Source organism: Streptomyces sp. NPDC091972 (assembly GCF_044756385.1).
GTDB lineage: Bacteria > Actinomycetota > Actinomycetes > Streptomycetales > Streptomycetaceae > Streptomyces.
Window position 1 is genome coordinate 230,687 of record NZ_JBIVSV010000005.1, and the last position, 111,935, is coordinate 342,621.

Annotated in this window: 98 protein-coding genes and 1 riboswitch (2 of these 99 running past the window's edge); of the genes, 52 read left to right on the top strand and 46 right to left on the bottom strand. The window is 72.6% G+C overall.

Annotated elements, in window-relative coordinates; all coding sequences use genetic code 11:
* The 7 genes in view from ACIQJT_RS16800 to ACIQJT_RS16830 are tightly spaced (at most 44 nt apart) and all read left to right on the top strand, a layout consistent with a single transcriptional unit that may run on beyond the window.
* A protein-coding gene (locus ACIQJT_RS16800; RefSeq protein ID WP_402644072.1) for an amino acid adenylation domain-containing protein crosses the window boundary here: on the top strand, positions 1-2,446 show its 3' end. 8,309 nt of this gene lie to the left of the window's left edge; 2,446 of the gene's 10,755 nt are visible here — the last part of the coding sequence; its start codon lies beyond the left edge, outside the window; its stop codon occupies positions 2,444-2,446.
* A gap of 40 nt (positions 2,447-2,486) precedes the next feature.
* The gene (locus tag ACIQJT_RS16805) at positions 2,487-3,404 is read left to right on the top strand and encodes an ornithine carbamoyltransferase (protein ID WP_365453063.1); all 918 of its coding nucleotides are present in this window, start codon (positions 2,487-2,489) and stop codon (positions 3,402-3,404) included.
* On the top strand, positions 3,401-4,675 hold the full coding sequence (locus ACIQJT_RS16810; RefSeq protein ID WP_365453066.1) for an MFS transporter: 1,275 nt from the start codon (positions 3,401-3,403) through the stop codon (positions 4,673-4,675). Before ACIQJT_RS16805 ends, ACIQJT_RS16810 begins: the two co-directional genes overlap by 4 nt.
* Positions 4,644-5,417 carry an alpha/beta fold hydrolase gene (locus ACIQJT_RS16815; RefSeq protein ID WP_365453069.1) on the top strand — a complete coding sequence of 258 codons (774 nt, stop codon included), beginning with the start codon at positions 4,644-4,646 and terminating at the stop codon, positions 5,415-5,417. The genes ACIQJT_RS16810 and ACIQJT_RS16815 overlap by 32 nt, the downstream gene beginning before the upstream one ends.
* A 4-nt stretch (positions 5,418-5,421) precedes the next feature.
* Positions 5,422-6,375 carry a TauD/TfdA family dioxygenase gene (locus ACIQJT_RS16820; RefSeq protein WP_365453072.1) on the top strand — a complete coding sequence of 318 codons (954 nt, stop codon included), beginning with the start codon at positions 5,422-5,424 and terminating at the stop codon, positions 6,373-6,375.
* 44 nt (positions 6,376-6,419) lie between these two features.
* Positions 6,420-7,193, top strand: a complete 774-nt coding sequence (locus tag ACIQJT_RS16825; RefSeq protein ID WP_053852349.1) for a 4'-phosphopantetheinyl transferase superfamily protein — start codon at positions 6,420-6,422, stop codon at positions 7,191-7,193.
* Positions 7,190-8,140 (top strand): TauD/TfdA family dioxygenase, encoded by a 951-nt coding sequence (locus ACIQJT_RS16830; protein ID WP_365453078.1) that lies wholly within the window; start codon positions 7,190-7,192, stop codon positions 8,138-8,140. Before ACIQJT_RS16825 ends, ACIQJT_RS16830 begins: the two co-directional genes overlap by 4 nt.
* Before the next feature lie 239 nt (positions 8,141-8,379).
* Here ACIQJT_RS16830 and ACIQJT_RS16835 read toward each other — a convergent pair whose 3' ends face one another.
* From ACIQJT_RS16835 to ACIQJT_RS16850, 4 genes are all read right to left on the bottom strand, one after another.
* The gene (locus tag ACIQJT_RS16835; RefSeq protein ID WP_402644079.1) at positions 8,380-10,821 is read right to left on the bottom strand and encodes an ABC transporter permease; all 2,442 of its coding nucleotides are present in this window, start codon (positions 10,819-10,821) and stop codon (positions 8,380-8,382) included.
* Positions 10,815-11,552: an ABC transporter ATP-binding protein gene (locus ACIQJT_RS16840; protein WP_365453084.1), complete on the bottom strand. Its 738-nt coding sequence runs from the start codon at positions 11,550-11,552 to the stop codon at positions 10,815-10,817. Before ACIQJT_RS16840 ends, ACIQJT_RS16835 begins: the two co-directional genes overlap by 7 nt.
* A gap of 179 nt (positions 11,553-11,731) precedes the next feature.
* On the bottom strand, positions 11,732-12,247 hold the full coding sequence (locus ACIQJT_RS16845) for a DedA family protein (RefSeq protein WP_402644083.1): 516 nt from the start codon (positions 12,245-12,247) through the stop codon (positions 11,732-11,734).
* A gap of 531 nt (positions 12,248-12,778) precedes the next feature.
* Positions 12,779-14,611, bottom strand: coding sequence for a BTAD domain-containing putative transcriptional regulator (locus tag ACIQJT_RS16850; protein ID WP_402644086.1), 1,833 nt, complete (start codon positions 14,609-14,611; stop codon positions 12,779-12,781).
* Between the two features lie 376 nt (positions 14,612-14,987).
* On the opposite strand from ACIQJT_RS16850, the gene ACIQJT_RS16855 reads away from it, so the two are divergent.
* The 6 genes from ACIQJT_RS16855 to ACIQJT_RS16880 all read left to right on the top strand — a co-directional run bounded on the left by ACIQJT_RS16855 (position 14,988) and on the right by ACIQJT_RS16880 (position 20,419).
* On the top strand, positions 14,988-16,268 hold the full coding sequence (locus tag ACIQJT_RS16855; protein WP_402644768.1) for a sensor histidine kinase: 1,281 nt from the start codon (positions 14,988-14,990) through the stop codon (positions 16,266-16,268).
* Between the two features lie 17 nt (positions 16,269-16,285).
* Positions 16,286-16,900, top strand: a complete 615-nt coding sequence (locus tag ACIQJT_RS16860) for a response regulator transcription factor (protein WP_234358747.1) — start codon at positions 16,286-16,288, stop codon at positions 16,898-16,900.
* Between the two features lie 129 nt (positions 16,901-17,029).
* Positions 17,030-17,482 (top strand): phospholipase, encoded by a 453-nt coding sequence (locus ACIQJT_RS16865; RefSeq protein ID WP_365453094.1) that lies wholly within the window; start codon positions 17,030-17,032, stop codon positions 17,480-17,482.
* A gap of 84 nt (positions 17,483-17,566) precedes the next feature.
* The gene (locus ACIQJT_RS16870) at positions 17,567-19,066 is read left to right on the top strand and encodes a DUF2252 domain-containing protein (RefSeq protein WP_365453097.1); all 1,500 of its coding nucleotides are present in this window, start codon (positions 17,567-17,569) and stop codon (positions 19,064-19,066) included.
* Positions 19,067-19,223: 157 nt separating this feature from the next.
* Positions 19,224-20,033: a J domain-containing protein gene (locus ACIQJT_RS16875; protein ID WP_402644090.1), complete on the top strand. Its 810-nt coding sequence runs from the start codon at positions 19,224-19,226 to the stop codon at positions 20,031-20,033.
* Between the two features lie 56 nt (positions 20,034-20,089).
* The gene (locus ACIQJT_RS16880) at positions 20,090-20,419 is read left to right on the top strand and encodes a rhodanese-like domain-containing protein (RefSeq protein ID WP_365453797.1); all 330 of its coding nucleotides are present in this window, start codon (positions 20,090-20,092) and stop codon (positions 20,417-20,419) included.
* 173 nt (positions 20,420-20,592) lie between these two features.
* Here ACIQJT_RS16880 and ACIQJT_RS16885 read toward each other — a convergent pair whose 3' ends face one another.
* The 6 genes from ACIQJT_RS16885 to paaA form a co-directional block, all read right to left on the bottom strand.
* Positions 20,593-21,735 (bottom strand): acyl-CoA dehydrogenase family protein, encoded by a 1,143-nt coding sequence (locus ACIQJT_RS16885; protein WP_402644092.1) that lies wholly within the window; start codon positions 21,733-21,735, stop codon positions 20,593-20,595.
* A 158-nt stretch (positions 21,736-21,893) separates the two neighbouring features.
* Positions 21,894-22,952 (bottom strand): 2Fe-2S iron-sulfur cluster-binding protein, encoded by a 1,059-nt coding sequence (locus ACIQJT_RS16890; RefSeq protein ID WP_402644095.1) that lies wholly within the window; start codon positions 22,950-22,952, stop codon positions 21,894-21,896.
* The gene (gene paaD / locus ACIQJT_RS16895) at positions 22,952-23,476 is read right to left on the bottom strand and encodes a 1,2-phenylacetyl-CoA epoxidase subunit PaaD (protein ID WP_402644098.1); all 525 of its coding nucleotides are present in this window, start codon (positions 23,474-23,476) and stop codon (positions 22,952-22,954) included. Before paaD ends, ACIQJT_RS16890 begins: the two co-directional genes overlap by 1 nt.
* Complete coding sequence (gene paaC, locus ACIQJT_RS16900) at positions 23,470-24,228, bottom strand: 1,2-phenylacetyl-CoA epoxidase subunit PaaC (protein WP_402644101.1); 759 nt, start codon at positions 24,226-24,228, stop codon at positions 23,470-23,472. The genes paaD and paaC overlap by 7 nt, the downstream gene beginning before the upstream one ends.
* A complete protein-coding gene (gene paaB, locus ACIQJT_RS16905; RefSeq protein ID WP_029386333.1) occupies positions 24,225-24,512 on the bottom strand; it encodes a 1,2-phenylacetyl-CoA epoxidase subunit PaaB in 288 nt (95 codons plus the stop codon). The genes paaC and paaB overlap by 4 nt, the downstream gene beginning before the upstream one ends.
* A complete protein-coding gene (gene paaA, locus ACIQJT_RS16910) occupies positions 24,509-25,576 on the bottom strand; it encodes a 1,2-phenylacetyl-CoA epoxidase subunit PaaA (protein ID WP_402644105.1) in 1,068 nt (355 codons plus the stop codon). Before paaA ends, paaB begins: the two co-directional genes overlap by 4 nt.
* Before the next feature lie 316 nt (positions 25,577-25,892).
* Between paaA and ACIQJT_RS16915 the strand changes: the two genes are divergently transcribed.
* The 3 genes from ACIQJT_RS16915 to ACIQJT_RS16925 are packed head-to-tail and all read left to right on the top strand — an operon-like array spanning position 25,893 to position 29,187.
* Positions 25,893-26,969 carry a DUF5819 family protein gene (locus tag ACIQJT_RS16915; RefSeq protein ID WP_402644107.1) on the top strand — a complete coding sequence of 359 codons (1,077 nt, stop codon included), beginning with the start codon at positions 25,893-25,895 and terminating at the stop codon, positions 26,967-26,969.
* Positions 26,966-28,441, top strand: coding sequence for an HTTM domain-containing protein (locus ACIQJT_RS16920; RefSeq protein WP_402644110.1), 1,476 nt, complete (start codon positions 26,966-26,968; stop codon positions 28,439-28,441). The genes ACIQJT_RS16915 and ACIQJT_RS16920 overlap by 4 nt, the downstream gene beginning before the upstream one ends.
* Complete coding sequence (locus ACIQJT_RS16925; RefSeq protein ID WP_402644114.1) at positions 28,438-29,187, top strand: TrmH family RNA methyltransferase; 750 nt, start codon at positions 28,438-28,440, stop codon at positions 29,185-29,187. The genes ACIQJT_RS16920 and ACIQJT_RS16925 overlap by 4 nt, the downstream gene beginning before the upstream one ends.
* Here the strand turns inward: ACIQJT_RS16925 and paaN are convergent.
* Positions 29,184-30,875, bottom strand: a complete 1,692-nt coding sequence (gene paaN / locus ACIQJT_RS16930) for a phenylacetic acid degradation protein PaaN (RefSeq protein ID WP_402644117.1) — start codon at positions 30,873-30,875, stop codon at positions 29,184-29,186. The genes ACIQJT_RS16925 and paaN overlap by 4 nt on opposite strands.
* A gap of 213 nt (positions 30,876-31,088) precedes the next feature.
* Between paaN and ACIQJT_RS16935 the strand changes: the two genes are divergently transcribed.
* Both ACIQJT_RS16935 and ACIQJT_RS16940 read left to right on the top strand, forming a co-directional pair.
* Positions 31,089-32,606, top strand: coding sequence for a 3-hydroxyacyl-CoA dehydrogenase (locus ACIQJT_RS16935; RefSeq protein ID WP_402644120.1), 1,518 nt, complete (start codon positions 31,089-31,091; stop codon positions 32,604-32,606).
* Positions 32,603-33,193 (top strand): TetR/AcrR family transcriptional regulator, encoded by a 591-nt coding sequence (locus tag ACIQJT_RS16940; RefSeq protein ID WP_365453134.1) that lies wholly within the window; start codon positions 32,603-32,605, stop codon positions 33,191-33,193. Before ACIQJT_RS16935 ends, ACIQJT_RS16940 begins: the two co-directional genes overlap by 4 nt.
* A 2-nt stretch (positions 33,194-33,195) precedes the next feature.
* Here the strand turns inward: ACIQJT_RS16940 and ACIQJT_RS16945 are convergent, their stop codons facing one another.
* Positions 33,196-33,696: an Lrp/AsnC family transcriptional regulator gene (locus tag ACIQJT_RS16945; RefSeq protein ID WP_373413200.1), complete on the bottom strand. Its 501-nt coding sequence runs from the start codon at positions 33,694-33,696 to the stop codon at positions 33,196-33,198.
* 174 nt (positions 33,697-33,870) lie between these two features.
* On the opposite strand from ACIQJT_RS16945, the gene pdhA (ACIQJT_RS16950) reads away from it, so the two are divergent.
* The 6 genes from pdhA (ACIQJT_RS16950) (at position 33,871) to ACIQJT_RS16975 (ending at position 40,832) form a co-directional block, all read left to right on the top strand.
* The gene (gene pdhA, locus ACIQJT_RS16950; protein WP_402644123.1) at positions 33,871-35,016 is read left to right on the top strand and encodes a pyruvate dehydrogenase (acetyl-transferring) E1 component subunit alpha; all 1,146 of its coding nucleotides are present in this window, start codon (positions 33,871-33,873) and stop codon (positions 35,014-35,016) included.
* Positions 35,013-36,017 carry an alpha-ketoacid dehydrogenase subunit beta gene (locus ACIQJT_RS16955; protein ID WP_402644126.1) on the top strand — a complete coding sequence of 335 codons (1,005 nt, stop codon included), beginning with the start codon at positions 35,013-35,015 and terminating at the stop codon, positions 36,015-36,017. Before pdhA (ACIQJT_RS16950) ends, ACIQJT_RS16955 begins: the two co-directional genes overlap by 4 nt.
* Positions 36,017-37,345 carry a dihydrolipoamide acetyltransferase family protein gene (locus tag ACIQJT_RS16960; RefSeq protein ID WP_402644128.1) on the top strand — a complete coding sequence of 443 codons (1,329 nt, stop codon included), beginning with the start codon at positions 36,017-36,019 and terminating at the stop codon, positions 37,343-37,345. The genes ACIQJT_RS16955 and ACIQJT_RS16960 overlap by 1 nt, the downstream gene beginning before the upstream one ends.
* Positions 37,346-37,420: 75 nt before the next feature.
* Positions 37,421-38,338 carry an NTP transferase domain-containing protein gene (locus ACIQJT_RS16965; RefSeq protein ID WP_402644131.1) on the top strand — a complete coding sequence of 306 codons (918 nt, stop codon included), beginning with the start codon at positions 37,421-37,423 and terminating at the stop codon, positions 38,336-38,338.
* On the top strand, positions 38,335-39,729 hold the full coding sequence (locus ACIQJT_RS16970) for a molybdopterin molybdotransferase MoeA (RefSeq protein ID WP_402644134.1): 1,395 nt from the start codon (positions 38,335-38,337) through the stop codon (positions 39,727-39,729). The genes ACIQJT_RS16965 and ACIQJT_RS16970 overlap by 4 nt, the downstream gene beginning before the upstream one ends.
* Positions 39,726-40,832 carry a potassium channel family protein gene (locus ACIQJT_RS16975; protein WP_402644137.1) on the top strand — a complete coding sequence of 369 codons (1,107 nt, stop codon included), beginning with the start codon at positions 39,726-39,728 and terminating at the stop codon, positions 40,830-40,832. The genes ACIQJT_RS16970 and ACIQJT_RS16975 overlap by 4 nt, the downstream gene beginning before the upstream one ends.
* Here ACIQJT_RS16975 and ACIQJT_RS16980 read toward each other — a convergent pair whose 3' ends face one another.
* Both ACIQJT_RS16980 and ACIQJT_RS16985 read right to left on the bottom strand, forming a co-directional pair.
* Positions 40,833-41,681 (bottom strand): ABC transporter permease, encoded by an 849-nt coding sequence (locus tag ACIQJT_RS16980; protein WP_402644140.1) that lies wholly within the window; start codon positions 41,679-41,681, stop codon positions 40,833-40,835. It lies immediately after the preceding gene.
* Positions 41,678-42,727: an ATP-binding cassette domain-containing protein gene (locus tag ACIQJT_RS16985; RefSeq protein WP_365453155.1), complete on the bottom strand. Its 1,050-nt coding sequence runs from the start codon at positions 42,725-42,727 to the stop codon at positions 41,678-41,680. The genes ACIQJT_RS16980 and ACIQJT_RS16985 overlap by 4 nt, the downstream gene beginning before the upstream one ends.
* A gap of 207 nt (positions 42,728-42,934) precedes the next feature.
* Here ACIQJT_RS16985 and ACIQJT_RS16990 point away from each other — a divergent pair, with 207 nt between their 5' ends.
* Entirely contained in the window at positions 42,935-43,915 is a 981-nt protein-coding gene (locus ACIQJT_RS16990) for an NAD(P)H-quinone oxidoreductase (RefSeq protein ID WP_402644143.1), read from the top strand.
* Positions 43,916-44,326: 411 nt separating this feature from the next.
* On the opposite strand, the gene ACIQJT_RS16995 is transcribed toward ACIQJT_RS16990, so the two are convergent.
* Positions 44,327-45,058 carry a hypothetical protein gene (locus ACIQJT_RS16995; protein ID WP_402644145.1) on the bottom strand — a complete coding sequence of 244 codons (732 nt, stop codon included), beginning with the start codon at positions 45,056-45,058 and terminating at the stop codon, positions 44,327-44,329.
* A gap of 136 nt (positions 45,059-45,194) precedes the next feature.
* Here ACIQJT_RS16995 and ACIQJT_RS17000 point away from each other — a divergent pair, with 136 nt between their 5' ends.
* Together ACIQJT_RS17000 and ACIQJT_RS17005 are read left to right on the top strand one after the other, a co-directional pair.
* Complete coding sequence (locus tag ACIQJT_RS17000) at positions 45,195-45,737, top strand: bacterial proteasome activator family protein (protein WP_365453164.1); 543 nt, start codon at positions 45,195-45,197, stop codon at positions 45,735-45,737.
* A gap of 373 nt (positions 45,738-46,110) precedes the next feature.
* Positions 46,111-47,679, top strand: a complete 1,569-nt coding sequence (locus ACIQJT_RS17005) for a protein kinase domain-containing protein (protein ID WP_365453167.1) — start codon at positions 46,111-46,113, stop codon at positions 47,677-47,679.
* Positions 47,680-47,778: 99 nt separating this feature from the next.
* Here ACIQJT_RS17005 and ACIQJT_RS17010 read toward each other — a convergent pair whose 3' ends face one another.
* Positions 47,779-48,936, bottom strand: a complete 1,158-nt coding sequence (locus ACIQJT_RS17010; RefSeq protein WP_402644148.1) for a phosphotransferase — start codon at positions 48,934-48,936, stop codon at positions 47,779-47,781.
* Positions 48,937-49,450: 514 nt separating this feature from the next.
* Here ACIQJT_RS17010 and pdhA (ACIQJT_RS17015) point away from each other — a divergent pair.
* From pdhA (ACIQJT_RS17015) to ACIQJT_RS17025, 3 genes are read left to right on the top strand one after another with little or no spacing between them, the layout of a single operon-like run.
* Positions 49,451-50,599: a pyruvate dehydrogenase (acetyl-transferring) E1 component subunit alpha gene (pdhA, locus tag ACIQJT_RS17015; RefSeq protein ID WP_053853162.1), complete on the top strand. Its 1,149-nt coding sequence runs from the start codon at positions 49,451-49,453 to the stop codon at positions 50,597-50,599.
* Between the two features lie 2 nt (positions 50,600-50,601).
* Positions 50,602-51,597: an alpha-ketoacid dehydrogenase subunit beta gene (locus tag ACIQJT_RS17020; protein WP_402644152.1), complete on the top strand. Its 996-nt coding sequence runs from the start codon at positions 50,602-50,604 to the stop codon at positions 51,595-51,597.
* A gap of 10 nt (positions 51,598-51,607) precedes the next feature.
* A complete protein-coding gene (locus ACIQJT_RS17025) occupies positions 51,608-53,065 on the top strand; it encodes a dihydrolipoamide acetyltransferase family protein (protein WP_402644155.1) in 1,458 nt (485 codons plus the stop codon).
* A gap of 88 nt (positions 53,066-53,153) precedes the next feature.
* On the opposite strand, the gene ACIQJT_RS17030 is transcribed toward ACIQJT_RS17025, so the two are convergent.
* Positions 53,154-54,131, bottom strand: coding sequence for a Bro-N domain-containing protein (locus tag ACIQJT_RS17030; protein WP_402644158.1), 978 nt, complete (start codon positions 54,129-54,131; stop codon positions 53,154-53,156).
* A 167-nt stretch (positions 54,132-54,298) separates the two neighbouring features.
* Complete coding sequence (locus ACIQJT_RS17035) at positions 54,299-55,198, bottom strand: D-alanyl-D-alanine carboxypeptidase family protein (RefSeq protein ID WP_234358669.1); 900 nt, start codon at positions 55,196-55,198, stop codon at positions 54,299-54,301.
* A gap of 206 nt (positions 55,199-55,404) precedes the next feature.
* Between ACIQJT_RS17035 and ACIQJT_RS17040 the strand changes: the two genes are divergently transcribed.
* Both ACIQJT_RS17040 and ACIQJT_RS17045 read left to right on the top strand, forming a co-directional pair.
* The gene (locus ACIQJT_RS17040) at positions 55,405-56,055 is read left to right on the top strand and encodes a GntR family transcriptional regulator (RefSeq protein ID WP_365453185.1); all 651 of its coding nucleotides are present in this window, start codon (positions 55,405-55,407) and stop codon (positions 56,053-56,055) included.
* A gap of 62 nt (positions 56,056-56,117) precedes the next feature.
* Positions 56,118-57,365 carry a nitrate/nitrite transporter gene (locus tag ACIQJT_RS17045; protein WP_402644162.1) on the top strand — a complete coding sequence of 416 codons (1,248 nt, stop codon included), beginning with the start codon at positions 56,118-56,120 and terminating at the stop codon, positions 57,363-57,365.
* A gap of 33 nt (positions 57,366-57,398) precedes the next feature.
* On the opposite strand, the gene ACIQJT_RS17050 is transcribed toward ACIQJT_RS17045, so the two are convergent.
* Positions 57,399-58,223 (bottom strand): maleylpyruvate isomerase family mycothiol-dependent enzyme, encoded by an 825-nt coding sequence (locus tag ACIQJT_RS17050; protein WP_402644164.1) that lies wholly within the window; start codon positions 58,221-58,223, stop codon positions 57,399-57,401.
* A 182-nt stretch (positions 58,224-58,405) separates the two neighbouring features.
* On the opposite strand from ACIQJT_RS17050, the gene ACIQJT_RS17055 reads away from it, so the two are divergent.
* Positions 58,406-59,179 (top strand): carbon-nitrogen family hydrolase, encoded by a 774-nt coding sequence (locus tag ACIQJT_RS17055; protein ID WP_402644166.1) that lies wholly within the window; start codon positions 58,406-58,408, stop codon positions 59,177-59,179.
* 16 nt (positions 59,180-59,195) lie between these two features.
* Here the strand turns inward: ACIQJT_RS17055 and ACIQJT_RS17060 are convergent, their stop codons facing one another.
* A complete protein-coding gene (locus tag ACIQJT_RS17060) occupies positions 59,196-59,693 on the bottom strand; it encodes an LURP-one-related/scramblase family protein (protein ID WP_402644169.1) in 498 nt (165 codons plus the stop codon).
* On the bottom strand, positions 59,690-60,697 hold the full coding sequence (locus ACIQJT_RS17065) for a GlxA family transcriptional regulator (protein ID WP_402644172.1): 1,008 nt from the start codon (positions 60,695-60,697) through the stop codon (positions 59,690-59,692). The genes ACIQJT_RS17060 and ACIQJT_RS17065 overlap by 4 nt, the downstream gene beginning before the upstream one ends.
* Before the next feature lie 52 nt (positions 60,698-60,749).
* Here ACIQJT_RS17065 and ACIQJT_RS17070 point away from each other — a divergent pair, with 52 nt between their 5' ends.
* A complete protein-coding gene (locus ACIQJT_RS17070; RefSeq protein ID WP_053850742.1) occupies positions 60,750-61,142 on the top strand; it encodes a cupin domain-containing protein in 393 nt (130 codons plus the stop codon).
* Positions 61,143-61,171: 29 nt separating this feature from the next.
* Positions 61,172-63,007 (top strand): NHL domain-containing thioredoxin family protein, encoded by a 1,836-nt coding sequence (locus ACIQJT_RS17075; protein ID WP_402644175.1) that lies wholly within the window; start codon positions 61,172-61,174, stop codon positions 63,005-63,007.
* 3 nt (positions 63,008-63,010) lie between these two features.
* On the opposite strand, the gene ACIQJT_RS17080 is transcribed toward ACIQJT_RS17075, so the two are convergent.
* From ACIQJT_RS17080 to ACIQJT_RS17105, 6 genes are all read right to left on the bottom strand, one after another.
* On the bottom strand, positions 63,011-63,169 hold the full coding sequence (locus ACIQJT_RS17080) for a hypothetical protein (protein ID WP_020119422.1): 159 nt from the start codon (positions 63,167-63,169) through the stop codon (positions 63,011-63,013).
* A 32-nt stretch (positions 63,170-63,201) separates the two neighbouring features.
* Entirely contained in the window at positions 63,202-64,242 is a 1,041-nt protein-coding gene (locus tag ACIQJT_RS17085) for a glycosyltransferase (protein ID WP_402644772.1), read from the bottom strand.
* Between the two features lie 301 nt (positions 64,243-64,543).
* Positions 64,544-64,792 (bottom strand): DUF6458 family protein, encoded by a 249-nt coding sequence (locus ACIQJT_RS17090; RefSeq protein WP_402644178.1) that lies wholly within the window; start codon positions 64,790-64,792, stop codon positions 64,544-64,546.
* 68 nt (positions 64,793-64,860) lie between these two features.
* Positions 64,861-66,156: a M18 family aminopeptidase gene (locus ACIQJT_RS17095; protein ID WP_365453209.1), complete on the bottom strand. Its 1,296-nt coding sequence runs from the start codon at positions 66,154-66,156 to the stop codon at positions 64,861-64,863.
* Positions 66,157-66,244: 88 nt separating this feature from the next.
* Positions 66,245-68,071, bottom strand: coding sequence for an acyl-CoA dehydrogenase (locus ACIQJT_RS17100; RefSeq protein WP_365453212.1), 1,827 nt, complete (start codon positions 68,069-68,071; stop codon positions 66,245-66,247).
* Between the two features lie 129 nt (positions 68,072-68,200).
* Positions 68,201-68,992: an intradiol ring-cleavage dioxygenase gene (locus ACIQJT_RS17105; RefSeq protein WP_402644182.1), complete on the bottom strand. Its 792-nt coding sequence runs from the start codon at positions 68,990-68,992 to the stop codon at positions 68,201-68,203.
* Positions 68,993-69,113: 121 nt separating this feature from the next.
* On the opposite strand from ACIQJT_RS17105, the gene ACIQJT_RS17110 reads away from it, so the two are divergent.
* The 3 genes from ACIQJT_RS17110 to ACIQJT_RS17120 all read left to right on the top strand — a co-directional run bounded on the left by ACIQJT_RS17110 (position 69,114) and on the right by ACIQJT_RS17120 (position 72,796).
* Entirely contained in the window at positions 69,114-69,590 is a 477-nt protein-coding gene (locus ACIQJT_RS17110; protein WP_053850737.1) for an SseB family protein, read from the top strand.
* A 173-nt stretch (positions 69,591-69,763) separates the two neighbouring features.
* On the top strand, positions 69,764-71,710 hold the full coding sequence (locus ACIQJT_RS17115; RefSeq protein ID WP_402644185.1) for an Ig-like domain repeat protein: 1,947 nt from the start codon (positions 69,764-69,766) through the stop codon (positions 71,708-71,710).
* A gap of 114 nt (positions 71,711-71,824) precedes the next feature.
* The gene (locus ACIQJT_RS17120) at positions 71,825-72,796 is read left to right on the top strand and encodes a pirin family protein (protein ID WP_053850735.1); all 972 of its coding nucleotides are present in this window, start codon (positions 71,825-71,827) and stop codon (positions 72,794-72,796) included.
* Between the two features lie 17 nt (positions 72,797-72,813).
* Here ACIQJT_RS17120 and ACIQJT_RS17125 read toward each other — a convergent pair whose 3' ends face one another.
* Both ACIQJT_RS17125 and ACIQJT_RS17130 read right to left on the bottom strand, forming a co-directional pair.
* Positions 72,814-73,539, bottom strand: coding sequence for a hypothetical protein (locus tag ACIQJT_RS17125; RefSeq protein WP_402644189.1), 726 nt, complete (start codon positions 73,537-73,539; stop codon positions 72,814-72,816).
* 174 nt (positions 73,540-73,713) lie between these two features.
* The gene (locus tag ACIQJT_RS17130) at positions 73,714-75,858 is read right to left on the bottom strand and encodes a SpoIIE family protein phosphatase (RefSeq protein WP_402644192.1); all 2,145 of its coding nucleotides are present in this window, start codon (positions 75,856-75,858) and stop codon (positions 73,714-73,716) included.
* Between the two features lie 145 nt (positions 75,859-76,003).
* On the opposite strand from ACIQJT_RS17130, the gene aspS reads away from it, so the two are divergent.
* A complete protein-coding gene (aspS, locus tag ACIQJT_RS17135; protein WP_053850732.1) occupies positions 76,004-77,767 on the top strand; it encodes an aspartate--tRNA ligase in 1,764 nt (587 codons plus the stop codon).
* Positions 77,768-77,864: 97 nt separating this feature from the next.
* Here aspS and ACIQJT_RS17140 read toward each other — a convergent pair whose 3' ends face one another.
* Positions 77,865-81,074: an FG-GAP-like repeat-containing protein gene (locus ACIQJT_RS17140; RefSeq protein ID WP_402644195.1), complete on the bottom strand. Its 3,210-nt coding sequence runs from the start codon at positions 81,072-81,074 to the stop codon at positions 77,865-77,867.
* A gap of 218 nt (positions 81,075-81,292) precedes the next feature.
* Between ACIQJT_RS17140 and ACIQJT_RS17145 the strand changes: the two genes are divergently transcribed.
* Entirely contained in the window at positions 81,293-82,645 is a 1,353-nt protein-coding gene (locus tag ACIQJT_RS17145; RefSeq protein WP_402644197.1) for a polysaccharide lyase family 1 protein, read from the top strand.
* A gap of 10 nt (positions 82,646-82,655) precedes the next feature.
* On the opposite strand, the gene ACIQJT_RS17150 is transcribed toward ACIQJT_RS17145, so the two are convergent.
* From ACIQJT_RS17150 to ACIQJT_RS17160, 3 genes are all read right to left on the bottom strand, one after another.
* Positions 82,656-83,132, bottom strand: a complete 477-nt coding sequence (locus ACIQJT_RS17150) for a hypothetical protein (protein ID WP_365453239.1) — start codon at positions 83,130-83,132, stop codon at positions 82,656-82,658.
* A 72-nt stretch (positions 83,133-83,204) separates the two neighbouring features.
* Positions 83,205-84,932, bottom strand: coding sequence for a methionine--tRNA ligase (gene metG, locus ACIQJT_RS17155; RefSeq protein ID WP_402644200.1), 1,728 nt, complete (start codon positions 84,930-84,932; stop codon positions 83,205-83,207).
* A gap of 133 nt (positions 84,933-85,065) precedes the next feature.
* On the bottom strand, positions 85,066-86,826 hold the full coding sequence (locus ACIQJT_RS17160) for a VWA domain-containing protein (RefSeq protein WP_402644203.1): 1,761 nt from the start codon (positions 86,824-86,826) through the stop codon (positions 85,066-85,068).
* A gap of 272 nt (positions 86,827-87,098) precedes the next feature.
* Between ACIQJT_RS17160 and ACIQJT_RS17165 the strand changes: the two genes are divergently transcribed.
* The gene (locus tag ACIQJT_RS17165) at positions 87,099-89,198 is read left to right on the top strand and encodes a PhoX family protein (RefSeq protein WP_402644206.1); all 2,100 of its coding nucleotides are present in this window, start codon (positions 87,099-87,101) and stop codon (positions 89,196-89,198) included.
* A gap of 24 nt (positions 89,199-89,222) precedes the next feature.
* Here ACIQJT_RS17165 and ACIQJT_RS17170 read toward each other — a convergent pair whose 3' ends face one another.
* Positions 89,223-90,173, bottom strand: a complete 951-nt coding sequence (locus ACIQJT_RS17170; RefSeq protein ID WP_365453251.1) for a LysR family transcriptional regulator — start codon at positions 90,171-90,173, stop codon at positions 89,223-89,225.
* Between the two features lie 148 nt (positions 90,174-90,321).
* On the opposite strand from ACIQJT_RS17170, the gene snpA reads away from it, so the two are divergent.
* Entirely contained in the window at positions 90,322-90,984 is a 663-nt protein-coding gene (gene snpA, locus ACIQJT_RS17175) for a snapalysin (protein ID WP_053850067.1), read from the top strand.
* A 67-nt stretch (positions 90,985-91,051) separates the two neighbouring features.
* Here the strand turns inward: snpA and ACIQJT_RS17180 are convergent, their stop codons facing one another.
* The 3 genes from ACIQJT_RS17180 to ACIQJT_RS17190 are packed head-to-tail and all read right to left on the bottom strand — an operon-like array spanning position 91,052 to position 94,704.
* The gene (locus ACIQJT_RS17180) at positions 91,052-92,977 is read right to left on the bottom strand and encodes an FUSC family protein (RefSeq protein ID WP_402644211.1); all 1,926 of its coding nucleotides are present in this window, start codon (positions 92,975-92,977) and stop codon (positions 91,052-91,054) included.
* Between the two features lie 22 nt (positions 92,978-92,999).
* Entirely contained in the window at positions 93,000-93,947 is a 948-nt protein-coding gene (locus ACIQJT_RS17185; RefSeq protein ID WP_365453258.1) for an endonuclease/exonuclease/phosphatase family protein, read from the bottom strand.
* Between the two features lie 10 nt (positions 93,948-93,957).
* Positions 93,958-94,704: an alpha/beta fold hydrolase gene (locus ACIQJT_RS17190; RefSeq protein WP_402644214.1), complete on the bottom strand. Its 747-nt coding sequence runs from the start codon at positions 94,702-94,704 to the stop codon at positions 93,958-93,960.
* Positions 94,705-94,791: 87 nt separating this feature from the next.
* Here ACIQJT_RS17190 and ACIQJT_RS17195 point away from each other — a divergent pair, with 87 nt between their 5' ends.
* Positions 94,792-96,120, top strand: coding sequence for a PLP-dependent aminotransferase family protein (locus tag ACIQJT_RS17195; RefSeq protein WP_402644216.1), 1,329 nt, complete (start codon positions 94,792-94,794; stop codon positions 96,118-96,120).
* On the opposite strand, the gene ACIQJT_RS17200 is transcribed toward ACIQJT_RS17195, so the two are convergent.
* Together ACIQJT_RS17200 and ACIQJT_RS17205 are read right to left on the bottom strand one after the other, a co-directional pair.
* Positions 96,029-96,859 carry a hypothetical protein gene (locus ACIQJT_RS17200; protein ID WP_365453267.1) on the bottom strand — a complete coding sequence of 277 codons (831 nt, stop codon included), beginning with the start codon at positions 96,857-96,859 and terminating at the stop codon, positions 96,029-96,031. The two genes, ACIQJT_RS17195 and ACIQJT_RS17200, sit on opposite strands and share 92 nt — an antisense overlap.
* A gap of 129 nt (positions 96,860-96,988) precedes the next feature.
* Positions 96,989-97,417, bottom strand: coding sequence for a hypothetical protein (locus ACIQJT_RS17205; protein ID WP_402644218.1), 429 nt, complete (start codon positions 97,415-97,417; stop codon positions 96,989-96,991).
* Positions 97,418-97,530: 113 nt separating this feature from the next.
* On the opposite strand from ACIQJT_RS17205, the gene ACIQJT_RS17210 reads away from it, so the two are divergent.
* Positions 97,531-98,676, top strand: a complete 1,146-nt coding sequence (locus ACIQJT_RS17210) for a PP2C family protein-serine/threonine phosphatase (protein ID WP_365453273.1) — start codon at positions 97,531-97,533, stop codon at positions 98,674-98,676.
* A gap of 70 nt (positions 98,677-98,746) precedes the next feature.
* Positions 98,747-100,030: a hypothetical protein gene (locus tag ACIQJT_RS17215; protein WP_402644221.1), complete on the top strand. Its 1,284-nt coding sequence runs from the start codon at positions 98,747-98,749 to the stop codon at positions 100,028-100,030.
* Here ACIQJT_RS17215 and ACIQJT_RS17220 read toward each other — a convergent pair.
* A complete protein-coding gene (locus ACIQJT_RS17220) occupies positions 100,027-101,262 on the bottom strand; it encodes an amidohydrolase (RefSeq protein ID WP_365453279.1) in 1,236 nt (411 codons plus the stop codon). The genes ACIQJT_RS17215 and ACIQJT_RS17220 overlap by 4 nt on opposite strands.
* A 128-nt stretch (positions 101,263-101,390) precedes the next feature.
* Here ACIQJT_RS17220 and ACIQJT_RS17225 point away from each other — a divergent pair, with 128 nt between their 5' ends.
* Positions 101,391-101,942, top strand: a complete 552-nt coding sequence (locus ACIQJT_RS17225) for a tellurite resistance TerB family protein (RefSeq protein ID WP_402644223.1) — start codon at positions 101,391-101,393, stop codon at positions 101,940-101,942.
* A gap of 26 nt (positions 101,943-101,968) precedes the next feature.
* On the opposite strand, the gene ACIQJT_RS17230 is transcribed toward ACIQJT_RS17225, so the two are convergent.
* Positions 101,969-102,139: a hypothetical protein gene (locus ACIQJT_RS17230; protein ID WP_179200365.1), complete on the bottom strand. Its 171-nt coding sequence runs from the start codon at positions 102,137-102,139 to the stop codon at positions 101,969-101,971.
* A 123-nt stretch (positions 102,140-102,262) separates the two neighbouring features.
* Here ACIQJT_RS17230 and ACIQJT_RS17235 point away from each other — a divergent pair, with 123 nt between their 5' ends.
* From ACIQJT_RS17235 to ACIQJT_RS17245, 3 genes are all read left to right on the top strand, one after another.
* Entirely contained in the window at positions 102,263-103,609 is a 1,347-nt protein-coding gene (locus ACIQJT_RS17235; RefSeq protein ID WP_402644225.1) for a tetratricopeptide repeat protein, read from the top strand.
* 71 nt (positions 103,610-103,680) lie between these two features.
* A complete protein-coding gene (locus ACIQJT_RS17240; RefSeq protein WP_402644228.1) occupies positions 103,681-103,989 on the top strand; it encodes a hypothetical protein in 309 nt (102 codons plus the stop codon).
* 353 nt (positions 103,990-104,342) lie between these two features.
* Complete coding sequence (locus ACIQJT_RS17245) at positions 104,343-105,281, top strand: GAF and ANTAR domain-containing protein (RefSeq protein ID WP_402644231.1); 939 nt, start codon at positions 104,343-104,345, stop codon at positions 105,279-105,281.
* A 16-nt stretch (positions 105,282-105,297) separates the two neighbouring features.
* On the opposite strand, the gene ACIQJT_RS17250 is transcribed toward ACIQJT_RS17245, so the two are convergent.
* Both ACIQJT_RS17250 and ACIQJT_RS17255 read right to left on the bottom strand, forming a co-directional pair.
* Positions 105,298-106,083: a hypothetical protein gene (locus ACIQJT_RS17250; protein ID WP_402644234.1), complete on the bottom strand. Its 786-nt coding sequence runs from the start codon at positions 106,081-106,083 to the stop codon at positions 105,298-105,300.
* Between the two features lie 69 nt (positions 106,084-106,152).
* Entirely contained in the window at positions 106,153-106,500 is a 348-nt protein-coding gene (locus ACIQJT_RS17255; RefSeq protein WP_365453295.1) for a metalloregulator ArsR/SmtB family transcription factor, read from the bottom strand.
* Positions 106,501-106,581: 81 nt separating this feature from the next.
* A riboswitch (cobalamin riboswitch) is annotated at positions 106,582-106,787 on the top strand.
* A 28-nt stretch (positions 106,788-106,815) separates the two neighbouring features.
* On the opposite strand from ACIQJT_RS17255, the gene ACIQJT_RS17260 reads away from it, so the two are divergent.
* Complete coding sequence (locus ACIQJT_RS17260) at positions 106,816-107,907, top strand: HoxN/HupN/NixA family nickel/cobalt transporter (RefSeq protein ID WP_365453298.1); 1,092 nt, start codon at positions 106,816-106,818, stop codon at positions 107,905-107,907.
* Between the two features lie 16 nt (positions 107,908-107,923).
* Here ACIQJT_RS17260 and ACIQJT_RS17265 read toward each other — a convergent pair whose 3' ends face one another.
* From ACIQJT_RS17265 to ACIQJT_RS17275, 3 genes are all read right to left on the bottom strand, one after another.
* Positions 107,924-108,886: a nucleoside hydrolase gene (locus ACIQJT_RS17265; RefSeq protein WP_365453301.1), complete on the bottom strand. Its 963-nt coding sequence runs from the start codon at positions 108,884-108,886 to the stop codon at positions 107,924-107,926.
* 38 nt (positions 108,887-108,924) lie between these two features.
* Complete coding sequence (gene thrS / locus ACIQJT_RS17270) at positions 108,925-110,082, bottom strand: threonine--tRNA ligase (RefSeq protein ID WP_402644775.1); 1,158 nt, start codon at positions 110,080-110,082, stop codon at positions 108,925-108,927.
* Positions 110,083-110,403: 321 nt separating this feature from the next.
* Complete coding sequence (locus tag ACIQJT_RS17275; RefSeq protein ID WP_365453307.1) at positions 110,404-111,096, bottom strand: GntR family transcriptional regulator; 693 nt, start codon at positions 111,094-111,096, stop codon at positions 110,404-110,406.
* Positions 111,097-111,228: 132 nt separating this feature from the next.
* Between ACIQJT_RS17275 and ACIQJT_RS17280 the strand changes: the two genes are divergently transcribed.
* A complete protein-coding gene (locus tag ACIQJT_RS17280) occupies positions 111,229-111,762 on the top strand; it encodes a YbhB/YbcL family Raf kinase inhibitor-like protein (RefSeq protein WP_402644239.1) in 534 nt (177 codons plus the stop codon).
* Positions 111,763-111,770: 8 nt separating this feature from the next.
* Positions 111,771-111,935, top strand: the 5' portion of a protein-coding gene (locus tag ACIQJT_RS17285; protein ID WP_402644242.1) for a metal-dependent transcriptional regulator. The gene runs 528 nt beyond the window's last position; 165 of the gene's 693 nt are visible here — the first part of the coding sequence; its start codon is at positions 111,771-111,773; its stop codon lies beyond the right edge, outside the window.

Below are 111,935 nucleotides of genomic sequence, written 5' to 3' on the forward strand. Positions count from 1 at the left end.
CGACCTGATCGTCCCCAACCTGTGGGGCCCCCTGGTCACCGGCCAGCGGGTCTTCACGGTCGCGCAGGACACCGCTCCGGCCGACCTGGGCCGCGCCCTGCTCGCCGGAGCCCCCTACAGCTTCGTCAAGCTGACCCCGGGCCACCTCGACCTGCTCGCCGAACAGCTCACCACCGAGCAGGCGGACGAGCTGGCCGCGGTGACGGTCGTCGCGGGCGAGGCCCTGCCGGGCACCACCGCGGACCGTTCGCTGGACATCCTCGGACCGGGCCGCCTGATCAACGAGTACGGCCCCACGGAGGCCTCCGTCGGCTCCACGGTCTTCCCGGTCACCGGACCGGTCGGCCGCGAGGTCGTCCCGATCGGGCGCCCGCTGCCGAACATGCGGGTGTACGTGCTGGACTCGGCGATGCGGCCGGTGCCGGTCGGGGTGGCCGGGGAGCTGTACGTCGGCGGTACCGGGGTGGCCCGGGGCTACGCGGGCCGGCCGGACCTGACGGCGGAGCGTTTCCTGCCGGACCCCTTCGGTCCCGGCCGCCTGTACCGGACCGGCGACCTGGTCCGCCGACTGACCGACGGCGACGTCGAGTTCCTCGGCCGCATCGACGACCAGGTCAAGATCCGCGGCTACCGCGTCGAGCTCGGCGAGATCCAGTCGGTGCTGACCGGACACCCGGCGGTGCGCGAGGCGTACGTCTCCGTGCACGAGCCGGTGCCGGGGGACCGGCGCCTGGTGGCGTACTGGACCGGCACCGGGGCCTCACCCGAGGACCTCGCCGCGCACTGCGCGCTGCGGCTGCCCGACTACATGGTCCCCGCGGCCTTCATCGCCCTGGACGCCCTGCCGCTGAACGCCAACGGCAAGGTCGACCGGCGCGCCCTGCCCGCCCCCGACCGGGGCGACCTGCGCACGGGCACCGACCACGTGCCGCCGAGCACCCCGACCGAGAAGGCCCTCGCGGCCATCTGGAGCGAGGTCCTCGGCGTCGAGCAGATCGGCGTCCACGACCGCTTCTTCGACCTCGGCGGGCACTCCCTGCTGATGATCAAGGTGCTGGCCGCGGCCCGCGCGGCGGGGCTCGCCGTCTCGATCTACCGGATGTACCAGCACGACACGTTGTTCGAGCTGGCGGCCGCGGTGGACGAGGACATGCAGGACGCGGCACCGCAGACGCCGGCGGTCTCGGAGGCTCCGGTGACCGCCGAGACCCCGGAGGCCGAGGCCCCCGCCACCGTCGAGGTGCCCGCCGAACTGCTGTCCCGGCTGCTCGCCCAGGCCGGCGGCGAGGCGGCCGCCGAGGTCGCCGCACTGCTCCCGCCACGGGCTTCCGCGATCGAGGGCATCGACGCCGTCATGGCCGACCACCACGTCCCCGGTGCCGCCCTCGCCGTCATCCGCGACGGCAAGGTCGTGGCCGTGGAAGGGCACGGGGTCCTCGCCGCGGGCACGGAGGTGCCCGTGTCCACGCGGACCCTCTTCCAGGTCGGCTCGATCAGCAAGCACGTGACCGCGCTGGGCGTGCTGCGCCTGGTGGACGACGGGATCCTCGACCTCGACACGGACATCTCGGCGTACCTCACCGGCTGGCAGCTCGCCGACGACCCGCAGGCCCGGGGGCCGGTCACGGTACGGCACCTGCTCGGGCACCGCGCCGGGCTCGCCCGGCACCGCAGCGTCGGCTTCCGGCCCGGCGAGGAGCTGCCCACGCTCCTCGACCTGCTGGAGGGCAGGCCGCCGGTCAGCACGCCGAGGGTGCGGCGCGAACTGCCGCCGGGAGAGGTGTTCCGCAAGAGCAGCACGCACTACTGGGTGCTCCAGCAGGTCCTGGAGGACGTCACCGGCGAGGCCTTCGAACCGCTGATGCGGCGCCTGGTCCTGGACCCGCTCGGCCTCGCCGACACCAGCTTCGACCAGGACCACCCGCACACCGCGGGCCTGCCCGTGGCCCTCGGCCACGACGCCCACGGCACCCCCCTCAAGGACGGCTGGCGCCGCCGGGCCCACCTCGCGGCGGCGGGCCTGTGGACGACGGCGGCCGACGCCGCCCGGTTCACCCTGGCCGTGCGCGACGCGCTGCTCGGCGCACCGGGCGCGCTCGTCCCGCAGGCCCTGGCCAGGGAGCTGCTGGCGGGCGAGACCGGCACCTTCTACGGGCTGGGCACGATCGTCGACGACAGCGGCGACGACCTGGAGTTCGGCCACGGGGGCGAGCCCACCGGCTACTGGAACATGGCGATCAGCCGCCTGCACGCCGGGACCGGCTTCGTCGCGCTGACCAACGCCGACTCGGGCAAGGCCGTCGTCAAGCACCTCACCGCAGAACTGGGCCGTCAGGACGGCACGTTCGGGCAGGGGCGGCTGGCCGGCGACTGGCGCTCCGTGGGCGACGCGGACGGGCTGCCGGCCGTCCTCGCCCCGGTCGTCACCGACGAGGAGCGGGCATGACCCGCGGCCCCTCTCCCACCGCTCCCCTCAGGAGGAACTCGTGACACGGCATCTGATCTCGATCGACGACCTCACCGACACCGACCTGCACGCCCTCGTGGAACGCGGTGCCGCCTTCTCGGCCGGCACCGCGGGCCGCCCCGCCCCGCTCGCCGGGGACGTGGTGGGCGTCTACTTCAGCAAGACGTCCACCCGCACCCGTACCGCCTTCTCCAGCGGCGCGCTGCGGCTCGGCGCCCAAATCGTCACCTACGGCCCCGGCGACCTCCAGCTCAACACCGGGGAGACCAGCGAGGACACCGGACGGGTCATGTCCCGGATGCTCGACGTACTGGTCGCCCGCACCGCGGGCGACCCCGCCGAGATGCGGGCCTGGGCCGCCCAGGAGCGGATGGCCGTCGTCAACGCCATGTCCGCCGACGAGCACCCCACCCAGGCGCTCACCGATCTGACCACGCTGCGCCGGCAGTTCGGCCGCATCGAGGGACTGCGGCTGCTCTACGTCGGGGAGGGCAACAACACCGCGTCGGCGCTGGCGCTCGCGCTGACCCGCTTCCCGGGCGCCGAGCTGGAGCTGCGCACCCCGGCGGGGTACGGCCTGGCACAGCGGTTCCGCGAGCGTGCCGCCGCGCAGGCCGCACGGTACGGCTCGGTGTTCCGTGAGCGGCACGACATGGCGGACCTGCCGGCCGACGTCGACGTGGTGTACACCACCCGCTGGCAGACCACCGGCACCAGCAAGCCCGACCCGGACTGGCGGACGCTGTTCGCGCCGTTCCAGGTGACGTCGGCGCTGTGGGAGAGCAGCCCGAAGGCCGTGTTCATGCACGACCTGCCCGCGCACCGCGGCGACGAGGTCACCGCCGAGGTCCTGGACGGGCCCGCGAGCATCGCCTTCGACCAGGCCGAGAACAAGATGCACAGCGCGATGGCGGTCCTGGAGTGGTGCAGGACATGACCCTGACCGAGGCCGCCGGTGCGGTGGCGGCCGACCCGCCGCTGCGCCGCAACCGCGACTTCCTGCTGCTGTGGTCGGGGGCGAGCCTGTCGTTCCTGGCCACCCGGGTCACCTCGGTGGCGTACCCGCTGATCGTGCTGTGGCACACCGGGTCGCCGCTGGCCATGTCGGTGGTGTCCACGGCCGCGCTGCTGCCGCTGCTGCTGGTGCAGCTGCCGGCCGGGGCGGTCGTGGACCGGTGGGACCGGCGGCGGGTGATGCTGGGCTGCGAGGCGGGCCGGATCGTGGCGGTGGGCAGCGTGGCCCTGTCCCTCGCGGCGGGCCGGCTGTCGGTGGCGCACCTGGCGGCCGTGGCCTTCACGGAGGCGTCCCTCGCCGTGTTCTACCGGCTCGCCGAGCGCGGTGCCGTGCGCAACCTGGTCCCGGCCTCCCAACTGCCCGCCGCCCTCGCCCAGAACGAGGCCCGGGGCCGGGCGGCGGGCCTGCTGGGTCAGCCCGGCGGGGTGCTGCTCCAGTCGGCGGGGCGCGCGCTGCCCTTCGCCTTCGGGGCGGTGGGCTACCTGGTCTCGGCGGTGAGCCTGCTGCTGATCCGCAAGCCGTTCCAGGAGCAGCGGCCCGCAGGCACCCAGCGTTCCTCCCGGCTCGCCGGTGAGGTCGCCGAAGGGCTGCGGTGGCTGTGGCGGCAGCGGTTCCTGCGGTCCGCCCTCGGCTACGTCGCCGCCACCAACGTGCTGTTCCAGATGCTCGCGCTCGCCCTGGTCCTGCGGATCAAGGAGGCCGGGCTGCCCTCCCAGACCCTCGCCGTCGTCGTCGGCATCGGCGGGGTCGGCGGACTGTGCGGGGCGCTGGCGGGAGGCCGGATCCAGCGCCGGATCCCGCGGCAGCGCACGCTGCTCATCGCCGGCGCGCTGTCCTGGGCCCTGCTCATCGGGGCGATGGGGCTCACCGGCAGCCCGGTGGTCCTGGGCGCCCTGTACGCGGGGACCGGTTTCGTCGGCGCGGTCTTCAACGTGGCCGCCGCCGTCTACCAGGTCCGCACCACGCCGGACGCCCTCCAGGGCCGGGTGGCCGCCGCCGCGGGACTGATCGGCTCCGGCACCAACGCCGTCGGCTCCCTCGCCGGCGGCCTGCTCCTCGCCGCGTGGGGTGCCCTGCCCACCGTACGCACGATCGCCGGCGCGATGGCCGCACTGGCCGTACTCGCCGCACTGGCACCGGACCTGAAGGGAGAGCTGACGGATGACGCGACCGACAAGGACCGCGACCACTGAGCGCGAGGACCCCTGGCTGCGCCGCCACCCCCCGAGGCGCGCCGCCCGCCTCCGCCTCGTCTGCTTCCCCCACGCCGGCGGCAACGCCCAGCTCTTCCACACCTGGCCCGCCCGCCTCCCCGACGACGTCGAGCTGGTCGCCGTCCGCTACCCCGGCCGGCAGGAACGGCTGGCCGAGCCCTGCGCCGAGGACATGACCACCCTCGTCGACGCCGTCACCGCGGCCCTGCTGCCCCTCCTGGACCGGCCCCTCGCCCTGTTCGGGCACAGCATGGGGTCCTCCGTCGCCTACGAGACCGCGCTGCGGCTGGAGGAGCGGCACGGGGTCGTGCCCCGGCACCTGTTCGTGTCCGCGCGCTCCGCCCCGCACCGCGCCCGCCCCACCGGGCTGCACCTGCGCGGCGGCGACGAACTCGTCGCCGGCGTACGGAGGCTGGGCTCGTTCGGCTCCGAGGTCTACGACATCCCGGAGCTGCGCGAACTGCTGCTGCCGGCCCTGCGCGCCGACTACCGCCTCATCGAGAACTACCGTCCCGCGTCCCCGCCCCGCCGCACCCGGGCCCCGATCACCGCGCACCTCGGCACCGAGGACCCGGGCTGCGACCCCGACGACGTACTGGCCTGGGCCGAACTGACCCGCACGGCCGGCTTCGCCCTGCGCACCTACCCGGGCGACCACTTCTACCTCGCCCAGCGGGAGGACGAACTGGTCGCCGACCTCACCAAGGACCTGGAGGCATGACCCCATGACGACCCGCGACACGACCCGCGAGACCATCTGGACACCGCTGGACCTCGAGTCCGAGGGCGTCGGCGGCGCCGACGAACTCCTCGCCCGGCTCCGGGAGATGGGCCCGGACGAGCTCGCCCGGCTGCTCACCCAGGAGAAGGGCCTGGTCTTCCGCGGCTTCGGGGTCACCCCCGACCGCCTGGACGAGGTCCTCGACCTGCTGCTGCCCAACCGCCTCGCCTACGTGCACGGCAACTCCCCGCGCACCAAGGTCGGCAGCAACGTCTACACCTCCACGGAGTACCCGCAGGAGTTCACCATCTCGATGCACAACGAGATGAGCTACGCCCACGCCTGGCCGGCCCGGCTGGCCTTCTACTGCCAGATCCAGCCGGGCAGCGGCGGCGCCACCCCGGTCGTCGACGCCGAGCTGTGGCTGGACTCCCTGGACGAGGAGGTCCGCGCGGCCTTCGCCGGCGGGGTGCGGTACGTGCAGAACCTGCACGACGGCTACGGCCTCGGCAAGAGCTGGCAGGACACCTTCGAGACCACCAGCCGCGAGGAGGTCGAGGCCTTCCTCGACCCGACCGGCGCCGAGTGGCAGTGGAAGGCCGACGGCGGCATCCGGGTCACCTCGGTCCGGCCGGCCACCACCCGGCACCCGGTCACCGGTACCGAGACCTGGTTCAACCAGGCCGACCAGTGGCACCCGGCCGGACTCGGCGACGACACCGCCGCCGCGCTCGCGCAGATCCTGCCCGAGGACGACCTGCCGCAGAACGTCACCTTCGCCGACGGCAGCCCCATCCCCGCCGAGTACGTCGTGCAGATCCGCGACCGCGGCCTGGAGCACGCCGTGGACGTCGACTGGCGCACCGGCGACCTGCTGCTGATCGACAACATCCTGCTCGCCCACGGCCGCCGCCCCTTCACCGGCGACCGCCGGGTCCTCGTGGCGATGTCGGACTGATCCCGGCCGCCGACGCTCGACCCACCGACGAACGGACTGAGGCGATGACCGCCGCATACGAACAGCTCAGGGACCACGACGCGGTCCACATCTGGCGGGGGCGGGCGCCCGACACGCTCGCCCCCGGCGCCACCGACCTGCTGTCGGACGACGAGGCCGCGATGGTCCGGCGGCTGCCGGAACCCGCCGCGGCACGGTACGCGGCGGCCCACGCGGCCGTGCGCCGGGTGCTCTCCGGCTACCTCGGCGTGCCCCCGCGCGAGGTGGTCCTCGGCCGCCGCCCGTGCCCGCGCTGCGCCCACCCCGAGCACGGCCGGCCCCGGATCGACTGGCCGCCCACCGAACTGGACTTCAACCTCTCGCGCTCCGGCCCGCACTGGCTGCTGGCCGTGGTCGTCGGCCACCAGGTGGGCGTCGACCTGGAGGACGACCGCACCCTGGACGTGGAGGGCGCGTCCCGGTTCGTGATGAGCGCCTCCGAGCTCGCCCACATCCTGTCCGCGCCCGGCGGCCCCGCCCGCACCCACGCCTTCTTCCGCTGCTGGACCCGCAAGGAGGCCGTGGTCAAGGCGGTCGGCGTCGGCATCATCACCGACCTCAGCGAGGTCGACGTACAGCCGGCGAAGGACGGCCCGGTCCTGGTCGCCCACACCGAGCCCACCGGCCCGGACAGCTGGGTGGTGGAGGACCTGCCGGTGGTCGACGGGGTGTTCGCGGCCCTGGCCCGGGAGGCGGGCGCCACCGGGCCGGTGGTGTTCCGGCGCTACGACCAGGACCTGGCAGAGGAGACACGGACGAGAGAGGTACTGGTCCCATGACCACCATCGAGGACACGACCGCCGTCGCGTACACGGCCGAGCCCGGCACTTCGGTGCACGACTACATCCGCGAGCACCGCGACAAGCTCCGCGCGGTCCTCGGCGAACGCGGCGCGATCCTGCTGCGCGGCTTCGAGGTCGGCGGTGTCGACGGCTTCGACGGGGTGGTGCGCGGCTTCTCCGGCAGCGCCCCGCTGACCTACGCCGAACGCTCCTCGCCGCGCTCCACCATCAAGGGCCAGGTCTACACGTCCACGGACTACCCGGCCGACGAGGAGATCTTCCTGCACAACGAGAACTCCTACCAGGCCGTCTGGCCCAACACCCTGTACTTCTACTGCATCGAGCCCGCCCTCACCCAGGGCGCGACCCCGCTCGCCGACATCCGCGAGGTGCGCCGGGCCATCGATCCGGCGGTGCGCGAGGAGTTCGTGCGGCGCGGCGGCTGGCGGGTGGTGCGCAACTTCCACGCCGACTTCGGGGTGCCGTGGCAGGAGGCGTTCAACACCACCGACCGGGACGCGGTCGTGGAGTACTGCCGGGCCAAGGGCATCACGGCCGAGTGGCGGGCCGACGGCGGCCTGCGCACGACGGCGATCCGGCCCGTGGTGCACACCCATCCCGGCTCCGGCGAGGAGGTGTGGTTCAACCACGCCACCTTCTGGCATGTCACCTCGCTGGCCCCCGAGGTCCAGGAGGGGCTGCGGGAGATCTTCGACGACGAGGACCTGCCCACCAACACCTACTACGGTGACGGCGGCCGCATCCCCGACGAGACCGTGGCCCATCTGCGCGCCGCCTACCGCTCGGCGACCACCCGCTTCGACTGGCAGCGCGACGACGTCCTGATCGTCGACAACATGCTGGCCGCTCACGGCCGTGAGCCGTTCACCGGCCCTCGGAAGATCGCGGTCGCGATGGCGGAGGTGTACGACCCCGCGGCCTGATCTTTTGTGCGCCGAACGACGGCCGGTCGCCCCCGACTTGGGGCGACCGGCCGTCGTTTCACGTGAAACATGCCCCGGACGGCCGCTGCGGACCGGTGTGTGAACGAAGAGAGCACGACGGCCGGGTCGCCCTGCGAGGCGGCCCGGCCGTCGTTCCGCCCGGGGGCCCCGGGGTGGGCCCGCGAGCGGGGTGGCGCCGACCGGGACGGGGGAGGTACCGATCGGCGCCGGTCAAGGGGTCACTCCCGCATGCCGGCCAGCTCCACCGCCCGGCGCCGCATGGCCAGCCCGGCCGGGGCCACGGAGAACACCACCGCGAGCACGGCACACGCCCCCACGGTCGCCCCGAGCTCCGCCCACGGCATCTCCACCGGGCTCCACACCGACAGCAGACCGAGCGCGCTCCACATGCCCGCCAGGTTGAGCCCGGCGACCAGGAGTCCCAGCACCCCGCCGACCACGACGACCATCAGGGCCTCGCCGGCGACCAGCCGCAGCACCTGCCACTGGGTGGCCCCGGCCAGCCGCAGCACGGCCAGGTCGCGGACCCGGTCGGAGGTCGCCATCACCATCGTGTTGGCCAGGGAGATCCCGGTGTAGAGCAGGGCGATCCCGAGGACCAGCATGAAGCCGTACCGGGTGGTCCGGTTGGTCTCGGGGTAACTGGCCCGCACCCACTGGTCCTTGGTGAGGACGCGCCCGCCCGTCTCGGCGAGCGCGGCGGCCACGGCGGCCCGGTCACCACCGTCGGCCACGGTCACGTCGACGCGGTCGACGCTCGCGCCGGGGGCGTTGGCGGGGGTGACGTAGGCGCCGTTGTTGCCGGTGCCGGTCGTCATCACCGCGGCGATCCGCAGTGACTTCTTCGTGCCGTCCCCGAGCCACACGTCGACGCGCTGTCCGACGGTGTGCTTCTCCCACTCCTCGTTGACGATGATCGAGTCGTCGTCGAGGTCGGTCACCTTCCCGGCGGCCAGCGGCAGGTGCACGGTCTCGGCGAGCGGGCCCGCCTCCGCCGCGCGGGCCTCGGACTTGATGAGGGCGACGCCGTCCTCCAGGACGTACACGGCACTCGACGAGGTGGCCGAGACCACGGCCCCCTCGACCGCTTCGAGCTTCCGCACGGTCGCCGCGTCGAACCCGGCGTCCCCGGCCGGGGTGACGACGAAGGAGGCCGCCGTCTGCTCCCGTGTCTCGGTGGCCTTCGCCTCGTTCAGCGTGGCCGTGGCGCCCAGCAGCGAGCCCGCGAGGGCCACGGTGACCAGGACGGGGGCGGCGACGGCCGCCGTGCGGCGGATGCCCGCGGCCGCGTTCTCCCGCACCAGCATCCCGCCCGCGCCGGGCAGTTGGGCCGGCAGCCAGGCGATCAGCCGGGTGAGCGGCCGCACCAGGACCGGCGCCAGCAGCGCGATCGCGGTGATCAGCAGCATCGGACGGCTCACATACGTCTTGCGGTGCAGCAGCTCGCCGGGGTCGGAGACCAGGGCGAGCCCCAGCGTCACCGCCGCGGTCAGCAGCAGCCCCGCCCCGAACAGCCAGCGGCCCCACGTCATCGCCTTGGTGTCCACGGACGCCTCGCGCAGCGCCTGGGTGGGCCCGGTGCGGCCGGCCCGCCAGGACGCGGCGATCACGCCGAGCAGCGCGACGAGCAGACCGGTCCAGAAGGCCATGTGGTACGGCCAGGTGAAGTCGCCGATGGTGAACCACTGTGGAGCGAGACCCCCGTCGACCACCCACGCGGCCAGCTTCGGGGCGCCGTACGCGCCCAGCACACAGCCCGCCGCCGACGCCAGCACGCCGACCACCAGGGCCTCCGCGAACACCATCCGCCGGACCTGGCCGGGGGTGGCACCCGCGGTGCGCAGCAGGCCGAACTCCCGGCGGCGCTGGGCGACCGCGAAGGCGAACGTCGAGGCCACCACGAACACCGACACGAACGCGGTGACCCCGCCGGCCGTGCCGAACATGGCGTTCATCGCGGTGAGCGCCTCGCTGTCGCGGTCCGGATCGGCGTCGGCGAGACGGCGGTCGGTGCCGGTGAGGACCTGGAGATCCTGGCCGGCGACGGCCGCGCGGACCTCCGCCGCGTCCGCCCCGACCACCAACTGTGTGCTCTTCGGCGCCAGTTCGGCGGCCCGGGCGTCGGTCCAGAAGACGGCGTCCTCGAAGCCGCGCGAGGCGACGGTGCCGACCACCGTCACGGTGCCGCGGTCGGTCCTGACGCGCTCACCGGGCCGCGCCCAGTCGCCGCTGACGACGACCTCGCCGGCCGCGCGCGGAGCACGGCCCGCGTCGATCGCGTACGGCGCGAAGGCGGCCGTGGACCAGGGGTGCCCGACCAGGTCGCCGGGGCCCTTCGCGGCCCGCACCGGGAAGGACCGGTCCTCGACGACCGGGCCGAGCCGCCGCAGGTGCGCCACGGTCTCCTCCGGCACCGCGCGCGGGTGGGCGAGCTTCTGGGTGCGGTCGCCGATCGAGGTCGGCACCGACAGGGTGTCCTGCCCCTGGACGACGACCGGTGCCGTGGCGAACCGCTCCGGCTGCCGCTCCGGCGCGTCCAGGGAGGAGGCGAGGGCCAGGCCCATCACCGCGAGCAGGGCGACACCCAGCGACAGCGCGACGAAGCTGCCGACGAAGGTGACCCAGCGGGTGCGCAGGGTGCGCAGGGCGACACTCAGCACGGCACGGCCTCCAGCTTGGTCATGCGCGCGGCGATGTCGTCCGCGCTCGCGCCGATCAGCTCGCCGTTGACGCGGCCGTCGACGAGGAAGACCACACGGTCGGCGTAGGAGGCGGCCACCGGGTCGTGGGTGACCATGATGATCGTCTGGCCCTCGCGGTCGACCATGGAGCGCAGCAGGGCCAGCACCTCACGGCTGGTCTGCGAGTCCAGGGCGCCGGTCGGCTCGTCGCCGAACAGGACCTCGGGGCGGGTGATCAGCGCGCGGGCCAGGGCGACGCGCTGCTGCTGGCCGCCGGACATCTCGGTCGGCCGGTGCCGGGCGCGGTCGCCGAGACCGACCTGCTGGAGCACCTCGCGGACCCGGGACTTCGCGACCCGCTTGCCGGCCAGACGCAGCGGCAGGGCGACGTTCTGCTCGGCGGTCAGCGAGGGCAGCAGGTTGAACGCCTGGAAGACGAACCCGATGCGCTCGCGGCGCAGCAGCGTCAGCTTGGTCTCGCTGAGCTTGGTCAGCTCGGTGCCGCCCACCGCGACCGAACCCGAGGTGGGCCGGTCCAGTCCCGCGGCGCACTGAAGGAGGGTCGACTTGCCGGAACCGGAGGGGCCCATGACGGCGGTGAAGGTGGCCCGCGGGAAGGAGAGGGAGACCTGGTCGAGGGCCGTCACGGCGCTGTCGCCCGACCCGTAGCTCCTGCTGACGGAGCGCAACTGGATGGCGTCGTTGTTCATCTGTCCCAACTCGTTCGGTGTCGGTCCTCCCGCGCACCTGGGCGGGACGGAGGGTTCGGGGCTCGGGGAGCCGGCGCCGGCACGGCCATTGTGGGCGGGGCCGGGGTGCCGGGTCCGGTGTTGCGCGTGGCAGGTGGCTGCCGTGGCAAGAGGCTGCGCGGGCCGCAGCCGGGGCGGCGTCACCCGGGTCCGGCGGGCCCGATGACGTAGCCGATGAGCACGAACGCGGGGGCCCACACCGCGCTGCTGACCACGGACCACAGCAGATAGCGGCGCAGGGGCATGCGCAGCGCCCCGCACAGGGTCGGCACCAGGGTCCGCAGCACCGCGGTGAAGCGGCCGACGAACACCGCGCCGGCGCCCCGGCGTTCGATGAGCCCGAGGGCCCGTTCGGTGTACCGGCGCCGGCCCGCCCGGGCCCTGAGCGGTGCCAGCACCCGGTTCTTCCAGTGCCACCCGACCGCGTATCCGGCCAGGTTGCCGAGGACCGCCCCGGCCAGCGCGGTGAGCAGCGCCGCCTCGACCGTCACATGGCCCTGCCAGGCGAGCATCCCGCCCAGCACGACCGCCGTCTGCCCCGGCAGCAGCACGCCGATCACCGGCAGGGCCGCCTCCAGCGCGGGCATCAGCAGCACCACGGCGAGGATGCCGACACCGCCGTGCGCCGCCATCTGCTCCGCCAGCCAAGCCGTCATCCGGGTGCCGCCTCTCTCGTCCTCACGGTGACTCCACGAAACCGCGTGGAGACCCTCGGACGCAGTGCGGCAGGGACGAGACTTGGGGTAGGGCTGGGCATACCCACCGAGCTCGGGCGAACTCCCCGGGAGCGCTCCGCGGAGTGCGCTGCGGGGTGCGCCGAGGAGTGCGCTGCGGGGGTCACCGCTGGGTGCACGGCAGGGTGTCGACGGAATACGTCGCGGGGTGCTCCGCGGGGTTCACCGCTGGGCGTTCACCGGCAGCCCACCGCGGCTCCTTCACGGGTCCGAGCCGCCCACCGCGGACTTCACCGCGGCGCGGCCCACCACGGTCCGCCACGGGATGCACCGCCGGGAGCACCGCAGGGTGCCGACGGAGCTCGTCGCGAGGGGCGCTCCGCGGGGTGCACCGCAGGGCATCACCCGGAGTCACCGCAGGCTGCACCACGGGGCCCACCACGATGCACCGCCGGTGCACCGCCGGGGAGCGGATCGACTCGCGTAGCGTGCGGTCCCGGTGGTGGAGTGGGCTCACCCCGCCGCCGTCAGCCGTCTGTCGGAGCCCGTGCCGGCGGTCTCCGTCACCGCCGCCAAGCGGACCAGTTCGTGGAAGCGGTACCGCGGACGGCCCTGAGCGTCGATGCCCGCCATCTCCAGCAGCGCGCCCTCGACCAGCCGTTCCAGCAGTTCCTCGGCCGTGTCCTCGGCCAGCCCGGCCTCCACGCCGGCCTCGGCCGCGGTGAACGTTCCGCCGGCGGGCGTCGCCAGCGCACCCGCGAGGTCCCGCTCACCGTGCGGCCGGGACCGCAGCGCCGACCCGAGGACGCGGCTCACGTCCAGGTCGCCGGTGCGCAGCTCGCCGAGGCGCAGCGCGGGGTCGGCGAGCCGCCGGGCCAGCCTGGCCGCCGGCCGGTGCGGCCGGGCGGCGAGCCGGACCCCGGCGGCCCGCAGCGCCAGCGGCAGCCCGGCACAGGCCCGCACGATCACGTCGGCCGCCTCCGGCTCGACCACGATCCGGCTGTTCCCGGCGATCGCCGCGAGCAGCGCGAGGGAGTCCGAGGACCCCATCGGCTCCAGCACGACGGTGCGTGAACCGGGCACGGCCGTGAGCCGGTTGCGGCTCGTCACCAGCACCGCCGCGTCCGTCGTGGCCGGCAGCAGCGCGTCGAGCTGGAGCTCGTTGGCCGCGTCGTCCAGCAGGATCAGAAGCCTGCGGCCCGCCGTCCGGGTGCGATAGCGGTGGATGAGGTCGTCCAGCCGGTCCGGGGCGTCCGGCGCCGCCATGTCCTCGCTGCGTTCCCCGAGCGCCCGCAGCAGCCGTACGAGCACCTCGGCGGAGTCCTTGACCGTGCCGTCCTCGTTCCGCAGCCGGGCGTGCAGCAGCCCGTCGGGGAACTCCCCGGCCACGGCGTGCGCCACCTGGAGGGCGAGGGCGGTCTTGCCGACCCCGGCCATCCCGGTGATCAGCAGGCGCCGCGGGCGGAAGCCCGAGGAGCGGCCCGCCGGCGCCAACCGCGCGCACAGCTCGGCGAACTCGCCCCGCCGGCCGGTGAAGTCGGCGGTCGCGGGCGGCACCATGACCGGCGGCGACACCACGGACACCGGACCGCCGGCGGGCGGCTGCGGGAGCATGCTCAACTCCCCGCTGAGCACCGCCTGGTAGGTGGCCGTCAGGTCGGGCCCCGGGTCCACCCCGAGTTCCTCGGCGAGCACCCCGCGCCCCTCGTGGAAGACCCGCAGCGCCTCGGCCTGCCGCCCGCACCGGTACAGGGACGTCATCAGCTGGGCGCGCAGTCGCTCCCGTACCGGGAACTCGGCGACCAGGCCGGTCAGTTCGGAGACGACCCGCTGGTGCCGGCCCAGGGTCAGGTCCGCCTCGATGCGGTGCTCCAGGGTGCTGGTGCGGGCCTCCTCCAGGCGCGGCAGCTCCGCCTCGGCCAGGTGGGGCGTCACATTGGCCAGCGCCGGGCCCCGCCACAGCTCCAGCGCCCGCCGCAGCGTCTCGGCCGCGTCCTCGAACCGCCGCTCCTCCAGCGCCCGCCGGCCCAGCCGGTCCAGCCGCTCGTACTCCAGGACGTCGACATGGGCGCCGGCCGCCGTCAACTGGTAGCCGGGCTGGCGCCGGACCAGGTCGACACCGGGGCCCAGCAGTTTTCGCAGCCGGGATATGTAGGTGTAGATCTGCGCGTTCATGGTGGCGGGCGGACTCCACCCCCACAGCAGTTCGCTCAGCCGTCCGTCGCTCACCACCCGTCCCCGGGCGAGCAGCAGTACGGCGAGAACGGTGTGCACCTTGGAGCCCGACAGCGCGATGCGCCGGGCCCCGTCTCTCGCCTCCACCGGTCCGAGAAGCTGGAATTCCACGTGTGACTCCCCCATCTCGTGCGGCCACGGCCCGTGGAGCGGCCCGGCCGGCGCGGAACGCCGAAGCGTTGTCCTTTGGCCATTGTTCGCACCGCACGTTGGCGGAATTGTGCCTTCAATTTGGCAGCAGGCTGCCGTGGCAAGAGCCTGCGAGCGGCCGCCCGTGACCCGTCGTGGGGCAGCCGAGATCGCCGTACGACGTCCCGCGCGACCCTGCGGCGGACTCGCGTCCCCGCGCTGACCTGGCCGGATCGCGTCGTTCCCGGCGCCGGGGGTAGGGCTGGCCCTACCCCCGGCCCGCCCTCTGGACCCATGGCAGGCCGCCCGGCCGCCCTTCTACGGTGATCCCATGCACCCTCGGAATGTGTGGCAGGCCATGTCCCGGCCGGGCTTCCTGCTGTCGGCGTGGCCCTGGCGCTCGGTCTGCTACCTGCTGACCGGCGCGGTCACCGGTGTCCTCGCCCTGGTCGGGCTGGTGACGCTGGCGGCCGTCGGCGGGGCGCTGGCCATAGTGCTCGTCGGGCTGCCGCTGCTCGTCGTGCTGGCCCTCGCCGGCCTGCCGGTGGCCTGGGCGGAACGGCGCAGGCTCGGCCTGGTCGACCTCGACCCGGCACCGGACCCGCACCAGCCGCCGCCCGCCGAGGGACTGGTGTCCTGGCTGACGACCCGGCTGAAGGAACAGGTCACCTGGCGGGAGCTCGCGTACACCGTGCTCTTCGCGGGTCTGCTGTGGCCGCTGGACGCGCTGGTGTTCACGGTCGCGCTGCTCTTCCCGGTCTCCATGGCCGCCACCCCGCTGCTCATGGCCACCGTCGGCGAGGGCCGTGAGACGAAGGTGCTCAAGCAGTGGACGGTCACCACCTGGCCGACGGCCTTCGGGGTCGCCGTGCTCGGCCTGCTGCTGCTGGCCCTCGGCGCCTACGTCCTCGGCGTCGCGGCCGGCGCCCGCGCCGAACTGACCCGGCTGCTGATCGCCGACCGGGACGGCGACCTGGGCGCCCGGGTCGTCGAACTCAGCCGCTCCCGGGTGCGGTTGGTGGACGCCTTCGAGGCGGAGCGCCGGCGTATCGAACGCGATCTGCACGACGGCGCGCAGCAACGCCTGGTCGCCCTGACGATGACGCTGGGCCTGGCCCGTCTCGACGCCCCGCCGGGGCCCCTCGCCGACCAGCTCGCCAAGGCCCACGACGAGGCCGGCAAGGCCCTCGCGGAGCTGCGCGAACTCATCCACGGCATCCACCCGAAGGTCCTGGCGGACTACGGCCTCGGGGCGGCCGTGGCCGACGCCGCCGACCGCTCCGTGGTCCCCGTCGACGTGGACCTCCCGCTGCCGGGCCGGTTCGAACAGGCGGTGGAGGCTGCCGCGTACTTCGTGGTCTGCGAGGCCCTCGCCAACATCGCCAAGCACAGCGGGGCGAGCCGCGCGCAGGTGCGCGGCGGGCACTCGGGCGGGCGGCTGGTCCTCGAGGTGCGCGACGACGGCCGCGGCGGCGCCGACGCCTCGGCGGGCAGCGGACTGACCGGACTCGCGGACCGGGTGTCCGTCCTGGATGGCAGACTCTCCCTGTCCAGCCCGCCGGGCGGACCGACCCTGCTGCGTGTGGAGTTCCCTTGCGAGGTGACCGAGTTGAGCGAGGCGGCCGATCGCTTCGCGTAGTCCTGGCCGAGGACAGCGTGCTGCTGCGCGAGGGCCTCATAGGCCTGCTCGGCCGCTGCGGCCACGAGGTCGTGGCGGCCGTCGGCGACGCCCAGGCGCTGATCGCGGCGGTCGAGGAGCACGGCCCGGACATCGTGGTCACCGACGTCCGGATGCCGCCCGGCTTCCAGGACGAGGGCCTGCACGCGGCGGTCCGCCTGCGGGAGAGCCGCCCCGCCCTGCCGGTGCTGGTCCTCAGCCAGTACGTGCAGCGGACGTACGCCTCCGAACTCCTCGACTCCGGCGACGGCACGGGCGTCGGCTACCTGCTCAAGGACCGTGTCGGCCAGGTCGAGGAGTTCGTCGACGCGCTCGCCGAGGTCGCGGACGGCGGCACGGTCGTGGACCCCGAGGTCGTACGGCAGTTGCTGCGCCGGCGACGCGATCCGCTGGAGCGGCTCACCCCGCGCGAGCGGGAGGTGCTGGCGCTGATAGCGGAGGGCAAGTCCAACGGCGCCATCGCCCGCGAACTCGTCGTCTCCGAGGCGGCGGTGGGCAAGCACATCGGCGGCATCCTGACGAAGCTGGACCTGCCGCCGGCGGACGAGACCCACCGGCGGGTGCTGGCGGTCCTGGCGTATTTGCGGGCGTGACCGAGTCCTGTCCGGGCCCGGCCCACCACGTATAGCTGCGTCATGCAGACGGCATAGAGCCTCCGCGTCTTCTGGGCCACGCCCCGGCGAATCCCCGCCGGGGCGTCCCCGTGCCCGGAGGAAGAGCCCATGCGCAGTCGTCTCGCCGCGCCTCTGTTCACCGCCGCCCTCGCCGTGACCGCCGTCCTGGTACCGGCCTCCACCGCCCAGGCCGCCCCCGCCGACAAGGCCGCCGTGCTCAGCAGCTGGACCCAGACCGACGCGAGCAGCTACAACGCCTTCTTCGCGGCCCGCGCCAACCAGGGCGCCTGGAGCGCGTACGGCTTCGACTGGTCGACCGACTACTGCACGACCTCCCCCGACAACCCCTTCGGCTTCCCGTTCGCGAACGCCTGCGTCCGTCATGACTTCGGCTACGGCAACTACGAGGCGGCCGGCACCTTCGACGCCAACAAGGCCCGCCTGGACAACGCCTTCTACGCCGACCTCAAGCGCGTGTGCGCCACGTACTCGGGCGTGAAGAAGGCGTCGTGCGACGCGACCGCGTGGACGTACTACCAGGCGGTCGACAAGCTGGGCTGAGCACCGGGACGGCCTGTGCGCCACCGCGGAGTTGCACAGGGTCTGACGCGTTTCGGCTGGTGGTTGTACGGTCGGCACGAATTGATGATCCTGCGAGACACGGGGGAGGCGGTCGCGGTGACCGAGGCCGAAGCGGAGACCACGGCCGGTGCGGGGGCGAGCGAGACGTCGGCCGGCACGTCCCCCGACGCGTCGGCCGGGGCCCGGCGGCCCCTGGTGCGCGGCTTCGCCCAGTGGCCTGTCGAGGGCTCGCCCAAGAAGAAGGGCAAGGCACTGCGGGAGAGCGTCCCGCGCAGTGCCCACGCGGCGCTCGACCTCGACATCGCCCGGCCCGGCGCGGTCGACGCGGTGCAGGAGTCGAACCGGGGCCGCCTGCCCGAGCTCACGCCGATACGGGTGGGACGGATGGCGGCCACACCGTTCGCCTTCCTGCGCGGCTCGGCCGGCCTCATGGCGTACGACCTCGCCCGCACCCCGATGACCAGGATCCGCGCCCAGATCTGCGGCGACGCGCACGCGGCGAACTTCGGCCTGTACGGCGACGCCCGCGGCGGCCTGGTCATCGACCTGAACGACTTCGACGAGACGGTCCACGGCCCCTGGGAGTGGGACCTCAAGCGGCTCGCCGCCTCCCTGGTCCTCGCGGGCCGGGAGACCGGCGCCGACGAGGACACCTGCCGCGCGGCGGCGCACGGGGCGGTGGGCGCCTACCGGCGCACCATGCGGCTGCTGGCCAAGCTCCCGGTGCTGGACGCGTGGAACGCCATCGCCGACGAGGAACTCGTCTCCCACACCGACGCCCACGACCTGGTCGGCACCCTGGAGCGGGTCTCCGAGAAGGCGCGCGCCAACACCAGCGGGCGCTTCGCGGCACGCTCCACGGAGCTCACGGAGGACGGCGGGCGGCGCTTCGTGGACGCCCCGCCGGTGCTGCGCCGGGTGCCCGACGAGGAGGCCGCGGCGGTGGCCGCCTCCCTGGAGCACTACCTGACCACGCTCTCCGAGGACCGCCACCCGCTGCTGGCCCGGCACGCGGTGCACGACGTGGCGTTCCGCGTCGTCGGCACCGGCAGCGTCGGCACCCGTTCCTACGTCGTGCTGCTGCTGGACCACCGTGGCGAACCGCTGGTCCTCCAGGTCAAGGAGGCGCGGGCCTCGGCCCTCCTGCCGCACCTGGCCACCGCGGGCTTCGACACCCCGTCGGTCGACCACGAGGGCCGCCGGGTGGTCCTCGGGCAGAAGCGGATGCAGGTGGTCAGCGACATCCTGCTGGGCTGGACGACCGTCGAGGGCCGTCCCTTCCAGGTCCGCCAGTTCCGCAACCGCAAGGGCAGCGTCGACCCGGCCGCCCTCTCCGCCGACCAGATAGACGACTACGGCCGGATGACCGGCGCCCTTCTCGCCCGCGCCCACTCGCACAGCGCCGACCCCCGCCTCATCGCCGGCTACTGCGGCAAGAACGACGAGCTCGACGAGGCCGTCGCCACCTTCGCCGTCACCTACGCCGACCGCACGGAGGCGGACCACGCGGAACTGGTGACGGCGGTCCGCACGGGGAGGGTGGCTGCGGAGACGGGTGTGTGAGGAGGCCACGGGGGCCCTCTCGCCGGGCGCTGCTGCACCCGCCTCCGGGGTGCGGGGAACCGCGCGACCAGCACCGACGCCACCCGCACCCGCCCGACCACCTGACCCGGCACCCCGGATGGCGCCCGCCTCGCACCGGCACGGTTACGCTGTCCGGATGACGTCCCCGGAGACCGACGGCCCCGCCGCCGCAGGCACCGCGCGGCTGGAGCGGGCCGTGCGGGCCGCGGAGCAGGCGCTCATCGAGTACGAGATCGCGGTGGAGACCTTCCGCATCGAGGTGGAGAACTTCTCCCGCCTGCACCACCAGAAGCTCGGCCCCATGTACACCCGCCTCGACGAGCTGGACGCGCAGATCGCGGAGATCCGGGCCGCCCGCAGCGGCGACCCCGAGGATCTGCGCAGGGCGGAGGAGGCCCGCGCCCGCGTGCTGCCCATGCCCGGCGTCGAGGAGCTGTTCCACGGCTGGATGGACGGGGAGGGCCTGTTCCCGGAGGCCGCCGCGATGCTCACCGACCAGCCGGTGCGGCCCCCGCAGCGGGTGCGTCCCAGCGACGAGGCCCGCAAGCTCTACCGTGAGCTCGCCCGCAAGGCCCACCCGGACCTGGCCCAGGACGACACCGAGCGGGCGCGCCGCGAGGAGTTCATCACCCGGGTCAACGGCGCCTACTCCCGCGGCGACGAACCCCTCCTGCGCGAACTGTCCGAGGAGTGGGCCGCCGGTCCCAAGCCGCCGGAGCAGGGCCCCACCCCCAGCGAGGAGCTCTACGCCCGCCTCGAATGGCTCGCCCAGCGCAAGGAACTGCTCTCGGTGGTCGCCCGGGAGCTGGAGGAGAGCGCGATCGGTTCGATGCTCCGGATGGCACCGGACGACCCGGACCGCCTCCTGGAGGAGATCGCCGAGAAGCTCCTGGCCGACGTCTCCACGCGCGAGGCGGAGCTCGAAGAGCTGCTCGCGCAGGAGTGACCGGCCGGCTCCTCGGGACGTCGGGTAGCGTCGGCTTCATGAATTTCGGTGCTGGTGTGCCCACGGTCCAGGTCACGGACCTCAAGGACGACGATTTCCTGCTGGACGTCCGGGAGGACGACGAGTGGCAGGCGGGTCACGCCGAAGGGGCGCTGCACATCCCCATCAGCGAGTTCGTGGCCCGCTACGGCGAGCTGACCGAGGCCGCCCCGCAGGACGCCCGCGTCCATGTGATCTGCCGGTCCGGCGGCCGCTCGGCCCAGGTCACCATGTACCTGGCCCAGCAGGGCGTCGACGCCGTGAACGTCGACGGCGGGATGCAGTCGTGGGCCGAGGCGGGCCGCCCCGTGGTGACCGACGACGGCCGCCCGGGCTTCGTGCTCTAGCCATCCGCGGTCCGCGGTGTCCGGCCTGCGGTCCGTGGGCCGTGGTCCTCGGCGGGCCGGGGGCGAGCGCTCAGCTGTTCCCGCCGCGCCGGGGTTCGGTCGTGACGGCTTGCGCACGGCAGGCGGGCCCGCCCGTCGGCCGGCCCCCCGGGGCGGGGCCCCGCAATGCCGCCTCAACCCAAGGGATGCGCCGCCAGCAGCTCGCCCAGCGCCTCCTCGTGCGCCGCCGCCGGACCGAGCGACAGCTCCAGGTGCTTGGCCCAGGCGTGGTACCGGTGCAGCGGGTAGTCGACATCGGCGCCGAATCCGCCGTGCAGATGCTGTGCCGTCTGCACCACCCGCCGTACCCCCTCCGATGCCCAGATCTTCGCCACGGCCACGTCCCCCGCGACCGGCAGCGTCCCCCGCGCCCCCGAGGCGAGCCGCCAGGCGGCCTGCCACAGCGTGACCTCCATCGCGCGCAGGTCGATGTAACGGTCGGCGGCCTGCACCGCGACCGCCTGGAAGGTGGCGACCGGGAACCCGAACTGCACCCGCTGACCGGTGTACTCGCTGGTCATCCGCAGCACCCGCTCGCCCAGTCCGAGCGCCAGCGCACAGGTGCCCGTGGTCAGCAGGTCCCGCAGCCACTCCCACGCGCCCTCGACGTCGATCACGTCCCGGGCGGCGATCCGCACCGACTCCAGCCGCAGCTCGCCGAGCCGCTCCCCGCTGGTGGAGAACTGCTCGCCGAGCACGACCCCCTCATGGACCCGGGGCACCAGCGCGAGCACGGTCCGGCCCCCGGCCGTGTGCGCCGGTACGACGACGAAGTCCGCGTCGTACGCCCACGGCACCGCCGTCTGCACGCCGTCCAGAATCCAGCCGGGCTCCTCCCCCTCCTCCCGCCGTGCGGTGACGGCGAGTTCGGCCGGATCGTGCCCGGTGCGGCCGCTCGAGGCGACGGTCAGCACGATCTCCCCGCGCCCGGCCCGCTCCAGCAGCGCCCCCCTCAACTCCGGGCCGCCGTAAGCCTGTACGGCCGCCATGGCCGCACTGTTCTCCAGCAGGGGAACCCGCGCCAGCACCTTCGCCGCCTCACGCAGCACCAGGCACAGCGCGACGGCGTCCAGCCCCGCTCCGCCGTACTCCTGATCCGACAGCAGGCTCAGCAGGTCCGCGTCGGCGAGCCTGGCCCACAGGGCGCGGTCGAACTCGTCGGCCACGGCACCCGTGGTCAGCGCCGGAGACGGCACCGCGTCCGGCGCTACGCCGGCGAACACCCCCCGCGCCGCCTCGGCCGCCGCCTGCTGCTCCTCGCTGAAGGTGAAGTCCACGGTCCCTGTCCTTCCGACGGGTCGGCAGATGGGTCGGCAGATCGGGCCACGACCTGACGGTCCGTCAAGATAGAACAGGTTCTAGAAGAAGGGAACGGGCAGCGGACGAGGGGTAGCCGGCCAGGGGTGTTCTCCGACAGTCGGGCTCCGGCAGCTCCTCACCTGTCGAAGTCCAGCTCCACCTTCTCCGTCACCGGATGCGACTGGCACGCCAGCACATAGCCCGCCTCGGTCTCCTCCGGCTCCAGCGCGAAGTTGCGCTCCATGCGCACCTCCCCGGACACCAGGAAGGCCCGGCAGGTCCCGCACACCCCGCCCTTGCAGGCGTAAGGCGCGTCGGACCGGTTGCGCAGCACCGTCTCCAGCAGCGACTCGCCGTCCCGGACGGGCCAGCTCCCGCCGCGTCCGTCGAGCCGGGCGGTCACCGTGCTGTGCGCGGGCGCGGGAACCGTCTGCGCCGGAGCGGCCCCCGCGTCCACGTGGAAGATCTCCTCGTGGATCCGGGTACGGGCGACCCCGAGCTCACGCAACGCCCGCTCCGCCCCCTGCACCAGTCCGAACGGCCCGCACAGGAACCACCCCGCCACCCGGTCCACCGGCAGCAGCGCGGGCAGCAGACCGGTCAGCCGCTGACGGTCGAGCCGCCCGGACGGCAGCCCCGCCTGCTGCTCCTCCCGGGAGAGCACCGTGACCAGCTGGAACCGCTCGGGGTGGCGGTCCTTCAGGTCGGCGACCTCCTCCAGGAACATCGTCGACGCGGACGTACGGTCGCTGCGGATCAGGCAGAACCGGGCCTCCGGCTCCCGCGCCAGCAGTGTCGACACGATCGACAGCACCGGGGTGATACCGCTGCCGCCGACGATCGCCGCGTACAGACCGGGCGCCGGGTCGAGGGTGAACCGGCCCGCCGGCGTCATCACCTCCAGCTCGTCGCCGACATTGATCTCCTTGAGCGCGTACGTCGAGAAGGCGCCGCCCTCCACCAGCCGCACGCCGACCCGCAGTTCGCGCGGTCCCTCGCCGTCCGGGGCCGGGGAGCAGATGGAGTAGGTCCGGCGTATCTCCGTGCCGTCGGCCGTGCGGCGCAGGGCGAGATGCTGTCCGGCGGCGTGCCGGAACTCCTCGCGCAGCTCGGGCGGCACGGTGAGGGTCAGGGCCACGGAATCGTCGGTGAGCCGGTCGACCGCGGCCACCGGGAGCGGGTGGAAGCGGGCCATCACAACTCCTTGAAGTGGTCGAACGGTTCACGGCAGACCAGGCACCGCCGCAGCGCCTTGCACGCGGTGGAGGAGAACCGGCTGAGCAGTTCGGTGTCGGCGGAACCGCAGTGCGGGCAGACGACGGCCTCCAGCTCCGCGTCGCGTGTCCGCGTCGGGCCCAGTCCCACCGGGACCGGACCGGCCGCCGTCACACGCGGTGGCGCTATGCCGAACTCCCGCAGCTTGCGGCGTCCTTCGGCCGTGATGTCGTCGGTCGACCAGGCGGGCGCGAGCACCGTGCGGACGGTGACCTCCCGCACGCCGTGCTCGTGCAGCACCCGCTCTATGTCGCGGGACATCGCCTCGATCGCCGGGCAGCCGGTGTACGTCGGGGTCAGTTCGACCTCGACCGAGTCCGACCCCCGGGCACGCACCGCGCGCAGCACGCCCAGCTCGCGCAGGGTGAGCACGGGCAGTTCGGGGTCGGGCACCGAGCCGGCGAGTGCGAACAGCTCGGTCTCCAGCGGGGTGAGCGTCACCATGACGCCCCCGGGTGACTGCGGTGCAGGTGCTGCATCTCGGCGAGCATCCGGCCGAAGGACTCGGTGTGCAGGCCCTGCCGTCCCGCGCCCGCGGCCCACGCGCCCGCGCGCGGTCCTTCGGGCACGCTCAGGGTGGCCCGGCGCAGGACGTCCCCCACCGACGCCAGCCAGGCGGCCTCCAGACGCTCCTCGTCGACGTCCACCCCCTCCACGGGCTGGAACATCTCGCCGGTGAACCGCCACAGCGCCTCGCAGGCCCGCCGCATCCGCGCGTGGCTCTCCTCGGTGCCGTCGCCGAGCCGCAGGGTCCACTGCTCGGCGTGGTCGCGGTGGTAGGCGACCTCCTTGACGGTCTTGGCGGCCAGCGGGGCGAAGGGGCCGTCGCCCGCCGCCAGTTCGGTGTGGAGCAGGTGCTGGTAGGTGGAGAAGAAGAGCTGGCGGACGATGGTGTGCGCGAAGTCGCCGTTGGGTTGCTCCACGAGCTGGAGGTTGCGGAAGGCGCGCTCCTCGCGCAGATACGCCAGCTCGTCCTCGTCACCGGCCATGGACAGCAGCACCCGGGCCTGGCCGAGCAGGTCGAGGGCGATGTTGGCGAGGGCGACCTCCTCCTCCAGGACGGGGGCGTGGCCCGCCCACTCGCCGAGGCGGTGCGACAGCACCAGCGCGTCGTCGCCCAGGGCGAGGGCGGCCGTCGCGGGAACCGGCGTGGACAGGGGCGCGGCGGTCCCGGCCGCCGTCTCGGGCGCGGTCACAGGTGCTTCACCCCTTCCGGGATCTCGTAGAACGTCGGGTGCCGGTACGGCTTGTCTGCGGCGGGCTCGAAGAACGGGTCCTTCTCGTCGGGCGAGGACGCCGTGATCGCGGACGAGGGCACCACCCAGATCGAGACGCCTTCGCCGCGCCGGGTGTACAGGTCCCGTGCGTTGCGCAGGGCGAGCTCCGCGTCCGGGGCGTGCAGGCTGCCGGCGTGGGTGTGGGAGAGGCCGCGGCGCGAGCGCACGAAGACCTCCCACAGGGGCCAGTCGGTGGTCGTCATGCGCGTGCCGCTCCTGTCTCGCCGGTGTGGTTCGCCGTGTGCTTGTCCGCCGTGTGCTTGTCCGCCGCGTGCTTGTCCGCGCTGTGCTTCGCCGCGTGGGCCGCGGCCGCCTCCCGCACCCAGGCGCCCTCGTCGTGGGCTCGTCGGCGCTGGGTGATCCGCTGTTCGTTGCACGGTCCGTTGCCCTTGAGGACCTCCTTGAACTCCGTCCAGTCGATCGGGCCGAAGTCGTGGTGCCCCCGCTCCTCGTTCCACCGCAGCTCCGGGTCCGGGAGCGTGAGGCCCAGGGACTCGGCCTGGGGGACGCAGATGTCGACGAAACGCTGGCGCAGCTCGTCGTTGGAATGGCGCTTGATCTTCCAGGCCATCGACTGCGCGGAGTGCGCGGACTCGTCGTCGGGCGGGCCGAACATCATCAGGGACGGCCACCACCAGCGGTCCACGGCGTCCTGGGCCATGGCGTGCTGCTCGGGCGTGCCCTTGCTCAGGGCCAGCAGCAGTTCGTACCCCTGGCGCTGGTGGAAGGACTCCTCCTTGCAGATGCGGACCATCGCGCGCGCGTACGGGCCGTAGGAGCAGCGGCACAGGGGGACCTGGTTGGTGATCGCGGCGCCGTCCACCAGCCAGCCGATGGCGCCGACGTCCGCCCAGGTCAGGGTGGGGTAGTTGAAGATCGAGGAGTACTTCTGGCGCCCGGAGTGGAGCTTGTCGAGGAGCTCGTCGCGGCCGGTGCCGAGCGTCTCCGCCGCGCTGTAGAGATACAGACCGTGCCCCGCCTCGTCCTGGACCTTGGCCATCAGGATGGCCTTGCGGCGCAGGGAGGGCGCGCGCGTGATCCAGTTCGCCTCCGGCTGCATGCCGATGATCTCGGAGTGGGCGTGCTGCGCGATCTGGCGCACCAGGGTCGCGCGATAGGCGTCGGGCATCCAGTCACGCGGCTCGATCCGCTCGTCGGCGGCCACCGCGGCGTCGAAGGCCCTCTGGTACGCGGTGGTGTCGCCGACGGCGCCCGCAGCGCCGTACGTCTGTGTGCTCGCCGTCTGTTGCGCGGCTGCTGTCGCCATGAGGCCCCCTCGACCTGGGCTCCGCCGGAACCTGCTCCCGACCGATCGTTCGGTTCGTGCGATTCCATGGTGTGCCGGGCGCCGTAAGGTGTCAACCGCTGTGGAAAACCCACGCGACAGCCTGTGGAAAACCGAGGCCGTAGTGAGAACGGCCACGGCGGGGCCGTTCGGAAGGGGCTGTGCGGGGCGGTCGGGGTGAGTACCGTGCCGTGCAGCCAACCGCGGCGGCGAGGCGGGTGCGGGCGCCGGCCACGGGGTGCCGCCGCCTTCCGCGGCCGGGCGGCGGTGGACGGACCGGAATCGGGAACGGGGCGGAATGGACGCGTACGACGGAGGCTCGGACGCCCGGCGGCGACCGGGCGCTTCGAGCGGGCCGGACGGCCCGGGCGGTGCCCCCGAGCCCGAGCCCGGGCCCGGGCCCGGTTCTTCCGGCGGACCGGAGGTGCTGGGTGAGCCGGACGGGGTGCTTGAGTCGGACGTGGCCGGTGAGCCGCACGTATCGGAGGGGCCGGGAGTGCCGCGTGTTCCGGGCGTGCCGCGTGTTCCGGGCGTGCCGCGTGTTCCGGAAGTGCCCGGGGAGCCGGACGCTCCACTCACCGAGCCGCAGGAGTCGGCACCCGAACCGAACGCCGAGGCCCTCGCCCCCCACCCCTCCGACCTCGCAGCGATACGCACAACCGCCCCGCCTCCGGCCGCCCCGCCTCCGGCCGCCCTCCCCCCGACCGCTCCGCCCCCGCCCGCCCCGCCCGTCGGCGTCGCCGCCCTCTCCCTGCGCTACCAGATCGCGGTCGTGCTGGCGCTCGCCGTCGTCGCCGTAGCCGTCTGCGTGCACGTCGGGATGGTGTTCCTGCACGTCGCCCCGCCCAACACGGTGACCAAGCAGCACGGCAGGGCGATCGACGACTGGGTCTATCCCGAGTTCGAGCAGAACTGGAAGCTCTTCGCGCCCAACCCGTTGCAGCAGAACATCGCGGTGCAGGTCCGGGCCCGGATACGGAGCGCCGACGGCGGCAGCCGTACGACCGGCTGGTACGACCTGTCCGCCCAGGACGGCCGGGCCGTCGACGGCAACCTGCTGCCCAGCCACACCCAGCAGAACGAACTGCGCCGCTCCTGGGACCTCTTCGTCGCCACCCACGGCACCGACAACCGCCCGGTCGGCCTGCGCGGCACCCTGTCCGAGACGTATCTCCGCCGCATCGTGGTACTGCGCCTGGAACGTGACCACGTGACCGCGCCGACCGGCACCCTCGTGAGCGTCCAGGTCCGCTCCCGGACCTCCACCGTGCCCCCGCCGAAGTGGAGCGAGGAGAAGGTCACCGTGCAGCCCGTCTACCGCGAACTGCCCTGGTGGCCCGTGACGGCGGACGACACCGAGGGGAGCGCCCGGTGAACCGGTTCGCCCTCGCGGTCTCCCACGGCATCGCCCGCGTCACCGAGGCCGCCCTCGGCCCCTACCAGACCGCGATGATCCGCATCGGCTTCAGCGCCACCTGGCTGCTGTTCCTGCTGCGCGAGTTCCCGCACCGCCAGGAGCTGTACGGCCCGGACGGCCCGTGGAGCTGGAACCTCGCCGAGCAGCTGATCTCGCTCAACGGCGCGTTCACGGCCCTGATGTGGTCGGACGGCCAATTCTGGTTCGAGACGGTCTACGTGCTCGCGGTCGTGTCGAGCCTTCTGCTGCTGCTCGGGTGGCGCACCCGCACGATGTCCGTGCTCTTCATGGTGGGCGTGCTCTCGCTCCAGAACCGCAGCGTCTTCATGGGTGACGGCGGCGACAACGTCCTGCACCTGATGTGCGTCTACCTCGTCTTCACCCGCTGCGGCCAGGTCTGGTCGCTGGACGAGCGGCGGGCCCGGCGCACGCGGCAGGCACACGCGCGTGGCGAGCACGTCGTGGACCGCGTCGGCCCGGCCCTGTGGGCCGTCCTCGGGCTCGTGCTGGTGTCGGCGGCCTTCCTGGACAAGCTGAACGGCGACTGGCTCGTCCCGGCGATCCTGTGGGCCCTGTGGCTGGCGCAGGCAGTGTGGTGGGCGGTCGGGAGGTTCTCCCGGTCCGGACAGTCGCGGATCACGCTCGACGTCGTCGCCAACGTCGTCCACAACGGTGCCCTCCTCGTGATCATGGCCGAGGCCTGTCTCATCTACGCGACGGCGGGCTGGTACAAGATCCAGGGCTCTCGCTGGCAGGACGGCACCGCCGTCTACTACCCCCTCCACCTGGAGTCCTTCTCCCCGTGGCCCGCCCTCGCCGACCTGCTCTCGGCGAACGGCGTCATGGTGATGCTGGTGACGTACGGCACGGTCGCCGTACAGGTCGCCTTCCCGTTCACGCTGTTCAACCGGCGGGTCAAGAACGTCCTGCTGGCCGCGATGATCACGGAGCACGCGGTGATCGCGGTCGTCCTCGGCCTGCCGTTCTTCTCGCTGGCGATGATCGCCGCCGACTCGGTCTTCCTGCCGACGACGTTCCTCCGCCGGCTCGGCGACGGGGCCGCACGCGTGCGTGCACGGCTGCGGGCTCGCCTGGCGGGCGGGGCCGGCACGGGGCGACAGGCTCCCGTCCGGCCGCTCCCGCCGACGCAGCCGGGAGCCACGGCGTCCTTGCTGACGGAGCCGGCAGTCGCGGCGACCTTGCCGTCGGAGCCGGGAGCCCCGAAGACCCCACCCGCCCCGATGGAGCCGAGTGTCCTGCCGACGGAGCCGGGCGCCGCGCAGCCCCCGCCGCCCTCCCACCGTCCGGCCGATCACTCCGGCGCCCCGGAGAACCCCGCCCACGGCCCCGAGAACCCCACCCACCGCCCCGGCGACCATCCCGGCGACCCCGAGAACCCCGATCCCCGCCACGTAGGCTTCCCCGCATGACGACCGGCCCCGACCCCGTGACCCTGTGGCACCGGCTCGCCGGCACCTCCGTGCTGCTCGACGGCTTCCACGCCCTCAAGCACGCCGTGCGCTTCGGTGCCGAGATCCCGGTGGCGGTCGCCGTCGACCGGGGCGCCGCGCTCGCCCTGGCCGAAGAGCTGGCGCCGGACGTACGGGACACCCTGGACGCGCTGCTCACGCAGGTCCCGGAGTCGGCGTACACCTCACTCGTGCCGCGCCCGCATCCCACGGCGGTCGCGGCCCTGGCCGTACGGCCGTCCCGGGCCGACCGTCTCGAGACGCTCGCGCACACCCCGCGCACCGCCCCGGTCGTGGTCCTCGACAATCCCCGCAACCTCGGCAACGCCGGGGCCGTGATCCGCCTGGCCGCGGGTTTCGGGGCGACCGGGGTGGTCACCACGGGCACGCTCGACCCCTGGCACCCGACCGTCGTACGCGGTGGGGCCGGACTGCACTTCGCGACCGCAGTGGAGCGCCTGACGGTCGCCGAGCTGCCGCCAGGACCGGTGTTCGCCCTGGATCCGGAGGGCGACGACATCCGGGGGGTGAAGCTCCCGGACGACGCCGTCCTCGCGTTCGGCTCGGAGCGCAGCGGGCTCTCGCCCGAACTGCGCGCGCGTGCCGATCATCTGGTGGCGCTGCCGATGCGCCCCCAGGTCTCCAGCTACAACCTGGCGACGAGTGTGGCGATGACGCTCTACCACTGGAGTCTCGGCGGCTCCTAGGCCTCCCGGCGCACCTCGACCACCCGGAACCGGTTGGCGACGAACGCCCCGTCGCACAGCGCGGAGTTGGCGGCCGGGTTGCCGCCCGAGCCGTGGAAGTCGGAGAACGCGGCCGTCTGGTTGACGTAGACCCCGCCGACCAGGTTCAGCGACAGCTGTGCCGCCTCCTCCAGGCAGACCTCCTGGACGGCCTGCTCGACCTGCTCGTCGGTGGTGTACGCGCCGACCGTCATCGCGCCCTTCTCACGGATCGTGCGCCGCAGCAGCTCCACCGCGTCGGCGGCCGAGTCCACCGCGACGGCGAAGGAGACGGGCCCGAAGCACTCGCTCATGTAGGCGGCCTCGTCGTCCGGCTTGGCCCCGTCGAGCTTGACGATCACGGGTGTGCGCACGACCGCGCCCGGGAACTCCGGGTGGGCGACCTCCCGGGAGGCCAGGGCGACTTCGCCCAGGCCCGCCGCGGCCTCCAGACGCGCCTTCACGTCCGGGTTGACGATGGCTCCCAGCAGCGCGTTCGCGCGGGCGTCGTCGCCGAGGAGGCCGTCGACCGAGCGGGCGAGGTCCGAGACCACCTCGTCGAACGTCTTGGGGCCCTCGTCGGTGCGGATGCCGTCGCGGGGGATCAGCAGGTTCTGCGGGGTGGTGCACATCTGGCCGCTGTACAGGGACAGCGAGAACGCCAGGTTGGAGAGCATCCCCTTGTAGTTCGCGGCCGACTCCACGAGCACCGTGTTGACGCCGGCCTTCTCCGTGTAGACCTGCGCCTGGCGGGCGTTGGCCTCCAGCCAGTCGCCGAACTCCGTCGAGCCGGTGTAGTCGATGATCCGGATCTCCGGGCGGGTGGCCAGGGTCTTCGCGATGCCCTCACCGGGGCGCTCGGCGGCGAGGGCCACCAGGTTCGGGTCGAAGCCGGCCTCGCTCAGGACGTCCCGCGCCACCTGGACGGTGAGCGCCAGCGGCAGCACCGCGCGCGGGTGCGGCTTGACCAGGACCGCGTTGCCGGTGGCCAGGGAGGCGAACAGGCCCGGATAGCCGTTCCACGTCGGGAAGGTGTTGCAGCCGATGACCAGTCCGATCCCGCGCGGGACGGGCGTGAACTGCTTGGTGAGCGCGAGCGGGTCGCGCTTGCCCTGCGGCTTGGTCCACTCCGCGGTGTCGGGGGTGCGGACCTGCTCCACGTATGCGTAGGCCACCGCCTCCAGGCCGCGGTCCTGGGCGTGCGGGCCACCCGCCTGGAACGCCATCATGAACGCCTGGCCGCTGGTGTGCATGACCGCGTGCGCGAACTCGTGGGTGCGGTCGCTGATCCGCTTGAGGATCTCCAGGCACACCACCGCGCGCATCTCCGCGCCCGCGTCCCGCCACGCCTTCTGGCCCGCCTTCATCGCGGGCAGCAGGACGTCCACGTCCGCGTGCGGGTACTCGATGCCCAGCTCGATGCCGTAGGGCGAGACCTCGCCGCCCACGAAGCCGTCCGTGCCGGGCTGGCCGAGGTCCAGACGGGTGCCCAGCAGGGCGTCGAAGGCGGCCTTGCCCGCCGCCATGTCCAGGCTGCCGTCCTCGCCGTAGGCCTTGGGGTGCTCCGGGTGCGGGGACCAGTACGCGCGGGTGCGGATCGCTTCGAGCGCCTGGTCGAGCGTGGGCCGGTGCTGGGCGATCAGATCGTGGGCGGTCAGTTCGGCGGCCATGCGGGACCAACTCCTCGTCTTTCGAACTCTTCGTCGAGCTCATGACCTGGGCAGAAACATGGGCAGGATTGTCAGAAGATGTGGCGCGAAGCGTCTCGTTCAGGGTGGTGGTGGGCGACGGGCGGGCAGTCAGAGTTAGAGTAACCGAACGATCGGTCGGGACAAGGGGGTCCGCCGCATCTGTGGAAAACCCCGTGCGGGAGGATCGCGCACATGACAGGACTCGACCTCAGCAGCCCCGTGGCCGTCGTCGGCACCGGCACCATGGGCCAGGGCATCGCCCAGGTCGCACTGGTCGCCGGGCACCCGGTGCGGCTCTACGACGCCGTCCCCGGCCGGGCCCGGGAGGCGGCCGACGTGATCGGCGCCCGGCTGGACCGGCTCGTCGAGAAGGACCGGCTCACCGCCGCCGACCGGGACGCCGCGCGCGCCCGCCTCACGGCCGCCGAGCACCTCACCGACCTCGCGGACTGCACCCTGGTCGTCGAGGCGGTCCTGGAGCGGCTCGACGTCAAGCAGCAGCTCTTCGCGCAGCTGGAGGACGTGGTGGGCGAGGACTGCCTGCTCGCCACCAACACCTCCTCCCTGTCGGTGACGGCCGTCGCCGGCGCCCTGCGCCACCCGGGCCGCTTCGTGGGCCTGCACTTCTTCAACCCCGCCCCGCTGATGCCCCTGGTCGAGGTCGTCTCCGGTTTCGCCACCGACGTCTCCTCGGCCACGCGCGCGTACGAGACGGCACGCGCATGGGGCAAGACGCCGGTCGCCTGCGCCGACACCCCCGGCTTCATCGTCAACCGCATCGCGCGGCCCTTCTACGCCGAGGCGTTCGCCGTCTACGAGGCGCAGGGCGCCGAGCCCGCCACCATCGACGCGGTCCTGCGCGAGTGCGGCGGCTTCAAGATGGGCGCGTTCGAGCTGACCGACCTGATCGGACAGGACGTCAACGAGTCCGTGACGCACTCCGTGTGGCGCGCCTTCTTCCAGGACCCGCGCTTCACGCCCTCCCTGGCCCAGCAGCGCCTGGTCGAGTCGGGCCGGCTCGGCCGCAAGAGCGGACGGGGCTGGTACGACTACGCGGACGGCGCCGAGCGCGACGAGCCGCACACCGCGGAGCCGGCCCAGGCGCCCGCGTACGTCGTCGCCGAGGGCGATCTGGGCCCCGCCTCGGAGCTGCTCGCGCTGATCCGCGAGGCGGGCATCCAGGTCCGCGAGGACGAGGAGGACCACGGCACCCGTCTGGTGCTGCCGAGCGGTGGGCAGCTCGCGCTGGCCGACGGGCAGACCTCGGTGGAGTTCCGGGACGTCGTCTACTTCGACCTCGCGCTCGACTACCGCAGGGCCACCCGGATCGCGCTGTCCGCCTCCCAGGACACCTCGCAGCAGACGCTCACCGAGGCCGTCGGGCTCTTCCAGGCGCTCGGCAAGGACGTCAGCGTCATCGGGGACGTGCCCGGCATGATCGTCGCCCGTACGGTGGCCCGGATCGTCGACCTGGCGCACGACGCCGTCGCCAAGGGCGTGGCCACCCAGGAGGACATCGACACCGCCATGCGGCTCGGGGTGAACTACCCGCTCGGGCCCTTCGAGTGGAGCCGCAGGCTCGGCCGCAACTGGGCCTACGCCCTCCTCGACGACCTGCACCTGCGCGACCCGTCCGGCCGGTACGCGCCCTCGCTCGCGCTGTACCGGCACGCGTACGCCTCCGACAAGCGGGAGGGCAGCACCTCATGACGACCGCCAAGCGCGACACGTACACCCCCGAGACACTGCTGTCCGTCGCCGTCCAGGTCTTCAACGAGCGCGGCTACGACGGCACCTCCATGGAGCACCTCTCCAAGGCGGCGGGCATCTCCAAGTCGTCGATCTACCACCACGTGGCCGGCAAGGAGGAGCTCCTGCGCCGGGCCGTCAGCCGGGCCCTGGACGGCCTCTTCGGCATCCTCGACGAGGAGCACGCGCGCGTGGGCCGCGCCAGCGAGCGCCTGGAGTACGTCGTGCGGCGCATGGTCGAGGTGCTGATCGCCGAGCTGCCGTACGTGACCCTGCTGCTGCGGGTGCGCGGCAACACGGACACCGAGCGGTGGGCCCTGGAGCGGCGCCGCGACTTCGACCACCGGGTCGCCGAGCTCCTCAAGGCGGCCGCGGCCGACGGCGACGTGCGCGGTGACGTGGAGGTGCGCCTCGCGACCCGCCTGGTCTTCGGAATGATCAACTCCATCGTGGAGTGGTACCGCCCGGACGGCCGGGGGATGAACGAACGCGAAGTGGCGGACGCGGTCGCCCAGTTGATCTTCGGGGGTCTGCGCCGGGCGTCCTGAGCTCAGCCCTGCGGCTCCAGGTCCTCCTCCTCGAAGACCAGGAGGGTGCGCGTGCTGAGGACCTCCGGGATCGCCTGGAGGCGGGTGAGGACCAGCTCGCGCAGGGACCTGTTGTCCGGGGTGTGGACCAGGAGCAGTACGTCGAAGTCCCCGCCCACCAGCGCGATGTGCGACGCCCCGGGAAGCTGCCGGAGCTGCTCGCGGACCGTGCGCCAGGAGTTCTGGACGATCTTCAGGGTGATGTAGGCCGAGGTGCCCTGCCCTGCGCGCTCGTGGTTGACGCGGGCGCCGAAGCCACGGATGACCCCGTCCTCGACGAGCCGGTTGATCCGCGCGTACGCGTTGGCCCGGGAGACGTGGACCCGTTCGGCGACCGACCGTATCGAGGCGCGGCCGTCCGCCTGGAGCATCTGGAGGATGTCCTGATCGATGGCGTCGAGCGGACGCGGGGGTGGAAGGGGGGTACCGCCCTCCGCGCCTTCGGCCATTTGTTCAGGTGCCATGTCCCCCCGCCTCCCTACCATGGACGTACTGCGTCCATCTCAGGGTGTGGAGAACCGTTTGTCCACAGCCTGAGGGGGCCTGTAGCCAAAATGTGCCGACGACCGAACAATCGGTAGGTGAGGCGCCTCACACCCGTGGTGCGCCACCAGCCGCTCCCACGAGGAGGTGCCGTCATGACGGTCATGGAGCAGCGGGGCGCGTATCGGCCATCGCCGCCGCCCGCCTGGCAGCCCCGCACGGACCCCGCGCCCCTGCTGCCCGACGCGGAACCCCATCGCGTCCTCGGCACCGACGCGGCCGCGAAGGCCGACCCGGCCCTGCTGCGCCGGCTGTACGCCGAGCTGGTGCGCGGCCGCCGCTACAACACGCAGGCCACCGCTCTCACCAAGCAGGGCCGTCTCGCCGTCTACCCCTCCAGCACCGGCCAGGAGGCCTGCGAGGTCGCCGCCGCGCTGGCCCTCCAGGACCGCGACTGGCTCTTCCCCAGCTACCGCGACACCCTCGCCGCCGTCGCCCGCGGCGTCGACCCCGTCCAGGCGCTGACCCTCCTGCGCGGGGACTGGCACACCGGCTACGACCCGCGCGAGCACCGCGTGGCCCCGCTGTGCACCCCCCTCGCCACCCAGCTCCCGCACGCCGTCGGCCTCGCGCACGCCGCCCGTCTCCAGGGCGACGACGTGGTCGCGCTCGCCATGGTCGGCGACGGCGGCACCAGCGAGGGCGACTTCCACGAGGCGCTGAACTTCGCCGCCGTCTGGCAGGCCCCGGTCGTCTTCCTGGTCCAGAACAACGGCTTCGCGATCTCCGTCCCGCTCGCCAAGCAGACCGCGGCACCGTCGCTGGCCCACAAGGCCGTCGGCTACGGCATGCCCGGCCGCCTGGTCGACGGCAACGACGCGGCCGCCGTGCACGAGGTCCTCACCGCCGCAGTGCAGCACGCGCGCGCGGGCGGCGGACCCACCCTGGTGGAGGCGATCACCTACCGCGTGGACGCCCACACCAACGCCGACGACGCGACCCGCTACCGCGGCGACGCCGAGGTCGAGACCTGGCGCGGACACGACCCGATCGCCCTCCTGGAGCACGAACTGACCGAGCGCGGTCTGATCGACGAGGCCGGCATCGAGGACGTGCGCCAGGACGCCGAGGACTTCGCCGCCGGGCTGCGCGAGCGCATGAACCAGGACCCGGTCCTCGACCCGATGGACCTGTTCGCCCACGTCTACGCCGAGCCCACCCCGCAACTGCGCGAGCAGCAGGCCCAGTTGCGCGCCGAGCTCGAAGCCGAGCACGACACCCACGGGGGGACGCACCGATGACCACCGTCGCCCTCAAGCCGGCCACCATGGCGCAGGCCCTCACGCGCGCGTTGCGCGACGCGATGGCGGCCGACCCCACCGTGCACGTCATGGGTGAGGACGTCGGCACCCTCGGCGGCGTCTTCCGGGTCACCGACGGACTGGCCGAGGAGTTCGGCGAGGACCGCTGCACGGACACCCCGCTCGCCGAGGCGGGCATCCTCGGCACGGCCGTCGGCATGGCGATGTACGGGCTGCGGCCGGTCGTGGAGATGCAGTTCGACGCCTTCGCCTACCCGGCGTTCGAACAGCTCGTGAGCCATGTGGCGAGGATGCGCAACCGCACCCGCGGGGCGATGCCGCTCCCGATCACCATCCGGGTCCCCTACGGCGGCGGCATCGGCGGCGTCGAGCACCACAGCGACTCCTCCGAGGCCTACTACATGGCGACCCCGGGACTCCACGTCGTCACGCCCGCGACCGTCGCCGACGCCTACGGACTGCTGCGTGCCGCCATCGCCTCCGACGACCCGGTCGTCGTCCTGGAGCCCAAGCGGCTGTACTGGTCGAAGGACTCCTGGAACCCGGACGACCCGCAGACCGTTGAACCGATAGGCCGCGCGGTGGTGCGGCGCCCCGGCCGGAGCGCCACACTCATCACGTACGGGCCGTCCGTACCCGTGTGCCTCGAAGCCGCCGAGGCCGCGCGGGAGGAGGGGTGGGACCTCGAAGTCGTCGACCTGCGCTCACTGGTGCCCTTCGACGACGACACGGTCGCTGCCTCGGTACGGCGGACCGGGCGAGCGGTCGTCGTGCACGAGTCGGGCGGGTTCGGCGGACCGGGCGGGGAGATCGCGGCCAGGGTCACGGAGCGCTGCTTCCACCATCTGGAGGCGCCGGTGCTGCGCGTGGCCGGGTTCGACATCCCCTACCCGCCGCCGATGCTGGAGCGTCACCACCTGCCCGGCGTGGACCGGATCCTGGACGCCGTCGGGCGTCTGCAATGGGAGGCGGAGAGCTGATGGCGCAGGTCCTGGAGTTCAGGCTGCCGGATCTCGGCGAGGGCCTGACGGAGGCGGAGATCGTCCGCTGGCTGGTGGAGGTCGGCGATGTCGTCGCGGTCGACCAGCCGGTCGTCGAGGTCGAGACGGCCAAGGCGATGGTCGACGTCCCCTGCCCCTACGCCGGTGTCGTCACGGCCCGCTTCGGCGAGGAGGGCAGTGAACTCCCGGTCGGGTCACCCCTCATCACGGTCGCGGTGGGGGCCCCGGCGTCCGCGTCCGACGCCGACGCGCAGACGGGAGGCTCGGGGAACGTCCTGGTCGGGTACGGCACCTCCGAGGCACCCGCGCGCAGGCGCAGGGTGCGCCGGGAACAGCAGGTCACCGTGCCGGTGAACGGCCGGCCGGCGCCGCCCGAGGTGGTCGAGGGGCCCGTCCCCGTGATCTCCCCGCTGGTCCGCCGCCTCGCCCGCGAGCACGGCCTCGACCTCAGGGAGCTCACCGGTTCCGGCCCCGACGGACTGATCCTGCGGGCCGACGTCGAGTACGCGCTGCGTGCCGCCGCCTCCCAGGCGCGCCCGGCCCCCGCAGCCGCGGCACAGGAACCGGCACCGGCAGTCGCTCCGCAGACCCCTGCGGCGGCCCCGGCCCCCGCGTCCGCGGGGACCCGCGTCCCCCTCAAGGGCGTCCGGGGCGCGGTCGCCGACAAGCTGTCCCGCAGCCGGAGCGAGATCCCCGACGCCACCTGCTGGGTGGACGCCGACGCGACGGAACTCATGCGCGCGCGTGCCGCCATGAACGCGGCCGGCGGACCGAAGATCTCCCTGCTCGCGCTGCTCGCCCGGATCTGCACCGCCGCTCTCGCCCGCTTCCCCGAGCTCAACTCGACGGTGGACACGGCGGCCCGGGAGATCGTGCGACTGGACGCCGTGCACCTGGGCTTCGCGGCGCAGACCGAGCGGGGACTGGTCGTACCGGTCGTGAAGGACGCGCACACGCGGGACGCCGAGTCGCTGTCCGCGGAGTTCGCGCGGCTGACCGAGGCGGCCCGCACCGGCACCCTCACCCCCGCGGACCTCACCGGCGGCACCTTCACGCTGAACAACTACGGCGTGTTCGGTGTCGACGGCTCCACGCCGATCATCAACCACCCCGAGGCGGCCATGCTCGGCGTCGGCCGCATCGTCCCCAAGCCGTGGGTGCACGAGGGTGAGCTGGCGGTGCGTCAGGTCGTCCAGCTCTCACTCACCTTCGACCACCGGGTGTGCGACGGCGGCACCGCGGGCGGCTTCCTGCGGTACGTGGCGGACTGCGTGGAACAGCCGGCGGTGCTCCTGCGCACCCTGTGAGCGGAACACCCGCCCACCGAGATCCCGGCGCCGCCGCACGTTCCCTGTGATCGCGACGGCACGCATACTCAGGGGGTGACCTCGTACGAGCCCTCGCGCGACCCAGCCGCCGGTCCTGTGTACGACGTGGTCGTGCTCGCCGGGGGCGCCGCCCGGCGGCTCGGCGGCGCCGACAAGCCCGGCGTGCGGGTGGGCGGCCGAGCCCTGCTCGACCGTGTCCTCGCGGCCTGCGCCGACGCGGGCACCACCGTCGTCGTCGCCGACCCCCGCCCGACCGCCCGGCCGGTGACCTGGGCCCGCGAGGACCCGCCCGGCGGCGGTCCGCTGGCCGCCCTGGACGCCGGCCTGCGGCACGTCACGGCGCGGTACGTCCTGGTGCTCTCCGCCGACCTGCCCTTCCTCCAGGAGGGCACCGCCCGCCTGCTGTTGACGGTGCTGCGCACGGGCGGCGCCGACGGAGTGCTGCTCACCGACGGCGACAACCGCGACCAGCCGCTGGTGGCCGCGTACCGCACGCCCTCGCTGCGCCACGAGCTCGCCGCGCTCACGAAGGAGCACGGCGCTCTCACCGGCCTTCCCCTGCGCCGGCTGACCGCCGCGCTCGACCTCACCCGAGTCCCCGACCCGGTCGCGGCCTTCGACTGCGACACCTGGGACGACATCGCCACCGCCAGGGCACGCATCAGGGAGCATGGGCACGTGTTGGATGAATGGATTTCCGCAGTCAAGGACGAGCTGGGGATCGACCTCGACGTCGACACCGGCGTGCTGCTCGACCTGGCCCGTGACGCCGCGCACGGCGTGGCCAGGCCCGCGGCACCGCTGACCACCTTCCTCGTCGGCTATGCCGCCGCGAAGGCGGGTGGCGGTCCCGAGGCGGTCGCCGAGGCCTCCCGCAAGGCCGCGGCCCTCGCCCTGCGCTGGGCCGAGGAGGCCGAAGGGCAGACCGCCGCGCCCGACGGGGCCTCGGACACCCGCCCGGACGCCGGATGACCGCCCGGTCCGTGCGCACCGGCGACCACACCGGCCCCGCCGGGGACGCCGACGACCTCGACGTCGAGGAGGCGCTGGCCCTGGTGAGAGAAGACAACGGCACCGGTCACCCCGGTGGCCGTCGCCCTTCCGCGCCCCCGCCCCAGGGCTCCGGCCCGGGAGCCGGGCCGGACGCCCACCACCGGGCGACCCCCTGGCCCGAGGCCCGGGCCGCCGCTGCCCGGGCCGCCCGCGCGGTCACCCGCGGCGCCGGCCGCGCCCCCGTCTCCGTACGGCTCGACGAGGCTCTCGGCCTCACCCTGGCCGCGCCCCTCGACGCCCTCACCGACCTCCCCTCCTTCGACACCTCGGCCATGGACGGCTGGGCGGTCGCGGGGCCCGGCCCCTGGGCCGTGCGGGACGAGGGCCTGCTCGCCGGGCATGCCGAGCCCGCGCCGCTCACCGACGGCGAGGCGGCCCGGATCGCCACCGGCGCGCGTGTCCCCCCGGACACCACAGCCGTCCTGCGCAGCGAACACGGGCAGACCGACGAGAAGGGCCGGCTGCACGCCACCCGGGAGGTCGTGCACGGCCAGGACATCCGCCCGCGCGCTCAGGAGTGCCGCAGCGGCGACCAGCTCCTGCCGCCCGGCACCCTCGCCACCCCGGCCGTCCTCGGCCTGGCCGCGGCCGCCGGGTACGACACCCTCGCCGTCGTCCCCCGCCCCCGCGTCGAAGTCCTGGTCCTCGGCGACGAGTTGCTCACCGAGGGGACCCCGCGTGACGGACTGATCCGGGACGCCCTCGGCCCCATGCTCCCGCCCTGGCTGCGCGCGCTCGGCGCCGAGGTCACGGCCGTCCGCCGGCTCGGCGACTCCGCCCCGGCCCTGCACAAGGCGGTCACCGGATCCAAGGCCGACGTGATCGTCACGACCGGCGGCACCGCGGCCGGACCTGTCGACCACGTCCACCCCATCCTGGACCGCATCGGCGCCGAACTTCTGGTCGACGGGGTCAAGGTGCGCCCCGGTCACCCCATGCTGCTGGCCCGCACCAAGGAGAACCAGCACCTCGTCGGTCTGCCGGGCAACCCCCTCGCCGCCGTCTCCGGCCTGCTCACGCTCGCCGAACCGCTGTTGCGCACCCTGGCCGCCCGCCCCGCCCCGGAGCCGTACACCATGCCCCTCAGGGACGAGACCCACGGGCACCCGCACGACACCCGGCTCGTCCCGGTCGTCCTGCGCGGCGACAGCGCGATCCCGCTGCACTACAACGGCCCGGCCATGCTGCGGGGCATCGCGGCCGCCGATGCCCTTGCCGTCGTACCGCCCGGGGGCACCCGGCCGGGGCAGGAGGCCGAACTGCTCGACCTGCCCTGGGCGTCCGCCGGAATCGGGGTGTGTTTCACGTGAAACTTCCGGGCCATGACGCGATCGCCCGCCAGGCGGACGAGCATCTCGTGACCCACAAGGTGAAGTTGCCGCGCAAGGTGGTGGAGCATCCGTTCCGCCAGGTCGCCAAGCGGGTGCTGATGGCCCTGCTGGTCCTCGCGGCGACCGCCCTGATCGTCTACGCGGATCGCGCCGGCTACAACGACAACTCCGACAAGTCCGTCGACTTCCTCGACGCCTGGTACTACGCGACCGTCACCCTCTCCACCACCGGGTACGGCGACATCACCCCGGTCAGCGATGGTGCCCGGCTCACCAACATCTTCGTCATCACGCCCCTGCGCGTGCTGTTCCTGATCATCCTGGTCGGCACGACGCTCGAAGTTCTCACCGAACGCACCCGGGAGGAGTGGCGACTCAACCGCTGGAGGTCCACCTTGCGCGACCACACCGTCGTCATCGGCTTCGGCACCAAGGGCCGGTCCGCGATCCAGACCGTCTGTGCCACGGGACTGAAGAAGGAACAGGTCGTCGTGGTCGATCCCAGCGCCAAGGCGATCGAGGCCGCGACCGCCGACGGCTATGCCGGGATCGCCGGGGACGCCACCCGCAGCGAGGTGCTCAAGCGCGCCGAGGTGCACAAGGCCCGGAAGATCATCATCGCCACCCAGCGCGACGACACGGCGGTCCTGGTGACGTTGACCGCCCGGCAGCTCAACAGGGGCGCCAAGATCGTCGCCGCCGTGCGCGAGGAGGAGAACGCGCCGCTGCTCAAGCAGTCCGGCGCGGATGCCGTCATCACCAGCGCCAGCGCGGCCGGCCGGCTCCTCGGTCTGTCGGTGCTCAGCCCCGCCGCCGGCATGGTGATGGAGGACCTCATCCAGCAGGGCAGCGGCCTCGACATCGTCGAGCGGCCCGTCATAAAGGCCGAGGTGGGCAGGAAGCCGAGGGAGATGGACGACCTGGTGGTGAGCGTTCTGCGCGGGCACCGGGTGCTCGGCTACGACGATCCGGCCGTGGGCACGCTGGAATTGACGGACCGGCTGATCACCATCGTGCGGGCGACGCCGGGCACCCAGGTGGCACCCGACGCCCGACCGCTCCCCCCGATGCCCTCGCAGTGATCACTTGCGGTTGTACAGCCGCATGGTGACCGGTCCGAACACCGCCAGGAACAGGCCCGCCCACCCCAGCGACCAGGCGATCTCGTCGGCGGGCCAGTCGCCCGCCATCAGCTCCCGCACGGCCGAGGACAGATGGGTGATCGGGCTGTTGTTGACGAAGGCCTGAAGCCAGCCCGGCATGGTTTTCGGGTCGACGAAGACGTTGGACAGGAAGGTCAGCGGGAAGATCACCATCATGCTGACGCCCATCACCGACTTCTCGGTCCGCAGCAGCAGCCCGAACATCGTCCAGATCCACGAGAACGCGAACGAGAAGACGACGAGCAGCGCGATCCCGGCGACCACCCCGCCGACCCCGCCGTCCGGGCGGTAGCCGAGGATCACGCCGACGGTGAGCATCACGACGGAGGCGATCGTGTAGCGCAGGGCGTCGCCGAGCAGATAGCCGACCATCGTCGACGGCCGCCAGATGGGCAGCGAGCGGAAGCGGTCGAAGACGCCCTTCTCGATGTCGGTGTTGACCGAGACCCCGGTGTACATCGTGATCATCACGACCGACATCACCAGGATGCCCGGCAGCAGGAACTGGATGTACTCCTTCGGGGACCCGGCCAGGGCACCCCCGAAGAGGTACGTGTACATCAGCACCATCATGATCGGGAACGCGGTGACGTCGAAGAGCTGCTCCGGCACGTGCTTGATCTTGAGGACCGCGCGCCAGCCGAAGGTCAGCGAGGCCGACAGCGCGCTCGGGCGCGGCGGCCGCTCCCCGGTGACCAGAAGTGCGGCCAGCGACTCTGCGCTGACGGGGGCGAGGTCCTGGGTCTCGGTCTGTGTCGCGGTGCTCATGCCGCCACCTCGTCCTTGTCGTCGCGGGAGTCACGGGAGTCACGGGCACCGTCGGAACCGCCGGGGTCGCGGCCCTCGTGCGTGTCGTGCCCGGTGAGGGCGAGGAACACCTCGTCCAGACTGGGCTGGCCGAGCGAGAAGTTGTCGACGGTGATGCCGGTGCGGGCCAGTTCGGCCAGGGCGCGGGAGGCCTGTTCGGCGGCCGTGTCGCCGGCCGCGGTGGCGAGCCGGGCCGTCAGCGCGACCGAGTCCGGTTCGAGCTGCACCCGGGCGTCCAGGGCCCGCCGCAGGATCTCCGCCGCCTCGGCCCGCTGCCCGCCGTCCCGCAGGCGCAGATGGACGGTCCCGGCGCCCACGGAGGCCTTGAGCTCGCCCTTGGTGCCCTCGGCGATCACCCGGCCCCGGTCGATGACGGCGATCCGGGAGGCGAGCTGGTCGGCCTCGTCCAGGTACTGCGTGGTCAGCAGCACGGTGGTGCCCTGGGCGACGACCGCGCGCACGATGTCCCAGACCTGGTTGCGGCTGCGCGGGTCGAGACCGGTGGTGGGCTCGTCGAGGAAGAGCAGATCGGGGGTGTTGAGGATGGACGCGGCGATGTCGATACGGCGCCGCATGCCGCCGGAGTAGTGCTTGACCTGCTTTCCGGCCGCGTCCGAGAGACCGAACGCCTCCAGGAGCTGCCCGGCACGCTCGCGTGCCGCCTTCTTGTGGTGGCCGAGGAGACGGCCGAGCAGGACCAGGTTCTCGGCGCCGGTCAGGTCCTCGTCGACGGAGGCGTACTGGCCGGTGAGGCTGACCCGGCCACGGACCTCGTCGGCCTCGCGGACGATGTCGTGTCCGAAGACGTGGGCCTCGCCGCCGTCGGGCCGCAACAGGGTGGCCAGCATCTTCACGGTGGTGGTCTTGCCGGCGCCGTTCGGGCCGAGGACGCCGTAGACCGTGCCGGCCGGCACCGCGAGGTCGACTCCGTCGACGGCCCTGGTCTCGCCGAACGTCTTCACGAGGCCCGCGGTCTCGATCGCCAGGGCTGACGTGTGCTGGCTCATGGGCGGGGTTCCTTCCGCGTGCTTGGGCTACGCATGGGGAGACCTTTACCGTCGCGCAAACTCATCGGTGGCGCACAGCGAATTTCGGAAGTCCGGTCCGAGGACGGAGAACCCAGGGGACCGGGGAACGGGGACCGGGGAACGGGGACTGGGGAACGGGGACCGGGCACCGAGGAGGGGCGGGGCACCAGGAGTAGCGTCGGGCCCATGTATGCGATCACGATTCCCGAACCCGGTGGACCCGAGGCGTTGGTCTGGAGCGAGGTGCCGGATGCCGTGGCCGGCGAGGGCGAGGTGCTGGTCGAGGTGGTGGCCGGGGCCGTCAACCGCGCCGACATCCTGCAACGGCAGGGCTTCTACAACCCCCCGCCCGGCGCCTCCCCCTACCCCGGTCTGGAGTGCTCCGGACGGATCGCCGCGATCGGCCCCGGTGTCTCCGGCTGGGCCGTGGGCGACGAGGTGTGCGCCCTGCTCGCGGGCGGCGGTTACGCCGAGAAGGTCGCCGTGCCGGCCGGGCAGGTGCTGCCCGTGCCCCAGGGCGTCGACCTGAAGCGGGCGGCCGCGCTGCCCGAGGTGGTCTGCACGGTCTGGTCGAACGTCTTCATGGTCGCCCACCTGCGCCCCGGCGAGACCCTGCTGGTGCACGGCGGCTCCAGCGGCATCGGCACCATGGCGATCCAGCTCGCCAAGGCCGTGGGCGCCAAGGTCGCGGTGACCGCGGGCACGCCGGAGAAGCTGGAGCGCTGCGCCGAGCTCGGCGCGGACGTCCTGATCAACTACCGGGAACAGGACTTCGTCGAGGAGGTCCGCAAGGCCACCGACGGGGCGGGCGCCGACGTCATCCTCGACAACATGGGTGCGAAGTACCTCGACCGCAACGTCAAGGCCCTCGCCGTCAACGGACGGCTCGCGATCATCGGCCTGCAGGGCGGTGCCAAGGGCGAGCTGAACATCGGCGCGCTGCTGAACAAGCGCGCGGCGATCAGCGCCACCTCGCTGCGGGCGCGGCCGCTGGACGAGAAGGCGGCGATCGTTGCGGCCGTAGGCGAGCACGTGTGGCCCCTGCTCGACGCCGGGCACATCCGTCCCGTGGTCGACCGCGAGCTGCCGATGAGCGACGCGGCCGCCGCCCACCGGGTCGTCGAGGAGAGCGGCCACATCGGCAAGGTCCTCCTGGTCACGCCGTAGACCTGCCGGTAGGGCCTTGTCGGCCTCTCGGCCACGGTGGAAAGGGCCCGGCCTGCGCCCCGGCCGCGGCGAAAGGGGCCGGTCGGCGCCGCGGGCCACGGCGGAAGGTCCGTGCCCGTGCCCCGGCCACGGCGAAAGGGTCCGGCCGGCGGCGAGGCCATGGCGAGAGGGCCTTGCCCGCGCCTCGGCCACGGCGAAAGGGCCTTGCCGGCGTCGCGGGTCACGGCGGAAGGTCCGTGCCCGTGCGCCCGCCGCCGCGAAAGGGTCCGGCCCGCGCCACGGCCACGGCGAAAGCCCTGCCCGCGCCTCGGCCACGGCGAAGGCCCTGCCCGCGCCGCGGCCGGAGCGTGAAAGGGCCCTGCCCCGGCCGCGGTGCGAAGCGGCCCGCGCCGCAGCCATCGCTGAACGGCCCTACCCGCGCCGCAGCCGCAGGGCGAACAGGCCGAGGCCGAGGCCCACGCCGACCAGCACCAGCCCGGTGCCGAGCGGCAGGATGAACACCCTGGGCCCGGCCACCGGCCGTTCCGCGGAGCGGGAGGGCCGGGCCACGGCGGTCCGCTGAGGCGGCTCCGACACGGCGGTGAGGTCACCGTCCCCGGCGTCGGTCCCCCCGATGTCCGTGCTCTCCGCTTCCTCCGTCGCCGGTTCCTCCCGCCGGCCCGGCCGTTCCCGCCCCTCGCCCGCACGGCTCCCGGCCCGCGAGGGGGTGGCGGCCGAGGGGGAGGGCGCGAGGGAGGCCGGGGGCGAGGCCCGCTCCGGCCCGTCGCCGCGCGAGGAGTGCGAGCGGACCGCCGACGCGGAGGCGGGGTCCCGTGGACCGTGAACCGACGGCGGGCTCGACTGGCCGCCCGAGCGGGAGGCCGGGGCGGGGTGCGGCGGAAGCCCGGTGGGGTACGACCCCGGGGTGCTCGGCGGTGCCGGGTGGGCCGGTGCGGAGGCCGGTGACCGGGTGGCGGCGGCCGGGGTGCGCACGACCCCGCGCAGCGGGCCGTCGACCGGGTCCGCCGGCCGCCGGTCGGGCGCGCTCGCGGGGACGCGCGGCGTCAGCTCGGTGCCGTACGCCCGGTCGGCCTGCGGCAGGACGACGGTCGCGCTCGAGCCCACCACGATCGCCAGCACCGTCGCGCGCAGCCAGAGAGTCACGGAACAAGACTGGCATTCAGTCGCATAACCGGCATTACGGATGTCGCCATGGGGGCGATCTGCTCCGGGACCGGTGGATCAGCACACAGCGGGGGCACCTCAGTGGTGAGGTGTACGGGTGCGAGAGAATGGCGGCATGGAGATGCCGAGGAACGAAGGTTCGCCGGAAAGTCCCCAGATCCTGGTCGTGGGCCAGGACGGGATGGCACTGGGCGGCGGGGGTGACGACGAGTCCCGCGAGGTCCCGGTCACGGAGATGGTCGAGCAGCCCGCGAAGGTCATGCGCATCGGCAGCATGATCAAGCAGCTGCTCGAAGAGGTGCGCGCGGCTCCCCTCGACGAGGCCAGCCGGGCCCGCCTCAAGGAGATCCACGCCAGCTCGGTGAAGGAGCTGGAGGACGGGCTCGCCCCGGAGCTCGTGGAGGAGCTGGAGCGGCTCTCCCTGCCCTTCAACGAGGAGGCGACCCCGAGCGACGCGGAACTGCGCATCGCCCAGGCCCAGTTGGTGGGCTGGCTGGAGGGCCTCTTCCACGGGATCCAGACCACCCTGTTCGCCCAGCAGATGGCCGCGCGGGCCCAGCTCGAGCAGATGCGCCGCGCCCTCCCGCCGGGCGTCGGGGGCCAGGAGGACGGCATCGACCCGCGCGCGGGCGGCCGCTCGGGCGGACCGTACCTGTAACCACGACCGACAAGGGCCCGGCAGCGGACGCTGCCGGGCCTTTCTGGTCACCTCTGTCATGTCACCGGTGGGAAACGCTCGTTCGGGTTCTTCTTCGTGAGTTTGGCCACCAGCCGACGCCTCGCCGCCCGGCGGACGCGGTGCCCGTTCCGTGTCCGTACGCGAAAGAAAGGTCGTGCGGGCGTTACAGCGCCCCTACGGCCGGTACACAGGATTTGCACGCCGAGACCTAGTACAGGTTTGATGGCCGGTCCGTCGCAGGCCGGTCCCCGGGCTCATCCCGGACCGGCGGCTTGCGCGAAGGCTGTAGCGTGGCCGACGGAGACCGTAACAACACCGCGCGCACCGCGGGCAGAAACGACGGCGAGGACCGATGGCACAGCAGCAGCGCGCTCAGGGCCCGTCCGACCCCGAGGCGACTGGCGGCGGAATGTCAGATGCGCCGGAGCTGTGGGGTAACGGCGGACTGGTGGGGGACGGCCGGTACCGGCTGACCCGCAGACTCGGCCGGGGCGGAATGGCCGAGGTGTTCGCGGCCGAGGACGTACGGCTCGGCCGGACCGTGGCGGTCAAGCTGCTGCGCGCCGACCTCGCCGAGGACCCGACCTCCAAGGCCCGCTTCACGCGTGAGGCCCAGTCCGTGGCCGGCCTCAACCACCACGCGATCGTCGCCGTGTACGACTCCGGCGAGGACTTCGTGGGCGGCCAGTCGGTGCCGTACATCGTCATGGAGATCGTCGAGGGACGGACGATCCGGGATCTGCTGCTCAACGCCGAGGCGCCCGGACCCGAGCAGGCCCTGATCATCGTCTCCGGGGTACTGGAGGCGCTCGCCTACTCGCACCAGCACGGCATCGTGCACCGCGACATCAAGCCCGCCAACGTGATCATCACGCACAACGGCGCCGTCAAGGTGATGGACTTCGGCATCGCCCGCGCCCTGCACGGCGCGTCCACGACGATGACGCAGACCGGCATGGTCATGGGCACCCCGCAGTACCTCTCCCCGGAGCAGGCCCTCGGCAAGGCCGTCGACCACCGCTCCGACCTGTACGCGACCGGCTGCCTGCTGTACGAACTCCTCGCGCTGCGTCCGCCGTTCACCGGCGAGACCCCCCTGTCCGTGGTCTACCAGCACGTCCAGGACATCCCGACGCCTCCGTCGCAGGTCTCCGACGCCGTCCCGCCGGAGCTCGACGGCCTGGTCATGCGCTCGCTCGCGAAGGACCCCGACGACCGCTTCCAGACGGCCGAGGAGATGCGCGGGCTCGTCCAGTACGGCCTGCAGATGCTGTACGACCAGGGCGGCCACACCGGGACCTGGAACACCGGCCCGGTGACGGCGCACGACGGCCGCGGCACGCCCGCCGCGGGCTTCGCGAGCACCAGCGTGCTGACGCACCCCGGCGCCGCCTCCGGCACCACCCAGATCCCGCAGCCGATCCTGCCCTCCGGTTACGGCGGCGGGGACGACGGCGGTTTCGAGGGGAGCGGCAACCGGGGCAGCGGCCGCGGCAAGCTGTGGATCCTCGCCGTCCTCGCGGTGATCGCCGTCGCGGCGGGTGTCGCCCTGGCGCTCAACAACGGAGACGGCGGCGGCAGCGGTGGCGGCACCGGCAGCTCCGTGTCGCCGACCACCTCGAAGACCACCGACGACCGGACGGCCAGCGAGACGCCGAGCGACGACGCGACCAGCGAGGAGACGGACACCTCCACGGACGACAACGGCAGCTCGGGCGGCTCCGGCTACACGCCGTCCTGGACGCCGTCGTACACCCCCTCCTACACCCCTTCGCCCTCGGCGACGCAGCCGTCCGAAACGGCGACGGAGCCGTCCGACACGGCGGAGCCCACGAACACCGCCGAGCCCACGAACACCGCGGAGCCGACCGGCGGCCTGGTCGGGGGCTCGGACAGCGGCGGCGAGGGCGGCGACTCCTGACCCGGCGGTGACGCCTCACGCGCGCGTGGCCCGTTCCCGGGGCCACGCGCGCGTGCTGTTTCCCGGCCTCCGCGCGCGTGCTTTTTCCCGGCCCCCGCGTCAGCCCACGAACGCGTCGCACACCGCGTCGTACTCCCGCGTCCACCACACCACCAGCGCCGAGGCCGCCGGGAACTGGGGATCGGCGCGGGTGTCGCCGCGCTCGTAGTGCCAGCGCAGCATCCAGAAGTCGTTGAGCCGCTCCCACCACACGCGGTGCACGGCCGCCGCGAGCTCCGAGGGCGTGGCGCCCGCCGTACGCCGGTACGCGCGCGCGTAGGCCCGCACCTTCGGCAGGTCGAGTGTGCCCGCGGGCCGTACGAAGAAGATCGCGGCGGCGCGTACGGCCTCCTCGGCGCGGGGCTTCACACCGAGCCGGTCCCAGTCGACGATCGCGGCGGGGGCGTCACCCCGGTAGAGCAGGTTGAAGGGATGGAAGTCCCCGTGCACCCAGCCCACCGGTCCGCCGTGCGGGGGCCGCCGTCCCACGTGCTGTTCGAGCAGGGCCCGCCGCTCCAGGAGCCGGTGCCGGGCCAGTTCGTCGAAGGAGTCGGCGGGACGGTGCCGGAGCACGCGTGCGAGGAGGTCGTCGATGAGGGCGAACGTGGCGGCGGGGTCGGCACCGGCGTCGGCGGCGTCTCCGTCGGGGCCGCCGGGGGCCCTGGTCCCGGTGGCCGGCCGATCGCCGGACGGCCTTTCCCCACGGGAGCCGGGGGCGCTCCCACCCGTTCGCGCGCCCCCGCCCGCCCGCGCACCCTTCTCCGCCCCCTCCCGCCCTTGCGGGGGCACCATCCCCTCCCACCCCTGCACCGGCATCACCCGCTCCAGGCTCGCGTGCACCACCCCCAGCAGGGCCCCGAGACGGCCGCACTGACCGGGGGTGAGCTGGCCGCCGTGGCGGTGGCGGCCCTCGATCCAGGGGTGCAGGGCGTAGGCGTGGCCGCCCACGACGGCGACCGTGCGGCCGTCACGGGCGGGGAGGGGCGGGGCGACCGGCACCCCGAGGGCGGCGAGGCGCTGGGTGGCGCGGTGCTGGCGGGCGATCGCCTCGGGGGCGGCCGTCTCGGGGTCGAAGTGGTGCTTGAGGAAGTAGTGGCCGCGGGTCGTGCGGAGCCGGTAGCCGCGGTTGAGGAGGCCCTGGTCGATGGGATCGCAGGCGAGGGCGGAGCCGGCGGCGTACTGGCGGAGGAGGGCGCCCAGCGGGGGCGCGTGAGGCATGAGGGGTGGTACGGGAGAGCGCGGCACGCGCCAGATGCTAGGGCACGAATCAGGGCCGTGAGCTGGGCGTTGTCACAGGAAGTCACAGACCGCCACAGTAAGTCGCGGTCGGTCTCCTTCGGTCAGGCCGTACCGGCCCGCCGACGGGGCCGTATCCGCGAAATACGCTGATTTCTCCTTCTTCGCTCACTCGGCAAGTCGCAGCCGATAAGTCTTCCGGTGACCTGGGTAGACGGGATAACGTGCCGTTGCTCCGGCCTCCTGCAAGGCTGTGACCAGCACCCCTTCGGCCCTTTTCCGATTTACTTGGAAATCCAAGCAAAATCGCAGGTCAAAGGGGGTTTCACAGAAATGTGGAGCACTGGGTAACGTGATTCTTGCAGGGCGCTCGCCGGGGCACCTGTCACGCCTGTTCCGGCCGAGTGGCACCCACCCCGTGCACGGGTGTCGGCAACAGGTGAGCCGCACTGGTACACCCGGCAACCCCGGGGGCCGGACCGACGGAGGAGCACACGTGACCGTGGAGAGCACTGCCGCGCGCAAGCCGCGACGCAGCGCCGGGACGAGGAAGTCCCCGAGCACCAAGCCCGAACTGGTTCAGCTTCTGACGCCCGAGGGCAAGCGCGTCAAGAACGCCGAGTACGACAAGTACGTCGCCGACATCACTCCCGAAGAGCTTCGCGGCCTCTACCGCGACATGGTGCTCACCCGCCGCTTCGACGCCGAGGCCACCTCCCTCCAGCGCCAGGGCGAACTGGGCCTGTGGGCCTCGCTGCTCGGCCAGGAGGCCGCCCAGATCGGCTCCGGCCGGGCACTGCGCGACGACGACTACGTCTTCCCGACCTACCGCGAGCACGGCGTGGCCTGGTGCCGCGGGGTCGACCCGACCAACCTGCTGGGCATGTTCCGGGGTGTGAACAACGGCGGCTGGGACCCGAACAGCAACAACTTCCACCTCTACACGATCGTCATCGGCTCCCAGACGCTGCACGCCACCGGCTACGCGATGGGCGTCGCCAAGGACGGCGCCGACTCCGCGGTCATCGCCTACTTCGGCGACGGCGCCTCCAGCCAGGGCGACGTGGCCGAATCGTTCACCTTCTCCGCGGTCTACAACGCCCCGGTGGTGTTCTTCTGCCAGAACAACCAGTGGGCCATCTCCGAGCCCACCGAGCGGCAGACCCGCGTCCCGCTCTACCAGCGCGCGCAGGGCTTCGGCTTCCCGGGCGTGCGGGTCGACGGCAACGACGTGCTCGCGTCGCTCGCGGTCACCAAGTGGGCGCTGGAGCGGGCCCGCGCGGGCGAGGGCCCGACGCTCGTGGAGGCGTACACCTACCGGATGGGCGCCCACACCACCTCCGACGACCCGAGCAAGTACCGCGCCGACGAGGAGCGCGAGGCATGGGAGGCGAAGGACCCGATCCTGCGCCTTCGCCGGTACCTGGAGGCCGCAAACCACGCGGACGAGGGATTCTTCGCGGAACTGGAGAGCGAGTCCGAGGCGTTGGGAAGGCGAGTGCGTGAGGCGGTCCGTGCGATGCCGGACCCGGACCGTTTCGCCATCTTCGAGCACGCGTACGCGGACGGGCATGCGCTGGTCGACGAGGAGCGGGCCGGTTTCGCCGCCTACCAGGCGTCGTTCGCGGATGGGGAAGGGGCCTGATCATGGCGGCGGAGACTGTGACAACGAAGAACATGGCCCTGGCCAAGGCGATCAACGAGTCGCTCAGGCACGCCCTGGACACCGACCCGAAGGTCCTGGTCATGGGCGAGGACGTCGGCAAGCTCGGCGGCGTGTTCCGGGTGACCGACGGACTGCAGAAGGACTTCGGCGAGGACCGGGTCATCGACACCCCGCTCGCCGAGTCCGGCATCGTCGGCACCGCGATCGGCCTGGCGCTGCGCGGCTACCGGCCGGTGGTGGAGATCCAGTTCGACGGGTTCGTGTTCCCGGCCTACGACCAGATCGTCACCCAGCTCGCCAAGATGCACGCCCGCTCGCTGGGCAAGGTCAAGATGCCCGTCGTGGTGCGCATCCCCTACGGGGGCGGCATCGGCGCGGTCGAGCACCACTCGGAGTCCCCGGAGTCGCTGTTCGCGCACGTGGCGGGCCTGAAGGTGGTCAGCCCCTCCAACGCCTCCGACGCGTACTGGATGATGCAGCAGGCCATCCAGAGCGACGACCCGGTGATCTTCTTCGAGCCCAAGCGGCGCTACTGGGACAAGGGCGAGGTCAACACCGAGGCGATCCCCGGGCCGCTGCACAAGGCGCAGGTGGTCCGCGAGGGCACCGATCTGACGCTGGTCGCGTACGGCCCGATGGTCAAGCTCTGCAAGGAGGTCGCGGACGCGGCCGCCGAGGAGGGCAGGAACCTGGAGGTGCTGGACCTGCGGTCCGTCTCGCCGCTGGACTTCGACACGATCCAGGCGTCGGTGGAGAAGACCCGGCGGCTGGTGGTCGTGCACGAGGCCCCGGTGTTCTTCGGCTCCGGCGCGGAGATCGCCGCCCGGATCACCGAGCGGTGCTTCTACCACCTGGAGGCGCCCGTGCTGCGGGTGGGCGGCTACCACGCCCCCTATCCGCCGGCGCGGCTGGAAGAGGAGTACCTGCCGGGCCTGGACCGGGTGCTGGATGCCGTCGACCGCGCTCTGGCGTACTGAGGAGAGGGCCGTGACGACGATGACGGACGCGTCCGTACGCGAGTTCAAGATGCCCGACGTGGGCGAGGGGCTGACCGAGGCCGAGATCCTCAAGTGGTATGTCCAGGTGGGCGACACGGTCACCGACGGACAGGTGGTGTGCGAGGTGGAGACGGCCAAGGCGGCCGTCGAACTGCCCATCCCCTACGACGGGGTGGTGCGCGACCTGCGCTTCCCCGAGGGCACCACGGTCGACGTGGGCACCGCGATCATCACGATCGACGTGAGCGGCGGCAGCGCCCCCGCGGCCGGACAGGCTCCTGCCGACACTCCTGAGGCCGTGACCGCTCCCGAGGTCTCCGGGACCAAGCCCGAGGGCACCGGCCGTCAGCCGGTCCTGGTCGGCTACGGCGTGGCGGCCTCCTCGACCAAGCGGCGCCCCCGCAAGGGCCCCGAACTGCCGGTCCAGCAGGCCTCGGTGGCCATCCAGACGGAGCTGAACGGCCACAGCCCGGCCCCCGCGGCCCCGGCCCCCCAGCCGCCCGCACCGGCCGCCACCGGGCAGTCCCGCCCGCTGGCCAAGCCCCCGGTGCGCAAGCTGGCCAAGGACCTGGGCGTCGACCTCACCGCGGTGATCCCCTCCGGCCCGGACGGCATCATCACCCGCGAGGACGTCCACGCGGCCGCCGCCCCGGCCCAGGCGCCCGCGCCCCTGGAGCAGGCCCCGGCCGCGCAGGCCACCGCGCCGGTCCAGGTCCCGCAGGCCCCGGCCGCCTCCTACGACGCGGCCCGCGAGACCCGTGTCCCCGTCAAGGGCGTGCGCAAGGCCACCGCCCAGGCCATGGTCGGCTCCGCGTTCACCGCCCCGCACGTCACCGAGTTCGTGACGGTGGACGTCACCCGCACCCTCAAGCTCGTCGAGGAACTCAAGCAGGACAAGGAGTTCGCGGGCCTGCGCGTCAACCCGCTCCTGCTGATCGCCAAGGCCCTCCTGGTCGCGATCAAGCGGAACCCCGACATCAACGCCTCCTGGGACGAGGCGAACCAGGAGATCGTCCTCAAGCACTACGTCAACCTGGGCATCGCCGCGGCCACCCCCCGTGGCCTGATCGTCCCGAACATCAAGGACGCCCACACCAGGACCCTGCCGCAACTCGCCCAGGACCTGGGTGAACTGGTGACCACCGCCAAGGAGGGCCGCACCAGCCCCACCGCCATGCAGGGCGGCACGGTCACCATCACCAACGTCGGCGTCTTCGGCGTCGACACCGGCACCCCGATCCTGCCGCCCGGCGAGTCCGCGATCCTCGCCGTCGGCGCGATCAAGCTCCAGCCCTGGGTCCACAAGGGCAAGGTCAAGCCCCGTCAGGTCACCACCCTGGCCCTCAGCTTCGACCACCGTCTGATCGACGGGGAACTGGGCTCCAAGGTGCTCGCCGACGTGGCGGCGATCCTGGAACAACCGAAGAAACTCATCACCTGGGCGTGACCTGTCCCCCGGGACGGGGTTGTCACATGGTGGAGGGACGGCCGCAACTTCGGAATGCGGCCGCCCCTCTGTCATGCACGGGGGTTGGTCAGGCGCGGTTCAGCACATACACCGGAGCGCCGTCGTCCGCAGCCCCCTGCGATCGGATGCAGGCGTGCTTGCGCAGCAGGCGCAGGCATTCGTTGACCCGATGGACCGTCAGGCCCGTGCGGGCCGCGATCGATTCGAGCGGCCGCCGGAGTTCACCCTCCTCGACCAGCACCGGCGCGATGACGACGGCCACGGTCCAGACGTCCTCCGTGACGGACAGCCGCCGCCGCCAGTCGGCCAGCACGGACTCCGTCGTCGGCGGAGCGGACAGGTCGGCGGTGGGCGCCGGCCGTTCGAGGACCAGGGCGTCGAGCCGGTCCGCGATGCGCTCCATGGCCAGGGCCATGGCCTGCTGGGCCGCGAGAGTGGCACGCTGCGTCTCCAGCATCTCCCGCTGGGATTCGACCATTGCCTCCTGCAACGCGATCGACTTGTGCTGGGCGGCGGCGAGCTGCTCGTCGGCCTGGAGATTGCGCTCTTCGAGCCGGACGATGGCCTCGGCGATCTGCTCGGGCATGGCGTAGGCGATGGGCGCGCCCGGCCCGGCGGGCTGCACCTCGGCCTCTTCGAGGGTGTAGGAGCCCTCTCGCTGGACTGTCTCGATCACTTCGGCGGCCCATTGCTTGAAGGGGGCGCAGGCGGGCTTGGTGCAGGCGTTGACGAGAAGGATGAGACCTTGGAGAGAGATGACATTCAGGTCTCGACGCCACTCTCTACCTGCGGGAACGCTGAGACCGTAACCTCCAGTTAGGGTCTCGAGAATGTCTCGGTGCTCTTCTGGGACATGGTCGGAGAGTGCCTTCTGGGTGTTGGTGTGTCCCAAGTGTTTGCACACGTCCACCGCCGGAAACCAATGACTCCCGCCCGGCATGGTCAGCCGCCGAATCCGGTGTCCGGTCGCCGCGTACACGAAGTCGCCGATGTCGATCGCCTCATGCCTCTTGCCCGCCTCGGGCCGCTTGCTGGGTTCGTTCATGTGAACCACCTCCGCAGCGGAACCTAGGGCGGAGAAGATCGCATATGCCAACTGAAGTAACGATATTCACCCATGCGAGGGAAATTCCGGGTTCGCCGGGTGTCCGGCATGACGAAGGGGCCCGCCGCTGCGACAGCGGCGGGCCCCTCTTCGGATGTTGCGGTGCGTCAGCTGATCTTGGCGTAGCCGTAGTTGATGAGCTTCTTCACGTCGGTGGTGCGGTTGGCGGCCGACGAGGACGTCAGCACGGCGCCGATGACGGACTCGCCGTTCTTCGTGGCGGCGAAGACGAGGCAGTACTTGGAGTCGGTGCCCGAGCCGGTCTTGATGCCGAGCGTGCCGTTCCAGCCGAGCAGGGTGTTGGTGTTCGTCCAGGCGCCCATGGTGCGGGTGCTGCCGGTCTTCGTGATCGTCTTGGCCGTGTACGACTTGGTCTTCACGACGGACTTGAAGGTCGAGTTCTTCATCACGTTGCGGGCGAGCAGCGTGAGGTCCTTCGGCGTCGAGGCGTTCGCGCCATTGCTTATGCCGTCGAACGAGTCGAACTTCGTGTTCGTCATGCCGAGGCTGCGGGCCGTCGTGTTCATCTTCGCGATGAACGACTTGGTGCGTGCGGAGACCGTCGAGCCCGTGCCGAACTTGTCGGCGAGGGCCATCGCGGCGTCGCAGCCGGACGGCAGCATCATCCCGTAGAGGAGCTGACGGACGGTCACCTTGTCGCCGACGATCAGGTGGGCGGAGGAGGCGCCCCTGGAGACGATGTAGTCGCTGTACGCCTTCTTGATCGTGACCTTGGCGTCCAGGTTCAGGTTCGACTGCGAGAGCACGACCTTGGCGGTCATGATCTTCGTGGTGGAAGCGGTGAGCCGCTTCGTGTTCGGCGCCTTGCTGTAGAGGGTCGTGCCGGTCGCGCTGTTCATCAGGAATCCGCCCTTGGCGGTGATGGTCGGCGTGGTGAGTGCCTGCGCGGGTGCCGCGGTGAGAGCTCCGGTGGCGAGCACTGCGCCGGTCGTGATCGCGACGGCTGCGGCTCTGCGGACGCGGAGGCCCTTGGTGGCGGTAATCAACTGAAATACCCCGAATACGTCGAATGCCCCTGAGTGCGGCCGAGTTGGAAGGGGAAGAAAGTGGGGCCGCACGTGTGTGACACGTAACTAGCACACATGGTTGTACGCGCACTGGGGCGGGTGAGGATTTCTTCGACGGAAGTGGTGCGAGGTCCGCATGCTGGACGGGGCCGATGATGCGTACGTGTTGTATCTATGCTGTGGGCATGAGTCTGGCCGTGAAACAGCCGCCCGCCGCCGATCGCGTCTACGCCCACGTCAAGCAGGCAGTCCTGGACCGCCGTTACGAGGGCGGGACCCTGCTCACCGAGGGCGAACTCGCCGAGGCCGTAGGGGTCTCCCGGACACCCGTGCGGGAGGCGCTGCTGCGTCTCCAGGTCGAGGGGCTCATCAAGCTCTACCCGAAGAAGGGCGCGCTGGTCCTGCCCGTCTCCGCGCAGGAGATCGCCGACGTCGTCGAGACCCGGCAGCTCGTCGAGGAGCACGCCGCCCGCAAGGCCGTACCCGCCTCCCCGCAGCTCATCGCGCGCCTGGAGGAGCTCCTCGCGCGGCAGAAGGAGCAGGCCGCCGCGGGCGACCTGGCCGGCGCCGCGGTCACCGACCGCTGCTTCCACGCCGAGATCGTCCGCAGCGGCGGCAACGAGATCCTGAACCGGCTCTACGACCAGCTCCGCGACCGGCAGCTCAGGATGGGTGTCGCCGTCATGCACGCCCACCCGGACCGCATCACCAAGACCCTCGTCGAGCATGAGCAGATCCTCGAGGCACTGCGCGCCGGTGACGCGGAGGCCGTCGTGGGTCTGATCCACGGACACGTCGAGTGGTTCTCCCACCTCGCCCGGGGTGAGGTCCGATGAGCAAGTCCACTCTTACGGGTGACACTTCCTCAGAACGGACCCCTCCGGGCGGCCGGCGTGCAATGGCCGTGTGGGGCATCGGCGTCTCGGTCTACTTCGTCGCGGTCATCTTCCGTACGTCCCTCGGGGTCGCCGGCCTCGACGCGGCCGACCGCTTCCATGTGAACGCCTCGGCCCTGTCGACCTTCTCGATCCTCCAGCTCCTCGTCTACGCCGGCATGCAGATACCGGTGGGCCTGCTCGTCGACCGGCTCGGCACCAAGAAGGTGCTGACGCTGGGGGTGGTGCTCTTCACCGCCGGACAGCTCGGCTTCGCGTTCTCACCGTCGTACGGCACCGCCCTCGCCTCGCGCGCCCTGCTCGGCTGCGGTGACGCCATGACCTTCATCAGCGTGCTGCGCCTCGGCACCCGCTGGTTCCCGGCCCGGCGCGGCCCGCTGGTCGCCCAGCTCGCCGGGCTCGCCGGCATGGCCGGCAACCTGGTCTCCACCCTGGTCCTGGCCCGGCTGTTGCACGGCGTCGGCTGGACGGCCGCGTTCGCGGGCAGCTCCCTCGCGGGCGTGGTGGTGCTGGTCCTGCTGCTGCTCTTCCTCAAGGACCACCCCGAGGGGCACGAGCCGGAGCCCTTCCCGCACCGGGGGGCGGCCTACGTACGGCGGCAGATCGCCGCGTCCTGGCGGGAGCCCGGCACCCGCCTCGGGCTGTGGGTCCACTTCACGACGCAGTTCCCGGCGATGGTGTTCCTGCTGCTGTGGGGCCTGCCGTTCCTCGTCGAGGCGCAGGGACTGGCCCGGGCGGTGGCGGGCGAGCTGCTCACCCTCGTGGTGCTGTCCAACATGGCCGTCGGGTTGGTCTACGGCCAGGTCGTCGCCCGGCACCACGGGGCGCGGCTGCCGCTCGCCCTCGGGACCGTGGGAGCGACGGCGCTGCTGTGGGCGGCCACGCTGGCCTGGCCCGGCGAGCGGGCGCCGATGTGGCTGCTGGTCGCGCTGTGCGTGGTGCTCGGCTCGTGCGGGCCGGCGTCGATGCTCGGCTTCGACTTCGCCCGGCCCGCGAACCCGCCGGAGCGGCAGGGCACCGCGTCCGGCATCACCAACATGGGCGGGTTCGTCGCGTCGATGACCACCCTGTTCGCCGTCGGTGTGCTCCTGGACGCGACCGACGACGACTACACCGTCGCCTTCTCCTCCGTCTTCGTGCTCCAGGCGCTCGGCATCAGCCAGATCCTGCGGCTGCGCGGACGGGCGGCCCGCCGGGAGCGGGAGCGCATGGTGGCGAGCCGGGTGGAGACGGTGCACGTCCCTGCGTAGCCGCGCGGGCCACGCAGGGCTCACACCCGATTCCTACGGTGTCACCGTGAAGTTCCGCAGGATCGCCGCCGTCAGTTCCGGGTCGCCCTCCGCCTTCACCCGGTCCGCAACCGCCTCCGGACTCACTCGACCGCAGGCCAGACGGACGTAGGTCTCCCAGTCGAGGCTGAGGGTGGCCGCCGGACCGAGGGCGGGGGCGGTCTCCAGGGTGCCGCGGCCCTGGATGTCGACACGGATGGTGCGCAGGAACTCGACGGGGCCGTGCACGTCGAAGACGATCGCCGAACTGCGGGGCGCCTCGGCCTTGACGGCCACTATGTCGGGGAGCGCGGCGAGCAGGACGTCACGGGCGATGTGCGCGCCGGGGGAGTCGAGGCCGCCGGGCCGGCCGAGGGCCGTGCGCAGGTCCTGCTCGTGCACCCAGACGTCGAAGGCGTGCTGCCGCATGGACTCCGCGAGAGTCAGTTCGGTTCCCAGCGGGCCGCGCACCTTGGTGCCCGGGTCGCGGGACTCGTTCCGGAGCTGGCGGTTGCGGCGGATGATGACGTACTCCAGCTCGGAGGTCATCTCCGGTGCCGTGTGGTGACGGCGGACGTCGACCTGCATCTCCATGTACCGCTGGTGGTCGTTGGTGACGTGGAAGAGGTCGCGGGGCAGGGTGTGGATGGGGCGCGGGTCGCCCAGCATCTCGCAGTCCAGGCCGATGACATGGGAGACCACATCCCGCACCGACCAGCCGGGGCAGGGCGTACGGCGGTTCCACTCTCCCTCCACGAGGGGGTTCACCAGCTCGGATATCGCTTCGATGGAGTGGGTCCAGGCGTCGGCGTAGGGCTGGAGGGTGGGATGCAGACTCACGGAACGGGACCCCTCGGCGGTCGGAGCACGGGCTGGTGATGGCGGCTTTGCCAGTGGAGGCGGTGGCTGCCGGCGGGTGTCTTGGAACGCTAAGTTACGCTGCTGTGAGGCACCCCGGCAGTGCTTTCGTGTGACGATCGTAGGCCCGTAATGGACGGCTCGAATGCCAGGACGGTGGTAGTGTGCGCGCCTCTGTGATCCAGATCGCCGTGGATGAGGGCGAATCGGTCGAATCGCGTCGGCGTCGCGCGGCGGCACTGGTACGGGAACAGGCCGGAGCCGACCTCGTCGTGCTGCCGGAGCTGTGGACCACCGGGGCGTTCGCCTTCGAGGAGTTCGGCAGCGCGGCCGAGCCGCTGGAGGGTCCGACCCACGAGGTCATGGCGAAGGCGGCGAGCGAGGCGGGCGTGTGGCTGCACGCGGGCTCGATCCCCGAGCGGGCCCCCGACGGCACCCTCTACAACACCTCCCTAGTCTTCTCCCCCTCCGGTGAACGCGCCGCCTCCTACCGCAAGATCCACCGCTTCGGCTTCGACAAGGGCGAGGCCGTGCTGATGGGCCGCGGCGAGGACCTGGTGACGGTCCGTCTGCCGGAGACGACCCTGGGCCTCGCCACCTGCTACGACCTCCGCTTCCCCGAACTCTTCCGCGGTCTCGTCGACGCGGGCGCCGAGACCCTGGTGATCCCGGCGGGCTGGCCGGAGCGCCGCCGCGACCACTGGACGCTGCTGGCCCGGGCACGGGCGGTCGAGAACCAGGCGTTCGTGCTCGCTTGTGGAACGGCCGGGACGCACGCCCGAGTTCCGCAGGCGGGTCACTCGATCGTGGTGGATCCGTGGGGCCAGGTCCTCGCCGAGGCGGGCGCCGGCGAGGAGGTCCTCACGGTGGAGTTCGACCCCGGGAAGGTGGCCGTGACGAGGGAGCAGTTCCCGGCGCTGAAGGACCGGGTGCTCTGAGGCGCCGGACGCCCCGTCAGTCGTCCTCGCGTTCCTTCTCTGCGAGGTGGATCACGCACACCGCCACCGCGATGAGCAGCGCCGGATCCGCGTCCTCCCGGACGATGTCGACGCCGTAGGTGTCGCGGACGTGCAGCCAGCGCCGCGAGATCACCGCGAGCAGTTCGCCGTCGTACTCGACGGCGAACTCCCGGTCCAGGATTTTTCCGCTGACGTCGAGTTCGGTGCTGCCGTCGGCCAGGGCCACCCGGTAGTGGTTGCGCAGCAGCGACAGGCGTTTCCGCTTGATCTTCGCCAGGGGCTCGCCGTCCCGCTCGATCACCATGGTGTCGCGCAGGGCGAGCATCTTCTGGTGGATGTCGATCAGGACCCGCCCGTGGGTGTCCTTCAGCTCGAAGGTGTCCCGGACCCGCATGGCCTTGCCGTCGACGAGGAAGACCTTGTTGCCCTGGTCGTCCTCGATCCAGTAGTCGTCACCGATGCCGAGCAGCCGGTCGCGTACGAGGAATCTCATGCCGTTACCGCTTCCCCTGCGCCGGTCCCGAAACGCCGCCGGTAGGCCGACGGGCTGAGTCCCGTCTCGCGCCGCACGCGCGCGCGGAGGTTCGCGGCGGTCCCGAGACCGCTCCGCGCGGCCACCACGTCCAGCCGTTCCTCGCCGCGCTCGATGAGCCGGCATGCCAGTGCCACCCGCTCGCCGGTGAGCCAGGCCAGCGGGGTCGTGCCGAGCTGTGCCCGGAAGCGGCGGTGCAGGGTCGCGGGGGAGACGGCCGCGCGGGCCGCGAGGCCGGCGACGGTCAGCGGCTCCCCGAGGCGCTCCTGTGCCCACGCGAGCAACGGGCCGAGCGACTCGTCCCGTACGTCGGGCACGGGCCGCTCCACGAACTGCCGCTGCCCGCCGTCGCGGTGGGCGGCGAAGACCAGCCTGCGGGACACCGCGTTGGCGACCTCGGCGCCGTGGTCGCGCCGGACCATGTACAGCCCGAGATCCAGCGCGGCCGCGCTGCCCGCCGCCGTCAGGACGTCGCCCTCGTCCACGAACAGCACGTCCGGCTCCAGCCGGACCCGCGGATGCAGCTCGCGGAAGGCGTCGGCCCACATCCAGTGCGTGGTGGCCCGCCGCCCGTCCAGCAGCCCGGCCTCGGCGAGCGCGAAGCTGCCGGTGCACAGGCTGACCACCCGGGCACCCCGCGCGTGCGTGCGGCGGATCGCCTCGCGTACGGCCGCCCCGCGCGGGACGACGTTGTCGGGGCGCCCGGGCACGACGAGGGTGTCGGCGTCGTCCACGGCGTCCAGACCGGGCACCCCGGTCAGCGTGAAGAAGCCGTGGTTCATCCGGATCTCGGGGGCCGGCGTGCACAGCGTCACCTCGTACAGCGGTCCCGGCCGCCCCAGTTCGGGCCGCGGCAGCCCGAACAGCTCGGTGGCGACGCCCACCTCGAAGGGGTTGGTGCCCTCGTCGACGATCACCGCTACCCGGTGCGGACGAGGGCTCGGCTGAGAGGATCGTTGCGCCATACGCGATTCCTAGCACTCGCAGGCCGTCCAGGTCACCCCGCACGATGACGCCATGGCAACCGAACCCGTCTCCCTGCCCACCGCGCTGGCCTCCTTCACCGACCGGTGGAGCCCCCGCATCGTCACCGCCGTCAACGACTACGACGTCCGCGTCACGCACGTCGAGGGCGAGCACCTGTGGCACGTGCACGACGACACCGACGAGTTCTTCCTGGTCCTCGACGGCGAACTGCACATCTCCCTGCGCGAGCCGGCCGGCGAGCGCACGGTCGTCCTGCCGAAGCTGTCCGTCTTCACCGTCCCGCGAGGCGTCGAGCACAAGCCGTACGCCCCCGTCCCGACCGACATCCTGCTCCTCGAACCGACCGGCACCTCCACGGTCGGCGACCGCCACGACGAGATCCCGGCCCATGTGGACGTGACCACCGGACACGCGCTGGGGTGACTGTCGGTGCCGGGTGGCACGCTTGATCCATGACCTCCGCACCCCGCCGCGTCCGTGTCCGCGCCCCCGAGCTGATCGGCAAGGGCGGCTGGCTGAACACGGGCGGGCAGCGGTACAGCCTCGCCGACCTGCGGGGCCGCATCGTCGTCCTCGACTTCTGGACCTTCTGCTGTGTGAACTGCCTGCACGTCATCGACGAGCTCAGGGAGCTGGAGGAGAAGCACTCCGACACCGTCGTGGTGGTCGGCGTGCACTCGCCGAAGTTCGTGCACGAGACCGAGCACGCGGCGGTGGCGGACGCGGTCGAGCGGTACGGGGTCGCGCATGCCGTCCTCGACGACCCGGAGCTCGCGACCTGGAAGCAGTACGCGGTCCGTGCCTGGCCGACGCTCGTCGTGATCGACCCGGAGGGGTACGTGGTCGCGCAGCACGCCGGTGAGGGGCATGTGCACGCGATCGAGCGGCTGGTGACGGAGCTGGAGGCCGAGCACGCCGCGAAGGGCACCCTGCGGCGCGGCGACGGGCCGTACGTGGCGCCCGAGCCCGAGCCGAGCACCCTGCGCTTCCCGGGCAAGGCGCTGCTGCTGCCGTCCGGGCACCTCCTGGTCAGCGACACCACCCGGCACCAGCTGGTGGAGTTCGCCGCGGACGGGGAGAGCGTCGTCCGGCGGATCGGATCCGGCGCGCGCGACTTCGCCGACGGCACGGCGGAGACGGCCGCGTTCAGCGAGCCGCAGGGGCTGGCCCTCCTCGACGAGGGTGCCGTGGTCGTCGCGGACACCGTCAACCACGCCCTGCGCAGGCTCGACCTGGCCACCGGCGAGGTCACCACACTGGCCGGCACGGGACGCCAGTGGTGGCGGGGCTCCCCCACCGCGGGACCCGCGCGCGGGACCGACCTGTCCTCCCCGTGGGACGTGGCGGTGTGGCGCGGCCTGGTGTGGATCGCGATGGCGGGCGTCCACCAGCTGTGGACCTACGACCCGGGCGAGGGGACCGTCGCGGCCGTGGCCGGCACCACCGACGAGGGCCTGGTCGACGGGCCGGCCGCCGAGGCCTGGTTCGCCCAGCCCTCCGGTCTCGCCGTGTCACCGGACGGCGAGCGCCTGTGGCTCGCCGACTCCGAGACCTCGGCCCTGCGCTGGGTCGACCCGGACGGGGCCGTCCACACCGCCGTCGGCACCGGCCTCTTCGACTTCGGCCACCGCGACGGCGCCGCCGGACAGGCCCTGCTCCAGCACCCTCTGGGGGTCACCGCGCTGCCCGACGGCTCGGTCGCGGTCTGCGACACCTACAACAACGCGCTGCGCCGCTACGACCCGGCGACCGGCGAGGTCACCACCCTCGCCACGGATCTGCGGGAGCCGAGCGGCGCGGTCCTGGCCGGCGACGAGATCGTGGTCGTCGAGTCGGCCCGGCACCGGCTGACCCGGCTCAGGCTGCCCGAGGAGGCCGTACGCGTGGAGCCGGCGGCCCACCGCGCGCAGCGCGCGGCCACCGAAGTGGCTCCCGGCAGGCTCCGGCTGGACGTGGTCTTCCGGACCCCGGCGGGCCAGAAGCTGGACACCCGCGACGGCCCCGCGACCCGCCTCCTGGTCTCCGCGACCCCGCCGGAGCTGCTGACGGACGGCGAGGGTGCGGGAACAGACCTGTCCCGCACCCTCGGACTGAACCCCGCGATCGAGCAGGGCGTCCTGCACGTCTCGGCCATGGCCGCGTCCTGCGACACACCGTCAGGCGACGGCTCCGCCGAGTACCCGGCCTGTCACGTCCACCAGCAGGACTGGGGAGTTCCGGTCCGCCTGACCCGGACCGGAACGGACCGGCTCGCGCTGGTCCTCGCCGGGACGGACGAGGACGCGTAGGCCCTACCGCCTGCGCGGGACCAGCTTGAACAGCGCGACCCCCGCCGCCACCAGCGTCGTCGCGGTCACCAGCATCGCCATGCTGTTCAGCCACAGCCCGGTCGCGGCCAGCGTGGCGCCTCCGGCCCCGGTCGTCCCGGCACCGATCACTCTTCCGTACATGCGCTTTTCTCCTATGAGGGTGGATATCCGAGTTACGTCGCCACCCACTTCTCCTCGCTGCGGCGCAACAGGCCCCACAGCGAGGTGAAGTAGACGGCGTGCTGGAAAAGGTCGTAGAGCATCTCCGGCACCATGAGCGCCGCCACCAGCACGGCACGCGGTCCCGCCCGCCGCACGGAGACCGTCTTCTCGACCACGAAGAGGAGTCCGATCGCGGTCCAGAAGGGCGAGAAGCCGGGCCAGCCGTACAGCGTGGTGTAGGTGACCATGTAGGTCAGGTAGACGAGGAAGGACAGCGCGCCGAAGCCCATGAGGAACTGCTGCATGAAGTAGCGGGCGGTGACACGTGTCCAGCCGTAGTCGCGCAGGTTCTCCAGGGCGCCGCGCTGCCACCGCAACCGCTGGTGCCACAGCTTGCCGAGGGTGGGCATGACCTCGGTGGTGACCGCGCAGCCGGCCGGGGACATGGCCCGGTAGCCGAGGGTCTTGACCGCCTTGGTCATCTCGTCGTCCTCGGTGAGCGAGGCGAGGCTGTAGTAGGCGTGGCCGCCGCCGATCCGTCCGTCGCGGCGGGCGGCGCGCACCTCGCGCAGGACGCGGGCGCGGAACATGGTGCCGGTGCCGGTGAGCACCTGGGCCTTGCCGCCGGTGCGTTCCAGCTCCCAGGCGTAGCGGTGGAACTCCATGCGCTGGAGGAGCCCGAGCAGTCCGCCGCCTTCCTCGCCGTAGAAGACCCCGCCGACGGCGCCGACCTTGCGGTTGAAGGTGCCGATCGCCGTCTCGTTGAACCAGGGGTTGAGCACGGTGTCGGCGTCCTGCACCAACAGCAGGTCGCGGTCCTCGAGATGGGGCAGCACCCAGGCGATGGCCTGGTTGAGGGCGCCGGCCTTCTTGTGCGTGTTGCCCTCGGTGGCGAAGACCTGGGCGCCGTGGGCGACGGCGATCTCGGCGGTGGCGTCGGTGCAGTTGTCGGCGACCACGACGATCAGGTCGGGGCGCCGGGTCTGCCGCCACAGGCCCTGGATCGCGTCGGCGATGCGGTCCTGTTCGTTGTGCGCCGGTATCAGCGCCACCAGGCGCGGTGGGCCGTCGAGTTCGTCGGGGGCGGCGTGGGCGCGCCGGGCGGCGTGCCGGTGGGGACGCGTCGGTCCCGGCTCGGGCGCCGGGCGTGGCGGCGCCTCGAGTGTCGTGGAGTGGAGCACGGGGAGCCCCCGGGTGTGCTGGTGGTTCACGCCCGGCACTGCTGACCCCCCGGGCTCTCAAGGATCCCGAGTTTTCACTATTTCCACACAAGCGGACAAGACAACCCTGATTACGGATTGCTCACGGTTGTCTGTGCTCGCCCTGAGCGTCCTTCGATCCGCTCGATGTCCCTTACGCGCCGTATCCGTCGGAGTATCCGTCGCGGCGTCCGTGCGGCTCCTCGACCACGGTCGGCGTGGTGGGCGGTACCACCACACGCCGGCGCCGGGCGATGCTGCTGAACGTCGTCACGCCGATCAGTCCCACGATCATCAGGATCACACCGACCAGGTCGAGGTTGACCCCCTGCATGTGCCAGTCGGTGGCGAACGTGAGGATTGCTCCCACGGCGATGAGGATGATGCACCCGCCGAGGCCCATGAGTGTCGCCTCCCTGTCCGGTCCGGTCGTTCCGGTTCGGACTCCCGGGTACCCCCACTTCTCGCGAACTACCCCTCCAGGAACGCCACGAGAGCGTTCGCCAGCAGATACGGGTCGTCCGCGCCGCACAACTCCCGGACGCTGTGCATCGAAAGGATCGCCACACCGATGTCGACGGTCTTGATGCCGTGCCGGGCCGCGGTGATCGGGCCGATCGTCGTGCCGCAGGGCATGGAGTTGTTGGAGACGAAGGACTGGAAGGGCACGTCCGCCCGCTCGCAGGCGGCGGCCCACACCGCACGGCCCGAACCGTCGGTGGCGTAGCGGTTGTTGACGTTGACCTTGAGGATGGGGCCGCCGTTGACACGCGGGTGGTGCGTCGGGTCGTGCCGCTCCGCGTAGTTGGGGTGCACCGCGTGCCCGGTGTCGGAGGACAGGCAGACCGTCCCCGCGAAGGCCCGCGCCCGGTCCTCGTAGGAGCCGCCGCGGGCGAACACCGAGCGCTCCAGCACCCCGCCGAGCAGCGGCCCGTCCGCGCCGGTGTCCGACTGGGAACCGTTCTCCTCGTGGTCGAAGGCGGCGAGGACGGGGATGTACGACAGCCCGGGGCTCCCGGACGCCGCGGTCAGGGCGGCCACCCCGGCGTGCACGGACAGCAGGTTGTCCATCCGCGGACCGGCCAGCAGCTCCTTGTCCCGGCCCAGGTAGGCGGGCGCCTCCACGGAGTGCGTCATCAGGTCCCAGCCGGTCACCTCGCCCGCGCCCAGCCCGAGTTCCTCCTCCAGGAAGGCGATCAGGTCGCCGTCGCGCACATCGTTGCCCAGACCCCAGACGGGCTGGAGGTGGCGCTGCTTGTCGAGCTTGAGACCGTCCGAGGACACCGCGCGGTCCAGGTGGATGGCGAGCTGGGGCACCCTCAGCAGCGGCCGGTCCACGTTCACCAGGCGCGTCGAGCCGTCCCGCAGGGTCAGCCGGCCGGCCAGCCCGAGGTCGCGGTCCAGCCAGGAGTTCATCAGGGGACCGCCGTAGATCTCCACGGCGACCTGGCGCCAGCCGTGCGCCCCGCTGTCCGGCAGCGGCTTGACCCGCAGGTTGGGGGAGTCGGTGTGCGCGCCGACGATGCGGTACGGCGTGTGGGGCGCCGCGCCCTCGGGGACGTACCAGGCGATGACCGCACCGCCGCGCAGCACGTACTTGCCGCCGCTCGTGCCGTCCCAGGCGTCCGTCTCCGAGACCTGGCGGAAGCCTGCCTTCTCCAGCCTCTCGGCGGCGTTCGCCACCGCGTGGTACGGCGTGGGGCTCGCCGCCAGGAAGGTCATGAGGTCGTCGGTGTGGCCGCGGTCGAAGCGGTGGGGTGCGCTCATGGGGTTCACCTTAACGACGTACGAGAGCCCGCTCCCGGGGATGGGAGCGGGCTCCGGTGAGGAGGATGTGCAGCTGTACAGGTGTGTCCTAGAACGCGGCCTCGTCCAGCTCCATGAGGTCCAGCTCGACGCCCTCGGCGACCTTGCGGGCCAGGGTCACGCCGGGCAGGACGTTGGCCGCGAAGAACTTCGCCGCCGCGATCTTGCCGGTGTAGAACGCCTTGTCCTTGGCGGAGGCGGTCTCCAGCTTCTCGGCGGCGATCGCGGCGCCCTTGAGGAGCAGGTAGCCGACGACGACGTCACCGGAGGCCATCAGCAGGCGGGTGGTGTTCAGGCCCACCTTGTAGATGTTCTTGACGTCCTGCTCGGTGGCCGCGAGGTCGGTCAGCATCAGGCCGACGATGGCCTCCAGCTCGACGGCCGCCTTGGCCAGGTGCTCACGGGCACCCGCGAGCTCCTCGCCGCCGGTGCCGAGCGCCAGGAACTTCTTGATGTCCTCGGCGAGGGAGTTGAGGGCCGCGCCCTGGTTGCGGACGATCTTCCGGAAGAAGAAGTCCTGGCCCTGGATCGCGGTGGTGCCCTCGTACAGGGTGTCGATCTTGGAGTCCCGGATGTACTGCTCGATCGGGTACTCCTGGAGGAAGCCGGAGCCGCCGAAGGTCTGAAGGGACTGGGCGAGCAGCTCGTAGGCCTTCTCGGAGCCGTAGCCCTTCACGATCGGCAGGAGCAGGTCGTTGAGGGCGTGCTCGGTGGTGGCGTCCTCGCCGTTGGTCTCCTTGACCTGGATCTCGTCCTGGACGGCCGCGGTGTACATCACCAGAGCGCGCATGCCCTCCGCGTACGCCTTCTGCGTCATCAGCGAGCGGCGTACGTCGGGGTGGTGGGTGATGGTGACCTTGGGCGCGGTCTTGTCCATGAAGTTGGCCAGGTCCGGACCCTGGACGCGCTCCTTGGCGTACTCCAGCGCGTTGAGGTAGCCGGTGGAGAGCGTGGAGATCGCCTTCGTGCCGACCATCATGCGGGCGAACTCGATGATGCGGAACATCTGGCGGATGCCGTCGTGCTTGTCGCCGATGAGCCAGCCCTTGGCGGGGTGGCGGTCGCCGAAGGTCATCTCGCAGGTGTTGGAGGCCTTCAGGCCCATCTTGTGCTCGACGTTGGTCGCGTAGACGCCGTTGCGCTCGCCCAGCTCGCCGGTCTCGAAGTCGAAGAGGTACTTGGGCACGAGGAAGAGGGACAGCCCCTTGGTGCCGGGACCGGCGCCCTCGGGCCGCGCGAGCACGTAGTGGAGGATGTTCTCCTCCATGTCGTGCTCACCCGACGTGATGAAGCGCTTGACGCCCTCGATGTGCCAGGAGCCGTCCTCCTGCTGGACCGCCCTGGTGCGGCCGGCGCCCACGTCCGAGCCGGCGTCCGGCTCGGTGAGGACCATGGTGGAGCCCCACTGCTTCTCCACGGCGATCTTCGCGATGTGCTTCTGCACGTCGTTGCCCTCGTCGAAGAGGATGCCCGCGAAGGCCGGGCCGGAGGAGTACATCCACACGGCCGGGTTGGCGCCGAGGATCAGCTCCGCGTAGGCCCAGATGAGGGAGCGGGGCGCGGTGGTGCCGCCGATCTCCTCGGGCAGGCCCAGCCGCCAGTACTCGGAGTCCATGAAGGCCTTGTAGCTCTTCTTGAAGGACGCCGGGACCGGCGCGGTGTTCGTCTCGGGGTCGAAGACCGGCGGGTTGCGGTCGGCGTCCGCGAAGGACTCCGCCAGCTCGTTCTCCGAGAGGCGGGTCAGCTCCTCCAGGATGCTCTTCGCGGTCTCCGCGTCCATCTCGGCGAAGGGCCCGGTGCCGTACAGCTTGTCGCGTCCGAGTACTTCGAAGAGGTTGAACTCGATGTCGCGCAGATTCGACTTGTAGTGCCCCATGGCGACGGCTCCGTTAAGAGTTCGGCGAGGCACTTGGTTCCTCGCGCTAGTTCACGTACCAACAAGTAGCTACGATGATGCTACCCGTCGGTAATAAGCCGCAACCCCGATCCGGCCATCTGTGACGGTTCACACCGCGACGGTCAGGGTGGCGGTGTACCCCGCCTCGACGCTCCCCTCGACCGCCGCGAGCTGCTGGTCGTGGCCGTCGCGGAAGACGCTGTCCGACTCCAGGGAGAGCCGGGCGAGGTGGTCGGCGCTCCGCTCGTAACCCGCGGTCGCGTACACCGTCTCGCAGACGTCCTTCGGGAGCGCGAGCTGCGAGGTGGTCGTGATCGCGCGGGCCCTCGTCGCGTCCCGGAGGCTGCCGTAGACCTCGAAGTGCACGTGCGGCCAGCGGCCGGTGTAGCAGCCGGGGAAGACGCTGGTGAAGGTGGTCCGGCCCCGCTCGTCGGTCTCCTGGACGCCCCGCAGGTAGTTCTCGTCGGTGACGCCGTCGGTGTAGAGGGAGTAGCCGCCCTCCCGGTCGCAGTGCCAGACGTACACGGCGGCCCCCCTCCTCGGGCTCCCGCAGCCGGAGCCGGCGTCCACCACCGTGAGCGTGAGGGTCAGCGGGACCCCCTCGGCGGTCCCGCCCGCGGAGTCGCCGAAGCTGCGGGTGATGTCGCCGCGCACGACCCCGCTCTCCTTCAGCACGTTCACTCCGTTCGAGCCGTCCCCGGGGTAGGGGCCCGCCGTCTCCTCGGGAACGGCGGCGCAGTCCGCCGCGGCGGAGGAACCCTCCTCGGCGGTGCAGCCCGCCAGGGGCACCAGGGCCGCCCCCGCCAGGAGCCCGATCATCCGTCGCCGGGCGAGCACGGGGAGGTCGTGGGAGAGCCCCCGGTCGTGCTCGTGGACCTCGTCGTCACCGTGTCCGCGCATGCACCGACGCTACGAGCGCGGGCCGCCCGGAACACAGGGCCCGGCGCTGTCGGGTCGCTGTCGGTTTCGCGGTGGCCGGTAGCCGTCCGCCGCCCCCGCCTCCCTCGGTACGCTTACGCCCATGTACGGCTACGACCAGAGCGCTGGTGCCCAGCAGCAGTACGGCGTCCCGCCGCAGCAGCCCATGGCCGGCGGTGTGGGCGGGTACGGCCAGCAGCCGCCGCTGTACCCCGAGCCGTCCCCGCCCTCGCTCGCGGACGCGGTGCGTGCCTTCACCACCGGGCAGCTGGCGGCGGAGGACTTCCAGCAGGTCTTCGCCACGTCCAAGGTGTACTGCCCGCGCGGCGACAACCCCGGCTTCCTCGCCCTGCACAACACCCAGCAGCCGGTGATCCCCATGTTCACCACGCTCAAGGAGCTGCGGCGGTACGCGGGCAAGGAGTCCAAGTACTTCGTCATCACCGGCGCGGAGGTCCTCGACCTGCTGCCCACGGGCTACGGCTTCGTCCTCGACATGGAGGGCGAGCACCGGATCGTCTTCGACGCCAAGGCCGTGGAGCAGATGGTCGAGTTCGCGATGCGGCGGATGTACGGGTAGCCGTCGCCCGGCGCCGAATATCCCTCTCGCTTGTCACAGCCATGCCATAGAGTTCCCTCCGGCAGCCGCGCCCCGCACGTCACCGCCCTTCGGCGGTCCGCGTCCGGGTGCCGCGCGGCGCTCTCATCTCCCGGCGACCCCGGGATCTTCTGTGGGGGTTCATCACTGTGCGCATGCGCAGCACCTCGGCCGCGACGGCGCTCGCGGTCATGTTCAGCTCGGTGGCGCTCGGCGTCGCCGCGGCCGGCACCGCTTCGGCCGCCTCCGCCGTGGTCACCAGCCCCGGCGGCCTCGTCGTGGACGACGCCCTCCGGCGGGTCTTCGTCAGCGACCAGGCCGACGGCCAGATCCTGGCGACCGACTACAACGGCACCCTCGTCGCCCAGGCCACCGGCCTCGACAACGCCGGCGACCTCGCCGTGTCCGACGACGGCGCCACCCTCTACGCGGCCCTGCCCACCAGCCACGAGATCGTCGCCCTGAACGCGGCCGACCTCCAGGTCAAGGCCCGCTATCCGGTCGCCACAGACACCGGGCCACGCCACGTGGCCTTCGCCGGGGGCAAGGTCTGGTTCTCCTACGGCGACCAGTGGGACGGCGACCTGGGCTCGGTCGACCCGGCGGTGGACCCGGCGAGCGGGACCGACGCCGTGGCGCTGACCCAGATCCCGGCCGAGGGAACGGGTGTCGGACTGTGGGGGCAGGCCCTGCTGGACACCGACCCGCTGCGGCCGGGCCTGCTGGCCGTCGGCGAGACCGGGGACTCCACGGGCACCGAGGCCGTCCTCGACGTGTCGAGCGGCACGCCCAAGGTGATCGCCTGGAACGACAACTCGTACGAGCTGAACGACGGCCTCGGCGACATCGACCTCGTCGCAGGCGACGACCAGGTGCTCGTCAACGGCACCGAACGGCACGCCTACGCGAACGGCGCCCTCACCAAGGCCGGCGCCTACCCGGGCGGTCAGCTGGCGGACGTCGGACGCAGTGGCCTGATCGCCCAGGTCACCGGCACCAAGGTCGCGATCTACCGGCCCAGCGCCACGCAGCCGGTCCGCACCTACAGCACCGGCACCCAGCCCGCGGCCGACGTGGCCTGGGCCGGCGACTCCTCCCGGGTCTTCGCCCTCGTCGCCGGCAGCGGCGGCTGGACGGTCAAGGTGCTCACCGACCCCAACCTCAACGTTCCCACCCTCACGGTCAACGCGCCCTCCACCGCCACCCGCGCCAAGTCGCTCACCGTCACCGGCAAGCTCTCGGCGACGGTGCCGCTGCCCTCCGGGGCCCGGCTCACGGTCACCCGTACCGACCTGGAGAACCCGAACGGCAGGGCGCTGCCGGGCGTCACGGCGAAGGCCGACGGCACCTACTCCTTCGCCGACACCCCGTCGGTCGGCGGCAAGGTGACGTACACGGTGAAGTACGCGGGCGACGCCACGCACACCGCGGTGACCGCCTCGGACAGCGTCGAGGTCTCCCGCGCCGCCACGTCCCTGAGCCTGAACAACAACGGCAAGCTGTACAACTACGGCACCGACGTCAAGTTCACGGCGCACCTCGGCACGACGTACAAGAACCGCTCGGTGTCGATCTACGCGGACCCCTTCGGCAGCGACAGGGGAAAGAAGCTGATCAAGACCGGCACGGTCAACGCCGACGGCAACATCAGCGCCTGGGTGGACATGACCCGGGACACGGCCGTCACCGCGGTCTTCTCGGGCGACGCCCGCTACAAGCCGAAGACGGTCAAGTCCACGGCCTACGCCAGGGTCAGGATCTCCACCGCCGTCTCCAAGCACTACAAGACGGCGAAGATCGGCTCCACGTCGTACTACTGGTTCCACAAGAACACCGAACCGCTGCTCACCACGACGATGACCTACTACCCGGGCCGTCAGCAGCGCTTCGACCTCCAGGTCTACTACCAGGGCACCTGGTACTCGGCGGACTCGGAGTACTTCCCGATCGGCACGAACGGGAAGTCGGCCGTCGCCCTCGGGGCGGCCGGCGAGTCCGGCGTCCGCGCGCGGATGCGGTCGGTGTACGTCAACGGCTCGTCCGGTGACACGGTGAACTCGACGACGTACGGGGCATGGAAGTACCTGTACTTCAGCAACTGACGCGGTACGACCCGTGCGAAGCGGCCCGGAGGGGAATGCCCTCCGGGCTTCTTCCGTTAGAGGTGGCAGAAAGTTCAACGCTCAACTAAACTCGAACCACGAGGAGGTACCGACATGCCTGCAGTGACTGTCGAAAACCCGCTGACCCTGCCGCGCGTGGCCGCGACGGCGGACGCGGTGGCCCGTCCCGTCCTCGGCGTGACGACCGCGCCGAGTGGCTTCGAGGGCGAGGGATTCCCGGTGCGCCGGGCGTTCGCCGGGATCCATTACCGGCACCTTGATCCGTTCATCATGATGGACCAGATGGGCGAGGTGGAGTACGCGCCGGGCGAGCCGAAGGGCACGCCGTGGCACCCGCACCGCGGCTTCGAGACCGTCACGTACATCATCGACGGCATCTTCGACCACCAGGACTCGCAGGGCGGTGGCGGCACCATCACCAACGGCGACACCCAGTGGATGACGGCGGGCTCCGGCCTCCTCCACATCGAGGCGCCGCCGGAGGCGCTCGTCATGTCCGGCGGCCTCTTCCACGGCCTCCAGCTCTGGGTGAACCTGCCGGCCAAGGACAAGATGATGGCCCCGCGCTACCAGGACATCCGCGGCGGCAGCGTGCAACTGCTGTCGACGCCGGACGGCGGCGGGCTGCTCCGTGTCATCGCCGGAGAGCTGGACGGCCACCAGGGCCCCGGTATCACCCACACCCCGATCACCATGATCCACGCGACGGTGGCGCCGGGTGCCGAGATCACCCTTCCCTGGCGGGAGGACTTCAACGGTCTGGCGTACGTGCTGGCCGGCCGCGGTTCGGTGGGCGCGGAGCGCCGCCCGATCCACCTCGGCCAGACCGCGGTCTTCGGCGCCGGTGGCTCCCTGACGGTCCGCGCCGACGAGAAGCAGGACTCCCACACGCCGGACATGGAGGTCGTCCTCCTGGGCGGCCGCCCGATCCGCGAACCGATGGCCCACTACGGCCCGTTCGTCATGAACACCCGCGAGGAACTCCAGCAGGCGTTCGACGACTTCCAGAAGGGGCGGCTGGGGACGATCCCGGCGGTCCACGGGATGACCGAGGGCGGGCTGTAGGCCGCTCGCCCCTGGCGTCAGGCCGCGCCTTCGGGCTTCTCCCAGGTGGTGACGTCCATGGTGACGGACGACAGGCCGCCGGCGTAGTTCGGGTCGTCCGCCTGCCAGCCGAGGAAGGTGATGGCGGCGACCCGGTTCTCGTCGGTGAGCACGCACGCCGTGAGTCCCCTGCGGATGTTCTTCTGGTCGACGGCGAACCCGAACTCCGTGGCCGCCGCGCAGCTCTCCGCCGTCGCGGGGCCGTCGACGGTGGCGAGGTCGCCGCTGTCGCCGACGATCGCATAGCCGTCGTCGGCGCTCGCCGGCAGCGAGAAGATGATGTCGGAGAGGCCGTTGGTGAAGTCCAGGTCCACGTTGGATCCGGCGCGCAGGACGACCTTGCGGTGCTCCCTCACCGCCGCCGGCCCCGCGTCCACCGCCTGGGTGACACCCGCCGTCGGGGACTGCGGCCCTCCGGAGTTCGTCGGCGCCGCTGCGGCACCGGCTCCGCCCGAGGTCACGCTCGTGCCCGGCGTCACGCTCGCACCGCTCGGGCTGCCCTGGCCCTGACCGGTCAGCGACAGGTAGGCCCCTCCGCCGACCAGGGCCATCACGGCGAGAGCTATGAGCGCCTTCGTCGATCCCTTGAACGAGAATCCGCCCTTGCCGACCCTGATGTGGTTGGCGGGGTCGCGTTGGGCGCCTTCGTACGACAGGGAGAACGAGGACCCCTTGCGGTCCTTCGGGGATGCGGACTTGCCCATGCGACTTCCTTGCGTGCGGTCGGATCACGGCCAGGGCACTCATCGTGCAGGCGGTGCCGGAGCCGTCGCCGCCAGTCGCTCGGTGGTCACTTGAAAGGGTGAGAGTGGGGATGCGGGTTGACGCCCGGCCCTCCCGGCCCGTCTGCGGGACCCGCCCTGGGGGCCCGTCCGTCCCTACGGGGACGGCTCGCCGGAGGGCTCGTAGAGCTCGAACCAGATGCTCTTGCCCTCGCCCCGGGGGTCCACCCCCCACGCGTCCGCGAGGAGCTCGATCAGCATCAGGCCGCGGCCCGAGGAGGCCAGTTCGCCGGGGCGGCGTTTGTGGGGCAGGTCGTCGCTGGTGTCGGTGACCTCGACGCGCATCCGGCGCTCGCCGGCCTCGCCGCGGACCTCCGCGAGGAGCAGGGCGTCAGCGTCGGTGTGGACGAGGACGTTGGTCAGCGTCTCGGACAGCAGCAGGACCGCCGAGTCGATCTGGTCGGCGGAGGGCCAGTCGTGGAGCAGTTCGCGCAGCTGCTGGCGGGCCACCCCGACCCGTTCGGGTTCCGCCTGGGCCACCGAGAGCATGGTGCGGCGGACCGTGGGCCGTACCGCGGCCGGGTCCCTGATCTCGCCCTGCCGGTGCAGCAGCAGGAGCGCGATGTCGTCCTCGCGGCGGTCGGCGAAAGGGCCGGTGGTGTGGTGGGAGGAGGGACCGTGGACGGCCTGGATCAGGGCGTCGGCGAGTCCCTCCAGGTCGCCCTCGTGGGTCTCCAGAATGGTGCGGACCCGCTTCCAGCCGGTCTCGAAGTCGTGGCCGCCGGTCTCGATCAGCCCGTCGGTGCACAGCATCAGCGTCTCGCCCGGCTCCAGGGTGATCCGGGTGGTGGGGTAGTCGGCGTCCGGATCGATGCCCAGCGGGAGGCCGCCTTCCGTGCGCCGGGCCAGGACCGTGCCGTCGGCCATGCGGATCGCCGGGTCGGGATGGCCGGCCCGCGCCACCTCCAGGACGCCGGTGACCGGATCGGCCTCGACGTACAGGCAGGTCGCGAACCGCATGTCGGAGGGGTCGTCGAGGCCGTACGTCATGCCGTTGAGGAAGCGTGAGGCGCGGGAGAGGACCGCGTCGGGGCGGTGGCCCTCGGCGGCGTAGGCGCGCAGGGCGATGCGGAGCTGGCCCATCAGGCCCGCCGCCCGTACGTCGTGGCCCTGGACGTCCCCGATGACCAGGGCGAACCGTCCCGTGCCGGCCTGCGTCCGGGAGGTGCCGCCGGGCAGCGGGATCATGTCGTACCAGTCGCCGCCGACCTGGAGGCCGCCGCCGGTGGGGACGTACCGGGCGGCCACCGTCATGCCCGGTATCTCCGGGCCCAGGGTGGGGAGCATCGAGCGCTGGAGGCCGTCGGTCAGCTCGCGTTCCGACTCGGCCAGGCCCGCGCGGGACAGGGCCTGGGCCAGCATGCGGGCCACGGTGGTGAGGACCGAGCGCTCGTCCGGTGTGAAGGCGACCGGATAGGCGAAGGCCGCCATCCACGCGCCCATCGTGCGGCCGGCCACGGTCAGCGGCAGGAACGCCCAGGACTGGCGGTCGAAGCGCTGGGCGAGCGGCCAGGTGACCGGGTAGCGGGAGCGGTAGGCCTCGGGGCTGGAGAGGTAGACGGCCCGGCCGGTGCGCACGACCTCGGCGGCCGGGTAGTCCGTCTCCAGGGACATGTGGGAGAAGGGGCTCTCGTCACCCGGCTGCTGGCCGTGGTGGCCGATGATCGTCAGGCGGTCGCCCTCGACACCGAAGACGGCCAGGCCGTCGGGGCTGAAGCCCGGCATGGACAGGCCCGCGGCCACTCGCAGCACCTCGGCGGTGGAGCGGGCCTCGGCCAGGGCGCGGCCGGCGTCCAGCAGGAAGGCCTCGCGGGAACGCCGCCAGTCGCCGGTGACCGCGGTGCGTCCGGCGGGGGTGCCGGGGGTGGGCTCGGTGACCTCCTGGAGGGTGCCGATCAGCCGGAAGGACTTCTTGTCCTTGTCGTAGGACGGCTTGGAACGGCTGCGCACGGTACGGATCACCCGGCCCCGCTCGTCCATGATCCTGATCCGGACCTCGGCGAGCGTGTGCTCGGCGACGGCGAGCCCGATGACGCTGATGATCTCGTTCCAGTCGACCGGGTGCAGACGGGCCCGCGCCTGGGCCTCCGTGAGGGTGGCCCCCTCGGCGGGCAGCCCGAGCAACCGGGCGGCCTCCGCGTCGACCGTGACCAGTTCGGTGGCGGTGTCCCAGTGCCACAGGCCGGTCGCGAGGGCGGTGAGGACCTCCCCCACGGCGGGCAGGGGCTCACCAGTGCGCATTGCCCCACTTTAAGAACAGGGGCTCCGGGAGTGCCACTGTTGGCCGAGTCGTAATGGTGGGGAGGCGATCTCGGCGTCCCCGGTAGGCTGGGAGCTGTTTCACGTGAAACACGCCCCCCGATCCGCGAAGACTGGATGAACGACGATGCATCGGTACAGGTCCCACACCTGCGGCGAGCTCCGCTCCTCTGACGTCGGTACCGACGTCCGGCTGAGTGGCTGGCTGCACAATCGGCGCGACCTGGGCGGCATCCTCTTCATCGATCTGCGCGACCACTACGGCATCACGCAGCTGGTCGCCCGTCCGGGCACGCCCGCGTACGAGGCCCTCGACAAGCTGACCAAGGAGTCCACGGTCCGCGTCGACGGCAAGGTCGTCTCCCGTGGCACCGAGAACGTCAACCCGGACCTGCCCACCGGTGAGGTCGAGGTAGAGGTCGGCGAGGTCGAGCTGCTCGGCGCGGCCGCCCCGCTGCCGTTCACGATCAACACCGAGGACGGGGTCAACGAGGAGCGGCGCCTGGAGTACCGCTTCCTCGACCTGCGCCGCGAGCGCATGCACAGGAACATCATGCTGCGGTCGTCGGTGATCGCCTCGATCCGCTCGAAGATGGTCGCCCTCGGCTTCAACGAGATGGCGACCCCGATCCTGTCGGCGACCTCCCCCGAGGGCGCCCGCGACTTCGTGGTCCCGTCCCGTCTGAACCCGGGCAAGTTCTACGCCCTGCCGCAGGCGCCGCAGCAGTTCAAGCAGCTGCTGATGATCTCCGGATTCGACCGCTACTTCCAGATCGCGCCCTGCTTCCGTGACGAGGACGCGCGCGCGGACCGTTCGCCGGGCGAGTTCTACCAGCTCGACGTCGAGATGAGCTTCGTCGAGCAGGAGGACGTCTTCCAGCCGATCGAGCAGCTCATGACCGAGCTGTTCACCGAGTTCGGCGGCGGCCGCGAGGTCACCTCGCCGTTCCCCCGGATCCCGTTCCGCGAGGCGATGCTCAAGTACGGCTCCGACAAGCCGGACCTGCGCGCCAAGCTGGAGCTCGTCGACATCACCGATGTCTTCGAGGGCTCGGAGTTCAAGGCGTTCGCCGGCAAGCACGTGCGGGCGCTGGCGGTGCCGGACGTCTCCGCGCAGCCGCGGAAGTTCTTCGACCAGCTCGGCGACTTCGCGGTCTCGCAGGGCGCCAAGGGCCTGGCCTGGGTGCGGGTGGCCGAGGACGGTTCGCTGTCCGGCCCGATCGCGAAGTTCCTCACCGAGGAGAACGTCGCCGAGCTGACCAAGCGGCTGTCGCTGGCCGCCGGGCACGCGGTGTTCTTCGGCGCGGGCGAGTTCGACGAGGTCTCGAAGATCATGGGCGCGGTGCGCGTCGAGGCCGCCAAGCGTGCCGGGCACTTCGAGGAGGGCGTCTTCCGGTTCTGCTGGATCGTCGACTTCCCGATGTACGAGAAGGACGAGGAGACCGGCGCGATCGACTTCTCGCACAACCCGTTCTCCATGCCGCAGGGCGGTCTGGAGGCCCTGGAGACCCAGGACCCGCTGGACATCCTGGGCTGGCAGTACGACATCGTCTGCAACGGCGTCGAGCTCTCCTCCGGTGCCATCCGGAACCACGAGCCGGAGATCATGCTCAAGGCGTTCGAGATCGCCGGCTACGACCGGGAGACCGTCGAGGAGAAGTTCGCGGGCATGCTGCGCGCGTTCCGCTTCGGCGCCCCGCCGCACGGCGGCATCGCCCCCGGCGTCGACCGCATCGTGATGCTCCTCGCGGACGAGCCCAACATCCGCGAGACCATCGCCTTCCCGCTCAACGGCAACGCCCAGGACCTGATGATGGGCGCGCCGACGGAGCTGGAGGAGGCCCGGCTGAGGGAGCTGCACCTGTCGGTGCGCAAGCCGCAGCCGAAGTAGGCGCTGACCCCGAGAAGTGGCCCGGAACCGACGTCGGTTCCGGGCCACTTCGGCGTTGTGCGGAAACCGCAGTCCGCCCTCGCCTGCCTTCTGCTGCCTAGGACAGGAACTTGTAACCCTGCCAGCCGGTGGCGATCTGGGCTCGGCTGCCGAACGATCCCTTGCCGTCGCCGCTGTTGCGCCACAGGGTGCCGCCGGTGTCGCGGGAGACGAGGTCGGCCTTGCCGTCGTCGGTGATGTCGCCGACGCCGACGACCGCGTTGTAGGAGCCGCCCCAGTTGGTGAAGAGCTTCACGCGGGCCTTGAAGGTGCCGGTGCCCGTGCCGTCGTAGCGGTAGAGCGTGTGGGAGGCGTCCTGGGCGAGCAGGTCGCCGCGGCCGTCGCCGTTGAGGTCGCCGGCGCCGATGATCTTCTTGTAGCCCTTCCAGTTGTCGTAGAGCTTGACGCGCGCGGAGAGCTTGCCGGTGCTGGTGCCCTTGTAGAGGTAGACCGTGCCGGTGGACGCCCCGCGCGCGATCAGGTCGGGGCGGCCGTCGCCGCTGACGTCACCGGGCGAGGTCAGGATGTCGTACTGGTTCCAGCCGCTGGTGTTCAGCGTGGTGTACGACGTCGACGGCTTCACCGCGGAGCCGCAGCCGGGCTTGTACAGGCGCAGGGCGCCGCTGCTGAGGCGGACCAGGACGTCGTTGCAGCGGTCGCCGCTGAGGTCGCCGAACGGGATCGCCCTGATCGTGGTGGGCCAGCCGCCGGCGCTGACCTTCTCGCCGAACCTGCCCGTGCCGGTGCCGCTGTGGAAGGTCAGGCCGCCGGAGGTGTTGAGGGTGAGCAGGTCGCCGCGGCCGTCCGGGCCGTCGGCGCTGGTGAAGTCGTGGCGGACCGCCGAACCGTGCAGCAGGTATCCCTCGCCGCCCGTCACCGTGACCGGGGCGGTCGTGCCCAGGCCGGTCGCCTTCAGCGTCCAGGTGAAGGCGCCGTTGGGGAAGGGGACCCCGCTCGACGTCGTGCCGTTCCAGGTCGCCGTCACCTCGGCGGAGGCGGCGCCGCCGGTGATCGTGCGGGTGACCCTGCCGGTCGCGCCGCTCTGCTCCGAGGTGAAGGTCAGCGACCAGTCGGTGACCGGACGGGACAGCTCCCACTGGCCGGTCCAGGCCGACGCGGAACCGGGCTCCACGTAGCCCTCGGTCTCGGTGCGGAACGCCGTCACCGCGGACGGCGTGACCCCGGTGGTGGCCACGTGCGTCTGCTCGAAGGTGTCGAACCAGGCGACCAGGCCGGTGTACTCGTCGACCGTCCACCGGAAGCGGCGGTCCACGGGGAGCCCCGAGTCGGGCAGCCCGGAGGCGACCACGCGGGTGGTGCCGGTCGTCGTGTCGGTGAGGACCAGCTGGTCGGCCCCGTGGTCGTGGCGGACCGTGAAGCCGTCGCCGAGCAGGACGTCACCGGGCGTCACCGCGACCGACCTGGCGGCCTTGGTGTCGTAGACGCCTGCCGAGGCGCCCGCGCAGGACCAGTACACCCAGCGGCCCGCCGCCTGGAGCTCGCTCGGCACGCAGCCGAGGCCCGGGACGTCGACCGTGGAGAGGGTCTTCCTCGTGGTCATGCTGTACGAGGTGAGCCTGCCCGGGGTGGTGGTCGCGCTCCAGAGGGTGGAGCCGCTCAGCGCGGCGGCGCGTACCGAGCGCTTGATCGGATCGCCGTAGCCGAACTCGCCGATGTACTGCGTCGGGGTCGCACCGCCCGAGTTGTAGACGGCGTAGTTGTCGGAGACGTCGACGATCTCGCCGTCCTGGGTGCCGTACGTCAGCGTGTAGTTGGACCAGCCGTCGTGGATGGAGACCAGCTGGTCGGCGTTCTCCAGACCGCTGCCGCCCTCGTTGACGTCGGCGAACGTGTTGAGGAAGACGTCGTCGGGGCCGGAGACGCTGTTGCCCCACAGGGCGGAGCAGGTGGTGCCCGGGTAGGGGCACTTGGCGGCCACCGCGTCGCCCTCCGTGGCCGCGGAGGCGGTCAGCGCGGCAGCGCCGTCGGTGGTCAGGGTGCGGACCGAGGTGGAGTCCATGGAGCTGGTGGAGCTCTTCTCCGCCACCCGCAGGCTGCCGCGGCTCAGGGCGACGCCCGTCTTGGCGTTCTCCAGCGGCGGCACCTTGACGAGTTTCTTCAGCTGCGGGGAGCCGTCGGCGCCGGTGACGACCCGCTGGACGAACCAGTCGGCCGCGCCGGAGCCGCCGGTGACCAGCGCGGTCCCGTCGGGGGCGGCCAGGGGTGTGCCGTACGACCGGGTCAGCAGGGTCTTCGTGGTGCCGTCGGCCAGGGAGACGGCCCGGACCGGGCCGCCGTCGGTGGCGAGGACCAGCCAGTCGTCGGTCAGGACGGGCACCGGGGTGCCGGCCAGGTCCTCGCCGGCCACCGGGACGGTCTCGGCGGCGGTGAGGTCGGCACGCGGCTTGAGGTGCAGGCCGGAGGCCTCGGTGTACCAGCCGACGCGGTCCTCGGTCAGCACGACCTCCGGCACCGTCTCCCGGGACAGGCCGGTGAAGGCCGGGGTCAGCTCGGCGGTGGCGAAGTCGAGGTAGCCGACGGTGTACGACGTGAACTCACCGTTCGCGTCGCGGACCGGGTAGGTCAGCAGGGCGCCCTTCGCGTCGCCGGTGCGCCCGTTGTTGCGCTCCCAGGTGCCGTCGGCGGGCAGCCCGGAGACCACGCGGTCGCGCTGTCTGCCGTCGGCCAGGTCGACGAGGTGCAGCACATATCCGTCGAGTTCCTGGCCGTCGACGACGCCGTTCCACTCGACGGTGACGGTCGTCTCGCCGTACGTGCCCACGCGGGTGGCCGACTGGCTGAGGTCCACGGTCCTGAGGGCGCCGCCGCCGGGGCTCCACAGCGACACCGGGTCGCCGTAGGTGCGGTGGGGCAGCGCCACGGTGTCGGCGGCCTGCCCGAACACACCGGAGGCACAGCGCGCGGAGATGTCGTAGCAGCTGGTGGTGGTCGGCTGGTAGACGCCGGTCGGGCCCTCGACGGGCACGGTGACACCGTCCGCGTAACCGGTCCACAGGAGACCCGCGACGCCGGACTGGCGGTGCAGGTAGCCGGTCGCGCCCGCGGCGAGCAGGCGGTCGGCGCGCGGGGTGGTGCTGCGGGGATCGTCCAGGACGATCTCGGTGGTGCCGGCCGCGGCTGCTGTCGCCGCCTGCGCGCCGGTGTCCTCGGTGCTGGAGAACAGGGTGATCGAGCCGGCCGCCACCGCTACGGCCAGGGCGGAGACGAGCGTGGCACGGCCCGCTCGTCTCGGGGCGTGTCTGCCCAACTGGGGGTCCTTCCCTATGAGTCAGCACACCTTATAAGCAGGTAAGAGAGGAGTGAAGGGCGGGTAAGGGGATGCGGGAGGGGCTGGTGAGGGGGGCGTGAAAAAACCCGCGCGGCCCGGCAACCCCCCACGTCCCGGCGGCCACTTGAGGACGGAAGCGCCTTCGCCGGTGCTCCGTGAAACGCACCTGTCCCACCACCGCTCGTAAGGAAAACCCCGTGGCCTCTGCCTCCCACCGCCGGTCCCTCCGCAAGCGCCGCACCCTGGTCGTCTCCGCCGCCGTGGTGGCCGCGGGCGTCGGCGCCGGTGCCGTCGTGATGAACGCCAACGCCGGGACGGTGGACCTGTACCACCAGACGCTCGCCGCGAAGGACGGCTGGGCGTCCTCCGGCACGGGCACGACCGGGGGCTCGAAGGCCGGCTCCGCGCACACCTTCACCGTCTCCACGCGGGCGCAGCTCGTGAAGGCGCTCGGGTCCGTCTCCGACACGACCCCGCGGATCATCAAGGTCAAGGGCACCATCGACGCCAACACCGACGACGCCGGCAAGAAGCTGACCTGCGCGAACTACGCGTCCGGGACGGGCTATTCGCTCACCTCGTACCTGAAGGCGTACGACCCCGCGACCTACGGCCGCTCGAAGCTGCCGTCGGGCACGCAGGAGACCGCGCGGGCCGCGGCGCAGAAGAAGCAGGCCGCGAACATCGTCTTCAAGGTGCCCGCGAACACCACGATCGTGGGGGAGCCGGGCACGAACGCCGGGATCTCCGGCGGCATGCTCCAGATCCAGAACGTGGACAACGTCATCGTCCGCAACCTCACCTTCGCCGCCACCGAGGACTGCTTCCCGCAGTGGGACCCGACCGACGGCGACGACGGCAACTGGAACTCGAACTACGACGCGGTGACCCTGCGCGGAGCCACCCATGTGTGGGCGGACCACAACACCTTCACGGACGCGCCGCACCTGGACTCCGCGAACCCCGAGTACTTCGGCCGCGAGTACCAGATCCACGACGGGGCGCTGGACATCACCAAGAGCTCGGACCTGGTGACCGTCTCCCGCAACCGGTTCACCAACCACGACAAGACGATGCTGATCGGCAGCAGCGACAGCGAGCCGAGCGGGAAGCTGCGGGTCTCGATCCACCACAACGTCTGGAAGGGCATCGTCCAGCGCGCCCCGCTCGCCCGGGTCGGCCAGGTCCACATCTACAACAACCTCTACGACGTCACGACCCTGAACGGCTACGCGGTGCAGTACAGCATCAACTCCCGCGCCAAGGCCCAGGTCGTCGCCGCGAACAACTACTGGACGGTCCCGTCGGGCGTGAAGGTCGCCAAGCTGCTGTCCGGCGACGGCACGGGCGCGATCGCGGGCTCCGGCAACCTCGTCAACGGCACGGCGACCGACCTGGTCGCCGCCTACAACGCCGCGTCCTCGAAGGACCTGAAGACGACGGTGAACTGGACGCCGACCCTGACGGCGGGCCTGGAGACCTCGGCCTCCTCGGTGAAGAACCTGCCGGCGTCGCTGGCGACGACCACGGGCGCGGGAGTGCTCTCCTAGCCGGCGGCTCTCACGTGTCGTAGGTCCCGTCCCAGGGTTCCGCGAAGGCGAGGCGGTCCGGGTAGAGCTCCGCCCACTGCTCGCCCTCGTCCTCGCGGATCACCAGCCCGAAGCGGACGCCCTCGTGGACGACGCTGAAGGGACGGATCGCGATGTCCGTGTACGAGCGGCGCGGGAGGCTGCGGAGCAGGGTCGCGCGGTGGACCTGGGCGCGAGTGAGGGGCGAGGCGTCGCCGGCCGGGTCGCGCTGCTGCTCCGCCCAGGTCCCGGCGCACCAGATGTCCGAGTCGCGGTAATTGCCCTCGGTGTCGAAGGTGTGCAGGACCGCATACAGGCGTTTCTGATCTTCCCAGCCCTCCTCGAGGCGGAATCCCTCAGGGAAGGCATACGTGATCGACGCCAGGAACTGACCCTCCGCATACCGCCCGATCGTCTCGGTGCGGTGCTTCGGCTCGTACGCGACAGGAATGACCCCGGGCACTGCCATGGCGCAAACCATACGGCTTGGCGCGGACACGGCGATGCCCGGGTCGGTATCCGGACGGCGACGGCTTCCGGACTACTCCGGGGAGCCGCCGAAGCGCTCCTTGTACGTCTCCAGGTCCTCGTCCGTCAGCTTGGCGAACAGGACCGGGGGGACCGTGAAGGGGACGCCGGGGGTGAGGGCGGTCAGGGACCGGGCCTCGTCGGCGGTGACCCAGGTGGCGGTGTCGTCGGGCAGGGCGAAGGCCTGGCGCATGGCGACCGAGGTCGCCGGGATGAAGGGTTCCGACACCACCGCGTACAGGTGGATCAGGTTCATCGCCGTGCGCAGCGTCAGGGCCGCGGCGTCCTTGTCCGTCTTGATCTCCAGCCAGGGGGCCTTCTCCTCCAGGTAGGAGTTGCCCGCCGACCACAGGGCGCGCAGCGCGGCCGCCGCCTTGCGGAACTGGAGCGCCTCCATCTGGGACTCGTACTCGGCGAGGAGGCGGGCGATCTCCTCGCCCAGCCGCGCCTCCGCCTCGCCCGGCGCACCGCCCGCCGGGACCTCCTCGCCGAAGCGCTTCTTCGAGAAGGACAGGACGCGGTTGACGAAGTTGCCCAGGGTGTCGGCGAGGTCCTTGTTCACCGTCGCCGTGAAGTGCTCCCAGGTGAAGGACGAGTCGTCCGACTCCGGGGCGTTGGCGATCAGGAAGTAGCGCCAGTAGTCGGCCGGGAGGATGTCCAGCGCCTGGTCGGTGAAGACGCCCCGCTTCTGCGAGGTGGAGAACTTCCCGCCGTAGTACGTCAGCCAGTTGAACGCCTTGACGTAGTCGACCTTCTTCCACGGCTCGCGCACGCCGAGCTCGGTGGCCGGGAACATCACCGTGTGGAACGGGACGTTGTCCTTCGCCATGAACTCGGTGTAGCGGACCTCGGTGTCGACGTCGTACCACCACGACTTCCAGTCGCGGTTCTCCGGGTCTGTGTCTCGCGCGGCGTCCGCCCACTCCTTCGTCGCGCCGATGTACTCGATCGGGGCGTCGAACCAGACGTAGAAGACCTTGCCCTCGGCCGCCAGCTCCGGCCAGGTGTCGGCCGGGACCGGCACGCCCCAGTCCAGGTCACGGGTGATCGCGCGGTCGTGCAGGCCCTCGGTCAGCCACTTGCGGGCGATCGAGGAGGCCAGCTGCGGCCAGTCGGCCTCGTGCCGGGAGACCCACTCCTCGACCTCGTGCTGGAGCTTGGACTGGAGGAGGAAGAGGTGCTTGGTCTCGCGGACCTCCAGGTCCGTGGAGCCGGAGATCGCCGAGCGCGGGTTGATGAGATCCGTCGGGTCCAGGACCCGGGTGCAGTTCTCGCACTGGTCGCCGCGGGCCTTGTCGTAGCCGCAGTGGGGGCAGGTGCCCTCGACGTAGCGGTCCGGCAGGAAGCGGCCGTCGGTGGGGCTGTACACCTGACGGATCGCCCGCTCCTCGATGAAGCCGTTCTCGTTGAGGCGGCGGGCGAAGTGCTGGGTGATCTCGACGTTCTGCTGCGAGGAACTCCGGCCGAAGTAGTCGAAGGCCAGCGCGAAGCCGTCGTAGACCGCCTTCTGCGCGTCGTGCGCCTGCGCGCAGAACTCGTCGACGGGGAGCCCTTGCTCCTTCGCGGCCAGCTCCGCCGGGGTGCCGTGCTCGTCCGTCGCGCAGATGTAGAGGACGTCGTGCCCGCGCTGGCGCAGGTACCGGGAGTAGACGTCCGCCGGGAGCATGGACCCCACCATGTTGCCCAGGTGCTTGATCCCGTTGATGTACGGAAGGGCGCTGGTGATGAGGTGTCGAGCCATCGGGGGCTGCTCCCAGGTCGGGTCGTTTCAAATGTGTGCTTGCGAACCTTGAAATCGTAGCCGACACGGGTGGGCCGCCCGCTTCCCGTTTTACGGGGTGGGAAGGGGCGGCCTCAGGGGTGGTGCCACGGCGTCAGGGGCGCCAGTTCGCCAGGACGCCCTCGTAGACCTCCGCGTCCGTGAGCTCCTTCGGGGTCTCGCCCGCGAGGAAGTGGGAGACGTTGGGGAGCTTGAGCTTGCGCAGGTAGTCGAAGGCCTTGTTCTCCGGGTCACCGAAGGCGACGAAGGAGAAGAAGACGTTCGGGTGGGTCTTCGACGCCTCCGTGAGCGCCTGGGTGGCGGGGGTCTTCGCGTCCGGGGCGCCGTCGGTCTGGAAGACGACCAGGGCCGGGGTGTCCGGGGACTCCTTGGTGTGGTGCGCGAGGACTTCCTCGACGGCCGCGTGGTAGCTGGTACGGCCCATGCGGCCGAGACCGGCGTGCAGGTCGTCGATCTTGGTCTCGTGGTCGGTGAGGGTGAGCTCGCCGGTGCCGTCCAGTTCGGTGGAGAAGAAGACGACGTGCACCTTGGACTCGGGGTCCAGGTGGGCGGCGAGCGCGAGGGTCTGCTCCCCGAGCGCCTGCGCGGAGCCGTCCTTGTAGTACGGCCGCATGCTCGCCGACCGGTCCAGGACCAGGTACGTCCGCGCGGTGGTGCCGGTGAGGTCGTGGGCGGCGAGGATGGTGGCGGCGGCGTCGTAGGCGGTACGGAGCCCGGCCGGCACGGATCCCGACCCACCCGCCTTCGCTGCCGCGGGGGCGGGCTCTTCGGAGGGGGCGTCCTCGGCGGTGGGTTCTGCGGAGGGGGCGTCCTCGGCGGTGGGTTCTTCGGCGGACGGGGCCTCGGAGGGGGCTTCGTCGGCGGGGGCCTTCTCGGAGGCGGGCTCGCCAGCGGGGGTCGCCTGGGGGGCGGCCTCTTCGGCGGCCGGCTCCTGCGCGGGGGTCTTCTTCGCGGGGGCCTTCTCGGCGACGGGCTCGTCGGCCGGGGCCTCCTCGGAGGCGGCGCTTTCGGCGGCCGGTTCCCCGGAAGGGGTCTCCCCGGCGGGGGCGGTCTCGACGGCCGGGGCCGCGGAGGCCGGTTCGTCGGACGGGACCTCGGTGCTGGCAGCGCCGGACGGGGCCTCGTCGGGGGCGGCGCTTTCGTCGGCGGGCTCCTCGGACGCCTGCGCCTTGGCGGGAGCCTTCTCGGCGGCGGGTTCGTCGGTGACGGGTTCGTCGGTCGACGTCTTCTCGGAGGGGGCTTCCTCGGTGGAGGCCGTCTCGGACGCCGGTTCCTCGGGCGTCTTCTCCTTGGCGGAGGTCTTCTCGGCGGACGGTTCCTCGGACGCGGCCTCGGTGGCCGGCTCCTCGGTGGTCGGCTCGGTGGCCGGCTCCTCGGTGGTGAGGGCTGCCGTGGGCGCCTTCTCCTCCGTGGACGCCCCGGCCTGTGCCGCCGGCTCCTCGGACGGGGACTCCTCGGCGACCGGCTCCGGAGCGGGCGTCTCGGGCACAGCCTGCGCCGACGGCTCGGCGGCGGGGCCCTCGTCCTTCGCGCCCTCAGCGGTCGCCTCGTCGGCGCGCCCCGTCCCGCCCGCGGCAGGCGCCGCCACCGGCTCCTCACCCCCCGCCGGAGGCGTCTGCTTCGGGACCGACACGTTGTCGAAGGCCGCCGAGACCAGTTCGTGCTCGGAGCCGGTGGGGGGCGTGGCGGTACGGGGCTCGGGGACCGTCGCGGTCGCCGGGGTCGGCTCGCTCGCGGGGGACGGGAGCTTCGGTTCCGTCGCCTCCTGCGAAGGAACCGCACCCTCTGCCTCGGTGGCAGCGCCCTTGCGTGATCGGCCGCCGAACGCGTTCCGCAGGAGAGTGAGAATGCCCATGTGCGCAACCCTTCGCATGAGTTGAAGCCCGTCAATCCCTGGCCAGGACGGACACGTAAGGTTAGCGGCCCTCGGTGGCGATCTTGGGCAGGGGCGGGTGGCCGGGGCCCCCGGCGTCAAGACCTACTTCCGGACTTCACTCGCGGGTGACGTCAACTCCGCTCCGTCCACCCCGGGTTCATTCACCGTTCACCGCCCCGCCCCGCTCTCGCACAAACGCGCGCATACCGTCCGTCACGCGAGCTTCAAGGGGAAGCAAGGGGAGAGCAAAAGTGCGCACACAGTTGCCGTTGATCAGCACCACCCATGGGCCGAACGCGTCGCATCCCGGGGGGCGGTCCGCCCTGACCTGCCGTTTCCGGTGTGGTGACGCCTGTTTCCACCCGGCGCCCAACACCTCCTCCAACCCGTACGTCGGTGATGTCATCGCCACCGCGCTCAGCCGCCGCTCGATGATGCGCGCCGCCGCCGTCGTGACCGTCGCCGCCGCGGCCGGCACCGCGGGCACGGTCCTCGCCGCTCCGCCGGCGGAGGCTGCTCCGTCGGCGGAGGCCGCCGCGCGGACCGAGGCCGGGCGGAAACCCCGGGGCAGGGCCGCCCGCGGACTGCGGTTCACCCCCGTCGCACCCAACACCGACGACACCGTGACCGTCCCGGCCGGCCACGCGCAGAACGTCGTCGTCCGCTGGGGCGAGCCCATCCTGCGCGGCGCCCCCGCCTTCGACCCGGAGAAGCAGACCGCCGCCGCCCAGGCCGGCCAGTTCGGGTACAACAACGACTTCCTCGCCCTGCTGCCGCTGCCCGGGGAGAAGAACAGGCAGGTGCTCGTCGCGAACCACGAGTACACCGACGAGGTCCTGATGTTCCGCGGCTACGACGCCGCCGCCCCCACCCGCGAGCAGGTCGAGATCGCCTGGGCCGCGCACGGCCTGTCCGCCGTGGTCGTGGAGGAGAACCGGAGGAACGGCGCGCTCACCGTCGTACCCCGGCACCACCTGAACCGGCGGGTCACCGCCACCACCGAGTTCCGGCTGACCGGGCCCGCCGCGGGCTCGGACCTGCTGAAGACCTCCGCCGACCCGACCGGCCGCAGGGTCCTCGGCACGCTCAACAACTGCTCCGGCGGCACCACCCCGTGGGGCACCACCCTCCACGGCGAGGAGAACTTCAACCAGTACTTCGCGAACGCCAGCCGGGCGACGGACAAGCGGTACGGGATCGGGACGGGCGCCAGCGAGCGCAAGTGGGAGCGGTTCGACAAGCGGTTCGACGTCGCCCAGGAGCCCAACGAGGTCCACCGCTTCGGGTACGTCGTCGAGCTCGACCCCTACGACCCCGCCTCCGTGCCCCGCAAGCACACCGCGCTCGGCCGGTTCAAGCACGAGGGCGCGACCGTGCGGCTCACGCACGACGGGCGGCCGGTCGTGTACTCCGGGGACGACGAGCGGTTCGACTACTTCTACAAGTTCGTCGGCAGCAAGCGGATGAGGAAGGGCTCCTCGCGGGCCGTGCGGGAGCACAACCTCTCGCTGCTCGACGAGGGGACGCTCTACGTGGCCCGGCTCACCGGCGACTCCCCCGCCATCGAGATCGACGGGACCGGCAAGCTGCCCGCCGACGGGGAGTTCGACGGCAGCGGGGAGTGGATCCCGCTGGCCACCGCGACGGCGAAGGGGGCCGTGTCGCACGTCGAGGGCATGAGCGCCGACGAGGTGTTCGTCTTCACGCGGCTGGCCGGGGACAGGGTCGGGGCGACCAGGATGGACCGGCCCGAGGACATCGAGCCCAACCCGCGCACCGGCAAGGTGTACGTGGCCCTGACGAACAACACCAACCGGGGTGTGGGCGCGAATGCCCCCGCCGACGAGGCCAACCCCCGCAACGCCAACAAGCACGGGCACATCCTGGAGCTCACCGAGCGCTGGAACCGGGCCGACAGCACGAGGTTCGCCTGGACGCTGTTCCTCGTCGCCGGTGACCCGGAGGACCCCGCGACCTACTTCGCGGGTTTCCCGAAGGACGACGTCAGCCCCATCTCCTGCCCGGACAACGTGGCCTTCGACCCGCACGGCAACCTGTGGATCTCCACCGACGGCAACCAGCTCGGTTCGCACGACGGCCTGTTCGGGGTCGCCACCAGGGGTGAGCGGCGCGGCGAGCTGAAGCAGTTCCTGACGGTGCCGACCGGGGCCGAGACCTGCGGTCCGCTGGTGCAGGACCGGCGGGTGCTGGTAGCGGTGCAGCATCCAGGGGAGATCAGCGGGGCGACGGTGGAGAAGCCGGCGAGCACCTGGCCCGACGGACCCGGGAAGATCGTGCGGCCGGCCGTCGTGGCCGTGTGGCGCGAGGACGGCGAGGACATCGGCGTCTGAGCCGCGGCGGCGGCCCGTCCCCGTTCAGGGAATGGCCGGAACCGCCGGTCGCCGCTCCCGGCGGCCGTCCTCTTCCAGCCATTCCCGGTACGCCGGCGCCTGCCGCGCGCTCTCCCAGTACGCCTCCTCCAGCGCGGGACGGACCCCGTCCAGGTCCGTCTCGGTGCGGGCCGCGAGCAGGAGCCGTACGCCCAGCGGGTCGCCGTGCAGCCGTCGTACCGCCATGTCGGGGCGGGGCACCCGGGTCGGCTGGCAGACGGTGACGACCTCGCCGGTGGCGACCAGGGCGTCGGCCGTGTGGTAATCCCCGTGCAGCACCACGGGGTTGACGCCGGCCGCGCGGAACATGCGCTGCACGGCGTCCCACTCGCCGTCGACCGTGGGGTCGATCATCCAGCGGTCTCCGGCCAGGTCGGACAGGGCCACCACCGGCTTCGCGGCCGCCGGATGGTCCGCGGGCAGCGACACGAACTGCGGCTCGCGTTCGACCAGGACCCGCAGGCACAGCTCGCGCGGGATGTGCAGCGGGCAGCCCTCCACCTCGTGCACGAACGCCACGTCGAGCTGGCCGTCGGCGACCATCCGCAGCAGGGCGTTGGGGGAGACGTTCATGTGGAGGGTGGGGTCCTGGCCGCGGGCGCGCAGTCGGCGCAGCCAGCCCGACAGGGCCCGGCTCGCGGTGGAGCCGACCCGGAGCTGCGGTCCGCCCGTCGCGGCCGCGCGGGCGTCGGCCACCAGGGAGCGCATCTCGGCCACCAGGGGGCGGGCCCGGCTGAGCACCAGCCGCCCCAGCGGGGTCGGGCGGCAGCCGGACCGCGCGCGCACGAACAGCGCACCGCCCAGCGCCTGTTCGATCCGGCGCAACTGGGTGCTCAGCGACGGCTGGGCGACGCCCAGCTGACGGGCGGCCCGGTGCAGGCTGCCGGTGTCGGCTATGGCCACCAGCGCGCGGAGGTGTCTCACCTCAAGGTCCATGCGATCGGAGGGTAAGGCGGGGGCAGGGGTTGCACCAGGGGTGCCGAACGCCCGTGATAGGGCCGCGCTATCACGTGTTGGCATCATCACAGCCACCGCACCGGCACCGACACTCACATCGACGACTCACCCCCACCAAGGAGTCTCGATGCGCAAGCACACCTCTGCCCTCACCGCGACAGCGGCCGCCCTCGGCCTGGCAACGGCCGCGCTGGCCACAGCGGTTCCCGCGACCGCCGCACCGGCCCCCGCGCCGAAGGCCGGCTACACCGCGGCCGCGACGACCGACACCAGCGAGGCCTTCTTCCAGGCCGTCCTGAGGTCCGTGGCCGAGAAGCGGGCCGCGAACCCGACCGCCGCCGCAGCCGTCACCGTCGTCTACGACGCCTCCCGGGCGCCCTCGTTCAGCGCCCAGATAAGCCGCAGCGCCCAGATATGGAACAGCTCGGTGACCAACGTCAGACTCCAGGCGGGCTCGGCGTCGAACGCCGACTTCTCCTACCGCGAGGGCAACGACTCGCGCGGTTCCTACGCGTCGACCGACGGTCACGGCAGCGGCTACATCTTCCTGGACTACCGGCAGAACCAGCAGTACGACTCGACCCGGGTCACCGCCCACGAGACCGGGCACGTGCTCGGCCTGCCGGACCACTACTCCGGTCCGTGCAGCGAGCTGATGTCGGGCGGCGGTCCCGGCCCGTCCTGCACCAACGCCGTCCCCAACTCCACCGAGCGCAGCCGGGTGAACCGGCTCTGGGCGAACGGCCTGGCCGCGGCGATGGACAAGGCCCTTCAGAAGTCAGCCCGTTAGCCGCCACCCCCCACCCCGGTGCGGGCCGCCCACCACGAGAGGGCGGCCCGCACCGGCACGCCGCCGGTCAGCGCGGTGAGGTGACGGCCCGGGCCGCCGCCACCTCCTGGCGCACCGGCTCCAGCACACTGCCCGCGGGCCCGGTGAGGTCGGTGCGGACCTCGTAGAGGGTCTCCGCCTCCCGCAGTCCCTGCGCCAACTCCCTGAGCTGGAGGGTCACCTGGGCCACCTCGGCGGGGGACGGGGGCTGCGCCCCGTGCCGCACCCGGACCCGTGCCGCCGTCGTCGCGTCCACGATGCGTTCCACCGCGACGACCAGCGGCCACCAGGCCGCGGCCCGGCGTCCGGTGGGCGGCGGTTCGGTCAGCGCGCGCTGGAACTCGGTACGGATGGCGGAGAGGTCGCGGTAGAGGCGGCGGCGCATGCGGGCGCGGGCCGACGGTTCGGTGCCGGCGAGGAAGGCCGACTCGACGTAGGCCGCCGTGTCGCCCACCGCGTCCGCCAGGCGGTCGCCCACCCGGGTGTGCCAGCTCTCCGGCCACAGCAGGTAGCCCGCGACCAGGGCGATCGCGCAGCCCATCAGGGAGTCCAGCAGCCGGGGCATCAGCAGGGCCGTGCCCTGGTGGTTGAGGACGTCCGACAGGAGCAGGATCACCGGGGTGATCGCGGCCGTCTGGTAGCCGTAGCCCCGCGGGGTGAGGGCCGGGATCAGCGGGGCCAGCAGCAGCATCGCCGGCACGTCCCACCACCCGCGCGGCACCTGTGAGAGCACCGCCGCCGCGACCACCAGTCCGGCCACCGTGCCCAGCGCCCGCAGCAGGGCCCGCGAGAACACCGAGCCGAAGTCCGGTTTCAGCACGAAGGTGATCGTCAGGGCCACCCAGTAGGAGCGCGGCACGGGGACGATCGAGACCAGCGCCTGGGCCAGCCCGATGCACAGGGCCAGCCGCAGGCCGTACCGCCACGACACCCCCGACAGGGCCACGTTGCGCGCCGCGCGGGCGGCCCGGACGCCGAGCGCGGCCGGCCGGCCCAGACGGTCGTCGATGCCGCTCGGGTCCACGTCCGGCGCGGCGACGACCTCGGCCGCGTGGCGCAGGGCGTGGTCGACGGCCCGGGCGGTCTCCGACACCGGGACCGGCAGACGCAGTCCGGTCGGTCCCGTGTACCCCGTCGCCACCGCCTGGGCGAGATGGCGGACCGCCTCCGGGATCTCCGGTGCCAGCGGCCGGCCGGACAGGTGGGCCGCGGGGGCCGCCTCCACCACCGGTGTGATCGCGTTCAACTGCGCCAGCAGCCGGGTCAGTTCGGGGCTGCGTCCGTGGTGGCGGGCGCGCCGGGCGAGAACGAGGTCGTAGGACTGGTTCAGGGACTGGGTGACGGCGTGCCGTGCCTCGTCGTACTCCGTGCGGCCGCAGGCGGCCATCAGGTCGGCCACCGCCCGGTAGGTGTCCGCGACCGCCGTCCGCTCCGGCACCCCGGACCTGAGCGGCCAGGCGAGCAGGGCCAGCAGCAGGACGAGCAGTCCGCCGCCGGTCATCAGCAGCGGGGCCGTCCACCAGTCGCCCGGCATCGGAAGCCCCGCGCCCACCACGGAGTTCAGCAGCAGGAGCAGTCCCGAGACGGAGGCGACCGCGCCGATCGTGGAGATCATCCCGGAGACCAGGGCGACCCCGGTGACCGCGAGGACCGCGGTCCAGCCGTGGCCGTACACCAGCGCTCCGAGGGTGACGCCGACGGCGCCGAACAGCTGGGGGACGGCGATGTTGAGGATGCGCATGCGGTACGCGTCCGCGGTGTCGCCGATGACTCCGGACAGGGCGCCCATGGAGGCGAGGGCGCCGTACAGGGGCCGGTCCACCGCGAGGCCGATCACCAGGGGGAGGGTCATCGCGATCGCCGCGCGGGCCACGGCGGGCCGATTGACGGGGGACGGTTGCGATCGGAGGTTCCGGACCAGCCAGTCGGGCGGGGTGAGGCCGATGCGGGACATGGGGCCATTATGAACATCCGGGTCAGCCGGGCCCGTGCAGCGCGATGTCCACCAGCAGGGCGCGGTGGTCGGTGTCCGCCAGGTCCAGGAAACGGGCCTCGCGCGCGGAGAAGTCCGCCGACACCAGCACGTGGTCGATCTGCGCGCCGATCGCCGGGGCGGTGCGGGCCGGCCAGGTCGGGGTGCGGTCCGATCCCGCGAGCCGGGCCGCGTCGCGCAGTCCGGTGTCGAGGATCGCGCGGAAGGCCGCGTGGTCCTGGGAGGCGTTGAAGTCGCCGGCCAGGACGGTGGGGGAGCCGGTGGCGGCGGCGTAGTCCCGCAGCTCCCCCAGCTCCCGCCGCCACACGTCGAGTTGGCCCGGCAGCGGGGGCATCGGATGCGCGAGCTGGAGCCGTACGGCGTGACCGCGCACGTCGGCGACCGCCCCGGGCATGCCCATGGTGCTGTCCCGGATCCCGGCGGCGGGCTCCAGGGGGAAGCGGCTGAGGACGACGGACCCCGTCGAGCCGGCGCCCTCCACGGACCGCCGGTACGGATGGCTGACGGCAAGGGACCGCCGCAGGGCGGCCGAGCAGCCGTGGTCGCACTCCTCGACGAACACGATGTCCGGCCTCTCCTCGCGGACGGCGGTGACGAGGGCGCCGGTGGCCCGCCCGAACTCGACGTTCGAGGTCATGACGCGGAAGGAGGCGAGCACCCGCCCGTCCGGCTCGCCGCCCTGCCCGTACGGGGCGATGAACCACGCCAGCAGCCCGAGGACGACGGCCGCCCAGATCGTCCCGGGCCACCAGCGGGCGAGCAGGGCGAGGGCCAGGCCCGCCCCGGCGGGCGCGAGCAGCCAGGGCAGGAAGGCGAGGAGCTGCGGGACGGGCGTGACGCCGTCCGTGTCGGCGAGCCGGCATCCGAGGACGACGCTCACGGTGGCGAAGAGCAGGGCGGCGGTCCAGGTACCGAGCCTTCGGCGGGTCACCGTCCCGAGCCTACGAGCGGGCGTCGGCCTTCGCCAGGAACTCCCCGAGCACGGCGTTGAACTCCGCCGCACGTTCCAGGTTCGGCAGGTGCGCCGCGCCCTCGAAGACGTGCAGCCGCGACTGGGGGAGCGCCGCGTGCATGGCCTCGGCGTCGGCGACCGGCGTGTAGGTGTCGTCGGCGCCCACCAGCACCAGCACCGGGACCGCGACCCGGGTCAGCAGCTCGCGGTAGTCGGGGCGGGCGGCACGGGCGCGCAGGGCCGCCGCCGCGGACGCCGGGCGGGTGGCCGTCATCATGCCGTGGACGTGCGCCTTGATCTCGGGGGCGGCGGACGGCGCGACCATCTTCTCCAGCACCTCGTCGGCGTAGCCGCGCATGCCCTCGCGCTCCAGCCGGTCCGCCGTGGCGTGCCGGGCCCGCACGCCCTCGGGGGTCTCCGCCGCCGGGAAGGTGTCGGCGAGGACCAGGGCCCGGATCCGCTCGGGGAAGAGCCGGTAGCAGTCCATGACGACCTGGCCGCCCATGGACAGGCCCGCCAGCACGCACTCCGGTACGCCGTGTTCGTCCAGCAGCGCCTCGATGTCCCGTGCGAAGCGCTCGAAGCGGTCGACCTCGGCGGGCGGCCGGGCCGGGCCGTAGCCGCGCAGGTCCGGGGCGAGGACGCGGCGGGAGGCGGAGAACGCCTCGATCTGCGGGCGCCACATCGTGTGGTCGAAGGGGTGGCCGTGCACCAGGACCAGGGGGATCGCCGTCATGCCGCCGACCCTAGGTCGGCCCGCTTGCTCGGTGCAATAAAATCTTTGCCCTCAGTGCAATCAAGCTCGGTGCAGACAGGGGGCCCCGTGCACGACTACCGGCGCATCGCCGACCGCATCGCCGCCGACATCACCACCGGACGGCTCCGGCCGGGCGAACGCCTTCCCCCGCAGCGGAAGTTCGCACGCCGGCACGGGATCGCCGCGTCCACGGCGGAGCGGGCGTACGGCGAACTCGTACGGCGGGGCCTGGTCGTCGGCGAGGTCGGGCGCGGCACCTTCGTGAAGGCCACCGCACCCGGGCGGCCCGGCAAGGGGCTCATCGAGGACGCCGGGACCCCCGTCAACCTGGAGCTCAACTACCCCTGCGCCGAAGGCCAGTCCGAGCTGCTCGCCGACACCCTCGCGCCCCTGCTGCGCCCCGACGTGCTGACCGAGGCCCTGCGCCCGGCCGCCGCCACCGGGACCCCGGCCGCCCGCGACGCCGTCGCCGCCCTCCTCACCACCCCCGGCTGGCGCCCCGACCCGTCCCGGATCCTGTTCACGGGCAACGCCCGCCAGTCCGTCGCCGCCGCCCTCGCCTCCCTGGTGCGGCCGGGCGGCCGGGTCGGCGTGGAGGAACTGACGTATCCCGTCGTCAAGGAGATCGCGGCCCGGCTCGGCATCACCCCGGTGCCGCTGGCCACCGACGAGGACGGTCTGCGCCCCGAGTCGGTGGCCGCCGCCCACCGCGCCGCCCCGCTGTCGGCCCTCTACGTGCAGCCGACCCTGCACAATCCGACGTCCGTCACCATGAGCCCGGGACGCAGGCGGCGACTCGCGGACACCGTGACCGACCTGGGCGTCCCCGTCGTGGAGGACCGCATCTGGTCGTTCCTGGCGGAGGCGGACGACCCCTTCGCCGCGCACGCCCCCGCCCTCACCCACGTCGTCGACGGCCTGTCCAAGAGGGTCGCGCCCGGACTCACCGTCGGCTTCCTCGTCGTACCGGAAGGGCGGGCCGACGCGGTGGCCGACGCCGTGCGCTCCGGGGGGTGGAGTGCCGGGCGGTTCGCGCTGGAGGCGGCCGCGCGGTGGACGGTGGACGGGACCGTGGCACGACTGGTCCAGGCGAAGCGGGCCGACGCGGCGCACCGGCAGCGGGTGCTCGCCCGGTGCCTGGACGGGTTCGCCGTCCGGTCCGATCCGCGCGCCTACTACGCCTGGTGGGACCTCCCGGCCCCCTGGCGGGCGGACACCTTCACGGCCGCCGCCGCGGCGCTCGGCATCGCCCTGACGCCCGGGCCCGCCTTCGCCGTCGACCCCAACCGCACCCCGGACGCGGTCAGGCTCGGGCTCGCCTCGGCCGCTGTGCCGGATCTGGAACGGGCCCTGCGGACGCTCGCCGGGCTCGCAGCGAGCCGTACCGGCCGGTGATCCAGCAGGCCGCGGCGACCGCGAGGCCGACCGCCACCAGCAGCCAGGAGACCGTGCGCAGCGTGCCGGTCAGGGCGTCGTAGACGGCACCGGCGGCCGGGCGGCGCACCGGGTCGGCCAGGTCGGTCAGGGTCATACGGCGGCCGACGGCGACGGCGAGGCCGAGGAGCGCGCCGCCGAGCGCGGTGCCGAGCGCGGTCGCGGTGAGCGCGCGGCGGCGGCAGGCGGCGACGGCGATACCGGCGACGGCGAGGGCGGCGGCCGTGACGGGCAGCCAGAAACCGGCGACTTCGAGCACGTCGTAGCCCTTCCGGAGACGGTCGAGGGCGGGCGCCGGGAGCACGGCGACCTCGGTGCGGGGCAGGGTGACCCGGTGCTCCACCCGGGCGGCGATCGGGGCGATGTCGACGGTCACCTCGTGGTGGCCGCCCTCCCGGACGGCCCGCAGCACCGCCCGGTGGACGGCCCGGTTGCCCGCGTCCCACGCGGTGCCGAAGGCCGGGGTCCGGGTCAGCGAGCGCACGAAGGGCCGTACCGGTTCGCCGACCTCGCCCGCGACCGCGTCCGCGACGCTGTCCCGCACGGCCGGGTCGGCGGCGAGCGGTGCCATCGCCGTGACGTACCGGCCCGTGTCGGCGAGGCCGTACGCCGCCCAGGCGGCCAGCGCGCCGAAGGGCACGAGGAGACAGGCCAGGGCGATCAGGGCGGCCGACAGGGCGTCGCGGACACGGCAGGTCACCCCTCCAGGCAAGACCGCCGGCGGTGGCCGCGCGAGCCGTGGAGCCGTGTACTGCGCCCCTGCGGTGCCGGGTTCACCCGAACGGGTGCGGACCCCGTCGTGTCCCGGCCCGGGGTCCGCGCACCTTTGCTACCTGATCCGGTTGCCCTCGCCGTCCTCGTGCGTGTAGTAGCGGTAGAAGAACACCACGAAGATCCCGGCGGCGACCGCCAGCCCCAGGGCCGTCGAGCGCAGCACGCTCTCGCCCGTCTGGCTGTACAGGAACCCGACGGCCGCCCCGGCGAAGCCGGACTTCACGGCCGAGTGCAGTTCCCGCTTCAGCAGCGGCGCGAACGTCGCCACGGCGATGCACAGCACGATGAACGCCAGGGCCGTGACACAGCCGAACAGCACGTTCCAGCCGGTGATCGGGCCGCCGTCCCGGCGGTTCGCGGCCGCCCAGTAGCCGTAGACCAGACCGAGCACCACCGGGATGCCGTACCTGGCGGCCGTGTGCACCTTGGCGCTGAACACATCGGGTGTCCGGGCGAACCCGCCCGCGGGTGCCGCGTGAGCCATGAGAGCACTCCTCTCGTTCCACCCCGATCCGCCCCCGACTACCAGAGCACACCTGCGCGGGGGCGGGGGCAAGTCGGATGGCGGCGGAGGATGCCGCGTGTTTCGCTGGCCCCATGAGCGGTGTCGGCCGGGGACAGGTGCTCCGCGTGCGCGGCCGCAGTGTCGCCTGGGTGCCGCCGCTCCTGCTGCTGGTCGCGATCACCGTGATCGACCTCAACACGGGCGCCCAGTTCCGGATGATCTCCTGGGTCGTCCTGGTGCCCGGTATCGCGGCCGCGATCTGCGGCGTCCTCGGCACGGCCGTCTTCGCCGTGCTCGCCCTGGTCACCTATGTCGTCGCCGACGGGGCCTGGCCGCACCAGTACCGGTCGGGCCTGCCCGACTTCATCCTGGTCGCGGTCGGCGGCGTCCTCGCCCTGCTGGCCTGCGTGGTACGCCTGCGCGGCGAGCGCAGCATGCTGCACATGCGGGACGTCGCCGCCACCACCCGCCGTACCGTGCTGCGCCCGCTCCCGGCGGTGTGGGGCGGCCTGGAGCACGCGGAGGTGTATCTCGCGGCGGACAGCGAGGCCCGCGTCGGCGGCGACTTCTACGACATCCAGCCCGGCCCGCACGGCACCCGCGTGCTCGTCGGGGACGTCCAGGGCAAGGGGCTCGGCGCGGTCGAGGCGGCGGCCGCGCTGCTCGGCACGTTCCGTGAGGCGGCCTACCACGAACCGGACCTGGCGACGGTCGCCGAGCGGCTGGAGATCCGGGTGCTCCGGCACGGCGTGCACGTCACCGCGCTCGGCCGCGACGACGGCGACCGTTTCGCCACCGCCGTCCTGCTCGGCTTCCCCGAGGCCGACACCGGTCTGGTGGAGGCCGTGGTCTTCGGCCACGAACCGCCGCTCGTGGTCGGCCCGTCGGGGGTGCGGCCGCTGCTCGCCGCCGACGGACTCCCGCTGGGCCTGGCCACCCTGACCGCCGACGGCCCGCCGCCCGTCCACCGGGTCCCCCTCGATGCCGGCGAGACCGTCCTCCTGACCAGCGACGGTGTCACCGAGGCCCGCGACGGCACCGGGGAGTTCTACCCCCTCGCCGACGAGGTGGCCCGCGCCCTCGCCGCCGACCCGCGCACCGCCGAACCCCGCCGCCTGGTGGCCCTCGTCCGCGACGGCACCCTCGGGCACTGCGGCGGGCGGCTCCTCGACGACACCACGGTCTTCGCGGTGCGCAGGGCCGACGAGGGGGCAGGAAAGGGACGTTTGCCGTCCTGAGAACTCCCCTTCGCAGCCGCAGCGGTTACCGTGCTGCCGTACGTGATCGACGGGGGATGGGGAGGGACCGATGCCCGGAACCGTGCTGCTGCTCGCCGCCTCACCTGTGGGCAGGGGCCGCCTGGTGGACGCGGCGTCCGTGCTGCCCGTCCTCGCGGCCGTGCCGCCGGCCGTGCTCTCCGGCACCGACACCGCCACCGTCGTCGAACTCGCCGACCCGCTGGAGCCCCAGGCCGTCCTCACCCGGCTGCGGGCCGTCGCGGCCACCCCGGGCCCGCTCACCGTGTTCGTCACCGGTCAGCTCGCCCTGGACCGCCGACAGCACCTGCCCCATCTGGCGCTGGCCCGCACCACCGCGGCCACCGTGCGCTACACCGCGCTGCCCTGGCAGTGGATCCGTGAGGAGTTCCGGCTGCGGTCGCCGGGCTCGACCACCCTCTTCCTCGACCTGCACGCCGACGCCGACAGCTGGGGGTGGCTGCGGACGCACGCGCTCGACTCCGGCCGCAACAACACGGTGTTCGGGCGGATCGCGCCTCCGCCCTCCCGTCGTACCGTGGCGGCGCCGGCGTACATGAAGACGATCGCGACGATCCTGCGCAGCGGGTGGCGTCCGCCGGTCGAGCAGCTGCACCAGCAGGCGTTCACCAGGCTGGGCCCCGAGGCGTACGGCGACCTGGTGCTGACCGTGTCCGGGGTGCCGGGTGCCCGGGTGCCGGGCGGGCCGGTGGGCGTGGGCCGGTCCCCGCAGGCGGCCGCCGTTCCGCCCCACCGCCCCGAGGCGTACGGGGGTGTGGCGCCTTCCGTGCCGCCGGTTCCGGTGTTCGCGCCCCGGGTGCCGGGTGCCCAGGTGCCGGGCGGGCCGGTGGGTGCGGGGCCCGTGGGAGCCGACCGGTCCCCGCAGGCGGTGACCGCCCCTCCCCGGCCGCAGGACCCCCACGTCCAGGTGACCGCCGCCGTCCAGGCCGGTCGCCACCAGGAGGCCGACGCCCTCGCCGCGGCGCACGAGCAGGCCGCCGCCCGGGCCCACGGTCCGGCCTCCGAGCAGGCGCTGCACTGGTCCGAAGTCCGGGCGGACCTCGCGATGTTCGCCAGGGACCCGGCGCGCAGCTGCCGGATCTGGCTGACGGTGGCCGAGACCCGGTTGACCGCCGGGCAGGCCCCGGACTCGCCGGGTGTGGAGCGGGCCGTCGACCGGGCCCACCACCAGTGGGGCCAGGTTCGCGACAAGTCCCGGGCCCAGGAACTCGGCACGCTGCTCGCCCAGTTGCGCACCCGCGTCCCGGGCCGCCGCCCCGGCGCCCTGGAGAACGTGCGCAAGCAGTTGCGGGAGTTGCAGGCCACCCCGTTCTAGCCGAGCATCGCGAGCGCCCCCGACACGAGCGTCCGCACCCCCGGCGCCACCGTCGACAGGTCCGGGGCGAAGTGCGGGCTGTGGTTGCTGGGGACGGCGTCGGACTTCTCCAGCAGGTCCGCGCCCGGCGCCGCGTCCCAGGTCGCGGCCGGGGTGCAGGTCACGAACCAGTAGGAGTAGGGGAGTTCGCCGAGCGCGAGCTTCGAGAAGTCCTCGCTGCCCATCGCCGGGCCGGAGTCGAAGACGGTGTCGGTGCCGAAGACCTCGCGGTGCACGGCGGCGATCCGGTGGTCGGTCTCCGGGTCGTTGACCGTGAGCGGGAACGAACCGCCGACGGTCACCTCCGGTTCGCGCGGGCAGCCGGCGGCACGGCACTCGCCCTCGGCGATCCGGCGGATCGCGGCCACCATCCGCTCCCGGACCGCCTCCGACTGGGTGCGCAGGTTGAGGGAGATGCGGGCGGTGGCGGGGATGATGTTGGGGGCGGTGCCGGCCTCGATCCGGCCCACGGTCAGTACGGCCGGCTCGCGCGGCCTGATCTCCCGGCTGACGACCGTCTGGAGCCGGGTGACGACGTAGGCGGCCGTGACGACGGGGTCGACGGTCGTCTCGGGCCGGGAGCCGTGCCCGCCCCGGCCGTGCACCACGATCTCGACGTCCGTCGTCGCCGACATGATCAGCCCCGGCACGTGCGCGTACAGGCCCGCCGGGCCCGGTACCGCGTGCTGGCCCAGCAGCACGTCGGGGCGCGGGACCCGGTCGTAGAGGCCGTCGGCGACCATCGCGGCCGCTCCCCCGCCGGCCTCCTCGGCGGGCTGGCCCACCAGGACCAGCGTCCCGGACCAGGCGTCCCGGCCGTCCGCGAGCGCCCTCGCCGCCCCCGCCAGCCAGGTCACGTGCAGGTCGTGCCCGCAGGCGTGCATCACCCCGGGCGTCCGCGAGGCGTACGGCAGTCCGGTGCGCTCCTCGACCGGCAGCGCGTCCATGTCGGCGCGCAGCAGGACGGTCGGGCCGTCGCCGTTGCGCAGGACGCCCGCGACACCGGTGCCGGCGATGCCCTCGGCGGTCTCGAAACCGGCCGCCGTCAGCCGCTCGGCGAGCCGGGCCGCCGTGCGGTGCTCCTCGAACGACAGCTCGGGGTGGCGGTGCAGGTCCCGGTAGAAGTCCTCCAGCTCCGGGACCGGGAGACCGGCGGTGAGGTCCAGCGCGGCACGGGCGGCGGCAGAGGTCATGCGGGCAGCGTAGGCGCCGGGGGCGCGGGGCGCAGGAGGGCGCGGGCCGGCGTCACTTGGTGGAACCTTTACCCGGGTCCGTCCGTTGACCGGGTGAGATCACTCAGACGAGTACCGAGGTGACGTCAATGGCACTGTTCGACCGGCTCAAGGACCAGGCCAGGAACCTGCAGCAGCAGGCGCAGGGCGGGCGCGGCACGACGACCGCCGGGCACGGACAGGGGAGCGCCCGCGGCGGTTCGCGCGCCCAGCTCGTCGGCGTCCTGAAGACCCAGCTCGGCTCGCTGAAGGCCGAGCTGAAGAGCGGCGCGTACCGGGACGCCAGCATGGCGATGTGCGCCCTGGTCGCGGCCGCGGACGGCCAGGTGGACGCGGCCGAGATCCAGCAGATGGAGTCGCTGATCCTGGGCAACGACGTGTTGCAGAACTTCCCGCCGGAGCAGTTGCGCCAGCGCTTCCACAAGCACGTGGACCAACTGACCCGCAACTTCCCGCAGGGCAAGGCCGAGGCGCTCCAGGAGATCGCCAAGGCGGCCAAGAAGCCCACCGAGGCGCGCGCGGTGATCCAGACGGGCATCGTCATCGCCGGCGCCGACGGCCACTTCTCCCAGGCGGAGCAGGCGGTCCTCCGGGAGGCGTGCACGGCCCTCGGCGTCCCGCCGGCGGAGTTCCAGCTCTGAGGAGCCGCTCCGGACGCCGCCCGAGGTCAGCGGTCCCCGGCCACCCGCTGCGGCTGGGCGGCCCGCTCCTCGGCCGGGTGCGGTCCCGTCGCCTTCGCGGGGCCCGCGTTGGCCGCCAGGACCAGTGTGGCCACGGCCACGACGGCGGCGGCGAGACTCCTCGTGTAGCGCGCGGTGGTGCTGGTGCGTTCGAGCACGGCGACCTCGCAGCGGTGGCGGTGGATACCCAGGGCGGTGACGGTGTATTAAGCAGGGTTAATACGCCGTTTAACCTAGGGGCTTCGGTTGCCGAACGGCAAGAGGGGCTTGGGGAGTTGGCCATGTCTGAGCGGGACGACCCGGGCGTCATCGGGCGACGGGTGCAGCGGTTGCGGGTCGAACGCGGACTCACCCAGAGACAGTTGGCCGAACCGGCCTACACACCGGCCTACATCTCCACCCTGGAGTCCGGGCGGGTCCGGCCCTCCGACGACGCGCTCCGGCACCTCGCCGACCGCCTCGGCGTCGGCTTCGAGGAACTGGCCACCGGCCGTCCCGCCCGCCTCGTCACCGACCTGCGGCTCCGCCTCACCGAGGCCCAGCGCACCCTCGCCACCGGGGAGGCCGAGGAGTCCGCCGGCCGGTACGCCGCGCTGCTCGCCGAGGCCGAGGCGCTCGACCTCCCCGAGGTGCGGGCCGCCGCCCTGCTCGGGCTCGGGGAGTGCGCGGTGGAGACCGGCGAGCTCGGTGCCGCCCGCCAGTACTTCGAACAGGCCGAGAAGGCCCTCGGCGACGACGTGCCGCTGCCCGCCCGGGTGCCCGCCCTGCGCGGACGCGCCCTCGCCCATTACCTCACCGGTGAACTCCGCTACTCCGTCTACCTGCTGGAGTCCACCATCGACGAGCTCAACCGGGGCGGACTGCACGACCCGGACGCCCTGCTCCTCCTCTACGCGAGCGTCATCGGCCCCTACATGGACATGGGCGCCCACGCCCGCGCCGCCCAGGCCGCCGAACTGGCCCTCGCCCTCGCCCCGAGCTCCGGCGACCCCGCCCTCGTCGCGCGGATGCACCGGTCCGTCGCCCGCACCCTGCTCGCCGAGGGCCGCCTCGCCGAGGCCGACGCCTCCCTCGCCAAGGCCGCCGAGCTGTACCGGCAGCTCCAGCTGCGCACCGAACTCGCCAACTGCCACTGGATGCGCGGCTACGTCTACGCCCAGAACGCCGAACTGGAGCGCGCCGAGACCGAGTTGCGCCAGGCCCTCGCCATGCTCTCCGCCAAGCGGGCCGCCCTCTACTCCAGCCAGGCCGCCGTCGAACTCGCCGACGTGCTGCACCGGCGCGGCAAGTCCGACGAGGCCGCCGCCCTGCTCCACGAGGTGCTCAGCGACCTCAGCTCCGAGCGCGGCGCACTGCACTCCGCCGCCGCCCACCGGCTCCTCGGGATCATCGCCGAGGACGCCCGGGACACCGAGGCCGCCGAGGAGCACTACGTCCGCGCCCTGAGCCTCCTGGAGCGGGCCGGCGCAGCCGGTGACCTGGCCGACCTGTGCCGGCTGCTGGGTGATCTGCTGCGCCGTACGGGACGCGTGGAAGCGGCACTGGACGCGTACCGGACCGGCCTCGGACACCGTACGGCCCCCGGCACCACCACCCTCGGTCCCGCCCCCGCACAGCCGCCTCTGTGACCATTCCCGGCTTGTGCGCAGGTCCGTCCGGTCAGCCTGCCCGGGACGGACGAGCGGGCGGGGCACAGCAGGTGGAGAACCAGACGACGGTGACCGGACGGACCGGGGCCGGACGGGTGGCCGAGGGGCTGCGGCTCGTCGCGCTCGGCGTGCGCGTACTGGTCCACGTCACGCTCGGCGGCGCCGCGCTGCTCGCCGCCGCCACCGTCGCCTCGGTCCTCGCCGGCCGATCCGTACGAGAAGCGCTGAACCCGCTGCCGGAGCGGCCGCCGTCCTCTTGGGGGACGGCGACCGCCCCGGTGGGGACCCGCGCCGTCGCGGGGTCCTCCCGGAGGTCCCCGGCCCGCCCGGGACGGCGGGAGGCGCCCCGGTCGGCGTAGCGGGACGGGGACGAGGAGCACGGCACGGCCCGGGGCGGGCCGGCGGAGTAGGGGAGGAGCGGGGCGCGGGGCGGTTCCCCGGCACGCTTGGACGCGGTGCGGCCGCTCCCTGACCGTCATCGAAGACCGTAATGAATCGCCGTGCGGTCTGTGAAGGGCACGCGGGACGACATGGGCTGCCGTGCGGCCGGGGCCCGCCGCCTCGCCGGTCCCGGGCGTTTCGCCCCGTGGCCCAGGGGTAGCCGGGCGGTGCCCCTGGGCGGGAGGAACACGGGCGGCGCCCCCCGCTCGCGGTGACTCTGCCCGGGGGCCGACGACGGACAGTCCCGCGCTGACCGAAGGAGGCGGTGACCGTGCGGCCCAGGGACGCCCACGGCGACGCCCACGAGGACGAGCCCGGGCCGTTCCCCGGGTCGGCGGGCGAGGCGGGCACCTTCGCCACCCCGGCCGACGGCACCGGCCCGCTCGCGCCGCCGGGACACGGACCGCGCCGACCGGAGCACCGGCGCCGGGCGGGCCGGGATCGGGGCCGGGGCGAGGGGGCTGAGCTTGAGGCCGGCCACGACTTCGCAGCCGGGCCGGGGCGGGACCGGGGGCGGATCGCCGACGTGATCGCGGCCGGGGTGCGGGGCGCCGAGCCCGCCGAGATCCCGGGCCGGCTGTGCACGGCCGCCGTCGAACTGCTGCCGGTGGCCGGGGCGAGCGTGTCGCTGCGCAGCAACGGCGTGCCGGTCCAGCTCGGCTCCAGCGGCGACCGCGCCGCCCGGCTGTCGGATCTCCAGGCCACGTTGGGGGACGGGCCCTGTACGGCCGCCGCGGCGGCCGGCGCGGCCGTGTTCGCCACCGATCTGACCTGCGACCCGGACCTGGTCCGCTGGCCGGTCTTCGCCCAGCAGGCCACCGCCGCCGGGATACGGGCGGTGTACTCGATGCCGCTCGGCAACGACACCCTGTGCGTGGGCACCCTCGACCTCTACCGCGAGGCCCCCGGGGAACTCACCCGGCGCGAGCTGCGCGTCGCCGAACTGGTGGCCCGAGTCATGACGGTGGCCCTGATGGCCCTGCCCCGGGGGGAGGAGAACGGCCCCGGGGGCGACGCCCCCTGGCTGAGCGGCCTGGCCACCGCGCACGACGAGGTCTACCAGGCCGTCGGCATGATCATGGTGCAGCTCGGTGTCGGCTCGGACGAGGCGCTGGCCCGGCTGCGCGCGCACGCCTTCGCCGAGGGCCGCAGCGCGCTCGAGGTGGCGCACGACGTGGTCCGCCACCGCAAGCGGTTCGACCCGGACTGACAAGCCCCCCGACCGCTCACACCTGCACCCGCCCCTGTCTGCGCACCTCCGCCAGCCGTTCGGCGCCCAGTCGGACGGCCGCCTGCGTGGCGTCCGTCTGCACCTCGCCGAAGCCGCCGTTGGTCACACTGATCGCGTCCTGCCCCACGCGGAGCGCGGCGACGTCCAGGGTGAGCGTCGTCGGCTCGCCGTCCGGCGACTCCCCGGTCAGCAGCACCCGCAGGCCCTGCCGGGCGTCCCCCGCCGCGGGCAGGGACAGCTCGGCGACCTGCACCCCGAGGACCGCTCCCGTGGTCGTGGTGGCCGCGAACTGCGAGCACGTGCGCGGGAGGCTCCTGAGCCAGGCCAGGGTCCTGTCGATCTCCGCCGGCGGGCGTGCGAGCACCTGGTAGCGCATCTGGGCCGCGTTCCACTCGTCGTCCATCCCGACGACCGCGCGGGGCCCGGCGTCGGCGCCGAACAACTCGTCCGCGTACAGGGCGTCCAGCAGCCGCTGGCATCCGCGCCGGTCGGCCTTCGACTTCAGCACCTCGTCGTGCCAGGTGGCCACCCCCTGGGTCGGTGTCCAGGGCTCGCCGAGGTCCGCGTCGGTGACGAGCGCGGCCTGTGCCATCGCCTCGGTGAGGGCCGAGGACGGGCCGGCGGACGCCTTCGGCGACGGCGGCGGCGCGCTGCTGGGCGGTGTGATCGAGGGCCGCGGGGCGGTCGGCGGCGTGGAGAGCGCGGAACAGGCGGTGGCGGCCAGGAGCCCGGAGAGGGCGGCGGCGAAGGCGGCGGCGCGGGCGGCGCGGGGCGGGGTCATGCTTCAGGTGATCACCGGGTGCCGGGACGTCACCAGCCGTCCGGTCCGTACGGGTTACGGGGGGTGTCCTCAGGACACCCGCTGCAACAGCCCCCGCACCGCCTCGTCCACCACCCGGTACCGCACGACCCGTCCCTCCTTCTCGCCCGCCACCACCCCGGCCGCCCGCAGCAGCCGCAGCGCCTGGGACACGGCCGGGTCGTTCATGCCGGTCGCGATCGCGAGGTCGGAGACGGCCAGCGGGCCGGTGCGGTGCAGGGCGAGCAGCAGGGACAGCCGGTTGGGGTCGGCGAGCAGGGCGAAGCGGTCGGACCAGGTGCGGACGTGTCCCGGGTCGCCGATCGCGGCGATGGCGTCGCACACCCGGTGTCCGTCGATGGTGCGGCGGTCGGCTCGGTCGGCCGGGACGAGGTGCATGGCGCACATCCTCGCAGGCGGCCCTGTGTGATCTTCCATACCTGCGCAGGCGTGCAGCTATGCAGGAACCCCCGAGCCCGCCTACGGTGGGCGGGCCGTGGTGCTCGGGAAGCCGGTGACGACCCCTCAAAGGTCCATGCCGGTGCGGCCCTCGCCACTGTGATCGGGGAGTCTCCCTCCCACGTCCCTCGCGGGACAGCCACTGGCCGTCACCATCGGCCGGGAAGGCGGGCAGGGAGACGCACGACCCGTAAGCCAGGAGACCGGCCACGGCAGCTGACGCGTTCATCCACGAGGTGCTGGAGTGACCACCGTATGACCGACCCTGCCCTGCCCGAGGTCTCCGGCCAGTTCCGCTGGCGGCGCGAGGACACCGTCAGGACGGCCGGCCTGATGGCCGCGATAGCCGGGCTGCACGTCCTCGCCTTCGGCATCCTGTTCCTGCTCGTGGTGCCGGGGCACTACGAGGTCGGCGACAGGGCCTTCGGCATCGGTCTCGGCATCACCGCCTACACCCTCGGCATGCGGCACGCCTTCGACGCGGACCACATCGCCGCGATCGACAACACCACCCGCAAGCTGATGGCCGACGGCAAGCGGCCGGTGTCGGTGGGGTTCTGGTTCGCGCTCGGGCACTCCAGCGTCGTCGTGGTGCTCGCCGGGCTCATCGCGGGCGGCACCCAGCTCGCCGGCAAGGTCATGAACGAGGGGTCCGGCACCCACCAGGTCCTCGGCTTTCTCGGTACGACGATCTCCGGCACGTTCCTCTACCTCATCGCCGCCCTCAACCTGGTCGCCCTGATGGGCATCCTGAGGGTCTTCCGGGCGATGCGGGCGGGGTCGTACGACGAGCAGGAGCTGGAGCAGCACCTGGACTCCAGGGGCTTCATGAACCGGATCCTCGGCCGGCTCACCAGGTCCATCACCCGGCCGGGGCAGATGTTTCCGCTGGGCTTCCTCTTCGGGCTCGGCTTCGACACCGCCACCGAGGTCACGCTGATGGTGATGGCCGGGTCGGGCGCGGCGGCCGGACTGCCCTGGTACGCGATCCTCTGCCTCCCCCTCCTGTTCGCCGCCGGGATGAGCCTGTTCGACACCCTCGACGGGACGTTCATGAACTTCGCCTACCAGTGGGCCTTCTCGAACCCCGTCCGCAAGGTCTTCTACAACCTCGCCATCACCGGCCTGTCCATCGCGGTCGCCTTCTTCATCGGCACGATCGAGCTCGTCGGCGTCCTGCACGACAAGCTCGATCTCACCGACGCCCTCACCACCTGGATCGCCGACATCGACCTCGACAACGTCGGCTACGTCATCGTCGGCCTGTTCGTGGTGGTGTGGGCGGCGGCGATCGCCTACTGGCGGCTCGCGAAGGTGGAGCAGCGCTGGGGTGTCAGCGGCTCCTGAGGCGCCGGACCGGCCGCTAGACCCCCTCCACCGCCGTCAGCCACAGCTTCACGTACCGCTCCACGTCGACGGCCAACCCCACGTCGACGAGGGTGACTTCGCGCTCGCCCTCGTGGATCTCGGACTCGCCGGGACGCGGGCGGCGGTCGACGACGGTCTGGCCGCGGGTCGGTCCCGGGGCCAGGCTCACCTCCACCGGCAGCAGTTCGGTGGTCAGGCCCTCCGGGTCGACGACCGCGCACACCGCGCCCGCGTCGCCGAGGCCGCCCGTGGGCGTGGGGTCGCCGGAGGTGGCGGGGTCGCGGTGGGCGAGGAGTTCGCCGGCCATGCGCAGGGACGGCTCCGCGCTCGCGCGCAGCCGCTGGACGTCGGCGGCCGGCACCAGGACCTGCTGGAAGACGTCCAGGCCGTACATCGTGATCGGCACTCCGGCGGTGAGCAGGACCGCGGCCGCCTCGGGGTCGTGCCAGACGTTGAACTCCGCGACCGGCGTGGCGTTCCCGGTCGCCACCGCGCCGCCCATGAACACGATCCGCTCGATGTTGCGCACCACCTCGGGGTGCGTGCGCAGGAGCAGCGCGATGTTGGTGAGCGGGGCGGTCGGCACGAGCGTGACGGGGGTGGGCGAGGCGAGGATCTCCCGCCGGAGCAGCGTCACCGCGTCCACGTCCACCGGGACCCGGGTCGGCGCGGGCAGGCCGAGGTCGCCCATGCCGTCGAGCCCGTGCACGTGCTGCGCGGTGCGCACGGGTTCGAGCAGCGGCCGCGCGGCTCCCCGGGCGACCGGGACGTCCCCGGCACCGGCCTGCTCCAGCACGGTCAGCGTGTTGCGGACGACGCCGTCGACGTCGGTGTTCCCGGCGACACAGGTGACCGCCCGCAGGTCGATGCCGGGATGCCGGACGGCGAACAGCAGGGCCAGGGCGTCGTCGACGCCGGTGTCGCAGTCGATGATCACCGGGATGGGCTGACCGGTCACGGCGGGGTTCCTTTCGTCACTGGCGTACGGGACCGACCTTACGCAGCCGCCCAGAGTTCGGTCCCGCGGTCCCGGTCGCGGGCGCGGACCCGGTCCAGCAGGGCGTCGACCGGCACGGTTCCCGGCCTGCGCCCGTCCCGCAGCCGGACGGCCGCACAGCCGGCGCCGGCCTCCCGCTCACCGATCACCGCCTGGTACGGCACGAGGCGGGCGGCGCGGACGCGGGCGCCCAGGGTGCCGTGGCCGGGGCCGGAGAGTTCGGCCCGGATGCCGAGCGCGAGGGCCTGCCGTACGAGGTCGCCGGCCCGTTCCTCCTGTGCCTCGCCCACCGGCAGGACCATGAGCTGCACGGGGGCGAGCCACACCGGGAAGGCACCGGCGTGCGCCTCGACGAGATGCGCGACCGCGCGTTCCACGCTGCCGATGACGCTGCGGTGGACCATGACCGGACGGTGCTTGGCGCCATCGGGTCCGATGTAGTGGAGGCCGAAGCGTTCGGGCTGGTGGAAGTCGATCTGGACGGTGGAGAGGGTGGACTCGCGGCCGGCGGTGTCGGTGATCTGCACGTCGATCTTGGGACCGTAGAAGGCGGCCTCGCCCTCGGCGGACTCGTACGGGACGCCGTCCAGGGCCTCTTCGAGGAGGGCGGTGGCGCGCCGCCAGAGCGCGGGGTCCGCGACGTACTTGCCGGAGCCGCCGGGCAGGGACAGGCGGTACCGGGTCGCCCGGATGCCGAGGTCGTCGTGCGCGCGCCGGACGAGGCCGAGGGCGGCGCGGGCCTCCGCCACGGCCTGCTCGGGGGTGCAGAAGATGTGGGCGTCGTTGAGCTGGATGGCGCGGACCCGGGTGAGGCCGCCGAGGACACCCGACAGCTCGGAGCGGTACATGCCGCCCAACTCGGCCAGCCGCAGCGGAAGTTCGCGGTAACTGCGGGAACTCGACCGGTAGATGAGGGCGTGGTGCGGGCAGAGGCTGGGCCGCAGCACCACCTCCTCGCCGCCCAGCCGCATCGGCGGGAACATGTCGTCGCCGTAGTGCGACCAGTGCCCGGAGATCTCGTACAGCTCCCGCTTGCCGAGCACGGGCGAGTACACGTGCCGGTACCCGGCGGCCCGCTCGGTCTCCCTGACGTACTCCTCCAGGACATGCCGCACGACGGCCCCGTCGGGCAGCCAGTACGGCAGCCCCGCGCCCATCAGCGGATCGGTGTCGAACAGGCCGAGCTCCCGGCCGAGCCGGCGGTGGTCGTGGTCGTTCACGGGGGTCTCCCTCGCGGCGGTGGGGCGAGGAACCGGCGGGAACGACGAAGCCCCGGGGCACTCGCCCCGGGGCTTGACTGCGCAACGGTCAGCGCGCCGGGACCTGCTCCGGCGTCGTCGTGCTCGACGGGCTGACGTGGGCGCGCTGCATGGGGCGAGGGTAGGGGGAGGGGCGGAGGCGGGGCGAGGGGTTTTTCGGCGGTGGGGGAGGCGCGGGCAGGGCCGGCCGGCGGGTGGGGAGCGCCGCCCCCTGACGCGTCACGGGTGCGGGAGGCCGTCGTCGCTCAGGACGTCCGCGGTCTGCGTGAGGTGCTGGACCAGCAGCTCGGCCGCGGTGTCGGCGTCACGGGCCAGGGCCGCCTCCTCCAGCCGGCGATGTTCCAGGGCCCCGTCCCGGCCGGGGTTGCGGTGCGTCGACCAGCGGCGGGCCAGCTCGCTCGCGGTCCACATCCGGTCGAAGGTGTCCAGCAGGACGGGGTTGTCGCAGCCCTCCAGCAGGGTGCGGTGGAAGACCCGGTGGGCCTCGGCCCACGCGCCGGTGTAGTACTCGCCCGTCTCCGGCGCGTACGGCGGGGTGCGGGCCAGCCGGTGGTGGGCGGCACGTACCCGGGCCTCCCAGTCGACGTCGCCGCGCTCGACGGACATGCGCAGCATGACCGGTTCGACGGTCCGCCGGGCCTCCGCGATCTGCTGCCAGCGGCGGTCGGAGAAGGCGGGGACGGCGAAGCCTCGGTTGGGCAGCCGGTCCGCGAGGCCCTCTCCGACCACGCGTACGAGCGCCTCGCGCACGACGGCCAGACTCACGCCCTGCGCCTTGGCGAGGTCCTGCGGTTTGAGGGCCTCCCCGGGGGCGTGGTCGCCGCGCAGGATCGCGTCCCGGAGGTGGGCGTAGACCTGCTCGGAGAGCATCTGCTTGCCGGAGGTGGCCGGGGCGGGAGCCGTACCAGTCATGCCCTCAGCATAGACGATCCCAGAGATAATCGATTATCTGTGTTATCGTCGATTTACCGAGGTGCCGGGCTTCTGCCCGCCGCACTCCGCCGCGGCCGTTTCGCCGCACGCAGCCTTGAGAGGAACGACCCGATGAGCGCCAACGACCCCTTCGCCCGCCTCCCCGAGGCGGCGCCCTTCACCGTCACCAGCACCGACGTCACCGACGGGGGCGCCTGGCAGCCCGAGCAGCTGGGTTCCGGTCTGCCGGGAGGCAAGGACGTCTCCCCGCAGCTGTCCTGGAGCGGAGCCCCCGAAGGCACCAGGAGCTACGCCGTCACCGTCTACGACCCCGACGCCCCCACCGGGTCCGGGTTCTGGCACTGGGCGGTCGCCGACATCCCCGCCACCGTCACCGAACTGCCCCCCGGCGCCGGCGACGACACCGGCTCGGGCCTGCCCGAAGGCGCCTTCCAACTGCCCAACGACGCCCGCCTGGCGCGCTACATCGGCGCCGCCCCGCCCGCCGGACACGGCCCGCACCGCTACTTCGTGGTGGTGCACGCTCTCGACGTCGCCTCCATCGGCGTCCCGGCGGACGCCACCCCGGCCGTCCTCGGCTTCACCATGGCCGGGCACACCCTCGGTCGCGCGGTGCTGGTCGCCACCGCCGAGACGCCCGCCTGACCACCGGTATGTCCCGGCTCATCGACACCACCGAGACGTATCTGCGCACCATCCTGGAGCTCGAGGAGGAGGGCGTGGTCCCGCTGCGCGTCCGCATCGCCGAGCGCCTGGAGCGGAGCGGACCCACGGTCAGCCAGACCGTCGCCCGCATGGAACGCGACGGACTGGTGCGC

Excerpts from the sequence above, each read along its gene's own strand:
- ACIQJT_RS16810 (WP_365453066.1), top strand. The coding sequence starts at position 3,401 with ATGACCCTGACCGAGGCCGCCGGTGCGGTGGCGGCCGACCCGCCGCTG.
- ACIQJT_RS16815 (WP_365453069.1), top strand. The coding sequence starts at position 4,644 with ATGACGCGACCGACAAGGACCGCGACCACTGAGCGCGAGGACCCCTGG.
- ACIQJT_RS16820 (WP_365453072.1), top strand. The coding sequence starts at position 5,422 with ATGACGACCCGCGACACGACCCGCGAGACCATCTGGACACCGCTGGAC.
- ACIQJT_RS16825 (WP_053852349.1), top strand. The coding sequence starts at position 6,420 with ATGACCGCCGCATACGAACAGCTCAGGGACCACGACGCGGTCCACATC.
- ACIQJT_RS16830 (WP_365453078.1), top strand. The coding sequence starts at position 7,190 with ATGACCACCATCGAGGACACGACCGCCGTCGCGTACACGGCCGAGCCC.
- ACIQJT_RS16840 (WP_365453084.1), bottom strand. The coding sequence starts at position 11,552 with ATGAACAACGACGCCATCCAGTTGCGCTCCGTCAGCAGGAGCTACGGG.
- ACIQJT_RS16845 (WP_402644083.1), bottom strand. The coding sequence starts at position 12,247 with ATGACGGCTTGGCTGGCGGAGCAGATGGCGGCGCACGGCGGTGTCGGC.
- ACIQJT_RS16855 (WP_402644768.1), top strand. The coding sequence starts at position 14,988 with ATGTCCCGGCCGGGCTTCCTGCTGTCGGCGTGGCCCTGGCGCTCGGTC.
- ACIQJT_RS16865 (WP_365453094.1), top strand. The coding sequence starts at position 17,030 with ATGCGCAGTCGTCTCGCCGCGCCTCTGTTCACCGCCGCCCTCGCCGTG.
- ACIQJT_RS16870 (WP_365453097.1), top strand. The coding sequence starts at position 17,567 with ATGATCCTGCGAGACACGGGGGAGGCGGTCGCGGTGACCGAGGCCGAA.
- ACIQJT_RS16875 (WP_402644090.1), top strand. The coding sequence starts at position 19,224 with ATGACGTCCCCGGAGACCGACGGCCCCGCCGCCGCAGGCACCGCGCGG.
- ACIQJT_RS16890 (WP_402644095.1), bottom strand. The coding sequence starts at position 22,952 with ATGGCCCGCTTCCACCCGCTCCCGGTGGCCGCGGTCGACCGGCTCACC.
- paaD (WP_402644098.1), bottom strand. The coding sequence starts at position 23,476 with ATGGTGACGCTCACCCCGCTGGAGACCGAGCTGTTCGCACTCGCCGGC.
- paaB (WP_029386333.1), bottom strand. The coding sequence starts at position 24,512 with ATGACGACCACCGACTGGCCCCTGTGGGAGGTCTTCGTGCGCTCGCGC.
- paaA (WP_402644105.1), bottom strand. The coding sequence starts at position 25,576 with ATGGCGACAGCAGCCGCGCAACAGACGGCGAGCACACAGACGTACGGC.
- ACIQJT_RS16915 (WP_402644107.1), top strand. The coding sequence starts at position 25,893 with ATGGACGCGTACGACGGAGGCTCGGACGCCCGGCGGCGACCGGGCGCT.
- ACIQJT_RS16925 (WP_402644114.1), top strand. The coding sequence starts at position 28,438 with ATGACGACCGGCCCCGACCCCGTGACCCTGTGGCACCGGCTCGCCGGC.
- paaN (WP_402644117.1), bottom strand. The coding sequence starts at position 30,875 with ATGGCCGCCGAACTGACCGCCCACGATCTGATCGCCCAGCACCGGCCC.
- ACIQJT_RS16935 (WP_402644120.1), top strand. The coding sequence starts at position 31,089 with ATGACAGGACTCGACCTCAGCAGCCCCGTGGCCGTCGTCGGCACCGGC.
- ACIQJT_RS16940 (WP_365453134.1), top strand. The coding sequence starts at position 32,603 with ATGACGACCGCCAAGCGCGACACGTACACCCCCGAGACACTGCTGTCC.
- ACIQJT_RS16945 (WP_373413200.1), bottom strand. The coding sequence starts at position 33,696 with ATGGCACCTGAACAAATGGCCGAAGGCGCGGAGGGCGGTACCCCCCTT.
- pdhA (WP_402644123.1), top strand. The coding sequence starts at position 33,871 with ATGACGGTCATGGAGCAGCGGGGCGCGTATCGGCCATCGCCGCCGCCC.
- ACIQJT_RS16955 (WP_402644126.1), top strand. The coding sequence starts at position 35,013 with ATGACCACCGTCGCCCTCAAGCCGGCCACCATGGCGCAGGCCCTCACG.
- ACIQJT_RS16960 (WP_402644128.1), top strand. The coding sequence starts at position 36,017 with ATGGCGCAGGTCCTGGAGTTCAGGCTGCCGGATCTCGGCGAGGGCCTG.
- ACIQJT_RS16970 (WP_402644134.1), top strand. The coding sequence starts at position 38,335 with ATGACCGCCCGGTCCGTGCGCACCGGCGACCACACCGGCCCCGCCGGG.
- ACIQJT_RS16980 (WP_402644140.1), bottom strand. The coding sequence starts at position 41,681 with ATGAGCACCGCGACACAGACCGAGACCCAGGACCTCGCCCCCGTCAGC.
- ACIQJT_RS16985 (WP_365453155.1), bottom strand. The coding sequence starts at position 42,727 with ATGAGCCAGCACACGTCAGCCCTGGCGATCGAGACCGCGGGCCTCGTG.
- ACIQJT_RS16990 (WP_402644143.1), top strand. The coding sequence starts at position 42,935 with ATGTATGCGATCACGATTCCCGAACCCGGTGGACCCGAGGCGTTGGTC.
- ACIQJT_RS17000 (WP_365453164.1), top strand. The coding sequence starts at position 45,195 with ATGGAGATGCCGAGGAACGAAGGTTCGCCGGAAAGTCCCCAGATCCTG.
- ACIQJT_RS17005 (WP_365453167.1), top strand. The coding sequence starts at position 46,111 with ATGGCACAGCAGCAGCGCGCTCAGGGCCCGTCCGACCCCGAGGCGACT.
- ACIQJT_RS17010 (WP_402644148.1), bottom strand. The coding sequence starts at position 48,936 with ATGCCTCACGCGCCCCCGCTGGGCGCCCTCCTCCGCCAGTACGCCGCC.
- ACIQJT_RS17020 (WP_402644152.1), top strand. The coding sequence starts at position 50,602 with ATGGCGGCGGAGACTGTGACAACGAAGAACATGGCCCTGGCCAAGGCG.
- ACIQJT_RS17030 (WP_402644158.1), bottom strand. The coding sequence starts at position 54,131 with ATGAACGAACCCAGCAAGCGGCCCGAGGCGGGCAAGAGGCATGAGGCG.
- ACIQJT_RS17040 (WP_365453185.1), top strand. The coding sequence starts at position 55,405 with ATGAGTCTGGCCGTGAAACAGCCGCCCGCCGCCGATCGCGTCTACGCC.
- ACIQJT_RS17045 (WP_402644162.1), top strand. The coding sequence starts at position 56,118 with ATGGCCGTGTGGGGCATCGGCGTCTCGGTCTACTTCGTCGCGGTCATC.
- ACIQJT_RS17060 (WP_402644169.1), bottom strand. The coding sequence starts at position 59,693 with ATGAGATTCCTCGTACGCGACCGGCTGCTCGGCATCGGTGACGACTAC.
- ACIQJT_RS17065 (WP_402644172.1), bottom strand. The coding sequence starts at position 60,697 with ATGGCGCAACGATCCTCTCAGCCGAGCCCTCGTCCGCACCGGGTAGCG.
- ACIQJT_RS17070 (WP_053850742.1), top strand. The coding sequence starts at position 60,750 with ATGGCAACCGAACCCGTCTCCCTGCCCACCGCGCTGGCCTCCTTCACC.
- ACIQJT_RS17075 (WP_402644175.1), top strand. The coding sequence starts at position 61,172 with ATGACCTCCGCACCCCGCCGCGTCCGTGTCCGCGCCCCCGAGCTGATC.
- ACIQJT_RS17080 (WP_020119422.1), bottom strand. The coding sequence starts at position 63,169 with ATGTACGGAAGAGTGATCGGTGCCGGGACGACCGGGGCCGGAGGCGCC.
- ACIQJT_RS17090 (WP_402644178.1), bottom strand. The coding sequence starts at position 64,792 with ATGGGCCTCGGCGGGTGCATCATCCTCATCGCCGTGGGAGCAATCCTC.
- ACIQJT_RS17095 (WP_365453209.1), bottom strand. The coding sequence starts at position 66,156 with ATGAGCGCACCCCACCGCTTCGACCGCGGCCACACCGACGACCTCATG.
- ACIQJT_RS17100 (WP_365453212.1), bottom strand. The coding sequence starts at position 68,071 with ATGGGGCACTACAAGTCGAATCTGCGCGACATCGAGTTCAACCTCTTC.
- ACIQJT_RS17105 (WP_402644182.1), bottom strand. The coding sequence starts at position 68,992 with ATGCGCGGACACGGTGACGACGAGGTCCACGAGCACGACCGGGGGCTC.
- ACIQJT_RS17110 (WP_053850737.1), top strand. The coding sequence starts at position 69,114 with ATGTACGGCTACGACCAGAGCGCTGGTGCCCAGCAGCAGTACGGCGTC.
- ACIQJT_RS17115 (WP_402644185.1), top strand. The coding sequence starts at position 69,764 with ATGCGCAGCACCTCGGCCGCGACGGCGCTCGCGGTCATGTTCAGCTCG.
- ACIQJT_RS17120 (WP_053850735.1), top strand. The coding sequence starts at position 71,825 with ATGCCTGCAGTGACTGTCGAAAACCCGCTGACCCTGCCGCGCGTGGCC.
- ACIQJT_RS17125 (WP_402644189.1), bottom strand. The coding sequence starts at position 73,539 with ATGGGCAAGTCCGCATCCCCGAAGGACCGCAAGGGGTCCTCGTTCTCC.
- ACIQJT_RS17130 (WP_402644192.1), bottom strand. The coding sequence starts at position 75,858 with ATGCGCACTGGTGAGCCCCTGCCCGCCGTGGGGGAGGTCCTCACCGCC.
- aspS (WP_053850732.1), top strand. The coding sequence starts at position 76,004 with ATGCATCGGTACAGGTCCCACACCTGCGGCGAGCTCCGCTCCTCTGAC.
- ACIQJT_RS17150 (WP_365453239.1), bottom strand. The coding sequence starts at position 83,132 with ATGGCAGTGCCCGGGGTCATTCCTGTCGCGTACGAGCCGAAGCACCGC.
- metG (WP_402644200.1), bottom strand. The coding sequence starts at position 84,932 with ATGGCTCGACACCTCATCACCAGCGCCCTTCCGTACATCAACGGGATC.
- ACIQJT_RS17160 (WP_402644203.1), bottom strand. The coding sequence starts at position 86,826 with ATGGGCATTCTCACTCTCCTGCGGAACGCGTTCGGCGGCCGATCACGC.
- ACIQJT_RS17170 (WP_365453251.1), bottom strand. The coding sequence starts at position 90,173 with ATGGACCTTGAGGTGAGACACCTCCGCGCGCTGGTGGCCATAGCCGAC.
- snpA (WP_053850067.1), top strand. The coding sequence starts at position 90,322 with ATGCGCAAGCACACCTCTGCCCTCACCGCGACAGCGGCCGCCCTCGGC.
- ACIQJT_RS17180 (WP_402644211.1), bottom strand. The coding sequence starts at position 92,977 with ATGTCCCGCATCGGCCTCACCCCGCCCGACTGGCTGGTCCGGAACCTC.
- ACIQJT_RS17190 (WP_402644214.1), bottom strand. The coding sequence starts at position 94,704 with ATGACGGCGATCCCCCTGGTCCTGGTGCACGGCCACCCCTTCGACCAC.
- ACIQJT_RS17205 (WP_402644218.1), bottom strand. The coding sequence starts at position 97,417 with ATGGCTCACGCGGCACCCGCGGGCGGGTTCGCCCGGACACCCGATGTG.
- ACIQJT_RS17210 (WP_365453273.1), top strand. The coding sequence starts at position 97,531 with ATGAGCGGTGTCGGCCGGGGACAGGTGCTCCGCGTGCGCGGCCGCAGT.
- ACIQJT_RS17215 (WP_402644221.1), top strand. The coding sequence starts at position 98,747 with ATGCCCGGAACCGTGCTGCTGCTCGCCGCCTCACCTGTGGGCAGGGGC.
- ACIQJT_RS17220 (WP_365453279.1), bottom strand. The coding sequence starts at position 101,262 with ATGACCTCTGCCGCCGCCCGTGCCGCGCTGGACCTCACCGCCGGTCTC.
- ACIQJT_RS17225 (WP_402644223.1), top strand. The coding sequence starts at position 101,391 with ATGGCACTGTTCGACCGGCTCAAGGACCAGGCCAGGAACCTGCAGCAG.
- ACIQJT_RS17235 (WP_402644225.1), top strand. The coding sequence starts at position 102,263 with ATGTCTGAGCGGGACGACCCGGGCGTCATCGGGCGACGGGTGCAGCGG.
- ACIQJT_RS17250 (WP_402644234.1), bottom strand. The coding sequence starts at position 106,083 with ATGACCCCGCCCCGCGCCGCCCGCGCCGCCGCCTTCGCCGCCGCCCTC.
- ACIQJT_RS17255 (WP_365453295.1), bottom strand. The coding sequence starts at position 106,500 with ATGCACCTCGTCCCGGCCGACCGAGCCGACCGCCGCACCATCGACGGA.
- ACIQJT_RS17260 (WP_365453298.1), top strand. The coding sequence starts at position 106,816 with ATGACCGACCCTGCCCTGCCCGAGGTCTCCGGCCAGTTCCGCTGGCGG.
- thrS (WP_402644775.1), bottom strand. The coding sequence starts at position 110,082 with ATGGGCGCGGGGCTGCCGTACTGGCTGCCCGACGGGGCCGTCGTGCGG.
- ACIQJT_RS17275 (WP_365453307.1), bottom strand. The coding sequence starts at position 111,096 with ATGACTGGTACGGCTCCCGCCCCGGCCACCTCCGGCAAGCAGATGCTC.
- ACIQJT_RS17280 (WP_402644239.1), top strand. The coding sequence starts at position 111,229 with ATGAGCGCCAACGACCCCTTCGCCCGCCTCCCCGAGGCGGCGCCCTTC.